The organism is Shewanella sp. BJSY2023SW001 (genome assembly GCF_047314685.1).
In the GTDB taxonomy this organism is placed as follows: Bacteria; Pseudomonadota; Gammaproteobacteria; order Enterobacterales; family Shewanellaceae; genus Shewanella; species Shewanella indica.
Genome location: NZ_JBKORF010000026.1, coordinates 1 through 87,875, shown reverse-complemented (window position 1 = coordinate 87,875; position 87,875 = coordinate 1). Strand labels below are relative to the sequence as shown.

The following is an 87,875-nucleotide window of genomic DNA, read 5'->3' as shown; positions in this document are numbered from 1 at the left end:
GACTTTCCCCGTTCCTGTGTGTAGCGCACCTGCCAAGTATCGTTTGCTATTCTGTCCCGGCGTTGTCACTCGTTTTTGATGGCCTTTATGCATCCATTCTGCGCCGATTTTTGGATTGAGATGGATATCAACTTCATCTTCATAAAATACGGGATGGTTTATATTGCAACGCTTCAAAGCTGCCTTAATTTCCGCAAGCTTCTCATCTTTATGAGGATCTTTGATATGCAAGGTGGGAGCGGCTCTACGCCAAACAACGCCAAGTTTAGGCAACCACCGCCGAATCGTTGAGGAATGAACCTGCAGCGAAAATAAGCGGTTAACCTCAAGAGCTATTAATTCAGTACTCCAGCGGGAACGTTGGTATCCAAGCTCTTGGGGGGACAATTGAAGCAGTAGTTTGATTACACTCGTTATTTGTTGGAAAGGAAGCACACAGGAACGGCCTCTGGTTGAAGACTCCAGCCCCTCAATGCCACATTCAGTGTACCAACTGACCCATCTGTTGATTGAAGAACGCGCTGCAGCTATCAAGCCTGATACTTCAGTAACAGTACGTCCAGATGCCAACAAGAGAATGGCATTCAGGCGACGGCACTCGTCTTTATCTCTGGTTTTATACATCTTTTTTTGTATTCGACGTCTTTCAGAGCGGGTTGGTAATGTTAGAATCATGATCTCGGCTCGGTTTGTGTGAGTTGGTTGGTTTGGCGATTGATCAGAACGCTTGAATCGAGCCGAGTTCCTTCTATTTTCGAAACGCAGTGATCTACATTTAGGAACTAATGAAATGGACACCTCCCCACAAAGACTTCAGTGAGCCATGCTGTAAGTGCAAACCAACAGCAATATGAAGAGGTGTCCCATGGAACAAATTATCGGAATTGATCTGGCAAAGCGAGTTTTTCAGGTGAATATCGTATCTGCGCAGGGTGAGAAGAAAGCGAATAAAATGATCACCCGTGAAAAATTGACGGCGTTTATTGTTCAGCAGCCTCCGTCCCGTATTGTGATGGAAGCGTGCGGCAGTGCAAATTACTGGTCACGCCAGTTCAGGCAATACGGACATGAAGTTAAACAAATCAGTCCACAGTATGTTGCCCCCTTCAGAATGGGCAGTAAAAATGACAAAAATGATGCAGCTGCAATTGTCGAAGCTGACAGTCGCCCGGGTATGCGCTATGTGCCGGAGAAGTCTATTGAACAGCAGGATATTCAGTGTCTGCACCGGGTTCGCCAGCGGCTGATGAAAAACAAAACCGCGCTGATTAACCAGATACGGGGGCTAGGCCTGGAATACGGTATTGCCATACCGGAAGGGGCTCATAAAATTATGGCCCACCTGCCTGAGCACCTGGAGGATGCAGAAAATGAGCTCACCACGCTCAGCCGGGAGCTGTTCCATGAGATGTTGCAGGAACTTCAGGACAATCAGCAGCGGATTAAAACTCTGGATCTGCGCCTTGCGCTTATCAGCCAGCAAAATGAGGATACCCTCAGACTGAAAAGCATACCTGGTATCGGGCCATTAGGGGCTTCAGCCTTGACGGTAGCTCTGGGCGACAGTGCTGATTTTCAGAATGGCCGGCATTTTGCCAGCTATCTGGGGCTGGTTCCGAAGGAGCACAGCAGTGGTGGTAAAGTCAAACTACTCGGGATAACAAAACGCGGAGATGGTTATCTGCGAGGACTGATTATTCATGGCGCCCGCTCAGTGGTTTACCGGGTCATCAACCTTCCGGAAGAACGATGTGGAGGTCTCCAGCGGTGGCTGAAAGGTATTATTGCCCGAAGTGGCGTAAACAAAGCTGTAGTGGCGCTGGCTAACAAAAATGCCCGAATAGCGTGGGCGCTAATAAACCAAAAAACAGAGTATATCGTTAAGTAACTAACTGATTTTAATAAGTCCAAAGAGTTGATGTGCTGACAGGTAGAACCGACTCTCTGTGAACCTGACAAATAGCTGGGCTGCTAAAAGCCATGGCACTAATGAGGACAGAGAGTACGGATGTTCATCAGGGCTCACGAAGCCGGATATATGTGTGTGGCTACTTTGTCAGAAAGAGACCTGCCGGTGCTTGCATCGGAGAGGTGTCCATATAGCTATTTAGTACTTCCATTATGGGAGGAACTATTGGGGTAATCGCTGGAGGAATTTTTGGGCCTGCAGGTATGGTTGCTGGAGGTGTTTTTGGTGCTACAACAGGGCAAAGGTTCGGTTTGGCAATGTGTTCGATGTTATAAGAGGGGAAGAGAAAAATGCAAGAATTAACAGTTAAAGATACAGAGATAGTGAATGGTGGAATAAATTCTGGAGTATGTTCAGCTGCAATTGTCTCAGGCTCTGCACTTGCCGGCGGCATAGCTGCTGGATACTTCTCTCTGGGTCTAGGGTTCACTGGTGGGGCATCGGCTGGTGCCTTTTTCGGAGGATTTGTAGCAGCTGCGGTGTGCTATAGATAATCTTATGGGAAGGGGGGAACCCCTTCCATTAACAGATAAAGTTAATTATGAAAGATATAAACTTATATATTATATTAGCGTATGTTTTACTTGTTTTTATTTTGATTTTCCCAATTGGCACTCTTTCTAAGATTGTAATTTTTATTGTAGGGCACGTTGTTATCTTGCTAGCTTACATTTTTAAAAGAGGTAAGTAGAAATTATGTTCTAGGATTTTGCTAGTTTTTTAATGTTTTTATATATTGAGTTTTCTATAGCTTTAGGATTTTAGTATTCCTCTTGCGATATTTCAGTTTTTGAAAAAGTTAATGTTAGCTGTCGTTGTTATCCATTATTCCATAGGTTGTTTTTATTGGTAATATTAGTAATTATTTTAGCCAGAGTTTACATGTCATACATTATTGAGTGTTGGAGGTGGAAATGAAGTGGTTAAGTAAAGTTAAGGTAGAAGATTTATTCCCTACAGAGTACGCTTTGGTGGATTCATTTGGGTTGAGCATGATTTTTAAGTTAATCATTTTTGTCGTAGCATTTTCTTGGCTTGGCTTGGCTTGGCTTGGCTTGGCTTTATTCTTTTTGTTATTGTAAAGTTGTTTTTAAATTAATATGATTACTGCTGAAGTTGGGTTTTGAATTCGCGGTGGGTTCTATCACGAAAGGAAACGCTTATTCTCAGTAATGCAACGATTAAATTAGTTAGCGGAGGAGGACTCTCCTCAGCAGGATATAAGATGTTAAAATTTATTTTAATCGGGTTTGTAGTGGTAGGTTTAACTATAATAGGCTTTAGGCATAAACTAGATTTTAGAACGAACACAAAAGGTTTATTTTTAGGGTTTTTATTTATTTCCATTGGATTAACTTTAATACTAAATAACTGATCCTATTTGTGCTGCATCTTGCTGAACCATTGTGGCGCAAGAGTTTCCGGATATGTGATCCTGAAGCCCACCTCATCAGGCTGGTGTTCTAACTGCGTCAAGTTACTACTTGGAGACGATATCGGTTCAGTGATCTACTTTTGGAGCAGTTATTTAGTTTGTTAGTGTTTTTTCTTTGTGGATTTCTTCATAAATTAACCATCATCTGTTGCCAATAGAAATTCTCGATTTAGGAAAGGGAACAGGCAAAGCTTTGGAGGCAAGTTTGGTTGAACAAATAAGAGAATTTACAGCCCGGCTTTGGCCAGTTCGGTCGCCATCTGTTCAAGGCCGCTCAGGCCCTGGATATCGGTTTCCTTGAGTGGCAGTCGAAAGCGGCGCAGTTTGCTAAAGTTTGCGTCTATCTCTTCGAGGTGCACGGCTTCCTGCTGACGGCGTTTGGCAAGAAAGCTGCCGTCGGCTTCGGGTGGCAGCAACCGATTGATTACCAAACCTGCCAGCGGTAACTGCTCGGCCTGCAAACTGGCCACGGCGCGGCGGGTTTCCAGAATAGGCAGCTTTTCTGCGGTCAGGACAAACAGCAGCCCTGTTTGCTGCGGATCTTTAATCAGCTCACGGGTGCGCTGCAGCAGCCGTTGGCGGGCCAGTAAGGTTTCTGCTATGGCCTTGTTGCGCGGCGCCATTCCGGCGGTGGCGTGCTCGGCCGGATCGTCGAAGGGGTTATCGACATCACGGCCCCGCCCGGGTGTCAGATGCGACAGCATGGCGCCGAGCTTTTCTGATTTCTGATTGGCGCTCAGCATACCTTGGGTCCAGGCGGCCATCGCCTCAGGAAGGCTCAGTAGCCTAAGCGTATGGCCGGTGGGCGCGGTATCAAAAATGATCAGATCGTATTCACCGAGGCCGCTTTCCAGGGTCTTGGCAATCCGCTCCAGCAAGGCGGCTTCCTGGGCACCGGGAGACTGTCGGGTGAGACGCATCTGCCGCTCAATTTCAGCGAACATCTCCGGGCGGGTAAAACTCTTCAACTGTTGGCTGACCCGGTCGAGATGTTGGCGCACTTCCTCATCCGGGTCGATTTCCAGTGCATCCAGATTGGGTGCCAGCCGGGTGTAGTGATCGCCTATCTGCTTGGCAAAGGCATCGCTCAGGCTGTGGGCCGGATCTGTGGACACCAAAAGGACTTTCTTGCCGCGTCCGGCCGCCAACAGGGCCAGTGAGGAGGAGACAGTGGTCTTGCCGACACCGCCTTTGCCACCCACCCACAGAATACGTTTGTCGGTCAGCTGCGCCATAGCCCGTCCTTAATTAACATCTTGTTTCAACAGCATCTGAACTGATCCAGCGGTGAGTGGGGCATACCCATACGCAGGTGCCAGTCATGGAACTTTTCCAGCATCAAGGGCTGCAGCTCCAGAGTGTAGTAACTGGCCGGGTTGGGTACCCCCATCATTTCGGAGAAGATCAGCAGCATAAAGAGATCGTCCTGCTCCCTGCGGGCGCGGGCGACTGCCGAGCGAAAAGGGGCGTTATACGCCTCTTCCGCCAGGTGGCTCAGGTCTTTGACCAATGCCTTGATCTTCGCCAGCTTCATCAGTCGTTCTCCGCTGCGGTTTTACGCGCCTTGAGCGAGCGGCTCAACGTGGCACTGCACTCCAGTGAAATGACTATGGCGGCGATCAGTACCACCAAGTCCAGAGTGAACAGGAACCAATCCTGCTTGTCGTAGAAGCCCTTGAGCTGAATAAGTAGGCCCATGGTGGTCATCACCAGCAGGAAGATAAGCGGAGCCAAGGTATACCACATGGGGCGACCCAGTTTCACCAGCATCACTGTGATTACCAGCAGTGTCAGGCCAGCCAGCAACTGGTTGGTGGTGCCAAACAGCGGCCAGATCAGCATGCCACCCGAGCCGTCACCGCCGGCACCGAAGGCCAGCAGCAAGCAAGTGCCCACGGCCAGCAGAGTGGCGACGGCGCCATTTTGCATCCAGTTGAGGTTATAGATGCTGCCCCATTCCTGGAAGATGTAACGCTGTAGCCGTAAGCCTGTGTCCATAGTGGTACCGGCAAACAGCACTACCATTACTGTCAGCAGGGTTTGCGCCATGGTTTCATCCATGCCTATCCCGGATTCGAGGATATTGGCTCCGCCCTTGATAAAGGCACTGACGCCCCCCTGACCAAAGGCGTGATAGATGGCCTGCCAGTCGGCCAGAGTCGCAAAACCCGCAGTGGCGGCTATGATGGCGGCCAGTGCCAGAGAGCCTTCGCCTATGGCGCCAAAGTAGCCGACAAAACGCACATCCGGCTCTTTATCCAGTTGTTTTGAGGTGGTTCCGCTGGAAACCAGGCCGTGGAAGCCGGAAATCGCGCCGCAGGCAATGGTGACGAACAGCAGCGGCACCAAGGATGGAGTGCCTTCGGGTACATCGGTATTAAAGGCCGGCGCCACTATATCAGGCGCGCCCAGAAGCACGGCGCCGTAGAGCAAGCCTAAGCCGATAAACAGCTGAATACCATTGATATAGTCCCGCGGTTGCAGCAGCATCCATACAGGCAGCAGCGAGGCGATGGCGGCATAGACAAACAGCAGGATGATCCAGCTCTGGTTATCCGACAGCGGCCCCAGGGTTTCCGGCAATGCCAGCGGCATGGACGGGCCGATATAAATGAGTGCGTACAGTGCCGCCACGCCGATAATGGACACCACCAAGAGGTTGATAAGACGGCGGTAGATTAGCTGACCTATGATGAGAGCCACCACAATGGCGCCCCAAACCGGCAGGGTGGCGCTGGGGAAGTTGATCAACTGCTTGGCAATGACAACGGCAAACACGGCGTTAACCATGAGCAACACTAAAAATATCACCACCATAAAGATGCTGCGGGCCCGCTCGCCGATAACATCACCCGTGACCGCACCTATGGATTTGGCCTTGTTGCGGTTACTGGCCCAGATGGCGCCGGCATCGTGCACCCCGGCAAAGAAGATGGTGCCGAACACCACCCAGAGGAAGGCCGGCACCCAGCCCCAGATAACGGCAATGGCCGGGCCGATAATCGGCGCAGCTCCGGCCACTGAGGTGAAGTGGTGGCCCCAAAGCACATATTTATTGGTGGGCACATAGTCGATACCATCCTGCATCTCATGTGCAGGTGTCACGAAGTTGGGATCGACTTTGAAGATTTTTTCGCAGATGAATTTTGAATAGACAAAATAGCCGGCCGCCATCGCGCCCAGGCCCATTAACATCAACAGCACAGCATTCATGGGACACCTCTTGTTGTTGTTTTGATGTGTTGATGTTAATAGAAGGTGGTTGTTGCTGATATCAGACTAAAGTCCTATTTGGTCGCGGCTGTCAATAACAGCATTTTTGCTGTAGGCGTTTGTCTGCAAAGTAATAATTGCCCGTAATATCGCGGTAGTTCTTGTTTCTTTATTGCGTGTTTCGCTGCTTACAAGGACTTTCAAGCTTATCCGGATGAGAGCCAAATAGGGTAGTGATTACCTTAAGTGAACAGATACTGTTCTTTCTCTACCGTTTTTGCTATTTCGCGTGGCATTATGGAGCGCATAGCGCCAGATTTGGCGCTAGAATGGCTCGGTGCTACCGGTTGGTTGTGGCACAGATAATATCAATAACATCGCAAAGGAAGCTGGATTGTGACGAAGAAAATTATCCTGGATACAGATCCCGGTATTGATGATGCTATGGCAATTCTGTTTGCCGAAGGCCATGCAGCTGTGGATCTTATCGGTATCACCACAATATTTGGCAACGCCACCATTGAAAGCAGCACTAGTAATGCACTGTATCTGAAACAGAAATATGGCATGAAGGCAGACGTGTCCATGGGAGCGGATAAGCCGTTGTCGCGCCCTCCTGTCGGCCCTACCACTATAGTTCATGGTGAAACCGGTTTTGGCGATCTGCAAGTCAATGCCGCCGATGTCAGTCTGAGCGCCGATCCCCGTCCGGCTTGGCAATATATTGTCGAGCAGATCAAGGCGCAACCGGGGGAGATCACTCTGGTGGCTGTTGGGCCTCTGACCAATCTGGCACTGGCACTGCAGCATGAACCCGGGATCACCAAATTGGTAAAGGAAGTGGTGGTCATGGGGGGAGCCTTCGGGGTTAATGGCCATCAGGGCAATGTCAGTCCTTTTGCCGAAGCCAATATCCATGATGATCCTGAAGCGGCCGATATTGTATTTACCGCCGACTGGCCCGTGGTGATTATCGGTCTGGATGTGACCCATGAGAGTTTCTTTACGCCCGAGTATCTGGATAAGCTGCGCGATGAAGCCGGTGAGCCGGGACGCTTTATTCACCAGATAAGCCGTTTCTATCTCGACTTTTACCAGCGTAGCCTGGGGATTTCCGGCTGTCACGTGCATGACCCCTCGGCCATTGCCTATGTGATTGACCCCAGTCTGTTTACCCTGAGAAAGGGGCCTGTACGGGTGGTTTGCTCCGGACCGGCCATTGGTCACACAATGCAGAAAACCTATGAGCGGCGCCATCCCCACGATGATTGGAGTGATATGCCGCCGCAGAGTGTTGGGGTAGGGGTACGCGATGAGGCGTTGCTTGAGCTTTATCGCAACACTCTGATAGATTTCGGTCGTCGGTCATAGGCCTTGCTGCGACAGTTATTTTTCTGACCTCAGCGGACTTCATCTGATGCAAGAGCCCGGTATTTTACCGGGCTCTTAACCCTTTGAAGGGACTCTTATTTTGCTGTTTATCCGCCTTTTCATTTTATTTATCTGTTACCTGTCCCCGCATGGTTCAGGGTTAGTCGGTTTCTAAGTATCAGTATTCCTCTTTTTAATCATGGCTCCTCTTTTTGGTCATAACTCCCCATGCTAATCACGCTTTCTCATTGTCACGTTATTCTCTGCTTCCCTCTACTCATCGACTTATCCTCAGTCTCAATCTCATTGTCCGGCTTCCAAGCAGCAAGTTTGGTCCGGAGCGACAGGCGTATTTATCTGTGCTTTCGGGTTAAAGAGTTGGTTATAGGTTTTAGCTCTAATCATATCGACTGTAACTATTTGGGATGGTGAACGCTTAAATGGCTTTGCGTTGATTTTTCGGCTAACCCCTCAGAAATAGCGAAGTATTGTCGGAAAATAGAAACTTTTTTAGATAAATTTCAAGTAACGCAACCGCTTGTTGTTGTGAGGTAAATCACTTTTTGATGCCTTGTGTGACATGAGTTGAGCGGTTTTGCGTTATTGATAATTACAGTTCAAATCATTAGGCTTGTTTTTAATTGAACGGTCAATTAATAAAAATATGCCTAAGATTGGAATGAAACCCGTGCGCCGCCAGCAGCTGATCGATGCCACTATGGCCTCGGTGGCCGCCAATGGTTTGCACAATACCACCATCAACAGCATCAGCCGCTTGGCCGGGTTGTCGTCGGGGATTATCAGCCATTATTTCGGTGGCAAGCAGGAGCTGATTGAAGCGACATTGCGACATTTGCTGGAGCAACTGAAGCTGGCTTTGCTGGCCCAAACAGCAGAGCGGCAGCTTTCCCCCAAGGCACGGCTGCACGCCATAGTGGCGGCCAACTTCACCGAGTTTCAACGCTCGGGGGCGGCTACCCGCACCTGGCTTAATTTCTGGGCTCAGTCCATGCATGAGCCCGGGCTTGCCAGGTTGCAGCAGGTCAACAGTGCCAGACTGCAGAGTAACCTGGCCTTCTCTTTCAAACAGTTATTGCCCGGGGAACAGGCGCTCAAGAGTGCCGAGCAGGTGGCCGCCATGATTGACGGTTTTTGGCTGCGCAGTGCTCTCAGTCCTGAGCCTGAGCAGGCGTTTGCTGCCGCAGAATCCTGGTGTATCGATTTCATTGACCAAAGTCTGGCTTATCACGGAGTACATTGATGACACAGCCTGTTTATCAGAATTTTATTGACGGTCGTTATATGGCCAACGCCTCGGGTGAATCCTTTGAGGTGATTAACCCTGGCACCGGCCAGGTGCAATACCGCGTTGAAGTGGCCGATGAGGCCATCAAACAGGCGGCCATTGCCAGTGCCAAACGTGGATTTGCCGCTTGGTCAGCCATGAGCGCCATGGCGCGCAGCCGGGTGCTGTTGAAGGCGGTTGCCCTGTTGCGGCAGCGCAACGATGAGCTGGCCAAAATTGAAGTGCTGGATACGGGTAAACCCTGGCAGGAGGCGTCTGTGGTGGACGTGGTCACAGGGGCCGATGCCATAGAATACTTCGCCGGTATCGTGGTGGGCCTGGAAGGCTCTCAGCAAAGTGTTGGTGATGATTTCTTCTATACCCGCCGTGAACCTCTGGGGATATGCGCCGGTATCGGCGCCTGGAATTATCCTTTGCAGATAGCCTGTTGGAAGTCGGCGCCGGCATTGGCTGCCGGTAACGCGATGATCTTCAAGCCGTCTGAGGAGACCCCGCTCGGCGCTCTGAAGCTGGCGGAAATCTTTCTCGAAGCCGGTGTGCCCGCAGGGGTGTTCAATGTGGTGCAGGGCGCGGCCGAAGTAGGTCAATGGCTGACTCACAGCGAGGATATCGCCAAGGTGTCCTTTACCGGCGAAGTGGGCACAGGCAAGAAGGTGATGGCGGCAGCGGCCTCCAGTCTCAAGGATGTCACCATGGAACTGGGGGGCAAGTCCCCGCTGATCATCTTTGAAGACGCCGAACTGGAGGATGCCGTCAGCGCCGCCATGCTGGGCAACTTTTATACCCAAGGAGAGGTTTGTACCAATGGTACCCGGGTCTATGTCGCCCGCAACCTGTATCCGGCCTTTATCGAACGTTTGCAGCAAAGGATGGCCAATATCAAGGCCGGCGACCCCATGGCGCCGGACACCAATTTCGGCGCCCTGATATCCAGCGCGCACAGAAACAAGGTGCTCGAGTATATCGCCCTTGGGCAGGCCGAAGGAGCGAGGCTCCTTTGCGGTGGCAAGCCTTTGACGCCGGACTCGGCCCCTGAAGGTTTCTTTGTTGAGCCGACCGTATTTGTCGACTGTGATGACAAGATGCGTATCTGCCGTGAAGAGATCTTTGGCCCCGTGATGTCTGTACTGATTTTCGACGATGAAGAGGAAGTGATCCGCCGCGCCAACGATACCGCCCTTGGTCTGGCTGCCGCGGTATTTAGCCGCGATATTCGCCGCGCTCATAGGGTGATTCATTGCCTTCAGGCCGGGATCTGCTGGATCAATGCCTATGGCGCCTCACCCTCGGAGATGCCCGTCGGTGGCTACAAGCTTTCCGGAGTTGGTCGGGAGAACGGTAGTGAAACCCTCAAGGCTTATACCCAGACCAAATCGGTTTATGTCGGCATGCAGCCCCTGGAAAGCCCATTTTAAGGAGCCGTTATGAACCAGAATTTCGACTATATCATTGTCGGTGCCGGCAGCGCGGGTTGTGTGCTGGCCAACCGCCTGAGCGAAGATAAAAACAAACGGGTCTTGTTGCTGGAAACCGGCGGCAGTGATCGCAGCATTTTTATTCAGATGCCAACGGCGTTGTCCATTCCCATGAATACCCAAAAGTATGCCTGGCAGTTTGAAACCGAGCCTGAACCGGGTCTGGACAATCGGCGCATGCATTGTCCAAGGGGCAAGGTGCTCGGCGGTTCGTCATCTATCAACGGCATGGTCTACGTCCGCGGTCACGCCCATGACTTTGATGAGTGGCAGGCCTGTGGCGCAGAGGGCTGGAGCTACGCCGATTGCTTGCCCTATTTCAAAAAGGCCGAGACCTGGGCCTTTGGCGGTGACAGGTATCGAGGCGATAGTGGGCCCTTGGGGGTCAACAACGGCAACCGCATGGTTAACCCCCTGTATCAGGCCTTTGTTGATGCCGGTGTGCAAGCCGGGTACCTGGCCACAGATGATTACAACGGTGCCCAGCAGGAAGGCTTTGGCGCCATGCATATGACAGTGAAAAATGGTGTGCGCTGGTCTACGGCCAATGCCTATCTGCGTCCGGCCATGACACGGAATAATTTAAAAGTGGTGACCGGCGCCTTAGTGCACAAGGTATTGCTGCAGGACAAGGTGGCAACCGGGGTGCGCTATGAATGCGGCGGCAAGTTGCAGCAGGCCATGGTTGGCGTGGGCGGCGAAGTGATTCTTTCAGCAGGTCCAGTGGGCTCCCCCCACCTGCTGCAGCTTTCCGGTATAGGCGCGCCCGAAGTCCTTAAAGCAGCCGGTATTGAGCTGGAGCATGCCTTGCCCGGGGTCGGGGAGAATCTTCAGGATCATCTGGAGTTCTATTTTCAGTTCCGTTGCACCCAGCCTGTGTCCCTTAACCGCAAACTGGATTGGTGGAACAAGTTTCTGATCGGCAGCCGCTGGTTCTTTACCAAGACGGGACTCGGGGCGAGCAACCATTTTGAATCCTGCGGTTTTATCCGCTCCAAGGCGGGCCTGGCCGCACCGGATCTCCAGTATCACTTCCTGCCCGCCGCCATGCGTTATGACGGCCGGGAAGCCTTTGATGGCGATGGTTTTCAGGTGCATATCGGCCACAATAAGCCTAAGAGCCGGGGATGGGTCAGGGCACAGAGCAGCGATCCGCACCGGCATCCGCAGATACGTTTCAACTATTTGCAACACCAGGATGATATCGAAGGTTTTCGCGCCTGCGTGCGCCTGACCCGGGAGATTATTCATCAGCCGGCATTCGATGGCTATCGCGGAGAAGAGATCCAGCCTGGTGCCGAAGTGGAAACCGATGAGCAGATAGATGCCTTTGTTCGTCGCTCGGTAGAGAGTGCTTATCATCCATCCTGTTCCTGCAAGATGGGTACAGATCCCATGGCTGTGGTAGACCCGCAAAACCGGGTGCATGGCATTGAAGGACTGAGAGTCGTGGACTCTTCCGTATTCCCCACCATTCCCAATGGCAACCTCAATGCACCGACCATAATGTTGGCAGAGAAGGCCGCCGATATTATCCGCGGCCGTGAAGCCTTACCGGCCTCTGATGCCACAGTTGTTCTGGCTGACAAGTGGCGAGCGCAGCAGCGCAGCCACGCACCCGAGCGACCTAGCTGATCTTAAAATCCAAGGGGCCAGTCTGCGGTCGGCCCCTTACCCCTGTCAATGCTGTAATCGGTGTAGCCAAGCCGAGGGCTTTTTGTCGGCCAAAATTCGCCATTAGTCAGGGGCTGGAATTAGAAAAATATAATTTAAATCAAAAATAAAGGGAAAAGTTATGGAGCTTTGGCTTTCAGCAGGGATCTTATTTACCTTTGCTATGATAGGGGTGATCCTGTATCGGTGGGGCAACATTCCCTGCGTAGGTGTCACCCCGGTGCGGATCAACACCTTTATCGCTATTTTGTTTACCTCAGGCCTCGATGTTGGCTTGATCATGTTCCCACTCACTGAATTCGACACTTACACAGATACCAACAGCAGCCCCGAATACGCCTTTTCCAATCCCTTGGCGATAGAGTTTGGATTTTGGGCCTTTCTTATCTGGGGTTTTTACTTTGTCACCTGTTTCTATTTCTGCGTTATAGAACCCAGAGTGAAGTTCTTTGAACTCAAGCCGGTAAAATTCATCAACAACATGGTGATTATCGGCACCTGTGCCTTCACCGCTTATTTGCTGCTCAGCAACTTGCCCTGGTATCTGCCGGAGATGGGCGATGGAGAGTCCGTTATAGGCGCCTTCTATCTGATGGTGTTTGCCGTTATCGCCATCGCGGTTTATTCCAGTACCAGTATTAAATACGTCAAGGTACTCAGCCTGGCCAGTACCTGGTTGTTTGTGGCCCTGATAGCTCTGATGTGGAGCGGCGCATTTTTAGGAGAGAACGGCACTGTCGGCGACTTCATTAGCACCTTTTCGTTATTGGGTGATTACTTTGTTGATATCAAACATTTTGTGTTGCCACTTAATGACTATCACGCCTTTTACCTGTTCTGGTGGTTTGCCTGGAGCATAATGATCGGCCAGTTTACCTCGCGTTTTGTCGGTGGGATCAAGACCTGGCAATTGCTGCTGGCCATGATGGTGTTCCCCTCCATTCCGGTCGCGATTTGGTTCAGTGTTCTCTATTTCTACGATACCCAGGCAATCTCCACATCCGGCTTTTATAACTTGGCCATGGTCATGGTGGGCATTACCTTTGTGATCAATTCGTTGGACTCATTGATCCGTCTCTACACGGATAACCTGGGGCTGACGGTTGCCAGACTCGGCAAACGCAACTATCTGCTTGGCAATATCGCCGTGATGGTGTTGCTGACTTTACTGTTCCAACTGGATTTTCTGGAGATCCAATGGGTAGGGGCTCTGGCCATAGGGCTTATCTTAACCTGTGCCGGTTACATGCTGCTGACCAAACTGAAAACCTTGGGCCGGATCCAAGGTTCTCCCAAAGAAAACACCATAGATTTTAATAAAATAAAACTAGCCGACTGATGCAAACTTCAATCCATAAAACCAAAAGAGGAACACAGATGGGTTTAAACGCCATGGCAAACTATCTTAAGTGCGGCGGTTTAGCTGCACTACTGACACTGACATTTGCAGCCCAAGCCGAATGGTCATCGACAGTGACCCTGGTATCGGATTACAGTTTCAACGGGGTCAGTCAGACAGATGAAGGCCCGGCGTTACAGGCCAGCTTGGATTACAGTAGTGAAAGTGGTTGGTATCTTGGCAGTTTTGCTTCCAATGTCGATTTTGGTGGCGCTGATGATACCCGGTTGGAGCTTGATGGTTACGCAGGTTATTTCTACCGGTTCAATGAAAACCTGAGCCTGGATGCCGGGCTTGCCTATTACAGCTATCACGGCGAATCCTTTTCCGATGATTACAACTATCCGGAAGCTTATGCCAAGTGGGGGTATCAGTCGCCATTCGGTCAGTCGGAGTTGAATCTCTGGTACAGCTGGAATTACTTTGGTACCTGTGCCGGCCACAGCATAGTGATGTTGGCCCACAGTTTCGAATTGGCGCCCGGTCACCGGCTGAGGTTGAGTTTTGACCGTTCCACATCGTATGATGCAGACAAGTGGCTGTGGCAGGGAAGCAGAGGCTATCAACACTACCGCATCGCCTATCAGACCCAATATCACGGTATAGATATTGAGCTGGCGGGTGAAGATACCAGCCTAGACTCGGATAACGCCGATGCCAGGTTGGTGTTTAGCCTATCGCACAGGTTTACTTTCTAACTACAAACCTCGATTGCAACAATATTCTTTTATATTTCAATCATTTTTGCAGTTTTTTGGCAATTATTATCTCTGGTGGGGTCTATCATTTGTCATGGATGATAAGGGGGAATGCGGGCCTGAGTGGCGTGACCTCGGGTGAAGAGAAGCCAAGTAGCAGCTCTTCATCAGCAGCGCCTGGGATGCGGCGTACCATGGCAGTGAATTCTTCGACTTAATCAATAAGAACCGGGTAACCCTCGGGCGTATCAAGGTCTAGGGTTTCAAGGTCTGAGGAAGGCCCGGGAAGGGGCAGATAAGCCTGAATCACATCAAGTTATGGCTTGCGGCTCAGGCAGTTTTGCAGCAGTTTGGCGAAGAATTCGCTGCCTTTGCGGCGGGCAAAGGCGATGTTGCGCTCCGGAATTGACTCAGGATCATCATATTCGGCCAGGGCTTGTTCCATACTGGCTTCACGTATGATGTGCAGAGTCGGATAGGGCGCTCTGTTGGTATAGTTGGCGGCATCATCCTGGGCCTCTCCTTCGAAACAATAGTCGGGATGAAAGCTGGCCAACTGGTAAACCCCTTCATACCCTTCTTCGAATAACAGCTGCTCGGCAAAGGCCAACAGATCCAGATAGAGATGAAAACCTTCAAAGCCCCTCGGCAGAATGAACAGGCTGGTTTCCGCTTGTGGGTGCTCATCCAGATATTGGCACTCGTCCAGCAACGCCTGCAAGGCAGTATCCATGCGGCTTTGTTCGCAAACTGTGTAACGAATCGAGTCGCGCTCGACTTCCCGCCTGGCGAAGGGGCAGATGTTGTACTTCATGATCACCTCCTTGACCCAAGCCTGGGTTTGGGCGGCGATAGTCTGGGATCCCATCATGGAGTCTGTGGCCATATTCTGCTCTGTCTCTGTGTAAGGGCGTTATTGGCGGCCATCATAGGCAGCCTCTGGGGTACTGGCAAGCACCAAAGATGTTGAGGGATGAAATACGGCGCCCATTCAAGCGGCGCCGTTTGTTTGCTCAAATTAAAAAATCAGTAGCTGACTTCCACTTCATAAGAGGTGAACTTGCGGATATTGATTACGCCGGTATCGAAAAGCAGGTACTGCCCCTTGATGCCCATCAGAGTGCCACTGACAACGGCTTCTTTATCAAAGTTATGGGACTTGATCTTCTTCGGAAACTCACTGACCGGGTAGTGAATTTGCGTCTCTGTCTCGGTCAATCTTTCTATCTTGTAATCACCGCGGCTCATTGCCAGCTCGTGCAGGCGGGTTTCGATACTCGGCAATAGCGTTTCGGCCTTGGCCTTGAGATCTATCTCGTCGTTGTTGCCCTTGAGCATCGCCTGCCAGTTGGTTTTGTCGGCAATCAGTTTGGCCAGTTCGACTTCGATGAGGCCGGAAAGCTGCCTGCTGCTGACTTTGAATATCGGCAGCCCCTGGGTGGCTCCCTGATCCAGCCAGCGGGTGGGCAGCTGGCTGTGGCGGGTAATACCGACCTTTATTCCCGAGGTATTGGACAGGTAAACATAGTGGGGCACCATGCAATGGGTGTCGCCCCATTCGGGTTCGCGGCAGGTTCCCTGATCATAATGACAGGTTTCCGGTTTCATCACGCAGAGATCGCAGCTGGCGAGCTTCTGCATACAGACATAACAGTGGCCCTGTGAGTAACTCTTCTTGGTCTTCTTACCGCAGTTGCAGCAGAAGATGTTACCCGTGTGACTCAGGGTTAAACTCTTGCCAATCAAAGGGTTCAACGCCAGGCGTTGTTCAGCCACTCTGAGGGTGTATTGTGCCAGATGGTTCTCGTCCAGGGCGACGGCCATCTTATTCAGTGTTCCAAGCATAACGACAAAGCTCTGTTCTTGTGATTTTCGCCAGTGTATCAGTTTTCCTAACAGGAATTATCGATTGCACATCGGTTGCTGATTTTGCAGGCGATCAAGAGTCAGAGGTTAGGCAGTTGCAGTATTGAGCTCAAGTCAGATTCAGCTTATCCAATACCAGATCATCACCTATGCTGTAGAGGGATTCAGTCAGGCGTTCCTCCTGCATAGGATCGGTTAATCCCAGGCTGATGGTGGCCCGAAACAAGGCGATGCCGGTATGGCCCGCGGTTTCAAACTTGCTGCTGAATTGCTCGATATTGATCCCAAGGGCATTGATCCTGTTGGAGATATCCAGTACCAGCCCGGGCCTGTCGTAGGCCACCAGGTTGAAACTCAGGCGTTTGATATATTTCTGCTGCTGGCCGGCCCTGGCACTGGTGAGCGCCATACCATCGATGCACTCCAGGGCATCAAGCAGGTCATCCCAGTGTTCGCTGGGAACCTCAAGCAGCAAAATGGCGGCAAAAATCCCGTCGATATGGCGTAATTCCGAGTCGAGCCAGTTGCCGCCGTGGCGGCTGACCGCATGGGCAATCTGCTCAACCAATCCTTTTCTGTCAGGGACTTGCAGTGTGATAAGGTAACGAAGCATGGTAGACAGACTCCTGAATAATGTTAAAAAAAGCTATGTAACACTATTGTCATTTTTGCGTCATATAATCCCAGCCACTCGATAAGGGATGGTCTTACCTGGGTTGGCCGAAACGCAATAACGTACGGTTAATTCGGTAAAAAGCCTAACAGCTATTAATAATAGAGGTTCTTAATGGAAAGTCAGGTCATTCAACCTGCTTCTGCGTCGAAAGATCTGTTGGTGAGCAAAGGCTCCGGCCGCAGAGCCTTCAAGGATAAGGCCGCGCAGATAGGGGTAACAGTGGGTGGAACCATGGTGTTCGTCGCCCTTTTGTTGATCTTTTTCTATCTGCTTTACGTGATTAAACCTGTGTTTGACGGCGCCAGTGTTGAACCCGTCACCGAAGTGAGCCTGCCGGCCAGTTCAGACAAGACGCTGATGGTGGGCAGTGACGAGCAAAATGAACTGCTCTATCGGGTCGGTGACCAGGGCGTGGTGGATTTTTTCAGGGTCAAAGGCGATCAGCTGCATCAGCAGGTGAAACTGCCAGTGCCAGATTCGAGCAAAGTGGTCAGCAGCGCCGTCAGCGCCCCAAGCCAGCAGTTGTTTGCCCTCGGACTGGATAATGGTCAACTCTTGTTGGCCGGGGTGGATTTTGGTGTCAGCTATCCCAATAACCAACGCCTGATCACGCCCAAGGTCAAATATCCACTGGGGGAGTCTGCGCTGACGGTTGCCGAGGATGGCTCGCCGCTCAAGAGTCTCGCCTTTGGCTATAGCTCCGAGAGTATGAGCTTTGCCTATCAGGACAACCAGAATCGCTGGCAACTGACCAAGATGGTCGGCGAAGAGAACATGATGACCGAGGAAGTGGAGTGGACTACACAAACCATGCCGCTGCCGGATGCACCTTCCCGTACTGAACATCAACTCATGACCCCGGATCAGCGCCAACTGCTGCTGCAGTCCGGCAACAAGATTTTTGTCTACAACATTCAGTATGTGGATGAAATCTCGCTGCAACAGGTGATAGATGTCGAGAAAGCCAAGGCCAAGGTCACCAGTTTGAGCCTGTTGGCGGGCGCCAGTTCATTGCTGGTAGGTTACGACAGCGGTGTGGTGGCCCAGTATTTTCAGGTGGCCAGCGACCGCGGACGTGTTTATCAGGAGATCCGCGAGTTTAACGGATTGGGTAAGGTGGACACCATTGCCTCTGAGTTCTATCGCAAGAGCTTTGCCACAGTAAGCCCAGAGGGTGAACTGTCTTTGCTTTACACCACGAGTGAGCGCGAGCTGTTCGACAAGAAGTTCGATCTCAAGGCACCGGGTGTTATGGGCTTCAGCCCCCGCTCCAATGCCTTGATCATTGAAGATGGCAGCAAGCTGCACCTGTACGCGGTTGACAACGACCACCCGGAAGTTTCCTGGAGTGCCCTGTGGAACAAGGTATGGTACGAAGGTTACCCTGAGCCGCAGTTTGTCTGGCAGTCCACTTCCGGCTCGGATGATTTTGAAGCCAAGCTCAGCCTGATGCCGCTGGCATTCGGTACGCTCAAGGCGGCGTTCTATGCCATGCTGTTTGCCGTTCCTCTGGCGATTGCCGGCGCCATCTATACCGCCTATTTCATGTCGCCCAAGGTGCGCAGCGTAGTCAAGCCCACCATTGAAATTATGGAAGCCCTGCCCACAGTGATCCTCGGTTTCCTGGCCGGTCTCTGGCTGGCACCGCTGATTGAAGAGCATCTGCCCGGCATTCTGGCCTTGCTGCTGTTGTTGCCGATAAGCATAGTGACCAGTGCCTATGCCTGGTCCAAGCTGCCGGGGCGCATCAAGGCGATACTGCCGGAAACCTATCAGGAACTGATGCTGATCCCGGTTATCTGTTTTGTCGGTTGGTTCTCTTTTGCCATCAGTCCGGCAATCGAAGTGGCCTTCTTCCACGGCGACACCCGCCAGTTCATCACCAATGAATTGGGGATTACCTTCGATCAGCGTAACGCGCTGGTGGTGGGGATTGCCATGGGCTTTGCCGTCATTCCAACCATCTTCTCCATTGCCGAAGACGCCATCTTCTCTGTGCCGCGTCACCTGTCGAACGGCAGCCTGGCCTTGGGAGCGACCCCCTGGCAGACCCTGACCCGGGTAGTGCTGCTGACCGCAAGCCCGGGGATATTCTCGGCAGTCATGATGGGCCTTGGCCGCGCCGTGGGTGAAACCATGATTGTACTCATGGCCACGGGTAACACCGCCATCATGGAGTGGAGCGTGTTTGAAGGGATGCGGACCCTGGCGGCCAATATCGCGGTGGAAATGCCGGAATCGGCCATTGGCAGCTCCCATTACCGGGTATTGTTCCTCGCAGCCTTTGTACTCTTTATCTTTACCTTCCTGTTCAACACTGTGGCCGAAGTGGTGCGTCAGCGTCTGCGCGACCGCTACAGCTCACTGTAACAGGAGAGAAATTATGAATAGAACACTAGATGTTTCGCCAATCACCTTAAGGGGTTTGTGCAATGGGTAAGTGGTTTAAATCAGGCTCTCCCTGGATCTGGATGACAGGGGGCGCCGTCAGCCTGAGTTTGATTGCGGTGTTGGGGCTATTGTTACTCATCGCCTGGCGTGGCCTGAGCTATTTCTGGCCCGCGGATATCTATCAGTGGGAGATGCAGGATGATAAAGGCCAGCGTTACACCCTGATAGGTGAACTGTACGACAGAGAAGAAGTGCCGACCGAGCGGTTGAAATCCGCCGGTTATCACTTCAACTCAGAGCCGGGTGAGTTTGTGACCCGTTATCTGGTCAAGACGGGTAACCGTGAGTTTGTCGGCCTGGATTTCCGCTGGATTTTGGAGACAGATATTGTGTCGCGCTCCACCCCGGAAGGCTTGGCCATGATAGAGCGTACCAAGAACGGTAACTTCTACGGCTACCCTGTGGCGGTGATTGAGAAGGGCCAGCGGCTGGAGCTCGGCGGCGATGTGCAGAATTCACTCGAGGAGCATATCGAGCGCGCAGTGGACCTGGCCGATCAGGCGATGACACTGCAGAAGCAGGACATAGGCGCGGTTAACTATGAGCTCGAACGTCTGCGCCTCAAAGAACGTGGCTATGAGCTTGACGATGCCCTGACGCCTGAGCGCAAGGCCGAGCTTGAGTCCAAGCGTCAACAACTGGATCAGCATTACCAAGGGTTGGAAAAGCAGCTGTTCTCTCTGCGTGAGCAAGCCGGGCGCGACTCTGTGATAGTACGCGACATGCGCGGCCAAGAAGTGACCCTCAGTCTGGATTCGGTGCTGGATGTCAGCTATGTCAACCGCATGGGCTTTATCGACAAGGTAGGCCACTGGTTTGTTGGCCTGGGACGCTTTATCAGTGACGATCCCCGCGAAGCCAACACAGAGGGCGGGGTGTTCCCGGCGATTTTCGGCACAGTATTCATGGTGTTGCTGATGGCCGTAATAGTGACACCATTCGGTGTGGTGGCCGCCATCTATCTGCACGAATACGCCAAGAAAGGGCCGATCACCAAGATGATACGTATCGCGGTAATCAACCTTGCCGGTGTGCCTTCGATTGTGTACGGGGTGTTTGGTCTGGGCTTCTTTGTCTATATGCTGGGGGGCTCGCTGGATCAGCTGTTCTATCCAGAGGCATTGCCGTCGCCGACCTTCGGCTCTCCCGGGGTTATCTGGTCGGCACTGACTTTGGCGATTCTGACCCTGCCTGTGGTGATTGTTTCCACCGAGGAAGGCTTGTCACGTATTCCAAGCTCAGTGCGTCAGGGCAGCCTGGCTCTGGGGGCCACCAAGGCCGAAACCTTGTGGCGGATTATTATCCCTATGGCCAGCCCGGCGATTATGACAGGGCTTATTCTGGCTGTTGCCCGCGCCGCCGGTGAAGTGGCACCCTTGATGCTGGTGGGGGTGGTCAAGTTGGCGCCTACCTTGCCTGTGGATATGAATTTCCCCTTCGTGCATCTTGAGCGTAAGTTTATGCACCTCGGGTTCCATATTTATGATGTCGGTTTCCAGAGCCCCAACGTAGAAGCTGCCAGGCCTTTGGTCTATGCCACCTCGTTCCTGCTGGTATCTGTGATCGTGGCACTCAACCTGACGGCTATCAGCGTGCGCAACCATCTGCGTGAAAAGTACCGCTCGCTTGAACACTAATTGACGATTATCCTGAAGTGATAGGACAGAATATGATTTCGATAGACTCATCGGTAATGAATACTGAGACGCTGGATCTGGCGAACCTGCCTGCCGAAGAGACGGCGCTGGAGATCCGTAACCTGGATCTGCGCTATGGTGACAAGCAGGCGTTGTTTGATGTTTCCATGAAGATCCCCAAGAAGAAGGTCACCGCCTTTATCGGCCCCAGTGGTTGCGGTAAGTCCACTTTGCTGCGCTGTATCAACCGGATGAACGATCTGGTGGATAACTGCCATATCGACGGGGAAATCTTGCTCCATGGTCAAAACATCTACGACAAGAAAGTGGATGTCGCGGCGCTGAGACGCAATGTGGGCATGGTGTTCCAGCGCCCCAATCCTTTCCCCAAGTCCATTTATGAAAATGTCGTCTATGGCCTGCGCCTGCAGGGCGTGAACAATCGCCGTGAGCTGGATGAAGCCTGTGAGCGTTCACTGCGCGGCGCCGCTATCTGGGACGAGGTGAAAGACAGATTGCATGACAACGCCTTCGGGTTGTCCGGTGGTCAGCAGCAGCGTCTGGTGATTGCCCGGGCGATAGCCATCGAGCCGGAAGTCTTGCTGCTCGATGAGCCGACTTCGGCGTTGGATCCTATCTCGACCCTGACCATTGAAGAGCTGATCACCGAGCTCAAGTCCAAGTACACAGTGGTGATAGTGACCCACAACATGCAGCAGGCGGCCAGGGTGTCGGATCAGACTGCCTTTATGTATATGGGTGAGTTGATTGAGTACTCGGATACCAACACTATCTTTACCACGCCAAAACAGAGTAAGACCGAAGATTATATTACCGGCCGCTACGGTTAATAAACGCTGCGTCCGAGCAAGGGGAAGCAAATGGAAAACAAGAACCTGAATAAACATATCTCAGGCCAGTTCAGCGCTGAACTGGAAGATATCCGCAACCGGGTACTGGCCATGGGCGGTATGGTAGAGCGCCAGTTGGAACAGGCGCTGGATGCCCTGGGCAGCCTGGATGCCGAACTGGCACAGAAGGTGATCGAGGGCGATCACAAGGTCAACGGCATGGAGGTGATGATAGACGAAGAGTGTACCCGCATCATTGCCAAGCGCCAGCCGGCGGCCAGCGACTTACGCCTGGTGATAGCTATCTCCAAGACGATTGCCGATCTTGAGCGCATCGGCGATGCCTGCGTGCGTATTGCCAAGGCGGCACAGGAGAAGCGCAGCAATAATCAGCAGCCACTGCTGGTCAGCATTGAGTCCATGGGGCGTCATGCCACCCGCATGTTGAATTCGACCCTGGATGCGCTGGCGCGGATGGACGCCGAGTCGGCGTTGGAGCTGCACAAGGAAGATGCCAAGTTGGACAAGGAATATGAAGGCATCATTCGCCAACTGATGACTTACATGATGGAAGATCCCCGCTCTATCCCCGGCGTGCTGGATGTGCTCTGGGCTGCCCGCGCGGTTGAGCGGGTAGGGGACCGCTGCAAAAACATCTGTGAGTACGTGATTTACTACGTAAAAGGCAAAGACGTACGCCATGTCTCCTACGAGGAGATGGAAAAAGAGCTTTAAGCTCTTATCCGCGAGCCTTAGAGAAAGCCGCTTAGATTCAAGCGGCTTTTTTGTCGCTGTTTGGGGCGGTGCAGCCCGGTAGGCTGCACCGTGCGGTCAACAGAGCACTTAGTCAACGGAGCTCTTGGTTAACGGATCTCTTGGTTAACGGAGCACTTGGTCAACCCCAGCCTAGTCAAAACGCAGCCTAGTCAACGCGATATTCTGCCAGTTCGATCAGGTTACCGTCAGGATCGCGAATATAGACTGAATCTATCGGGCCTGTGGCGCCGGTACGGGCGACGGGACCTTCTTCGATGTCAATTCCCATGGCACTGAGATGTGCCATAGTATCCTTGAGTGAACCACAGGTGATAAAACACAAGTCCGCCGAACCACTTTGGGCTTTGGCGGCATTGGGGTAATATTCGCGGCCAAGTTGGTGCAGGTTGATTTTCTGATCGCCAAATTGCAGCGCCGTTCTGTTATCGGCAAAGGTTTGGCGTTTCATGCCCAATTTTTGGTAGAAGGCGACACTTTGCTCTATGTCGCGGACGGTCAACACCAGGTGGTCCAGTCGGGTTACGCGCATGCTGTTATTCTCCTTATCGCCCCCGGGAGACACAGCGGCCTTTCGGGGTAATGCACAACATTTTGCTATCGATTTGCGTCTCTGTCAGGATACAGAGTTGAGTGCCTGTTGGGGAAGGGGCTGCCGAGAAACCTTCCTTTGCGCCTCTGTCCTGCGCTTAATACAGTCTTAAATATCAAGAGGAATTTAATGAAACAAACCCTGATCCGCGGCTTGCTTAATCTGCTGCCCATGGCGCTTAGTCTCTGGCTGTTTTGGTCCCTGTTTGAATCTCTCGACAGCCTGGGAAAATTACTTTTTTCTTTGCTGGGTATGGATACTGTGTTCATAGGGGCAGGTTTTATATTGGTTACAGCCTTGGTGTTTATTGCCGGGTTACTGTTTTCTGTCAGCCCCATCGTCTGGATCTGGAGCTGGATTGAGCGGCAGTTGATGCGCTTTCCCCTGTTCAAGTCTGTCTACGGCAGTATTCGTGATATCGCTTCTTTGATGAACCGTGATAGCAGTAAGCCCAAGTCGCAACAGACGGTATTGGTGCGTCAGGCCAACGGCGGTTTTGTGGTCGGCTTTATCATGACAGACAAGCCACCTCAGCCGCTGCTCGATGCCTTGCCCGAAGGGGACTGGGTGCCTGTGCTGTTTCAACTCTCTTACCAGATGGCCGGAGTTACCAGCCTGGTCAAGCGAGAGGATTTGATCATGGTGAATTGGTCATTCGAGGAGGCGATGCGCTTTAATCTGACAGCGGGCATTTCGCAAACCCCCAAGGTCGTGAAGGACTAAAGTGATGATTCTTTGAGCTGGAGTTGCTATAGACTCCCCATTTTATTCATTTTTGTGTATAATCAGCGCCGATTGTTGCCAAAAGTAGCAGTTTGTGTCTGAGTCGATTGCCATTCACTATGCCACGGTAATCTTGTCTGTCCCGCCAACACTTTGATCCCGGTGGGCCCTAACTCTTCCATTTAAATCAAGCCGAGAGCTTGTCCGCGGAAGGGTGTCACATATTGCACATAAACACTCTATAAGCTTTTGGTGTGGCTTTGGATAAGCGTTGTCCCCGGCCGAGTTCCGCTATAATTTAGGAACTTGCTCGCAGGCGGCGCTAATTATCCGTAAAAAGGAGCGCAAAATTTGATTAAGTCGAGTATTAATCCTCCGGTGTTTTTTTCGTCACTGATCTGTATCGCTATTCTGGTGTTTGTCGGCGCGGTTTGGCCGAATGAGGCACAGGAATTGTTCAAGGCAGCTCAATCTTGGCTGGAGTTGAAGGCGGGTTGGCTCTACATCATGGGTGTGGCGATTTTTCTGGTATTCATCATCTTTGTGATGGTGAGTCGCTTCGGTGATATCAAGCTTGGGCCGGATCATGCCGAGCCGGATTACAGCTATAAGAGCTGGATTGCCATGCTGTTCTCTGCCGGTATGGGAATAGGCTTGATGTTCTTTGGGGTCGGTGAGCCTGTGATGCATTATCTGGCGCCGCCGGATGCGGATCCCCATACAGTTGAAGCCGCCAAAGAAGCGATGAAGATCACCTTCTTTCACTGGGGTATTCATGCCTGGGCCATCTATGCGGTAGTGGCCTTGAGTCTGGCCTACTTCAGTTATCGGCATAAGTTGCCACTGCTGCCACGAAGCGCACTTTACCCTCTGATTGGCGAACGTATTTATGGCCCTATAGGTCACTGTGTCGATACTTTTGCCGTATTGGGTACCATGTTTGGTGTGGCTACCTCTTTGGGTTTCGGGGTATTGCAGGTTAACTCGGGGCTTAATTATCTATTGGGTGATATATTCCCTATCAATACCGGGGTGCAGGTGGCACTGATCATAGGTATTACTCTTATCGCCACAGGCTCTGTGTTTTCCGGCCTTGATAAGGGGGTAAAGCGCTTAAGTGAGCTTAACCTTGGGCTGGCTTTTGTGCTGATGATGATAGTGCTGCTGTTTGGTCCAACCGTCGCTCTGCTGCAGTCTTTCGTGCAAAACACAGGTGGTTACCTGAGTGAACTGGTGAGCAAGACCTTCAACCTTTATGCCTACGAGCAGAAGAATGATTGGCTCGGTGGCTGGACTCTGCTTTACTGGGGCTGGTGGATCTCCTGGTCACCTTTTGTCGGTACCTTTATCGCCCGGGTCTCCCGTGGCCGTACCATTCGTGAGTTTCTGGTGGGGATTTTGTTTGTTCCCAGTGGTTTCACCTTCTTGTGGATGACGGTTTTCGGTAATTCGGCGATAGATGCCATCATGAATCATGGCGCAGAATATCTGGCTACTGCGGTTTCCACCGATGTATCGGTCGCCCTGTTTACTTTCTTTGAGCATTTGCCGCTGTCCAATCTGCTGTCCATTATCGCCGTGTGTCTGGTGGTGACTTTCTTTGTGACTTCGTCAGACTCCGGCTCTTTGGTTATCGACAACCTCACCTCAGGCGGTGATGCCGATGCACCTGTATGGCAGCGGATTTTTTGGGCTTTGATGCAGGGTTTAGTGGCTTCTGTACTGCTGCTCGCCGGTGGCTTGCAGGCGCTGCAAACGGCGGCGATTGCCAGTGCCATGCCGTTCTTGTTGGTGATGTTGCTTATCTGCTTTGGCCTGTTCAAGGCGTTGCAGGATGACTGGCTCAAAATCAATAGTGTGCAGCTGCATACCACCAGTGTGCAGTACGCCAGAACCAGCGTGTCCTGGGAAGACAGAATAGATGTGCTGGTGTCGCATCCCTCTTACGAGCAGGCGCGGCGCTTTGTCGACAACGTGGCAACACCGGCGCTGTCCAAGGTCTCTCAGGGATTTTTATCCCGCGGTATCAATGCTGATCTCCAGTACGATGAAGACAGGGTGAGGTTGGTTATCGAAAATGAAGAGGTGCAGACTTTTGTTTATGGCTTGCGGATCCGTGCCTTTACGCTGCCTGTGACCCATCAAACTCAGGAAGAAGGTGAGGATGAATCACAAAATAACTACTTCCGGGTTGAAGTCTTTCTCGAACATGGTGGACAGTATTATGATGTGATGGGTTATACGGAAGAGCAGATCCAGGCAGATGTGGTGACTCAGTATGAGAAATACCTGCACTATCTGCATCTGTCCAGTGCAGAATATGTAGAGGGCCACTAAGCGGCCCGTTCATCGGAAAAGAAAGATGGCAGAACAGAGTAAATTGGATCGGGTGCTGGCACAGGCCCGTGAGTATCAGGCGAGTCGTGAAAAAGGCTATCGGGAGCAGGCGCTCAAGCTGTATCCCTGGGTTTGTGGCCGCTGTGCCAGGGAGTTCACCCACAAGAACTTGCGTGAGTTGACTGTGCATCACAGAGACCACAATCACGACAATAACCCTTCAGATGGCTCTAACTGGGAGCTGTTGTGCCTCTACTGCCATGACAATGAGCATTCCAGGTTTGAAGAGCTGGTGCAGTACGGCGACACCAGTGAAGCCAAACAGGCGCCGGCCACTTTCAATCCGTTTGCCGATCTCAAGGCGAGAATGGCAGCCAAAGATTGACCGCCTATCTTGCTCGGCCTGATAAGGCGTAGGCTACTCAATGGAAACCGTCTATCCAAGGGCGGTTTTTTTATATCAAAGGCGCTGATAAAAGCGGTTCTGACCTTGGCTTTGCGGTGATTTTGATACTGATAAATATTCTCATTAACCAGTAAAAAACCTTGTTACAGCTAGGTTTGCTTCGCTTTACTCTTTTGAATAACCCAGTATTGTTGAAAAAGTCGCCAATGGAATTTGAGCTGAGTAGGAGAATTGCGACAAAGTGTGTTTTGCCCCAGAGTTTGCGTTGGATTGTGCGGCCTGCAGTTTTATACTCGTCTGACAATTATTTCAAATCAAGATGGAAGCAAGCAAAATGACATTAGGGTCTCCTAAGGTAAGTAAGACACATTCTTTTATGACTGTGTCACTTATCGAGCTATGGGAACGTTTCGGTTATTACGGTATGCAGGCGCTTATCGTGTACTTCATGGTACAGCGTCTAGGGTTTGAGGACAGTCGCGCCAACCTGGTATGGAGTGCCTGTGCCGCATTGATTTATGTGTCGCCGGCGATTGGTGGTTGGGTCGGGGATAAGATCCTCGGTACCAAGCGCACCATGTTGCTCGGTGCCGGTATTCTGTCTCTGGGTTATGCCTTGATGACAGTGCCAACCGAAAACACCTGGTTCCTGTTTTCGGCTCTGGGGGTAATTGTTGTCGGTAACGGTTTGTTCAAACCCAATGCCGGTAACCTGGTGCGTAAAATCTATGAGGGGGACGACTCCAAGATAGACAGCGCCTTTACCATCTACTACATGGCGGTGAATGTAGGTTCTACTTTCTCCATGTTGTTGACTCCCTGGATTAAAGATTACGTCAACGCCAACTATGGCAACGAGTTCGGTTGGCACGCGGCTTTTGCCGTCTGCTGCGTGGGCTTACTGGTGGGACTGGGCAACTACGCCATGATGCGTAAAACTCTGGCCAACTATGGCTCAGAGCCGGATACCCGTCCGGTGGAAATGAATAAGCTGTTTGCGGTACTCGGCCTGGCGGCCCTTTCTGTAGTGGCTTCAGCCTTTATCCTTGAATATGAAGATGTGGCCCGCGCCTTTGTTTACACCGCAGGTGCAGCCGTACTCGGTATCTTTATCTACCTGATTAAAAACAGTGAAACCAGTGAGCGGGCCGGTTTGATAGCCGCCTTGGTACTGACGGTACAAACTGTATTCTTCTTTGTGTTCTACCAGCAGATGTCTACCTCGCTGGCGCTGTTTGCCCTGCGTAACGTCGATTGGAACTTCCAGGCCTTCGGTGTCGATCTGTGGACTTGGTCACCGGCGCAGTTCCAGGCCTTGAACCCTATCTGGATCATGTTGCTTAGCCCTGTGCTGGCCTGGGTTTATGCCTCTGCCGGACGTAACAACAAGGATATTTCCATCGCTGCCAAGTTCGCACTGGGTTTTGCCGTAGTGGCGCTGGGTTTCTTCATCTACAGCTTCGCCGGTATGTTCGCCGTCGATGGCAAGACCTCTTCCTGGGTGATGATCTGGGGTTACGGTGCATACTCACTCGGTGAGCTGCTGGTCAGTGGTTTGGGCTTGGCGATGATTGCCCGTTACGTACCTGAGCGCATGGGTGGCTTTATGATGGGGGCTTACTTTGTCGCCTCGGGCATCTCTCAGTATCTGGGGGGGGTGGTGGCCAACTTCGCCAGTGTGCCGAAGAACATTACAGATCCGCTTGAGACTCTGCCTATCTATACTAGCTTGTTCAACAAGTTGGGGATTGCGGCGCTGGTTTGTACCTTTATCGCGCTGGCGGTATTGCCGCTGATGCGTCGTCTTACAGAAACTCACCATTCCCATAACGGTAATGGCGCTGCCGGCTCAGCGCAGTAATGTCTGAGTGACCCATAAATTCCAAAAAGACCGCAATAGCGGTCTTTTTCTTTATTGAAGGCTTGGTTGCCTTGAACGCTTGAAGTTGTATCACGCTTTTTTTGCTTTGCTCTTGTCGCTGCGCCCAAGCCTGGCCTCTGCCTCGAGGTATTTGTCTCTACTGATAATGCCGCTGTTTTCCATGCCCGAAAAAGCGCGTTTTCGCTCCGGGAGTTTGGCAATAATGGCGCGTTTATCTTCGTCCGGGCAGCGGCTCCAATTGACGATTTCATCTATATGGCGCAGGCAGCCCATACAAAAGTCATCTTCATTGAGGCCGCAGCGCGCCACACAGGGAGATTGGATCATTCAACATCCTTTTTATCAATATTCTGTTCAGCGGCCGAATGTAGCGCCGTGAATTGGCGCGATTGATTTCGCTCGACCGATTTCACTCGACCATTTCGTTAGATTGAGTTCGTTAGATTGAGTTCGTTCGATAGTTTTGCCAGCTTGAGGGCACCAGTCTATTGTGGCAGATGCCGCGGTAACAGCTTTGAGCAAATTTATACCTGAAAACAGCGGCGGCAGCTTTCGTTGCCAGGCCGCCAGGAAAAATGATGACTCGGGCTTTAGGCATAGTTTATTGAAATAATTATCCATTTTTAATCAATTTGTTATGTGAATTTGTCTTTACTGCTGGTTTTTCCTTTGGCTGTAAAGCTATCAGCAAGCGGGAGACTCAACCCCAGCTTGCGCAAAGGCTTTGCCCCCAGTTTGCTGCTTTGGATCGCTATTTTCCTCAAAGGCAGCCAGGGGCTATAATGCAGCCCTTTTAAGTTAATCGGGCCAGTAAAATGTGTGACTGCCAACAGAATTCCTCCCGGCAAGCCGAGCCAGTGGCTTACAGGGTTGAAACCCGGCTGACGGCAGTTGATTGCAGCTTGCCCGAGGTGAAAGCAGAGCTTCAACAGCTCAGCCAATTGTTGCTCTCAAGCCGCGAGCTTTGGAGTGTCAGAAGTTTCGAGCACCACAAGCTTCCCTGGCAGCAGCGCTTTGCCAAGCTGGCCGCAGCGCTCTGGGCTATTGATGACGATGCGCTCGAGACTGTCGATGCCAGTCAGTCATTGTTGTTGGCAACCCTTTGGCCAGCCTTGGCTGCAGGTTTGAGCGAGCAGGACTTGGCCCTGTGGGACAAGAGACACTTTGCCTGGCAGCTCTTTGATTATCCGGCACCTGAAAAGGATAATGGCCAACCTAAGCTCTGCGCGGCAACCGAGGCCCGGCTCAGTGCCGGTATCAAGGGCCGAAAATGGCAGCAGATAAGCCGCTTTGCCAATACTATAGCCACCCATAACAACCCCTTTCCTTTATTGGAGTGGTGCGCCGGGAAAGGGCATCTCGGGCGCCTGCTCAGCGCCTTGAGCGGCAAGGCGGTATTGAGCCTGGAGTGGCAAGCATCTTTGTGCGAAGCCGGCGAGCTAGCGGCAAAAAAACGTAACTTGCCGCAGCAATTTGTCTGCGCCGATGCCTTTGCTGCCGAGCCTTGTTATCTCAAGCCCAAGCAGCATGCCATTGCGCTGCATGCCTGCGGCGAGCTGCACCTGACGCTGTTGCGCCGCGCGGTTGCAAGTGGTACCGCCGTGGTCTCGGTTTCCCCTTGTTGTTATCACCTCTTGCCCTCCGGCGATATCACCCCCTTGAGTCTAGGTGCCCAAGAGCAGGCGCTGCGATTGGATAAGGCGGCGCTGCAACTGCCGCTTAATCACAGTGTTATTGCCAATCAAAAGGCGCGCGCCGACAGGATCAAAGAGGTCAGTTGGCGGCTCGGATTCGATAGTCTGCAGCGTGAAGTGCGCACTCGGGACACTTATCTACCACTGCCTGCTGTGCGGCAGAGTCAGTTGTCCGGCAGCTTTAAGGAGTTCTGTCTTTGGGCCGCGGCGCAAAAGGGAGTGCTATTGCCTGAGGCGGTGGATTTTGCCGCCTATCAGCACTTGGGGGAGCAAAGGCGCAGATTAACCGCCCGTATTGACTTGGCGGCACATCTGTTTCGGCCGGTTATTGAACGGTACCTGCTGCTTGATAGGGTCTGTTTCCTGTTGGAGGCAGGTTACCGGGTACAGCTCGGCGCCTTTTGCGAACAGGCCACCACGCCGCGCAACGCTTTGATCCATGCCTGGTTGCCTGGTGGCCGATAAATGAAATAACAAGGCCCGCTTGGACAGAGATGTCTCGCAAGCGGGGAATTAGTCGGCGCCAGGTACCGGCTTAATGCGTTTTTTATTGAATACCCCGGCGTTTCTTGGTCAAATGACGCCAGCCTGGGGCATAAGAGTTAATTATCACGACCCCAAAAGATAACAAGGGCACAGAGCGCCCGAGAGAGCGATTGGCTTTTCATGAATTATTCCCGTGTGTATATCAATAGTCTGGCTTATGAGTTGGCGCCGGAAATGGTGTCCAGCCGCGAGTTGGAATCCCGGCTTGCGCCGCTTTATCAAAAGTTTCGTATCCCCATTGGGCAACTCGCTGCCCTGACAGGCATTGAGGAGCGTCGTTGGTGGCCCAAGGGCTTCAAGGTTTCCCAAGGTGCAGTGTGCGCCGCCCAAAAGGCGCTGGCCGAGACTGGGCTGGAGCCCAAAGCACTTGGCGCCTTGGTTTACACCGGCGTGTGCCGTGACCAGCATGAGCCGGCCACGGCTTGCGCTGTGGCTTCTGCCATAGGTATCGGGCGTGACTGCGCCGTTTTTGATATCAGCAACGCCTGCCTGGGAGTCCTGTCCGGTATTCTGGATGTGGCCAACCGTATTGAACTGGGGCAGATCCGCGCCGGTATGGTGGTGTCCTGTGAATCATCCCGGGAGATAGTCGAGGCGTCCATAGAGCAGATGCTGGCCGATCCCAGCATGGCAAACTTTGCGGCGTCTCTGGCCACTCTGACCGGCGGCTCAGGTGCCGTGGCCGTTATCCTCACAGATGGCAGCTTGCCGCTTACCACCTCCCGCAAGCATCAGTTGCTCGGTGCCAGTCAGTTGGCGGCGCCGGAGCATCATCAGATGTGTCAGTGGGGTTTTGTCGAGGTCGGTAACCGCCTCTACCGTGAGGTGATGCGCACAGATGCCGTTGCCCTTTTGAAGGAGGGGGTGGAGCTGGCGCGCCAGACCTGGGAGCAGTTTTTGCAGCAGCGCCAGTGGCTTGCCGGACAGGTGGATAAGGTTATCTGTCATCAGGTGGGTGCTGCCAACCGAAAGCAAGTACTGGGCGCCCTGGGCATTGCCGAGCACAAAGAGTTTCCCACCTTTGCCCGCCTTGGCAATATGGGCACTGTCTCTTTGCCTGTGTCGGCGGCGCTGGCCCATGGTGAAGGCTTTTTGCAGGCAGGCGACCGGGTGAGCTTTCTTGGCATAGGCTCTGGACTCAACTGTATGATGCTGGGGCTGCGCTGGTAAGCTCTTGATATAGGCTTTAGACAATGCCCATTCGACAGAGCCCATTAGAATAGTGCCTAAATAACCAAAATTAACAACAGGATAGCCAATGGCCACCCTAGATACACTCTTCCCGTTCAAGCGTCATTTCATCACGCTCGGCGGCCACAAACTGCATTATGTGCATGAAAAACCCGCCGGAATTAACGGCCGACGCCCCGATGCCGTGGTGATGGTGCACGGTAACCCCAGTTGGTCTTTTTACTACCGTAACCTGGTGCAGGCGTTAAGCGACCAATATGAATGCGTGGTGCCGGATCATATAGGTTGCGGCTTGTCCGACAAACCGGGCGATGATGCCTATGACTATACGCTGGCGCAACGTATCGACGATCTGGAAGCACTGCTGGACAGTCTGGATATTCGCAGCAATATCACGCTGGTGCTGCATGACTGGGGCGGCATGATAGGCATGGGCTATGCCGCTCGCTATCCCGAGAGGATTAAACGCCTGGTGCTGCTCAATACCGCCGCCTTTGGTTTGCCAGAGAGCAAGCCCTTGCCGCTGGCGCTGAAAATCTGCCGCGATACCGCGCTTGGCACCCTGCTGGTGCGGGGCTTTAATGCCTTCTCGTCCGCCGCTTCCTATGTGGGAGTCAAACGTGCGCCCATGGCTGCGGATGTGCGCCGCGCCTACGTGGCACCATTCAACTCTTGGCAAAATCGGATCTCTACTTTGAGGTTTGTTCAGGATATTCCGCTCAAGCCCGGTGACAGAAACTGGGAGTTGGTACAGTCGATTGATGCCAGTTTGCAGCAGTTTACCCAGGTGCCGACCATTATTCTTTGGGGCCTCAAGGACTTTGTCTTTGACCGGCACTTCCTTGAAGGTTGGCAGCAGCGCTTGCCCAAAGCCGAGCTGCATGCCTTTGCCGACTGCGGCCATTATATTCTTGAAGACGCCAGTGATGAGGTGATAGCCCATATTCGCCGCTTTATTGCTGAAACGGCAGTGACTAAAAGCGCCGACGAACAAACATCTAACGCTGACGAAAAGGCATCGGCGGAAACCGCCTTAGCCGGGAGCGCTGACTGAGATGCTCCCACCCGCCGAAGACTCGCAAATGGCTGCCAATGAACCGGCCCCGGAGGCAAACTCTGCCAAGGGGCACAACCTGTGTCGCCACCTGAAACAGGCGGCCATCAGCCAGAGCGAGGACCTGGCGGTTGCCGTGCAGCGCCGCCGCGCTGGCAAGTTCAGTTACCAGGAGCTTGATTTCAAGACCCTGGACAGCGACAGCGACCGACTCGCTTGCGTGTTGCTCGACTATGGCTTCAAGCCCGGGATGAAAGCCGTGCTTATGGTGACTCCTGGGCTAGAGTTTTTTGTGCTTACTTTCGCCCTGTTCAAGGCGGGGATTATCCCTGTGATGGTGGACCCAGGTATGGGGATCGCCAAGCTCAAGCAGTGTCTGGCCGAAGCCGAACCCGACGCCTTTATCGGGATCCCCAAGGCCCATGTGGCCAGATTGCTGTTCGGTTGGGGCAAACCCAGTATCCGCTTGTTGCTGACGGCAGGTGAAGGCTTTCTTGGCCGTAACCCTCCTTGGGGTGGCAGCAGTGTCAGCCGTTTGCTGGCCAGGGCACCTGAGTCAGTCACATTTCCCATGGCGCAGCTCGGCGCGCAGCAGATGGCGGCCATCTTGTTTACCAGTGGCAGCACCGGCACTCCAAAAGGCGTGGTCTACAGCCACGGTATGTTTGAGGCGCAGATAACCGCGCTGCGACATGACTATGGCATTCGTCCCGGCGAGCGGGATCTGTCGACCTTCCCGCTATTTGCCCTCTTTGGTCCGGCGCTGGGGATGGCATCGATAGTGCCTGAAATGGATGCCAGCAAACCGATAACCGCTAGACCGGAAAACCTGTTTGCCGCCATAGAGCACTATGCCTGCAGCAATATGTTTGTGAATCCCGCCTTGCTCGACCGTTTGGGACAGGGCGGAAACGGGCGCCGGCTGCACAGCCTGAAGCGGGTGATATCCGCCGGCGCACCGGCCGATCCCAAGGCGATAGCGCGTTTCTCCGCCATGTTGGCCGAGGATGTCGAAGTGCTCAACTCCTATGGTGCCACCGAATCCCTGCCTGTCTCCATGATTGGCAGCAAGGCGCTTGGCGCTACCGCCGCCATCACCGACAAGGGCGGCGGCATCTGTGTCGGTAAGCCGGTATCCGGAATAAGGGTCAGTATTATAGGGATCAGTGAAGAGGCCATCGACAGCTGGTCGCCGACTCTCGAGTTGGCGACGGGAGAGATAGGCGAAATCGTCGTTGACGGCGCTGTGGTCAACCAGAGCTACTATCGCCGCGAAGGCGCCAACAAGCAGGCCAAAATTGCCTATGAAGGCAGGCAACTGCACCGGATGGGCGATCTCGGTTATCTTGATGCCGAGGGCCGCTTGTGGATGTGTGGCCGTAAGGCCCACAGAGTGGATGTCATTGAGGACGGTGAGCTGCAAAAGCGCTATCTGTCTATTCCCTGTGAGCGGATTTTCAATACCCATCCTCAGGTTAAACGTTCGGCCCTGGTTGGCGTTGAACTGACGCAGAATAAGCCTGGCGGCGGTGGGAAAGTCCAAGAGAGCACTTTCTCTTATACTACTGGCGCTGATAGCACTTCTCTTGATAGCACTTCCCCTGATAGCACTGTGCCCGAAAAAGCGCCGCTTATCTGCATCGAGCTTGAGCAATCCCTGTCGCCAGTCGAGCAGCAACAGCTGTTTACCGAGTTGCAGGCACTTGCCGACAAGCAGCCACTGACCCGGGGCATCAGGCATTTTATGTTGCATCCGGGGTTTCCCATGGATGTGCGCCACAATGCCAAGATATTTCGCGAGCAACTTGCCGTTTGGGCGCAAAAACAGTTGGATGGAAACGGCTGGAAGCCAAAATAGATAACAGAGACAGAAACCCACTATGGCCACATCTGCACCGCAATCTCAATCACCTGAGTCAATAGCCTCGTCATCACAGGACTGTTCACTGGCCTCGTCGCAGGATTTGCCCGCGGCTTTGTCACAAGAGAAAGGGCATGATGAACTTCATCCCGAGCTGTTGGCGCTGGCCCGGGAACTCGCGACCCGAGTCAAGCGGGTATTGGTGACAGGCGCCGGAGGCTTTTTGGGAGCGGCCATATGTCGGCCGCTGCTGGCCGCCGGTATTCAGGTAGTGGGGGTGGCCAGGGGCCATTATCCGGCGCTCGAGGCCATGGGAGCCACCATGGTGCGCGCCGATATTTGCGACAAGCAAGCATTGAAACAAGCCCTCGATGGCTGTGAGCTTATCTTTCACGTTGCCTCCAAGGCTGGAGTCTGGGGCAGCAGAGCAAGCTATTTTCGCCCCAATGTGTTGGGGACAGAAAACATCATCGCCTGCGCCCGTGAATTGGGGATTGGTTATTTGGTCTATACCAGCACGCCGAGTGTCACCTTCGATGGCAAGGATGAGGCAGGTATCGATGAGTCGGTTCCCTACGCCAGGCGTTATCTCAACCATTACGGCGCCTCCAAGTCGGAAGCGGAAGAGTTGGTGCTGGCCGCTGCCCAAAACGGCTTGAAGACAGTGGCTATTCGGCCGCACCTGATTTGGGGGCCTGGCGATCCTCATTTGGTGCCCCGCGTGCTGGAGCGAGGTCGCAAGGGCCGGCTCAAGTTGGTGGGCCGTGAAGACAAATTGGTGGACACCATCTATATCGACAATGCCGCCTTTGCCCACCTGAGTGCGGCCAGAAGCCTGCTGGCCGAACCTAGCCGCTGCAATGGCAAGGCCTATTTTGTCAGTAACGATCAGCCCCTGACTATGGCGGCCATGCTCGACAGCATTCTTGCCTGTGACAATTTACCCGCGGTGGAAAAGCGGGTGCCAGCCTCTCTGGCCTACGCCATTGGCGCCATGCTCGAAGGAATATACCGACTGCTGGCTATCAAGCAGGAGCCACTGATGACCCGCTTTGTCGCCAAACAGCTTTCCTGCAGCCACTACTACGACATCTCAGCCGCCAAGCGTGACTTGGATTACAGGGTCATCGTCAGTATGGAGCAGGGAATGAATAAGCTAAGGCGCTCTCTTGGTCACTCGAGCTAAGGAAGGTGCGAATAAGTCCTCGTGGCCTTCACTTTTGTAGAGAGTGGCTTACACAGCAATTGGCGTTCAAGGCATCTGACTGAAGGCATGCCGGGGCAAGTCGAAGTCGGCTTCCCTAAGCTCAAGAAAATCATAAGCAAATGATATGTTGCAGCTGTTGTCCGGCACAAAGCCGGCGCTTATTTATATCGAATTCAACGCCAAACGTATCAGGCTCACCCTTGCCGACAGTCGCCTTAGCCTGGGACAAGTCAGCCTTGAGCCCCTTCCTGAGGTGGCGCTGCAAAAAAGTGAAATAGTCCAGCCAAGGTACTGCACATAGCATAATCCATCACCGGCGACATTTTTTGGAGCGCGAACCAGGGGGGCCCGCTCAGGATAATCAATGTATCTGCTAATTCTTCTTGATGATGCCGCGAGCCGTTGGCAAACGGCACAAGAGAAAGTGTCCAGTAAAAGGTTATCGGTGTTAGCGAACAAAGTATGTTAAATGTATGATTTTTTGTTACAAGTTTTGCGGGTCGCAAGGTTTAAATCATGCTAGCTTGGTCATCATTTATCTCTCCGGCATGAGGAAACTATGCTCAGTATCGAAGCCCTAAGCAAGACTTATGATAACGGTGTTAAGGCTCTGGATAATGTAAATCTACAGGTAGAGAAAGGGATGTTTGGTCTGCTCGGTCCCAACGGTGCAGGCAAATCCTCTTTGATGCGCACCATAGCCGCATTGCAAAGTGCCGATAGCGGCAGCATTAGTTTCGACGGCATAGACATTCTCAAACAGCCGCAAAAATTGCGCCAGACCCTGGGGTATCTGCCGCAGGATTTTAATGTTTACCCCAGGATCAGCGCCTGGGACTTGCTCGATCACCTGGCTATTCTCAAAGGGATCAACAACAAGGGTGAACGGCGTGAGATGGTGGATGGCTTACTGGCACACACCAACCTTTATCAACACAAGAATAAGGCGGTCAGCGGTTTTTCCGGCGGTATGCGTCAACGTTTCGGGATTGCGCAGGCGCTGCTTGGCGACCCCAAACTGTTGATTGTTGACGAACCCACTGCCGGCCTGGATCCTGAGGAGCGCAACCGTTTCCACAACCTCTTGGTGAGCCTGGGGGAAGAGAAGGTGATTATCCTCTCGACCCATATAGTGGAAGATGTCTCGGAGCTTTGCGCCAATATGGCGGTGCTCGCCGCTGGTCAGATCCTGCTGCAGGGTAATCCCATGGATTTGGTGGCCTCTTTGGAGCAAAAAATTTGGACTCGCACCGTTAGCCAGGCCGAGGCCAGCGAGCTTGAACAACAGCTCAATGTGATTGCCAAACGCCTGTTTGCCGGTCGCACTGTGCTGCATGTCTGGGCCGATTCGGCGCCGGAAGGTTTTACTCAGGCAACGCCGGGGTTGGAAGATCTTTATTTCAGCACCCTGCATCGCCACCGCAACAGCAAGCCGGTTCAGGCTGCCTGAGGAACTGCCCATGTTTGTTTCCATGTTACGCTTTGAATGGCGCTACTATCTGCGGCAGCCATCTTTTTATGTTGTATCTTTGCTGTTGTTTTTAATCAGCTTTCTATCCGTTGTATCCAACAATGTGCAGATAGGTGGTGGCGGAGAGGTGCTGAAGAACAGCCCCTTCAGCATTGCCCAGACCCTGCTGATCATGAGCTTTATCTCCATGTTTGCCGTGGTCAACTTTGTCGGTAGCACAGCGGTGCGCAACCAGCAGCACGGGATGGAGGAACTGATCTATTCCAAACCGCTGACACCGCTGGCCTATCAGTTGGGGCGTTTTTTCGGCAGTTATCTGGTGGTCATGGCGGTGTTTTCCATGGTGCCGCTGGCGATGTGGCTCGGCTCTTTTATGCCTTGGGTCGATGCCAGCCGTTTCGGTGAAAATCGGCTCAGCTATTATCTGCTGCCCTTGCTGCTGTTGGCCGCGCCTAGCCTGTTGCTGATATCGGCGCTGTTTTATGCCATGGCCAGCCGTTTTCGCTCCATGATGGGTTTGTATCTGACCGCCGTAGCACTGCTTATTATCTATAACCTCACCGGCGAACTGGCCAGCCAGCCGCAGTTTCGCACCCTGGCGGCCATGTTGGATCCCTTTGCACTGCGCACCTTTGCCGACCTTACCCGTTACTGGACCATAGCCGAGAAAAACACCCAGTTGGTGGAGCTGACCGGTGTTATGCTCAGCAACCGCGCCATGTGGCTTTCTCTGGCTGTCATCTTGCTGCTTGTAGCCAAGGTTTGGCGCCAACCAACACTTACTCGCAAGAAGGACAAACGCGCCGGCAAGCAGTCTGCAACCCCGACATTGCAGCCTTTGCAGCAACTGAGCCGCGCAAGCTCGCCATCGACTTCGGCGCAGTTCAAGGCTCGAGTCGGCTTTGAAATCCGCCAGGTGCTCTACACAGCACCGTTTGTGATTTTGGGGCTGCTCACCGTCTTTAACCTGGTTGGGCCCATGTTCGGTGATTTTGGTTGGTATGGTACCTCCAACTGGCCGCTGACCCAGGACATGGTCGATAATATTGCCGGGGCCACCGGCTTGTTGATGGTGATAGTACTCATCTACTACAGCGCCGAGATTGTCTGGCGTGAGCGCAACTCCGGAATGGGGGACATAGTCGACAGTCTGCCGGTGCCGAACCTGGTGTTCTGGGCTTCCAAACTGGTGGCTGTGGTGTTGGTGATGGCGCTGCTGTACCTGTTGGCGACCCTGACTACAATTACGTTCCAACTGTTCAAGGGGCAGTACAATCTCGAATTGGCTCAATACGCCATCAGGTTGGGCTTCTACTATCTGTTGCCACTGCTGATGTCGGCGGTTTTGGCGTTCTTCTTTCAGGTACTCAGCCCGAACAAGTATGCCGGTATGGGGCTGTTTGTCGCTTACTACCTGACGACCTTTGTGATGGCAAGTTGGGGATTTGGTCATTCGCTGTATAACTTCGGCGCTTCCCCTTACCTGGTTTATTCGGATATGAATGGTTACGGCTGGGGACTCTTGAGCCACAGCCTGTATATGCTCTATTGGGGCGGTTTCTCACTGCTGCTGTTTGTGCTGGGTTATGGTCTCTATCACAGGGGGCCGAAACAGCCTCTGAAACACAGGTTTGCCCTGCTGGGCGGTCAGCTGGGGGCCAAGGGACGCTTGCTGGCGGCCTTTGGTGTGCTGCTGTTTGTTGCCAGCGGCAGCTATATCTTCTACCAGACCAAGGTGGTCAATCATTACTATACCAATGATGAGGAAACCGACCTGCGTGCCGACTATGAGAAGAAATTCAAGCAGTATGCGTCTTTGCCCGTGCTGACCACCACTGCAGTCAAGGCCGACATTGATATCTATCCCGAGTCACGGCGAATCGAGGCCGATATCAAGCTTGATTGGGTCAACAAACAGGACAAGCCGATAAGCAAATTACTGGTCAGTCTACCGTCCCACACCCGCGCGGAAGATCTCAGTATCACCTTACCGGGGGCGACTCTGGGCGAGTTTGACGATAAGTTCAATATCAGTTGGCTGGTGTTTGACAAGCCGTTGCCGCCGGGGGAGAAAATCAGCGGCCGCATTCATTTGATTCGGGAAACCCAAGGGGTTGAAGAGTCCAACTTCGATCTGTCTGTGGTCGAAAACGGCACCTTTATCAATAATATCGAGCTGCTGCCTCAGTTTGGGTATCAGGAAGGTTATGAACTCAGCGATCGCCACGAGCGTGAGAAACGTGGTCTTGAAGACAAACCAAGAGCCAATAAGCTGGAAGACACGCGCTTTTATCGGCAGAACTTCTTTGGCGTAGACGGCGACTTTATCGACTTTGAAGCCACGGTTTCCACCTCGGGCCAACAGATGGCACTGGTACCTGGATACCTGCAGCGGCAATGGCGTGAAAATGGTCGCAACTTCTTCCATTACAAGATGGACAGCCCCATGGTGAACTTCTATTCGATCCTCTCCGGACGTTTCGAAGTGGACCGGCAGCAGTACAAGGGCATAGTGATCGAGGTGTACTATCATTCGGCCCACTATTGGAACGTGGAGCGAATGATAGAGTCGGTGCAAGACTCTATCGACTATTACACCCAGGCTTTTGGTCCCTATCAACACAAGCAACTGCGCATAGTAGAGTTTCCCGGTTATCGCTCCTTTGCCCAGAGTTTTGCCAACACTGTGCCTTACTCTGAGCGTATCGGCTTTATCACCGACCTGCGCAACTCGGACAATATTGACCCCGTCTATTATGTGACGGCCCACGAAGTGGCACACCAGTGGTGGGGGCATCAGGTTGGTGCTGCCGATGTACAGGGCAGTGCGGTTATCTCCGAGAGCCTGTCACAATACTCGGCGCTGATGGTGATGGAGCACAAGTATGGCCCGCAGATGCTGCGCCGATTCCTCAAGTATGAGCTTGACCGCTACCTGCGAGGTCGCTCATCGGAAAGCAAGGGCGAACAGCCGTTACTGCGCAGTGAAGGGCAGGGTTATATCCATTATCAGAAAGGCTCGGTGATCATGATGGGGATCCGTGACCGCCTGGGGGAAGAACGGCTCAATGCCAATTTGAAGGCATTCCTTGAGCGCTACAAGTTCCGCGGCGATCCTTTCCCGACCACTCTGGACCTGCTCAGCTATCTGAAGCGGGATACGGACGGCGCCGAGGCGCGTTTCATTGAGGACTCCTTCTCTGAAATCAGCCTCTATGACCTGCGTCTGACCGAGGCCAAGGTAACCGAAACGCCGGAAGGCCAGTTTAAAGTCAGTCTGGATATCTATGCCCAGCGCCGGGTCGCTTCAGAGAAGGGCGCTGAGCAGGAGGTACCGCTGGACGAGTGGATTGATATAGGCGCCTTCAAGGTCAACCCGGACAAGCTCAAACAGGATGAACAGGTGCTGTCGCTGCAGAAATACCGGCTCAAGAGCGGCGAGAATCATCTCGAACTGGTGCTGAGCGAAAAGCCTGCCTATGTCGGGGTCGATCCCTTCATCAAGCTGGTAGACAGGGATTCAGGGGATAATATTTTCAAGCTTTAGAAAACCTTATAATAATTTCTTTCGTTTAGCCAAATGCCTCGCAATTAAGTTTGCGAGGCATTTTCTGCTCATGTATTCCCTATCAATTCAGCGGCGCCTTCCGCGCTGACGGCTATTCAACTCCTTAGTTTGCTGTGCTCGACTATAGTTTATGAATATAGCCAGCCGATGATTAATTGACTTGTCTCGTCATAGGCACTCTATACCATCGCCAATCTGGCTGGGTTTCGAACGGCTGACAAAGCTTTGAGTGGCTCAAACTTCTATAAGGAATGGGATTATGTCTATGGTCAGTGCCAAAGAGTTTGCCGACTGGCTTTATAAGCGCTTCGAGCAGGTAGAACACGGGGTCAGCATGAGTCGTGAGGATATCAACCAGCTAACCGGGCGGCAGAATTTTTCCATGGTATTTGTCCATGATATTCACTATGAATTGATGCAGCACGGTATGGCGTTTGTGACAGATACTTCTCGTGAGCAGTTCTTTCTGGTGCGTGTCTGCCCCATGCCTTGGCGGCAGCAACTGGAGCAGCAATTTGACAAGGAGATCTTCAACAATGTCATCTCCATTAATATGTCCCGCTGAAATAGTTGCATCTATCTGTTTGTCAGTCACAGGTGTTATGAAAGCCGAGCGCTCAACCTTCCTTAGTCCTTAATTGCCGCTGCCAACACCCCAAACTGACGACAAACAGCTAGCTTAAGCGGGAAGACAGGCGCTAAAGCCTGAGTAAAATCATAAAATTAATGCAAATTCACTTGTCGCGGACCTGAGTTTTTCTTACTTTGGAATGAAACTGATTATCAAAGAGGCCACTTATGAATACTCATCTGGAGCTGCAACTGAAACATTGGCTGGAGATAGATCCCGACCCTAAAACCCGGGATGAGCTGTTGAGTCTTAAAGCCGAAGGCAATGAAACTGAATTGTCAGCTCGCTTTGCCGGCCGTTTGGCCTTCGGCACCGCCGGTCTCAGGGGCGTGGTCGGCGCCGGTCCAATGCGGATGAACCGTTTGGTTATCCGCCAAACCACAGCGGGCCTGGGGCAGTATCTGCTCGCCCAGGTCAAGGATGCCGCCAGCCGCGGTGTGGTGATAGGTTTCGATGGCCGCCATGATTCACGTACCTTCGCCCATGATGCCGCCAGCGTGTTGACCGCCATGGGGATTAAGGTGCGACTCACCGCCAAAGTAGCTGCCACGCCGCTGGTGGCCTTTGGGGTGAAACACTTTGAAGCTGCCGCCGGTATCGTAGTGACCGCAAGCCATAACCCGCCGCAATACAATGGCTACAAGGTCTATTGGGGCAATGGGGCGCAGATCATTCCGCCACACGACTCAGGTATTGCTGCCTGCATTGACAAGGCTGCCAATGAAGAGCTGCCTTGGCTGGAGCAAAGTGAAGCCACCAAGCAGGGTAAACTCATCTGGCTGCAGGATGATTTCTATCAGGATTATCGCCGCGGTGTGTTCCATGCTGATGTGTTGCAGCACAAAACAGCGCCAGAAAGGGTGAGCCTGGCCTATACCGCCATGCATGGTGTTGGCGCAGAAATGGCCAAGACAGTGCTCAAGGATGCCGGTTTTACTCAGGTTTATTCTGTCGCCGCCCAGGAAAAACCGGACGGTGACTTCCCAACGGTTAAGTTCCCTAACCCGGAAGAGAAGGGCGCCATGGATCTGGTGATTGCCGAGGCCAAACAGCATCAGGCGCTGCTGGCCTCGGCCAACGATCCGGATGCCGATAGGCTGGCGGTGGCCGTGCGCCGCGATGACGGCGAATATCAAATGCTCACCGGCGATCAGGTGGGAGCCTTGCTGGGCCACTATCTATTGTCTAAGGCGCCGGCCAATCAGCGTCTGCTGGGAACCACTATCGTATCTTCAACCTTGCTCTCTAAAATCGCCAAGGCCAATGGCGGTGAGTTTTATACCACGCTTACAGGTTTCAAGTGGCTCACCAATGTTGGTATGCAGCGCCAGAGCGACAACAATAAATTCCTGTTCGCCTATGAAGAGGCGCTGGGCTACACAGTGGGCAGTATGGTGTGGGATAAGGACGGCCTGTCGGCGCTGGTGGCTTTTGCCCAGCTGACAGCCGAGCTGGCGGCGCAGGACAAAACCATCTGGGACAGACTGGAACAACTCTATCGCGACTATGGCTTGCACCTCAATACTCAAGTGAGCATAGCGCTCAAGCCGGGAACGCCCGATATCGGGGCCCATCTGCGGGCCAATCCCCCCGAGTCCATCGCCGGTATGGCAGTATTGGTGATCGAGGATCTCAAATCGGCCGAGCGACGTTACGCCGATGGGCGGCGGGAGATCATCGAATTACCGGCCAGTGATGTGTTGACCTTCCACCTTGAAGGTGGTGCCCGGGTGATAGTGCGTCCCTCGGGAACCGAGCCCAAGATCAAGTGTTATTACGAGGTGGTTGAGCCTATGCTGGCCAGCGACAGTCTGGCTGATGCCGAAAGCCGCGCTAGAACTGCATTGGATGCCTTCGTCAGTGGCCATCAGGCATCGTTACCCAAGTAGATAATCGGGTCGGTGATATTTGACATAGGAATTGATCCATTTTGAGAGTGAAAGAAAGGCATTGACGAATACAAGCGCCAAATGCGGATTAGTTTGCCACTTTTTTAGATAATCAGGCATGTTTTACTCATTACTTGGCTGAAAAATAAAACGGCGTTTTAATAGACAAAGCATAGAGACAACAAGGGCTGCAGAAGGATGGTTAAAATCTCTCTGAAGCCCTTAATTTTATTGATGTTCGTTTAACTGTTTTGCATCGGGTTTTTTTATCCATAAAAGGCCTGCTAGAATAGCGCAATTTTGTGTGCTTTCTCGCGGTGAAAGGAACCCCTAGTGGAATTTTTATACGAGTACGGACTATTTCTTGCCAAGGCGATTACCCTGGTGGTTGCTATCGGCGCCATAGTGGTGATTGTGGTGGCATCGGCAGTAAAACAAAAGAGTGACAGGGGCGAGTTGAAACTGACTCATCTCAGTGATGAACTCAAATCGCTCAAGCATCATCTCAAGGCTGAGCTCTTGGGCAAAAAGGCGTTCAAGGCCTATGAGAAACAACTCAAAGCTGAGCAAAAAGCCCATGACAAGGCACTGGATGCCGGGGACGTCAAAGATCCCAAGGTATATGTCATCGAGTTCAAAGGCGGCATAGAAGCCGCCGAAGTCGCGTCGCTGCGGGAAGAGATCAGCGCTATTTTGGCTATTGCAGAGGAAGGGGATGAAGTCGTAGCCAGTGTTGAGAGTGGTGGTGGCATGGTTCATGGGTATGGCTTGGCAGCCAGCCAACTGGACAGGATCCGCAGTGCCGGATTGCCGTTGACTATATGCGTGGATAAAGTAGCTGCCAGTGGCGGTTATATGATGGCCTGCGTTGCCGATCGTATTATTGCTGCACCGTTTGCTATCATAGGTTCTATAGGTGTTGTTGCCCAATTACCCAACTTTAATAGGCTGCTGAAGAAGCATGACATTGATTATGAGCAGCATACCGCCGGTGACTTTAAGCGTACTCTGACACTCTTTGGTGAGAATACTGATGAAGGCAGAGCCAAGTTCCAACAGGAACTGGAAGAAACCCATTTGCTGTTCAAAGACTTTGTCGGTCGTTATCGGCCGCAACTGGAGCTGGACAGGGTTGCAACAGGTGAGCATTGGTATGGTCAGCAAGCTATAGAGCTGGGACTCATAGATGAAGTGGGCACCAGTGACGACCTCTTGCTGAAGCTGGCCTCGGATCGGACTGTGATCAAAGTGAAATATCAGCTGCGTAAGAAACTGGCCGACAAGTTGGCTCACAGCGCTTCTTTGATGCTCAACGCCTGCTATAACAAGTTGGCTGAGAAAAATCGACCAATCTAACCTTTGGTATCTCGCTAACTCGATAATCAGACCCCGGCTTCCCGGGGTTTTTTATGCGGTGTGTCTTTAATTCTCTTGCTGGATACGCTAAAACCATTTTTGGTAATTAACAAAAAGACAACAATGGCTATGCAGATCAAATACCGAGCCAATATGATGGTTGGGGATCAGGCGTACCCGGCTTTTGAACTGGCCAACCTTATTCGTTTTATTCAGTCACAATTGGGAACCGAGGCTGCTGAAGAGATATGCCTGCACATAGGTACGGGTATCAATGAGCTCAAGGAGTGCCAATGGGTAAGGGTTTGGCAACTCAGCGCCACGATAGCGTTTCTAATGCAACGCAGTCGACGTGAGGATGTTAGCCTGTTGGCCGGGCTCTACACTCGGGTAACTGATTTGGGTTTTCTGTTGCCTTTGCTTGGAGAATGTCGGAGCCTTGGTGAGTGCCTGGAGTTTGTGCTAAATCATCCCAAGTGGGTGGGCAGCTTTGCTGATCTTTTACTGCTGGAGGATGAGCATCAAATCCGTCTGCGCTGGCTTAATACCGGCCGGGCCGAACCGTTAATCTATCGTGGTGAATTTCTTCACAGTATAGGCGCATTACTGAGTTTGGCGCGGGAGTTGACCGGACAAGAGATTGTTTTTAACGCTATCAGTGTTACCGGCATCTTGATGCAGTCTGCAAGTTTGGTAAAACTGGCCAAGCGGGTGGAGTTCCAGAGTGATTTCAATGAATGGCGCCTCGACAAATCTTGGCTGACGCTTGCGGTGGATCTGACTCAGTTCTCAGGTCGCAGTCAAAGTTTTGAGCAGCAGAGTTCGCTGGTTGAAAAAATTATTGACGAACTTGATGGCGATTTCCCCTTGGTGCCAACGTTGGAAACCATGGCACTCAGGTTACACATGAGCAGTCGTAGTTTGAGGCGCAAGTTGGCGGCCCTCGGCAGCAGTTATCAACGCCTGGTGGATCAGCAAAGGTGTCAGCGAGCGGTAAGCTGGATCCTCGAAGGCCAACTGTCGGTGAGCGAGATTGCCGAGCGTTTGGGGTATAGTGATAGTTGTCACTTTCGTCAAAGTTTCAAGCATTGGCTCGGGTATCCACCCGGTTATTTCAGCCGTTTGGGGCAGCAAAACTAACCAAGGCCAGGTTCATTTTATCCTGACCAGTTTAGTCATAAATAATCTGCTGTTGAGACCTTTGCGATTCTGCGATAAGCCTTTTGCACTGATTCAGTGGATCTCCCTGACGCTGGAAAGCGTGTTGTCTTGCTGTTCCAATTGATAGGTCAGGGTTTCAACATCAATAAACAGGGTTTCGGGTTTCAGTTCTCTGTTGGGTTGGCAAATACAGGCCGCCAGACGGTAGTCCAGCTGCAGGTGATGAAATTTGTTGTATTCTTCGCTGAACTTGTTGATTTTCTCATTAATCCGTTCGATGACCTTTTGGGCTCCCATCTTATCGACGTTGAATAGACCGAGGGCGAACAGTTGGTGGTTGATGCGTCCCAATAGGTCAGTATTGCGCAGCAAGGCTTGCTGCACTTGTTTGGCAAAGAATTCCAGCAAGTGAGGTTGGTTAACTGTTTCATGTATGTGAGGGCAAAGATACAATAGCGCCAGACTCTGGTGATCTCGCAGATGGCGATACCATTCACGGTGAAAGACTTCCATAAAATAGGTCCGGTTATAGACCCCGGTTTCCGGATCTCTGAAACCCGAGTTGCTGAAGGAATAAATCATGGGTTGGCTCCGAGCTAGTGACTGCTACAAGTATAGTTAACCAATCCATCTACTGAGTTGTGACAGGAGAATAACGACAATGAAAAAAGGGTTTTTGCTGTGCTCTATTATTTTGGCGTTGAGCGGTTGCTCTAAAGAGGAGAGCAGTTTGGTGACTCAGCCACAGGCGGAGCAACAGCCCGCTGCGGCAACGGTACAAACGGCAGAGCAGGCTTACCTCGCCATGGTGGATCAATTTTTCAAGGATTACCTCAAGCTTGAGCCCATCTACGCCACCTTTGTTGGGGTCAATGACTATAACGATACTTTCGGTGGCGACCTCTCCGAGGCCTACCTCAAGCAGCGCCATGAACTTAACAGTCGCTACGCCGCCCAGGCCAAGACCATAGACAAACAAGCTTTGCCCGAACAGTTGCAACTCAGTTACGACATGTTTGTTTATGACAGGGATATGGCGTTAGTGGATGAAACCTTCCCCAGCCGTTTTATGCCGATAAGCCAGTTCTACAGCACAGTGATTACCATGGTGCAGCTTGGCAGTGGTGAGAGTGCCCAGCCTTTCAATACCCCGCAGGATTACGCCAACTGGCAGCAGAGGGTGAAAGGTTTTGTCAAATGGACAGAGCTGGCGAAACAGCGTATGGATGAAGGCATTGCCAGCAAGGTTGTGCTGCCACGGGTATTGGTCGAGCGGCTTATCCCTCAGTTGCAGGCGCAGTTGGTGGATAAGCCTCAAGATAGCATTTTCTACGCCCCTGTGACCAAGATGCCCGAGAGTTTCAATGCCGCCGAACGCGCCTTGATTGAGCAGGAATACCAGCAGATGATCAGCCAAGAACTGCTGCCGGCTATCGCCTCACTCAAGCAATATTTCGAGCAAACCTATCTGCCGGCCTCGCGGGCTACTGACGGTTGGTGGGCGCTGCCTAACGGTAAAGTTTGGTATCAACATCTGGCCAATGCTCATACCACAACCACTATGGCTGTGGACGATATTCACCAAATCGGCCTCAAGGAAGTGGCGCGGATCCTCGATGAAATGGACAAGGTGCGCCAGCAAGTGGGTTTTGAAGGTGATCTCAAGGCCTTCTTTGCTTCACTGTCATCCGAGCCAGAATACTTCTTCAGTGACAGGCAGGGCTTAATTGACGGCTATATGGTGCTTAAGGACAAGATCAATGCCGTATTGCCCGGTTACTTCAATGTGATGCCCAAGGCCGACTATGTGGTGAAGCCGGTTGAAAGCTTCCGTGAAAAATCGGCCGCGGGAGCTTCCTATGAAGCACCGGCCGTCGATGGTAGTCGTCCAGGGGTGTTTTACATCAACACCTATAACCTGAAAGCTCAGCCCAAGTGGGGCATGACCACTTTGTCATTGCATGAGGCGGCGCCGGGTCACCACTTCCAAATAGCCATCAAGCAAGAGCTGCAGGGCGTGCCTGAGTTCCAACGTTTCAGCGGTTATACCGCCTTTGAAGAGGGCTGGGCCCTCTATGCCGAATATCTTGGAATAGAGATGGGTTTGTTTGAAGATCCGTACCAATATTTCGGCAAGCTCTCGGATGAAATGCTGCGGGCGATGCGTCTGGTGGTGGATACCGGCCTGCATGCCAAGGGCTGGAGCCGTGAACAGGCGATTCAGTATATGAAAGACAACTCTCCACTGGCGGAAAGCGACATCATCGCCGAGGTGGAGCGCTATATGGCAATTCCTGGTCAGGCACTGTCTTATAAAGTTGGTCAGCTGAAGATCCTGGAGCTCAGAGCCCGGGCCGAGAAAGCCCTGGGGGATAATTTCGACCTCAAGGCCTTCCACGATCAAATCCTTACCACAGGTTCCTTACCCATGGCGGTGATGGAAGCCAAGATAGATCTCTGGATAGAAAAACAGCTGAAGCAAAAAGCATCAGCCTGAGACTGAATTTAAGTCGAGTCTTTGATAAGCAAACTCAAAACGCCGTCATCTGACGGCGTTTTTTAGCTTCGACTCACGGCCTGCCATTATTGTTGTGTCAGTTAACTTCTGACACAGAATGATATTATACTGGCCGGGTTTGTTCGGTGACCGACCGAAAAAAGGCCACTTGGCCAAGATTACTGAGGAGCAAATTATGGTACAGGCAACAGCAAGACATCTACTGGTAAAAACCGAAGCAGAATGCGCCAGCTTGAAACAACAGATTATCGATGGCGCCGATTTTGCCGAGTTGGCCCGTCAACATTCTGCCTGTCCTTCTGGTGCACAAGGCGGCGAGCTGGGCTCATTTGGCCCGGGAATGATGGTGCGTGAGTTTGATGAAGTGGTGTTCAGCGCGCCGCTCAATGAAGTACAGGGGCCGGTGAAAACGGCTTTTGGTTTTCACCTGCTTGAAGTTACCAGTCGCGGTTAAGCTGTAAGAGTTTAAGCAAGTGATAGAAATCTATACCGATAGACTCAGGCTCAGGACTCTGAAGGAGCAAGATTGGCCGGCGTTTCTGGCACTGCATTGCGATCCTGAGGTGGGCCGCTTTGTTAGAGATCCCGAACCCGAACCACTGCTCAAAGCCAAGTTTGAGCAGCGAAGCCAGCCTTGGCGTTATGAGTCCGGCGACTGGCTGACGCTGGTGATTGAAGAATTGGGCAGTGACAGCTTTGTCGGCTTGACCGGCTTTTACTGCGTCGATCCTGAGCTGGCGCAGGCCGAGGTGGGTTACCTGTTGCATCCAGATATGCAGGGGAAGGGCTATGCCACTGAGTCGCTGCGCGGGGTAATAGATTGGGGCTGTTTGAGCTTCAATATTCATAAGTTCATCGGTCACTGCGCCAATGATAATCTGGCTTCGGCCAAGGTCATGGAGAAGTGCGGCTTCGAGCTTGAGGGAATATTGCGGCACAACTTCCGTATCGGCGATCTTTGGGTGGATGACAGGGCCTATGGCTTGCTCAGTGATGAGCGTCGTTGACTTCTCTCCCCCAAGCGGATGCTTGCTGCTATAATCCGCCCCAAATAGAGTCAATTCCAGCAAGGCAAGGTCACAGTGACACAGAAAATGAGCGAATTCACCCTCAATAGCGGCGATGAGTATATTGAGCTTTATAAGGTGCTGAAGGCAGAAGGCATGACCAGTGCCGGCGCTGAGGCCAAGCATGTGATTGCCGAAGGGCTGGTGCTGGTCAATAACGAAGTTGAAACCCGCAAGCGCAAGAAATTGCTGCCGGGCGATCTGGTCAGCTTCAACGGCGAAACGGTTAAAATAGTGGCGGCGCAATAAGCGCAAGGGGAACAGAATGCAATTTCCAGATGATGACAACGGCAAGATGCTGCAGGCAATGCAGGAGTCGGGTATCGACTTGAGCAAGCCTTTGGATGTGGACTTTTTCCTGGTGTTTGATGATCAGCGCGACGCTGAATCGGCATTGGAAGATTTGAGTCAATCCGAGCAGGCAGGCGAAGTTGAGCTGCAGTTCAACGAAGAGATAGAAAAGTGGGAGCTGATTGTCTGCATCAATATGGTGCCCGAGTATCAGGCATTGGTGGCGCGCGAAACCGAGCTGAACAGCTTTGCCGCCGAGTTTGATGGTATGACAGATGGTTGGGGCGTGATGCAGCATCAGGACGGCGATGACGAGTTTGCCGATGATGACCATGAGTGTGATGAGCACTGCCACCACTGAAGATAAGTGAATTTTCCTAAGCCACCCAAATTTGGGTGGCTTTTTATTCTCTAGCTTTTTATTCTGCCCCCACTGATTGCCAATCTCAGGGAGAGTGATATGGCCAAACACATCAGTTTTGGAACCCCGGTCAACGACGCCGAGCGCTGGGCCTTTAAACTGCTGGGTGATGAGTTACCCAAAGATTATCTGCTGCTGACCAATATTGAGATCCCGACTCAGTCCGGGCAAGCGATGGAGGTGGATGTTCTGGTGGTCGGCGAGTGGGGCGTGTATGTCATCAATACCGCAGCCTGAGCCGCATTTATCACCCCAATGTGGAGCGGGTATTGGCCTTTGGCGAACTTGGCGGCAGCGACCGGGTCTTCATTGCCAGGGCCTGGGAGCGGGGCGTTGCTTTGGATTGCACCGAGATCCAATCGCCGCAACAGGTGATAGGCTGGTTTAGACAGTTGCTGACGGCGCTGCAGTATCTCCACAGATTGGATATCTTCCATCGAGCCATCTGCCCGAAGAATATTATTTGTAATGGCGACCGCGCCGTGCTTTTGAACTTTGGCCTGGGTCAGGACATAGCGGCCAGACACTATGCTGCTCAATATGCCGACCCGGATCTCTGGGCCCTGGAAGGAGATGCTGAACGGGATCTCTACGGTTTGGTGGCCAGTTTTATCGATGTGTTGACCCCTATAGAGCTCAAGGGCGATGCCGGCCCTGCAGGCATGCTCAGGGCCCTCGAGGCTTTTGATCCCCGTTGGTTGGGAGAGTCTTTGTTTGCCATGTGTTACAAGGTGCTGCGCTTAGAGGTCAACCTGGGAGACAATAATGACTATATGCCGCTATTTGGTTTTAACTCATAAGCAGCACAACTACGAGTGACGACTGAATATGAATGCATCATGCACAAACTCACTCGATTTTGGGTAAATGATTATTTTGGGCATGGATGATAAGAAACAAGAAATGTGACGCCTGTGCAATCAAGGTGATTAAGTCATCCAACCAAACTGCATGGTCATAGTGTTGAGCTCCTAATCCAGTCTCTGGCTTTGAGTCTGAGAGGAAGGATGTTTATACCTGTCGTCATTGTAATACCGAAAAATATTGTAATTGGATCTTGAGTTTGCTGATTATCTCGGGAGTTAACATCCACATTACAAATAGCCAAGCTACTACAGGGAGGTTTTATGGCACTTATTTATGAGGTTCAGGTTCGGGGAGCGGCCAAGGTGTTGGTATATGAAGTCAGCTCCCGCGCGGCCGCCGATCTATTGGTTTATCGAGTCGACAGCCGCGGCGCTACGCACAATCAGGATAGTCTCTGGTATCAGGTGGCGAGCCGCTCAATGGCCACGTCACTGATTCATTGGGTCAGCCATCGCAGCGCCGCTGATCTGCTGGTGTATTTTGTCAGCAGCCGCGGAGCCAGCGGTTGGCAAACTCAGCACCCGCTCAAAGGCCGTTTGTAACCCGGCTGCTTTTAAATCCAGGTAAAGAGGACGCCGGGAAGGTGAATACAGACTTTTGGCAACGACGGATGCCCGCGGTCATCAGCTATTGACCGTCAGCTTTTCATCCCGCGCCGGCCGACCTTTGAAAGCCCGTTAAAGACGTTTTACTGACAAGGATTTCCATGAGATTTGTATTTTTGCTTTGTGCCTTGCTGTCTCTGACTGTATTGGCCGAAGAGCAGCGTTTTACACTTGCGGCCGGGCTTATCGATGAAGCCGTGACAGTTCAGATTGCTTTGCCCGAGAGTTATCGACATTCAGACAGTTTTCACTACCCCTTGCTGTTGGTACTTGATGGTTCGACCCAGTTTCATCATGTGGCATCCAGCGTCGGCTTTTTGAGCACATACGCCATAGTGCCGGAAATGATAGTGGTGGGCATAAGCACCCGCGACAGACTCAAGTACTTTACTCCCACAGAGCCGGAAGATTTCGCCGCAAGGGCGGGAAAGGCTGATGTTTATAACCGTTTTATCGCAGAGGAACTGCTGCCTGCATTGAGTGAACGTTACCGTCTGGCGCCTTACCGGACGATATTTGGCCACTCTTTGGCCGGGCTTTACAGCAGTTATCAGGCGCTCGGTCCGGCGTCTTCCTTCAATGCCGCGATAGCCATTAGTCCCAGCCTCTGGTGGGACGATGGCACCTTGATTACAGATTATGACAAATACCAGGCTCGCGAGCGCAAAGCGCCCATGCGCTGGTTTCTCAGTATGGCGAGTGAGCCAGGCGAGATGGCGCAGGCCTTTGACGCCATGCTGCAAAAACTGGAAACCAAGAAGCCGTCAAAGCTACAGGTTTTCAATGCCCGTTTTGCCCGAGAAACCCACGACAGCACTCCCTTGATTGGCAATGTCGAGGGGCTTAAAGCCATCTTCAGTGGCTGGAACGCGGTACCACAAGTCGATGTGATGTCGCTGCAACAACTGCTGGCGTTCTACAGGGGAAAAACTGCCGAGTATGGCTATACCTTTCCGTTGTCGGCACATCAATTCAACGTATACGGCCTAAAGGCCGCCTATGAGGGCCAAACTACCTGGGGCGTTGCCATATTGGAGCAAGGAGTAGAGAAATTCGCTCGCTCGGAAATCCTTTGGGACAGCCTGGCAACGGCCTATACGCTTAACCAACAGCTCGATAAGGCAATGGCGGCGTCTATCAAGGCGCTGCAATTGGCCAGGCTGCATGATTCGGTTTTTCTCGAAGAGATTATGGCTCAGAACCGGGCGCTTGAGCAAAAACTGAGTCAGCCCTAACTCAGGTCTTTTACCTACCAGGCCCGGGATTTCCCGGAGAAGATTTACACCTGTTATGAGAGGAATGCCGTGTTTCGTGGATTAAATGAGATAAAACAACATATTGAAGAAGGCAATCTGGACTATTTGCGCCAGCATATGCCGAAAGCCTGGTCCCAATATATGTTCAGGATAGAGAAAGACCCGGCCGGGCTTGAGATCATCTCTTATCTCAGGGCGAACGCCGTTATCAAGGACTATCAAATCTATTACCTTATGTATTGCCGTGTGACGTATTATTCCGAGCCGAAGCAGTTTACGCCGCTATTTGACATCATCAAAGTCAACGGCCCGGATGGCAGCTTGGTCGAAGACGACCCTGAACATCTTTACCGGCTGTGTCACGATGTTTATCTCGGTTTTATTAGCGCGTTTATTTCAGTGGGTGGCCGCTTGGACCATAACCGGTTGTTGGCATTGGTCTTTGCAGGAGAGTCTGACGCTTACGCCATTTTTAATTTTCTACTGCCCAGATACGCCTTCTCCCATAAGGCACTGGCTACGGCGGCGGCCTGTTTGTTTTACAATGAATACCATTTGAATGGAGCCGGTGAACAGGCTTTGGCAGCCTTGCTGAGTCGGGGCATAGCGTTGGATTACTGCTTTGATGATGACAGTGAATTCGGCGAATATGCTTGCTTGGCGGCATTGATCTTCGGTCACAACCCAAAAAGGTTTAACCAGCTGTATGCCGATGGTGTCGAGCAGGCGCTTGTCGACAGTTTCGATTGGTCGTTCCTGCTTACCGAGCATGAACTGACTCTTGAGCATATTGAAGCCCTTAAGCTGTTGTCCCTCAGCGCTACGTTACCCATAGATGAGATTGGCGAGTGCCTGTTAGAAAGAGAAGATGAAGCACTGCTGGCTGCTTTTGACTCCCTGCGCTGATGTCTTGGGCTGAAGAACTTTATCAATCACGGCGCGAATGGCCGTTGAGGCTGTGAGCGGGAAACTCAGGGTGTTGTAAGAAGTTGCCGACTTTCAAGGAGCGAAAAAGTATGAATCTACTGCTGCTCAGTAATCACCAAAGCGCAAGAGGCCGTGAGGCGCTTGCGTTTGTTATTGAGGCTCTGGGGCTTAAAGGGCAAGCGGGTGGTTACATAGGTTCAGAGCCTGATCCCGAGGGGGACTTCTACCGGCCAACACAGGCGTTTTATCAAGGCCTTGGCATAGGTCTCAACACCTACCTGGATTTTGAACAGGGTTTTAACAACACTGTGATGTAGAGGTTACTGGATAAGCCTTTAGTGCATCTCTCGGGCGGGGATACTTACCGTTTTTTACATGGCTTGCATAGTCGCAATCAACAGCAGAATCTCAAGAGTTATGCTGCATCCGGACATCTCTTGGTTGGTGTCAGTGCCGGCGCCATGCTGCTGACTGCCAACATAGAAACCGCGGCGCTTTGTGGTGACAGCAATACAGTAGGCCTTGAAAACCTGAAGGCGCTGGGCTTGGCCGACCTTTTATTTGTGCCCCATGTGGTTCATTCGCAGAGCCGAGACCAATCCCATGGCCTCAGCCAAAAACGGCGTGCAAAGCAATTGGCAGAGCGGCATGGTTTGCCCGTTTATCTCTGCTCGGATGAAGACGCGCTGGCCATTATTGATGGCTATCTTCACAGTTTTGGCGCGTCGGAGATCATCCTGCCAGAGGCTATCGCCTGAGCCCTGCAGTGCAGCAGTGCCTGTTCATCGGGATGACAAATCCCATTTATTGGGGTAGTTTGAACATTATTGATGGCTTATGCCAACAAGGCCTTAAGGAAGCAAGGCATCACCCAAGAGGAAGCAAGGATGGCAGCAGAACTGATCAAATCGTCAATGACTACAGTGCAGAACGGAGTGGCCAAAGCCGATGGCAAGATTTCTTTGACCGGCAATGAACTCAAGTTTGTGCCTTTCAATCAGCAACTGGGGCTGGGGCCCTACACTCTCAAGCGAGATGATATCTGCGCGGTAGAAAAGTGTCTGGCTACTGGCGGCGGTATTTTTCCTATATCGGCAGATGCGCTGCGGATCATTCTCAATGATGGCAAACGCTATGAGTTTATTCTGGCAGATACCTCAGAGTGGCTTACGCTGCTGTAATTTTGTGCCTCTTTCGGCAAAAGCGGCATAATCGGGAGCTGAGTATGAGAGTACTGGCGATGGCTCAAGGGCAATGGTATTTGTTGGAGCATGAAGGGCAGCTATATCTGGACGTGCTTTGCCGACATAACAACCGCTTTATGGTCCAGCTCAATGAGCGGGAAGTGGCAGAGTATCGCCGCTCCGGCAATGCCTTTCTTAAACAACAAGCCCGTGATATTCAATATGCAGTACCTATTCGCAAGGGGACTCGCTGCGGTTTCCAAGGGCGGGATCAGCGTCGTCAACTGGGGGAGTTGGCCAATACCGCGGAATGTGAATGGCTGGCGGCTAAAGAAGCTGAGCAGTGACCAACGGAGGCACAGCTTCAAAAAAATTTTTATAAGGAAAGCCGTGCAAGCAGTATTTAAGCAAACCGAGGGTGATTACCTCTAAGCCGTTATTGAAGTGGCGGGGCAGCCGCTTACTGTGATGGATGAATTCGGTGGTGACAGCCTGACTTATGGTGGAGGGCTTTGTTATCGGAAGATGTTTCCGGAAAAATACTGATACTGTCGCAGCGATTTTTGGGCGCTGTGTATAAGCCGGTGCGTCTCTCGGGATTGCAATCATGCTATCAAAGGCCGCATAATCGAAGCCGGCCTTATCCAGGTCTCATATCTATACCTAGGTGCCTTAAGGCTTTCAAATCAAGGTCACGGAAAACCCAAGGTTTTGTGACAGTTATTCTGATAGGAAAAGGAATTTTACCTCAATGCTTCTGCAATCTTTTATCGACCATCTGCCACCCGGCGCAGATATCAAATCAGTATCGGCGCCAACTCTTGCCAAATATCAGGACCATTTGCCCGAGTGCTTATTGGAACTGTGGCAACAACATGGCTTTGGCCACTATGGTGATGGTTTAATCCAACTTATTGATCCGGATGAATACCTGGACAATCTCTGGGGCTGGCTGATGTTGGATGAAGACATGAGTCGCATCCCGTTCGCTATCAGCTGTTTTGGCGACATTTTTTATTATCGGCTCCTGAGCGATGAAGGGGATGAAGATATCGCTTTTATCGATCCCCACACTTCACAGACAGATGTGCTCACCTGGAACATGGAAGACTTCTTCAACGACTGGTGTTGTGACGATGAAGTGCAAACCAGCTTCTTCAGGAAGAGGGAACTTCAACAAGTCAGCGACCAGCAAGGCAGGCTGCAGCCAAACCAGATCTACTTTTACACCCCGGCACTGCGTCTCGGGGGTGAACCAGCTATTGATAAGACTCAAAGAGGCGATGCCAGAGTGCAACTGGACTTCTTGCTGCAGTTGGCTCTGGAAGCCTAGCCGCGAAACCAGGATGAGAAATTGAACCGGGCTGTGGTCATAGTTTACTGCCTGGTCTGATACGCTCGGCAAGCTGGTTTTATCGGCGACAAGACGGAGCGCCATGAACGTATGCTGGTTGGCCGCCGGGCTTATCTTTATTTACGGTTTGTTGCGGATTCTGGGACAAGGCTCAGGCGGCGCCGAAACCATCATGACAGGTTTGGGTGTGGCGTTGCTGCTGTTTTATAGCCTGATCATTAACTTATTTGCCGCGCCATATCTGTTTTTTGGTGCCGCTCGGCAAGTGGGATCCAATCAGGCTTTGAGCACAAAGCGGCATATTGGAGAAGCGAGCCAAGCAGAGTGAGTTCTTATGTTTGCCCATCTGTTTCGAAAACAAAAAATAAAGCAATATGCCCGTAGGCTATCCAGGGATTTGCTAAAGCATTATGGCAAGAAGAGATATTACTCCAGAAATCAGCTGGAAAGGGCTTTAATCAGACAAAAGCTCAGGCGTCCTCCCAGAGCCTGTGATAGTCATGGCGGTATTTCGACCAACGAATATTATGCCTATGCCATGTACTGCTCACCGGCCGAATTTTCCCGCATTTCGATGCAAACCTCCATAACTCAAGGTTCCAGTGAGCCGGACTATGGTCAACTGAGAAGGGAAGCTGCGGAGGTTATCTTTGGTCGGCCACAGGATTTTACGGTCGCTAGCCTGCATGAGGCCAGTGCCGGCCATAGTGCAGCGGAAACCGCCGCTGCGGATCCGGGGTGTGATTCTGGCAGTGATTAAGCTGAAAGTGAGCGAGTTGGCCGTGGGTGCTTGACCTTTGTTTCTGCGATGACCACTCCTGGCTGACAGGCGATCTCCGGTCAGCGCTGTAAATCGGGCAAAAGGGTTGGAAGCTTATACTCAGGGAGAGGGAATGCCGGAACTATTGATCCAGTTTGTGCTGGGTTTTGCACTGCTGACGGGCGTTTTGGGCTGGTTTGCCTTGATGTTTGCTTCGCTGCCCGGCGCCGAACTGCATCGCAGTTTGTCGATGCGTCTGGTGCGAGGATTGTTCTACAGCTATCCCCTTTGGGTGTTGGTGCCGCTATATCAGCTTAAATACACCATGGTAGCAAGCTCAATGGGTTTGCTTTGGGGGATAGTTCCAATGCTGCCTTTGCTGTTAGTCTGGTTGATATTTACCCTTCAGGGGCGGGAGCTTAAACGGCGGCAACAATTAAAAGCGGTATCAAAGCCCAGAACCAAACAGGAGTAGAAGGGCAAACATGGCTAAACCAGAGGCTGTTAATGCTCAAGTGATACCCATGGCCCATTGATACCGCAAGATTGACCAAATAATCAAGGAGGTTTAGATGGTGACTATCGCTGAGCTGCAAGCTTTTATCGAACGCGAGCTGCCACAGAGCGGTATTGTGATTGAACATCTGGGAGATAAGTCGGCCAGAGTGCGTAAGCCGATAACTCAGGCGCACCTGCGCCCCGGCGGTACTGTCTCAGGGCCGGCCATGATGGAGTTGGCCGATATTGCCATCTATATCGCCTTGTTGGCGGAAATAGGCATAGTGCCTCTGGCGGTAACTACCAACCTGAATATCAACTTCCTGCGTAAACCCAGCGCCGAGTGTGACATAGTTGCCGATTGTAGGCTGCTGAAACTGGGTAAATCATTGGCGATTGCCGAAGTGTCTGTGTTTTCAGATGGACACAGCGAAGTTGTGGCTCATGCCGTGGGCACTTATTCCATTCCGCCGACGAACTAGCCCCTAACTCCATTCAAAAATTGTTGCTGCCCTTGTGATTCGATCCTTCCAGGGGCTTGGGCCCTACTCAATGCCGAACTCGGTAACTGTGATGTATCGTTTTTTGGGCCTTCGGCATCCAGGGAGTATCTGCAGCCTGGCCAAGTGCATGCTGTAAAACTATGCCTACTTCATGTGGTTTGCGGCTCAGTCATGAACCGGCTTTGAAGCCGTAACCCTTTGTCAAAGGGGCTTCAATAAAATTAAAAAGGCTCCCTTGGGAGCCTTTGGGCTTATCTAAGGTTAAAACTGGTAGGTGACAGAGACCCCAAAGTTACGGGGATCGACTATTGCCGCATAGCCATCCGGGTAGTTACGGGCAGCCGGAGAGCGACTCAACACGGCTTTCTCATCAAAGGCGTTGTTGACGAAGGCGTTGAAGATCCAGTTGTCTGTCTCATAATTGAGCGACATACGTGCCAGCACATAGTCACCGGCAACTCGTTCCTCCGTGTTCTCAAAGTCACCATAGTACTCACCGACATAGTTGGCGGAGACACTCAAGGTAAGCTGATCTGTCAGCCAATACTGGGCACCGAGATTGGCGGTCATTGAGGGGGCCGAATCCAGTTCATTGCCCTTGGCAGAAGCATAACCTTCTCCCGGTTCCTTGATTTCCGAACTCAACAGCCCAAGGCCGCCGTGCAGGCGCAGATCCCGGGTCACCATGGCTGAGGCTTCAAACTCGGCACCATAGGTAATCACCTTGTCCATGTTGATAACCCGTCTGGCAGAGCCAGTGGCCTGATATCCGTCGTAGTCGTTGTAGAACAGGTTGGCGCTCAGGTTGATATTACCGCCATCCAGGCTGGTTCTCAGCCCAAGTTCATAGGCGTTAACGTACTCTTCATCGTAGAAGTAGAACTCATTTTCCGGGAAGCCTATCGCCGCACCGGCGGCGTTGTAGCCACGGCGACCGCTTAAGGAGACTGTGGTCTCGGCATTGATATCGTACTGCAATACCAGCTTGGGCAACTTGATGGTCTTACTGTTGTCCAGGGTATCTTCTATGGGCGTTTGCGGCTGCTTCATCCAGAAATTACGCAGCTGGGATTCCCGTTCAACCCTGCCTCCGGCGGTGATCCTGAAGTCATCGGTGACGTTATAGGTAAATTCGCCGAAAACCGCCTTGGAGTCACTATTGTCGTCGCCGCGATAAACCGTACCGCCGCTACTGTTGAAGTCTTGATCGCGCTTGAAATAGTAGAGGCCGATAAAGCCGCTGTAAAGCTCGCTGTTAAGGCCAAAATGCAGCTTGGTTTCAGCCGTGGTGTTGGACTCCTCCATACTCACCACTTGCTCGGTAGCAGGATCCTTGTCATAGGTATCCATCACCCAGTGGTAGTTCATTCTGGCCAGCAAGAAGTCGACCGAAAAATTGTCACCGATCCTGTAGTCCAGCTTGATGCTGCCGGTATCTGATTCAGTGTCCATGTTTCTGGGGTTGATGGGCTGATACTTAAAGGGATCGTCACCACTGAAGTATTGCCGTCCCGTGTTGCCGCGCTCATGGTTTTTGGCATAGCTGAGCATGGCCTTGAGGCCGTCAATGGCTGCGGGCTCCCACAGGAGTTTGGCTCTTATTCTGTCTGTGTTGAGCTTATTCAGATCAAAGCCCGGCGGGTTAGCTTCATGGATAATCGGGTTGGCGTAAGTTTCACCATCGGTATGCTGCGCCGATAGGCGAAAGGCCAGTTCATCCTCAATCAAAGGGCCGGAGATGGCGGCGGCCGAGTCTATATATTGGCTCTCACTGCGGTAACCCACCCGAGCGGCACCCTGCCAGTCAAAAGTCGGATCCTTGGTCTTGATAAACATGGCGCCACCTATGCTGTTGCGGCCATTACTGGTGGATTGGGGACCGCGAAACACTTCAATTTGCTCTATGTCCCACATGCCGGTATCGCCGGTCAAATCCGCCATAAAAGGTTCTGCCACACCATCGGTTATGGTTGATACCCGGGTCTTGGCGCCGCCGGAAACCCCACTAAAGCCGGTGGCGGCGCCGTTACCGGAAATCCCGCGGATATTGGGCATCTGCCCTGACAGCACTACCAGGTTGGGTATTTCTGAGATGGCGTCATGCACCGACAGGTATTGCAGCGTCTTAAGCTGCTCCTCGGTGATGACAGATACAGATGAACTCACGTCTTTCAATGATTTCTCTGTCTTTTCCCCCAAAACGACAATTTTTTCGATTGATTGATTTCCGCGCTCGACAGCATCGTCGGCAAAGGCCGGTGATGCCAGCATAGCGAGCAGCAGGGCATTGAGCTTAAATCTATAGCTAGGCATGAGTATCTGTCCTGATTAACAAATGAAGCGAATGAGTAAATAAGCGTTAAGTGGGGGACAAAGTTATAGACCTATAAATACGATCGCAAGTGATAATTGTTATCATTTGATAAAATGTGATCGAATGCCGGAATACCTTTTGTAACCGGGACAAAATGGATACACCAAATGAGCTGTTGCAGACGAAAGGATAGATGGAGCAAGTATCTGAGCGCTCACAAGGTGAGTTGTCAGAGTTAAGTTTGCTCTTGGAGGGAAAATACGAACAAAAGGCTTGCTGTCGCTTTGATAATCAGGCCTTTGCAATTGTTCGGGCGCAGTTGAAGTTTACGGCTACTTGAAAGCCACACTCCGGATAAGTGAGCATGGCTTACCTGAGGGGTTATAGTCGTTTGGCGCCCGAACTCCATTTCCGGCCAAGCCCAAGGAAAACAGACAGTTATTAAACCGTCTGCTCGGTCTTGGGCGCGAGTTTGTGCCGTTTATGCCTTGATTGTTTATCATTGGGAGGCCGGTTCTTTAACGGTTTTCCCATTGGTCTTTTGGGTGAATGTGTCGCTTTTTTGCCCGTAGCTTGTCTTGGGCTTTTGCCGTCGGCATCCGGTTTTCTTCGTAATCGGCAATGTTTGGGAATTCTGGCTATCACTTCGGCAAACAGGTTTCTGTGTTTCCCGGCGGCGCCCGGGCGACTCAGAAACTCGAGATCGCCGAAGAAGAGCAAGCTTTGCTTGGCGCGGGAGCAGGCCACATTGAGTCGTTTCCAGTCGAGAATAAAACGCAGGTTGCCCTGGGTTCGCACCGTAGAATAACAGACTATCTCATCTTCGCTGCCTTGAAAGCTGTCCACCGTATTGATGCGGATATTGAACTGACCCAACCGATATTCGCCACTTGCCGCGGGCGATGATAACTCGCTCATCAGGGCACGGATCAGTCGTTTCTGGGCGCCATAGGGGGTGATGACGGCGATGCCCAGAGGCGTGGCAGGCTGATGAGTCACCCGGCTCTCAGTGGTGTTCCCCCGGTGGTTATTTTTGTCTGCCAGGTTCTTGATAAAGGTGACTATCGCCTCGGCTTCTTCGCGATTGTACTTACTGGTGCCTTCTTGTTGCTGTTGACCGGCGACATCTTTCCAAATCAAGGTGTGCGGCAGGACGAAGTCTTGTTCATTCAGTTGTCGGCCGTTGAACAGTTGTCGCTCACCATTGGGGCTGTAAAAGAGCTCGGCGACCAGATCGCCTATCTTTTCCGGCATTCGGAACTGTTCAGCCAAAAAGCTTTTGCTTGTGGGCGGCAATTGATCATAGAGGCCTTCAAAGAAACTGGTTTCCAGGAAACATTCGTTCAAAAAGGGCAATTCGTCATTGGCTTCATCTGTCTGCAGTAGCGGCGCAACGCTGGGAGGCAGTTGGAAATGATCGCCTATCAGTATCACCTTGCGGGCTCTGAGCAGAGGGATCATGAGTTCGGGTACAGTGGAGCGACCTGCTTCATCAATGATGACGAGGTCGAACCTGAGCTGATCTATGCTTTGACGTCTGGAGGCGAGCCCAACGCAAGTTGCGCCAACCAGATTATGATCTGCCAGTAACATCCAGTTGAGCTCTTTATCAAGCCTTTGTTGTTCCTGCTCTGTGCCCAAAACGCCGTACAGCCAACGGTGAGCCAGCTCAGGCAAAGGTTCGGCTTCGGTTGTACAGGCCAGGGCACTGCGGCGACTTCGCTGTTCAAAGTCATTCAGTTTTTGTTTAATGGTGTAGTCACTGAGCTTGCCACTGACCTTGTCATCGGCCCCAATTCTCAATAGCCGCACCTCTTGCTTTTCCAGCAAGGCTTGGTGTAAATCAATAAAGCGTGCCAGGGCGTTGTCTACCGCCGCATGTTGCTGCGATACCAATAATACCCGGGTCTCTGGACGATGGTGGAAAATCTGATGCAGCATCTCCACTATGCAAGTGGTCTTGGCGGTACCCGGCGGCCCCTGGATCAGAGCAAGATGCTGCTCACTGAGTGCTGTGCGGATAACCTGTTTCTGGCGTTCGGTCAGTTGGGTATTTTGCCAGCAAAGATCTTCACGCAATCTGTGTTGCCAGAATGGGTCCTGTTGCGGCGTATAGCTGCCCGGTGCCAGAAGTATCTGCTTCAGCCTGGGCTCAACCAAGGCATCGTTACGAAATGCATCCAAAGCCGCTTGTTGTCGCTGCAGCGCTTCGTCAAATAACTTGAGACTGAGCCGCAGGCTGGTTTTTGTTGCACCGACTTGAGTGGATTGCAGCTCTTGTGCCCATTTTTGCGGTAGCCTCAGCTGCAAACTACCGGAATCGATAGTCACTTCCAGGCGGTTTTGTTGCCGGGCGGGAAGGGGATTGAGCCAGACAAATTCGCCTGCAGCGGTTTCGCCCCAGTATTCGAGGGTGCAACGAGGCGAAAAACCACTGCTTTGCTGCGCTTTGAACCCGGCTTTGAAATTTGTCAGCAGCTGGTGCTGACTGTCATCGACTATAAAGTGCAGCAGTAAGTCCTGATCTTGCTCCTGCAGTTTGTCGGCCCGTCCCAGCAAGGTGATATCCAACTGCGCCTGCTGATAATCGAGCACGCTTTGCCACTGACCCAGCATCTTCAGTTGTGCCATCCGCGCCTGGCTGTCGGCTTCACTGCTGCTCAAGTGATTGATAAAGGCGACAAGGGCACTGATACCATCCGGATTGGCCAGCACACTGGACTCAAGAGCACTGTCTGCAGGGATCAACATAAAGGGCAGTTCATACCCCTGACCTCTGTCTTCAAAGTCTTCGACATCGCTGACCCGCAAACAGGCTTGCTTGGTATCAATTTGGCAGTTTAGCGCCAGAGTGTGGCGGGCCAGTCGCAAGTCACCACTGTCCTGTTCCATATCTGAATGGAGCAAGCGCCAGGGAGTTGGATCATCCGCCCGCAGCGCCATGAGCTCTTGCTCAGAAAACAGCTCCGAAGGCAGGTAAAGATAGAGTGAGCCTTCATCTGTGCCGCCGAGTTCGGCCGTGTCCAGCATATTGAGTTGAATTCTTCCCCGGGATTGCTGCTGGCCGGGACTGGCATCCAGCGTCAGGTTGTAAAGCTCAGGCCAAGCCTGTATCTGTTGGCCCGGCAACAGTTCCAACAAGGGGTTGGGAGTCATTTGCCTTGGCAGAAAGGCGGATATGGCCTTGCCTTGGGTATGGGCCAGATAGCCTTTGGCTACCCGGCGTTCAATTTCAAATGCCATTGGCCTGGCCGCCATTATCGCCTCTACCCAGGCGACACCTCTGGCGACACAGGCATAGAATAACCGGGTGCCATTCTTGCCGCTGCGTTGGTGAGTTATTTGCAATGGAATGGCTTGTGGATCGTCATAGCTGAAAAACAGCTTGCGCTGCAGGTCGTTGCTCCAGCCCTGCAAGCCCAGGTTATTGCCAAGATGCAGCCTGCTGTTGAAGGGCAGGTCTCTATCCAGTTCATCTTGCTCTACCAGCACCACTTTTCCGACATAGAGCCATTCTGCGGGTAAGGTCGGGCTCGGTGGCGTAAGCTCATCCAGGCGTTTTTTGAGTTCAGATACTGAAGGCTCGGTGTCGAGCGTATCCCGCACGGCTTTGAGTTGTGCCAGATACCAGTCGAGATAGTCTTTGTAGGCAACCAGGCGGCTGCGGGCATCTTCTACCTGACAATAACTTTGCTGCAGTGCCCGGCGCCGATAGGGGCTGAGCCCCTCATCATTGAGCTCTGTGGCTATTTGCTCGGGTAACAGTTGGAGTTCGGCGTCTATCAGACTGACCTTATTCAGCAGCTCATGATATTGAGCTTCCATTTTGGAGCAGAGTTGCTGCAGCGACTGACTCAACTGTAGAGCTTGCTGCCTGTCGTGCTCTGCCGCCATGCTGTTATAACGCCGATTGAGAGCGTCTATGTCTCCGCGCAACTCGTCGTGGCGCTGATGCTCTTTAGCTGTGGCTCTATCGAACAACCAAGCGGTCGCAGTTGCTGTGACAGTAACCCCTATGCCTATGATGATGGCTGGCAGCACTCAATAAACTCCTGGATTAAAGGTTTGGCAATTTATGCAGCAGTTGCAGCAGCTGATATTCTTCATCGCTGGCTTCACCCAAACTCACCTTACGGCGCAAAATCTCAATCGTCTGCTCGCGACTTTGATGATCCTGCTGCCAGCGTTGGTGGGCCTGTTCATTGAGTTGATGTTCATTGTCGGCCTTGAGCCTGTCGAGGGCGATTTCCTGACAGCGCTCCTGATGTTTGAGTTGTGCCTGACGTAATTCGTTGTCGGACAGCTCTATCTCTTTTAATGCTTCGGCTTTTACTCTTTCAGTTTCCGCTCTGGCAGTTTCCAGTTGGTTGTAACTCTGATAAGCACTGACCGCTTCTTTGGCTAGTGCAACGACTTCTGCGCCGCTTAGCTCCGGGGTTTTGCTTTGTGCTTTGGCTGGGGACTTGGTGCCAATACGGCTGGGAGTTTTCATTTGTGTATGCCCTCTGAACTTCAATAGCCCTGATTTAGGTGAATAGGGTTGATGATAGTGAATCGCAAATCTTTAACTAAGCTTGGTGTTACTCAAAAGCGCCGACCAAGCACAAGAGTTGTGCCTTCATTAACTCATCGGTCAGTCTGCTGAGTCGTCTGAGCTCTGGGCACTCACGGCGCGCGGTACTTCTCAGGTGTTGCAACTGTCCAAGAAAGATCTCCAGACTCTGGCGGCGACTCTGCAGCTCTGTGACAAGTTGAGTCGTCAGTTGATTGTCGTGCTGTAATCTGTGTTGCAGCAGTGTCATGCGTTCCTCGGCCTCCATTTGCCAGAGCGTTTGCTCCAGTGCCATCTGTTTGCTGAGGTTTTTGAGTTGATGCTGCAACGTACGTTTTTGAGCTTGCAACTGCTCGGTGACTTCTTTGGCACGCTGCAGCTTAAAATAGGAGTTGAGGCAGTCCAGTACAGAAATGGCGGCATCGACCCACACCAAGACAGGGTTAACCCCTTTGGCGCCGCGCATCAGTTGATAACCTATTCGGCCAGCCTGGTAGAGCCTCGCTTGCCGGGCACTGCCGACTTCCAGGGTCTTACTGGCAAACAGTGAAACAGTTTTCATTGGTTTGGCTCCAACGAGGTTTCAAATTGTGCCTTGAGTGCCGTCATCAACTGCGGCTTGTCGAGTCGCAGCGGGCGCAGGTTCTGGTTCAGAGTGATGTGACGACTAATGCCGGTATCAAGGGGCTGCTCTTTCGCGGCGATGACTTGCAACAGTTCGCTTATGGGCTTTTCAGCGCTCTTGGGCCAACTAGCGTTGCCCTCGACTCGCTCGCTGGTGTTGATAACGGCGCCGCTCAACTGGCACAAGTGGAGTCGACTGGTTGGGGGACTTGCCAGTGCTGAGTCGAGCAGGGGCGGCACTGTGTAATTGGCCTGATATTCGAGCACCGGTGCTTTTAATAGCAGTGTGCCGCGTTTTTCCGAAGTTAATGATGTTTCGCTATCAAGCTCGACCCAGGCATAACGAAGCTCTGTTTCATCGCCGATAATCTCAAGCTGTGGCTGCCAGGCAGTACGCTGCTCCTGCAACATCCTGTGATACTTGGCCGGACAAAGCTGTTGCATCAGCTCGGTTAGCTCCCCTTGATTTTCCAGGCTGGAGGCCAGTCGGCGGTTCAGTCTTTGCTGTTGCAGCACCTGCTGAATATTCCAGTCTGTTTCGTACTCTCTCAAGGTCATCCAGGGTTCGGAGGGGTTGTTTTTCAATAACAGCTGTTCATCGTGGCACCAAACGGGATTGAGTTGTGGATCCATCACATCAAGCCACAGCACAAAGCTCAGCTCAGTCAGTTCACAAGCCAGCGCCATCTGACTCCCTTGTGGGGTTAATTGGCGCAGGTCATCTTCCAGCCAGCCGAGCGCACATAAACGTTCCAGCAGTGGCGTTAGTTGTGAGCTTGTCAGTGCGGTAACTTGCTGGATCTGTTCCTGGGTTACGCCGTATAAGGTAAAAGACTGCAGTAAAAAGCGTGAGACCTTACCCAGGATCTCCAACTGCTGATGACGAAAGCTCAACCGATAACGACGCATGGGCAGCAGAATATTCAAAGGGGCTGGAAGGCTATTTGTATGGGCCACGGTTGGATCTTACTTATCTGTTTAGGCTGGAGGTTTATGTCGTGAAAGACGGCGCAAACCTTAACACGAAAGGTGAGATAAAAAACCAGACATTGAGTGTTTTTTTGAAAAAAATATTAATATATGCAACAGCTTGCATAAAATTGATTCAATATTATTTCAAAGCTTGTCAGCGAGTGTGTTATTGCGCCTACCATGAATCTGTGTCGATAGCAGTTGCCAGTGAGGTGTTAAGTAATCATTGAACATTCGTTCTGCCAAGTGCAGCTTTACTCTTTGCCAAAGACTGGGAGAATTGTTGAGTCGCAGTAAGATTTGCTCCTTGAGCCATTGTTCATCAAAGCCCGCCCATTCACCACAGACGTCGAATAAATTGGGGCCACAAACAGGCGCAACTTCCCGATACAGAATATGCTCCAGTTCTTTTAGGGAATAAGGAGAAAGAGCACATACCCGGATAATGCCGGGGTAGTGCAGAGTGACATCGGTATCGAGAAACAAATCCGACATTGCGCTCCATACCGCTTGGCGGATGGGGAGTTTTGCGGTTTCCTCCAGCATGATATGGAAGGGGGATTCAGCCATAGGATCCTTCCTTTAGGGCTGTTATTTATGCACAGAGGGTAACCAAAGGCATCAGAGACATCAAGTTATCAAGCTCTAATTGCTAATTTAGCTGGGCAGATCCAATAAAAAGGCCACGGAAGTGGCCTTAGGGGGATTTATGGATGTGAGTTTATTTGACTCTCATGCCCGGCTGAGCACCTTCATGGGGCTCAAGGATCCACAGTTCTTTACCACCAGGGCCCGCGGCCAGCACCATGCCCTCAGACAGGCCGAAGCGCATCTTGCGAGGAGCCAGGTTGGCCACCATTACTGTCAGTTTGCCTTCGAGATCTTCCGGCGCATAAGCCGACTTGATACCGGCAAATACCTGACGGGTTTCGCCGCCGAGATCCAGCTGTAATTTGAGCAGCTTGTTGGCTTCAGGGACATGCTCGGCCTTCTTGATAAGCGCAATCCGCAGATCCAGCTTGGCAAAGTCGTCAAACTCTATGGTTGGGCTGATAGGGTCATCCGCTAATGGACCACTGGCCTTGGGGGTGTCTTCGGTTGCTTTGAGGCTTTCCTTGGAGGCTTCCACCATGGCGCTCACCTTATCGAGCTCGATACGTTGCATCATAGGCTTGAATGGATTGATTTGGTGACCGGCCATATCCATTGCCAAGCCGCTCCAGCTGAGTTCCAGCTTGAGGAAGGCTTCAACATCGGCGGCCAAGCGCGGCAGTACCGGCTTAAGATAAGTCACCAGAATACGGAACAAATTCAGCGCCACTGAGCATACCTGATGGGCGCGGGCCAAGGTTTCTTCGTTTTTCACCAATTGCCAAGGAGCTTCATCGGCAACGTAAGCGTTGGCGACATCGGCCAGCGCCATGATTTCACGCATCGCCTTGCCGTATTCGCGACCTTCATAAAGCTCGGCGATCAGCTCCTGTTTGGCCAGGAAGGACTCGGCCAGGCTGTTGTCTTCCACTTTGGCCAGTTTGGCGTCAAAACGCTTGACGATAAAGCCGGCGGTGCGGCTTGCCAGGTTAACCAGCTTACCGACCAGATCCGAGTTGACTCTGGCGGCAAAGTCTTCCAGGTTCAGGTCCAGATCGTCAATGCGGCTGGAGAGCTTGGCGGCATAGTAGTAGCGCAGATATTCAGGATCCAGATGATCCAGGTAAGTACGGGCCTTGATAAAGGTGCCCTTGGACTTGGACATTTTGGCGCCGTTGACAGTGACATAGCCGTGGGCATAGACACTGCTTGGCTGACGGTAGCCGGCGCCTTTGAGCATGGCCGGCCAGAATAGACTATGGAAATAGACTATGTCTTTGCCGATGAAGTGATACACCTCAGCTTTTGAGTCGGCATTCCAGAACTCGTCAAAGTCCAGCTCCGGGCGCTTGTCGCAGAGGTTCTTGAATGAACCCATGTAGCCCACAGGCGCATCGAGCCAAACGTAGAAGTATTTGCCCGGCGCATCGGGGATCTCAAAGCCAAAGTAGGGCGCATCACGGGTGATATCCCATTGCTGCAGGCCTTGCTCGAACCATTCATCCAGCTTGTTGGCCATTTCACTCTGCAATGACCCTGAATGGGTCCACTCTTTGAGCATGGTTTCAAAGGCAGGCAGATCGAAGAAGAAGTGCTCTGTCTCTTTCATGACCGGGGTGGCACCGGATACCGCAGAGCGCGGATTGATCAGCTCGGTTGGGCTGTAGGTGGCGCCACAGGCGTCGCAGTTGTCGCCGTATTGGTCTTCAGACTTACACTTGGGGCAGGTGCCCTTGACGAATCTGTCCGGCAGGAACATGGACTTTTCCGGATCGAACAGCTGGGAAATAGTCTTGCTCTTGATATAGCCGTTATCGCGCAGTTTGAGGTAGATCTCGTTGGCCAGCTGGCGGTTCTCTTCGCTGTGGGTGCTGTGATAATTGTCAAAGGCAATATTGAACTCGGCAAAATCCTGCTGATGCTCTTGATTGACCTTGGCGATCATCTCTTCGGGTTGGATCCCCATCTGCTGGGCCTTGAGCATGATAGGTGTACCGTGGGCATCATCGGCACAGATATAATGACACTCATGGCCACGAAGTTTTTGAAAGCGGGACCAGATATCTGTCTGTATGTACTCGAGCATGTGGCCCAGGTGAATGGGACCGTTGGCATATGGAAGCGCGCTGGTAACAAGGATTTTACGTTGTGTAGTTGCCATCTTTTCTCTGTTAAATCTAGGCCCTGAAAGAATGGCATAGATACTAACCGATTAATCCGGCTTTTTCATCAAAACCTGACATGAGTGGGTTAATTCTACTCTAATAATCGCATCATTATCTGGTACACTTGGCGAAATTTATCAAAAGGGGATTGCGTTTTGTCTTCTGCTTCTCAGGACTATCGTCTCAGTGACGATCTGCTCGGTCCGGTTCTTGCCATTCTCAATGCGTTTCAGGATCCATACCTGGCCCAGGGTTTAGTCGATGCCGGTTGTATTCGTAAGTTGGATTTGGATGGTAAAAGGCTGCTGCTGACCATCTTGTATCCATATCCTTGTCAGACCCAATATCGCGATACTGTGATTGCGCTGACCAATGAGTTGTCCAAGCTCGATGCCATCGACGAGGTGGAGTGCGAGATTGGCTTTGAGCCTTTCAGCTACTCGGCCCTTGGCAATATTGCCCCTATTCCCAACGTGAAGCAGGTGATTGCCGTTGCTTCCGGTAAGGGTGGTGTGGGTAAGTCTACCACAGCGGTTAACCTGGCCTTGGCCCTGGCGGCAGAAGGCGCCCGGGTGGGTATTTTGGATGCCGATATCTATGGTCCCTCCATTCCATTGATGCTGGGGATCCCGACATTCAGACCTGTATCCCCCGATGGCGTGCATATGACAGCCGCCACGGCTCACGGTATCAGCGCCCAGAGTATAGGTTTCATGCTGACCGATGATCAGGCCGCGGTATGGCGTGGTCCAATGGCCGCCGGCGCTTTGGCGCAACTGCTCAATGAAACCCAATGGCCTGAGCTGGATTATCTGATGATTGACATGCCTCCGGGCACAGGGGATATCCAACTTACCCTGTCGCAGAAAGTGCCGGTCAGCGGCGCTGTGATAGTCACAACGCCTCAGGATATCGCCCTGGCCGATGCCAAGAAAGGTATCACCATGTTCCAGAAGGTGAACATCCCCGTCGTCGGTATTGTGGAAAATATGAGTTTCCATCTGTGTCCTGCCTGTGGTCATAAAGAGCATCCTTTCGGTACTCATGGTGGCAGCAAGATAGCCGAGCGTTATCAAGTGCCTTTGCTGGGTGCCTTACCTCTGCATATCAATATCCGTGAGGATATGGATAACGGTGAGCCGACTGTGGTGGCCGCGCCTGAGGGTGAAGTTGCCGGCATTTACCGGGATATCGCCCGCCGTGTGGGTGCCCAACTGGCAAAACAAAAGAATCACAGCGGTATTTCAATCGCAATAGCAGATGATGAGTAAGGTTTTCGCAGCATGAATTCGCCACAGTGTGTCGTTATCGGGATAGCAGGGGCTTCGGCGTCAGGTAAAAGTTTGATCGCCAAGACCATATTTGAAGAGCTATGCCGAGACTTAGGGACAGATCAGATAGGGGTTATCAATGAGGATGCCTACTATCGGGATCAGAGCCATATGTCCATGGAGGAGAGGGTCAAGACCAACTACGACCATCCCAAGGCGTTGGACCATGAACTGCTCAGCACTCACCTGGTAGCGCTCAAGCAGGGGCAAGCAGTGGATATTCCCTGCTATAGCTACGCCGAGCATACCCGCACCAGCGATACCTTGAAGATGACCCCTAAAAAGGTCATCATTCTCGAAGGTATTTTGCTGCTGACCGACCCTAAGCTGCGTGAACTGATGGATGCCAGCGTGTTTATGGATACACCGCTGGATATCTGTCTGCTGCGACGTCTGACTCGTGATGTGGCCGAGCGAGGCCGCACCATGGAGTCTGTTATCAGCCAGTATCAGAAAACGGTAAGACCCATGTTTCTGCAGTTTATCGAACCCTCAAAGCAGTATGCAGACATCATAGTGCCAAAGGGCGGCAAGAACCGGATTGCCACCGATATTCTCAAGGCCAGAATCCAGCATTTGCTGGCGAAATAACCACAAGTATCCAGGGAGCTAGAAGGCGAGATGCGATTAACTGATATCGAAATTGAACAATGTCTGGACGAGGGCAGCATAGTCATAGATCCCCGTCCCGGCATAGAGGCCATCAGTGGCGTGAGTGTTGATGTGCGTCTGGGTAACCAGTTTCGGGTGTTCAAGGATCACACTGCGCCTTATATAGATCTCAGTGGTCCCAAGGCCGAAGTGCAGGCCGCGCTGGATAGGGTGATGAGCGAGCAGATAGATATTGCCGACGGCGATGCTTTCTTTTTGCATCCGGGCGAGCTGGCATTGGCGGTGACCTATGAGAGTGTTCACCTGCCTTCCGACATAGTCGGTTGGCTTGATGGTCGTTCATCACTGGCGCGTCTGGGCTTGATGGTGCACGTAACCGCGCACCGTATCGATCCGGGCTGGCAGGGGCGGATTGTGCTTGAGTTTTACAACAGCGGTAAATTACCGCTGGCACTTCGTCCCATGATGACCATAGGGGCACTGAACTTTGAGCGCCTGTCTCGTCCTGTGGCCAGACCCTACAATACCCGCAAGAACGCCAAGTATCGCGATCAGCAGGATGCGGTCGCCAGTCGGATCAGCCAGGACTGAGCCCTGGATTGCGCATGAGTGGTGTCTGGGTTCAGGGAAAAGAGCAGGATAGCGTCTGCGTTCGCGATCGAGGCTTTACCTATGGTGATGGCCTGTTTGCAACCATGGCGGTAGATGGTAAGGGACAGATAGCCTTTCTGAATGAACATCTTGCCCGCTTGACTCAGGGGGCGCTGCGTTTGGGTTTTGTCTGGCAGGCATCGGATGCCTTGCGCTCAAGCCTCAAGCGTATCGCCGCCGCCAATCCCCATAGCTGCCTTAAGTTGCAGCTCACCCGGGGAGAGGGGGGACGTGGTTATACGCCGCCGGCAGACGCTTTAGTCACCGAAGTCATCAGCCTGGCGCCATTGCCGGCGCATTACCCAGATTGGCAGCAAAAAGGGATTGCCCTCAAGACCTCATCCATCAGGCTTGGCAAACAGCCTAGGCTTGCCGGCATTAAACACCTCAACCGTCTGGAACAGGTGCTTATCAAGACGCAGTTATTGCCTGAAGGTTTTGATGATTGGCTGGTACTGGACTGCGACGATTTACTGCTCGAATCCTCGATGGCCAATCTGTTTCTGCTACTACCTAATGAGCAAGGTAAACTGACGGCATATTCACCGGCCATGAATTACTCTGGTGTCTCCGGAGTGATGCGACAGCAGTTGATTGTGGCCTTGCTCGACCAGGGCATAGATGTGCAGCTGTGCCCTATCAACACAGAGATGCTGCAACGGGCGCGGCACCTCTTTATCAGTAACAGTCTGTTGGGTTTGGTCGATGTTATTGCTGTGGATCAGCAAAGCTTTGAACTCTGGCCCGGCAGCACACCTCTTCGCAAGGCACTTGCTATCCAATTATGAAAAAATGCTTAGTTGCGGCCCTGGCCTTTGTGTTTACCCTGATGACTTTGGCGTTGGGTGTCGGTTTTTGGGGTTATAGCGAACTCAACCGCTTTGCGGCCACCGAGCTTAAGCTGGATGAACCCAGAGAGCTGCTGCTGAAACGAGGCACCTCCTTTTACCAGTTGGGGCAAGAGTTGCAAAATCAGCAGCTGTTGGAGTTTGACTGGCACTGGAAGCTCTGGGGTAAGCTATACCCGCAGATGACCGCCATTCGCAGCGGTCTTTACCAGATTGAACCCGGCGACACACCTGTGTCTTTGCTGGAGCGGCTGGTGGCCGGTGACGAGAAGACCTTTACCCTGACGCTGGTAGAGGGCAAGACAATTCGTGAGTGGCAAGCGTATCTGCAGACCCTGGCGCATCTAAAAGTCAGCGACGAGCCGTTTATCGATGTGCTCGAAGCCCAAGGGGATAGCAGCGGCTTGCCGGAAGGCAAATTTTTCCCGGATACCTATCAGTATCGTGCCGGCACAGAGCTCAATACGTTGTTGACCCAAAGCTTTATCAAGATGCAGCAACAACTGGAGAGTATCTGGCAGCAGCGGGATCAGAGTATTCCGCTCAAGAGTCCCTATGAACTCTTGATCCTGGCCTCCATCATAGAAAAGGAAACCGGCCTGGCAGAGGAGCGCGGCAAGATAGCGGCGGTATTTGTCAATCGCTTGAAAAAACGTATGCGTTTGCAGACAGATCCCACAGTCATTTACGGCATGGGTGAGCGCTTTGATGGCAATATCACCCGTAAAGATCTGCGCGAAGAAACGCCATTTAACACCTACCGTATTTTTGGACTGCCGCCGACACCTATTGCCGCGCCCGGGCGGGAAGCCTTGCTGGCGGCCGCACACCCGGAAGCCGTAGAGTACCTCTACTTCGTTTCCCGCAATGACGGCAGTCATGTATTTTCCCGTACACTGGCCGAACATAACCGCGCCGTGAACCAGTATCAGAGAAAGAGATAATGCCACAAAAAGCCACTGCAAAATTTATCGTTATCGAGGGCCTGGAAGGCGCCGGTAAGTCCAGCGCCATCGCATTGGTGCGAGACTTTATCGAAAAACATACCGGTAAGGCACCTGTCTGTACCCGTGAGCCGGGCGGTACCCCGTTGGCGGAGAAGATCCGCGACTTGGTGAAGGTGGCCGATGCAAGCGACCCTCTGTGTGATGAATCTGAATGTCTGCTGCTGTATGCCGCCAGGGCGCAACTGGTGGCCCGAGTGATCAAGCCGGCACTGGCCGAGGGCAGTTGGGTACTCGGCGACAGACACAACCTGTCGTCCCTGGCTTATCAGGGCGGTGGTCGAGGTTTGATGCCATTGGTCAGCGCAGTCAGCGCCGCCACCCTTGGGGATTTTAAACCAGACTTGACCCTATATCTCGACATAGAGCCAAGCCTTGGGCTAACCCGCGCCGCCAACCGTGGTGAGCTGGATCGAATCGAGCAGCAGGAACTGGCCTTCTTTGAACGCACCCGTGCCACCTATCTGAGTCTGGCACAACAGGACGACAGCATAGCGGTTATCGACGCCAGTCAGAGCATGGCCGAAGTACATAAAGATATTCTGGCTGTGTTGCAAACCAAAGATTGGTAAGCACGCGGTATAAGGAGTGATGAAAGTGGACATGCCCTGGTTGAGTGACGCCAAAGCCCGTTTTATGCAGCAACTGCACTCGGCTCAGATGCCTCATGCCTTGCTGCTGGGGCTTTCCCAGGGCTATGGCGGCCTGAAGCTTGCCGAAGAGATAGCCGCGGCGGCCTTGTGCAGCGAACCCACAGCTTGGGGAGAGTGCGGTCATTGCAAGAGCTGCCAACTGCTGCTCGCCGGCAATCATCCCGATTTTCATCTTCTCGAAGCCGATGGTAAACAGATTAAAGTGGATCAGGTGCGGACGCTTTGTCAGGATCTGACCTCCACGGCCCAGCAAGGAGGGCGGCGTGTGACGCTTATCGCCCAAAGCGAGCGCCTCAATCAAGCTGCGGCTAATGCACTGTTGAAAACCCTGGAAGAGCCGGGGCAGGGGACGCTGATTATTCTACAGACCGACAGCACCGCCGGGCTGCTGCCGACCATATCCAGTCGTTGTCAGAGAGTGCAGGTAAAACTGCCGGACAAGAGTGCCATTCAGTCCTGGTTGGCGCAGCAATTGCCGCTGCCGGCCGATGTTACCTGGTGTTTGCCCGTAGTCGGCGGGCCGCTAAAATTGGCAGAGGTTTTGCAATCTGACAGATACCAGACCTTATTGGATTATCGCCGCGATTGGCGCGCCAGTTTGTTAACGGGCCATCTGTGTGCTAGTTTGTTAACAGTAGGTGAGGAACAAATCTCTGATGTACTTAGAGTTTTATACTTGGTGTTACATAGAGAGCTGTTAACCACCGAAGGGGAGGACCCCTTGCTACGGACGCGAATAGCGACCCTGGCTGCCAAGGTGATGGATACCTGTAATCGTCTGAGCCAGATGCCGAGTGTCAACTACTTGGCGCTTTGCCAGAATTATGTCTTAGAATATAAGAGACTGAAAACTTAAAAAGTATCCTATGGTCGATCTGACAGTGAATTTTGACACCCTGCACCAGTTGTATCGTGCTTACATGCCTTTTATTCAGCCGGCGGGCCTGTTTGTGGCAACGACCGAGGGGCATTTCCTCGGTCAGGAGATCCAGATAGGTTATCGTTTGCCGGGCTCCACTCATGTCAATGAGTTTCAGGGGGTCGTGGTGTGGATCAACCCGCTCGGCGCTTCCGGAGGACGGCCGGCCGGAATAGGGGTTAAAATTCTCTCGGATCCCGAATCACACAAGCATCATATCGAAAAACTCCTCTCCAGAGAGCTGGCCTCGGGCGATTTGACCTGCACTATGTAGGGCGCTATCCTTGCCGTCCTTTTCTATTTTGGGTGGATGTTCAAGTGTTAGTTGATTCCCATTGCCATCTCGACCGCCTCAAAGCCGCGCCGGATCCCGACAGTCTCAGTCAGTTGCTCGATGCCGCCAAGGCTCGGGGGGTAGACTATTTTCTTTGCGTCAATGTCCGGCAAAAAGGTTTTGCAGAGATGAAGGCCAAAGTCGCCGGGTTTGAGCAGGTGTTCCTGTCTTCCGGGGTGCATCCTCTGGATGTGAAAGAGGGATTGGATCTCAATGAACTCAAGCGTTATGCCGCCGACCCTAAAGTTGTGGCCATTGGCGAGACAGGGCTGGATTATTTCTATGCTGATGATACCAAGGCCTTGCAGCAACAATGCTTTGAGCAACAAGTGGCGCTGGCAAGAGAAGTGGCCAAGCCTTTGATTGTTCATACCCGGGATGCCAGAGAAGACACCATAGCCATATTGAAGAACGGTGGCGCTGAACAGTGCGGCGGGGTACTGCACTGCTTTACCGAGAACTGGGAAATGGCCAAGGCGGCGATGGATCTGGGCTTTTATATTTCGGTTTCCGGTATCGTCAGCTTTAAAAATGCCGGTGAGCTACGAAGTGTTATCCGTAAAATCCCCAAAGACAGGCTGCTGGTCGAAACCGATTCGCCTTATCTGGCACCCGTGCCTCACCGGGGAAAAGAGAATCAGCCGGCCTTTGTTCGTGATGTCGCCGAGTTTGTTGCCGAGCTCAGAGGTGAGTCCTTTGAAGAGTTGGCCCAATACACCACAGATAACTTTTTTACCTTGTTTAAGGATGCCGCTAAACTAACAGGTAGAAGCTAACTCAATGAAACAGAAAGGCTCTTGCGTATAGCAGGAGCTTCTGTTTTGCGTTGTGAGTAAATGGCCTGTGAGGCAAGGTGGGACAACCTACTCAGATGACGGTCAGATATATTCGCCTTTGTCAGGACAAGAGGCCAGTACTCTGATCTCGCCGTCATCCTCTTTCTGCTCCAGGGTTACATCAAATCCCCACAATCTATGCAGGTGTTTGAGTACTTCCCGGCAACTGTCTGCCAGAGGAATGCCGTTACTGGGGATATACCTCAGTGTCAGCGAGCGATCGCCATTGACCATAACATTGTGTACCTGAATATTGGGCTCATTGTTGGACAGATTATATTGTGAAGACAAAATTTGCCTGATCTCCCGGTATCCCTGTTCATCATGAATGGCAGATACCGACAGATAGTTTTTGCTTTCATCATCGAGTACGCCAAACAACTTGAATTTGCGGATCATGGTGGGGGATAGATACTGGCTGATGAAGCTCTCATCCTTGAAGTTTTCCATGGCAAAATGTAGCGTTTTCAGCCAATCGCTGCCGGCGATATCCGGGAACCAATATCTATCTTCTTCTGTTGGCTGTTCGCAGATACGGCGAATGTCGCAGAACATATTGAATCCCAGGGCATAGGGGTTAATGCCGTTGTAATAAGGGCTGTTGTAGGCGGGCTGAGCCACCACATTGGTGTGACTTTGTAAAAACTCCAACATAAATCTGTCGGTGACCAAGCCTTCGTCATAGAGATGATTGAGCAGGGTGTAATGCCAGAAGGTGGCCCAGCCCTCGTTCATTACCTGGGTTTGACGTTGCGGGTAAAAATACTGCCCCATCTTGCGTACGATACGCACCAGTTCCCGTTGCCAGGGCTCCAGCAATGGAGCATGTTTTTCGATAAAGTAGAGAATGTTTTCCTGTGGCTCTGACGGAAAACGTTTTTGCTGTTTGGCTTCCTCCTTGGTCTGCTGTGAAGGGATGGTGCGCCACAAGTCGTTGACCTGGGTTTGCAGATAGGCCTCGCGCTCTTTCTGGCGCGCCTGCTCTTCACGAAACGAGATTTCTGTTGGGCGCTTGTAGCGGTCGACGCCATAATTCATTAAGGCGTGGCAGGAGTCCAACAAGTTTTCCACCTCATCTATGCCATATTTACGCTCGCATTCACTGATGTATTGCTTGGCAAAGACAAGATAATCAATGATGGAACCGGCATCTGTCCAGGTGCGGAACAGGTAGTTGTTTTTGAAGAAACTGTTGTGGCCAAAGCTGGCGTGAGCTATCACCAAGGCCTGCATGGTGAGGGTGTTTTCTTCCATCAGATAGGCGATACAGGGGTTGGAGTTGATGACTATCTCATAAGCCAGCCCCATCTGGCCGCGCTTATAACCCTGCTCGGTTTCAATAAAACGCTTACCGAAGGACCAGTGAGTGTACCCTATGGGCATCCCAATGCTGGCGTAGGCGTCCATCATCTGCTCGGCGGTGATCACCTCTATCTGATTGGGATAGGTCCCAAGACGATAATGCTCCGCGACCCGGGCGATTTCCTTTTCATAGGTTTCCAGCAGCTCAAAAGTCCATTCAGGCCCGTCGCTCAGTGGCTGGCGTGTTTTCATTTTGCTCATAATCGCTTCCCCTTAAACCGCCTGCTTCTTGAACAATTCGCGGAAGACGGGATAGATATCCTCCGCCTGGCGAATATGTTGTACCGCCATATTATCGAATTGTTTTTGCAGGGTTTCATATTCACGCCAGAGCGTCTGGTGCGCCCTGTTGGTGATTTCTATGTAACTGAAATAGCGTACTACGGGTAGCAGTTGTGTTTCGAGGATCTGATAACAGGTGGGCGAGTCATCGGCCCAGTTGTCGCCATCGGATGCCTGGGCGGCATAGATATTCCATTCATTGGCCGGATAGCGTTCCTGTTGAATTTCGTGCATCAGTTTCAGCGCACTGGAAACTATGGTGCCGCCTGTCTCCTGAGAGTAGAAAAACTCATGTTCATCCACTTCTTTGGCCTGGGTGTGATGACGGATATAGACGACCTCTAGATTCTTGTAAGTGCGGGTTAGAAACAGGTACAACAATATATAAAAGCGTTTGGCCATATCCTTGGTGGCCTGATCCATGGAGCCGGAGACATCCATAAGACAGAACATCACCGCTTGACTGGTGGGCACTTCCCGTTTGGCAAAGTTGTTGTAGCGCAGATCGAAAGTGTCAATAAAGGGCACCTTGGCGATGCGCTGTTTAAGCTCCTCAATCTCCTCTTTGAGTTGCAAAATCCGCTCGGCACTGGCTCCCGGGGTGTTTTCCAGCTCTGCCAGTTCGTTTTCCAGCTCCAGCAGTCGCCGCTTCTTGTCTGCAGACATGGCGGTGCGCCGCGCCAGAGACGATCTCAAAGAACGGACGATATTGATATTGGAGGGCACACCATCATTGGTGTAACCGGCTCGGTAAGTTTGATATTCCACCAGTTTGTTCAGGCGGTTTTTTTGCAGGTTGGGCAACTCAAGATCTTCAAACAAGAGCTCGAGGTATTCATCTTTGGAGATTTGAAATACAAAGTCATCCTGACCCTCGCCTGAGTTCGAGGCATCGCCCTTGCCGCTGCCACCACCGCCGCCCCCCTGAGGCCTGTCTATCTTGTCGCCGCGGGTAAATTGGTCGTTGCCCGGATGCACTCGCTCACGCACGCCGCCAGGGCCTTGATGGAACACGGGCTCGCTGATGTCTTTGGTGGGGATACTGATCTTTTCTCCCTTGTCGACATCTGTGACGCTGCGGTGAGTGACGGCATCACTGACCGCTTTTTTAATTTGTTGTTTATAGCGGTTAATAAACCGCTGACGGTTAACCGTGCTCTTTCCTTTGGCATTCAACCGCCTGTCGATAAAGTTCGCCATACGCACCTCCCAAAGCAAATACCGGGGCCCGAAGGCCCCGAAAGGGCACAGCTATGAAGACTTACGTACCCGTAAGTACCACTCGGACAACAGGCGCACCTGTTTCTTGGTGTAGCCTTTCTCCATCATACGATTGACGAAATCATCATGTTTGCGCTGATCGTCTGTGGAGGTCTTGGCGTTGAAAGATATGACTGGCAGGAGATCTTCCGTATTTGAGAACATCTTTTTCTCGATCACGGTTCTGAGTTTCTCATAGCTGGTCCATTGCGGGTTGTTGCCATCGTTATTGGCCCTGGCCCTGAGCACAAAGTTGACTATCTCATTGCGGAAGTCTTTGGGATTACTTATCCCGGCCGGCTTTTCTATTTTCTCCAATTCGGCGTTGAGTGCGGCCCGGTCAAACAGTTGGCCGGTTTCCGGATCTCTGTACTCCTGATCCTGGATCCAGAAGTCGGCATAGGTGACATAACGGTCGAAGATGTTCTGACCATATTCCGAGTAAGATTCCAGATAAGCGGTCTGGATCTCCTTGCCGATAAACTCAACATATTTAGGGATCAGATAGCCCTTCAGAAACTCCATATACCTTTCTGCGGTATCGGAAGGGAACTGCTCTTGCTCTATCTGCCGCTCCAGCACATAGAAGAGGTGCACTGGGTTGGCGGCAATTTCAGAATGGTCGAAGTTAAAGACCTTGGAGAGGATCTTGAACGCGAAGCGGGTCGATAGTCCGTGCATACCCTCATCGACCCCGGCATAGTCACGATATTCCTGGTAAGACTTGGCCTTGGGGTCGGTATCCTTGAGGCTTTCACCGTCATAGACCCGCATCTTGGAGTAGACGGAGGAGTTCTCCGGGGTCTTGATCCTTGAGAGCACGCTGAATTGAGCCAAGGTCTCCAGTGTGCCTGGGGCACAGGGCGCCTTGGTCAGTTCTGAATTGGCGATAAGCTTGCGGTAAATCTGCATCTCTTCCGACACCCGCAGGCAGTAGGGCACCTTAACGATATAAACACGGTCGAGGAAGGCTTCATTGTTTTTATTATTTTTAAAGCTGCTCCATTCAGACTCGTTGGAGTGAGCCAGAATAATGCCGTTAAAGGGCAGGGCCGATAAACCTTCGGTACCGTTATAGTTTCCTTCCTGAGTGGCGGTCAGCAGTGGGTGCAGCACCTTGATCGGTGCCTTGAACATCTCCACAAACTCCATCAAGCCTTGGTTGGCACGGCACAATGCTCCTGAATAGGAATAAGCATCAGCATCATTCTGGGCAAAGTGCTCCAGTTGGCGAATGTCGACCTTGCCCACCAGAGAAGAGATGTCCTGGTTGTTGTCATCTCCTGGCTCAGTTTTGGCGATGGCAATTTGATCCAGCACCGAAGGAAACACTTTGACGACTCGGAAGCGAGAGATATCGCCGCCAAATTCATGCAGGCGTTTGACCGCCCAAGGCGACATGATACTGCGCAGATAACGGGTCGGGATCTGGTACTCTTCCTGCAGCAACTTGCCATCTTCCTCGGCATCAAACAGGCAGAAAGGGTGGTCGTTGACCGGACTTCTGACTCCATCGGCGCTGAGAATATAGATGGGCACTTGTTGCATCAAGGCCTTGAGCTTCTCTGCCAGCGAAGATTTACCGCCACCGACAGGTCCCAGCAGGTAAAGGATCTGCTTGGATTCTTCCAGCCCTTGGGCCGAGTGTTTAAGGTAAGAGACTATCTGCTCTATGGCATCTTCCATGCCGTAGAAGTCTTTAAACGCGGGATAGCGAGAGATTAAGCGGTTGGAAAATATCCGGCTCAGAACCTGATTTTTGGAAGTGTCGATCACTTCCGGCTCACCGATGGCGATTAGCAGTCTTTCTGCTGCCGAAGCGTAGGCGCTGCGATCTTGCTTACAGATTTCGAGAAACTCCTGTAATGTGTATTCTTCATCGAGTTTCTTCTCATAGCGCTGTTGGTAGTGCTCAAATATGCCCATGTTAAACCCCCTGAAACGCCAAATATGTCTGGGAAGGGAACTGTCTTTGGCAGTCACCTATCATTAATCTTAGACACTAATTTGTGTTGCATGTCAAAAAAAACATAAATAAAAACAAAGGCAAATAGTTGCAAAAGCAATAGTTGCACTTGTGGCGTAAAGGAGCGTTATGAGCTTACGATGGTTGGATTTGTCGGTGAGGAAGTGTTTGTGAACCATAAAAAAGGAGCCATCAGGCTCCTTTTTAGTGACTCAGTTTGATAAGAATTAACCGGCGAAGTTTTGGTTAACAAAATCCCAGTTAAGCAACTGCCAGAAGTGCGCCATGTAGTCAGGGCGAACGTTACGGTAGTCGATGTAGTAAGCGTGTTCCCAAACGTCAACGGTCAGCAGTGGGGTTACTGAAGCATCAGTCAGCGGAGTAGCTGCGTTGCTGGTGTTAACGATAGCGACAGTGCCATCCGCCTTTTTCACCAGCCAGGTCCAGCCGCTACCAAAGTTGTTGACCGCGGACTCGGTGAACTGAGTCTTGAAGGCTTCAAAAGAACCGAAAGCAGCATTGATGGCTTCGGCTACAGCACCAGTGGCTTCGCCGCCGCCGTTAGGCGCCAGACAATTCCAGTAAAAAGTGTGGTTCCAAACCTGAGCTGCGTTGTTGAAAATACCGCCGCTGGAGGTTTTTACTATCTCTTCCAGGGTCTTGCCGGCGAATTCAGTGCCTTCGATCAGACCGTTCAGCTTAACCACGTAAGTGTTGTGGTGCTTACCGTAGTGGTATTCGATGGTTTCCTGAGAAATGTGGGGTTCCAGTGCGTTCTTGGCATATGGTAATGCGGGTAATTCGAAAGCCATTAGTATCTCTCCATGGACTTGGTTTATCATTTTCAGACTTGCTCACTGCCACCTATTGTACCGATAAAATTTGTGAAGTGAATCATTGTTTGAGTGATTGAGCAGATTGACATCATTGAAAAATCAAATGGCTAAATAACCTTACAAATAGTGTGATTTTGTTCTGCGTTTCTCTCGCGTACAATAGCGAATCAAATATAGTGTCGTACTCAGGAACGTAAATGGAAACTGTTGAAAAAATTAAGCAGCAAATTGCTGAAAACCCCATCATCCTTTACATGAAAGGTTCGCCCAAATTACCCAGCTGCGGTTTTTCCTCTCAGGTGGCTCAGATCATGATCAATATCGGCGAGCAGTTCGCGTTTGTTGATATTCTGCAGCATCCTGATATCCGTGCTGAATTGCCCAAGTATGCCAATTGGCCGACTTTTCCTCAGCTATGGGTAGAAGGTGAGCTGATCGGCGGTTGCGATATCCTGACCGAGATGTACCAAAAAGGGGAGCTACAGACCTTGATCAAGGAAACTGCTGCCAAGTACAAGCAGGATGAAGCCTGAGATTAATCTCAGCGCTTTATAAGCGCATCAGTGCAAGAGGCCGGAGATGTTCCGGCCTTTTCTTTTGTCACACTGAATTCACCTGCTATGGAGGTGAGCGTTTTTCTCGGCTTTACCGTCGCGCTTATGTTAAATACTGCCACCCATTAGCTGATTTTATGAGAGGGGGGCAACAATAAAGCGGTTTGTATGAGAACTGCCCAGAAATATCAGCTGCAAGCAGGCTATAACCCTGGTTGGGCGCAGCTAGCTCAATGCCGTCTTAGGAAGTAGGTCAAAAGCCACCGGCTTTGCCGATGGCTTCTTTACATTTGCGTTGTTAGCCCAAGCCGTTTTCAGCCGAACTCATTTGAATGAGCTCGATTTTGTAACCGTCAGGATCTTCCACAAAAGCGATTTCAGTGCTACCACCGGCCACTGGGCCTGGTGCACGGATAACTTTGCCACCGGCTGCGCTGATAGCTTCACAGCGAGCATAGATATCTTCTTCACCTATGGCGATATGACCAAAGGCATTACCCATATCATATTGCTCTGTACCCCAGTTGTAGGTCAGTTCGATGACGGCCTGACCGCTTGATTCTTCGCCGTAGCCGACAAAGGCCAGAGTGTATTTATATTCAGGATTTTCCGATTGACGCAATAGCTTCATCCCCATGATTTCAGTATAGAAATGGATGCTGCGTTCAAGGTTTCCCACTCTAAGCATGGTATGCAGAACTTGTGACATTACTACCTCTTTTGGTTCTATAGCGGAAACTGAATGAGTTTCCGTAGCGTGGATAATCAAGCAATATTCAGCGAACTGAGAATCTCTCCCAAATGGATTGGCTCTGACCGCTGCGAACTTGATAGCCAGTTCACAAATCCATGAAATAAACATGGTATTTGTGTCTGCTTCATTAATAATGGTGTCAACCCTATCTTAGCTGGATGCAGGAGACAAGCATGACTACAGAATTGAAAATGGCTATTGGATCTACCTTGGTAATTGCAATCGTTTTCGCCGCTATGATTGTACAGATGTTCTGATTGGCGTTGAGTAAGAATACGTAAGACAATGCCGCCTTCGGGCGGCATTGTCGTTTCCGGATCAGTCATCCGGATAGATTTTTTCTTTGAATTCACACAGATCTTCAATCAGACAACTGCCGCAGCGGGGCTTTCTGGCAATGCAGGTATAGCGCCCGTGAAGAATAAGCCAGTGGTGGACGTCAACCTTGAACTCGGCCGGCACCACTTTGAGCAGTTTATCTTCTACTTCCTGAACATTTTTCCCCGGCGCAAAGCGGGTGCGATTGCTGACCCGGAAAATATGAGTGTCGACCGCTATGGTTGGCCAACCAAAGGCGGTGTTGAGCACCACATTGGCCGTCTTACGGCCGACCCCGGGCAGAGACTCCAACGCCTCGCGGTTTTCAGGGACTTCGCCGTTGTACTGCTCGACAAGGATCTTGGACAGTGCCACCACATTGATGGCCTTATTGTTATAAAGCCCTATGGTCTTGATATACTCCTTCAGCCCATCAACCCCAAGGTCTGCGATAGCCTGTGGGGTATTGGCCACCGGAAACAGCTTGTCAGTGGCCTTGTTGACACTGACGTCGGTTGCCTGCGCCGAAAGCGTTACCGCCACCAGTAATTCAAAAGGGCTGGAATAATTCAGCTCTGTCTGGGGATGAGGATTATTGTCCCGCAGGCGTTCGAGTATCGCCCGTCTCTTGTCTTTGTTCACTCAATGACCTCAGTTGACTTTGGTGATCCTGGCGCGTTCCACTGGCGCAGTTTGCTCTCTGGGTTGACGATCGGCGAGTTTCTTGTCGATTGCGTTTTTCAGGGCAATCAGCAGCCCCATACCCAAAAAGGCACCGGGAGGCAACATCGCCAGCAGGAAGGGGGTATCGACTTGCCAAACTTCAATACGCAGGCTCGCAGCCCAAGGCCCAAGAAGCAGATCGGCGCCGTCAAATAGGGTGCCTTGCCCCAGTATTTCCCTGCCGCCACCGAGCACCATCAATACCAAGGTAAAGCCAATACCCATCATCAAGCCGTCAAAGGCGGCATCCATAGGTGAATTACGCGAGGCAAAGGCTTCGGCGCGGCCTATAATGACGCAGTTTGTTACGATAAGCGGCAGGAAAATACCGAGAGACAGGTAGAGGCCGTAGGCGTAGGCATTGATTAGCAACTGCACAGCGGTTACCAGTGCGGCAATGATCATCACAAAGATGGGGATGCGGATCTCTTTGGGGACAAAGTTGCGCACCAGGGATACTGTGGTGTTGGAACCAATTAACACTACTGCGGTAGCGAGTCCAAGCCCCAGGGCGTTGGTAAAGGTAGAGGTCACCGCCAACAGGGGACAGAGTCCCAACATCTGCACCAGTCCGGGGTTATTTTTCCACAAGCCTTGCCAGGCGATATCACGATATAAACTCATTGGCTTGCCTCACATGTCTGTGATTGCGAAAAGAGGGCCTGCTTATTGGCTTCAAAGAAGGCCAGGGTATTTCTTATCGACTTGACGTAAGCCCTGGGGGTAATGGTCGCCCCGGTAAACTGATCGATTTCACCACCGTCTTTTTTCACATGCCAGGCCTTGTCATCACTGCCCTGAAGCTTTCTGCCGATAAAGCTGTCCACCCAATCAGATTTTTTGCGCTCAATCTTGTCACCCAGCCCAGGGGTTTCCTGATGCGACAGGGTACGAACCCCAAGCACAGTGCCGTCAGTCTTGATACCTATGATCAAGCGTATTTCACCATTGTAGCCATCTGGGGCTATGGTTTCGATGGCAATGGCGACTGGCTGGGCATCTTGGGTAGCGATATAGGCCGGCATGGGCTGAGTCGTGCCCAGGGCGTCTCTGTCCTGCAATAGAATGCAGCTTTCCTCGAGCGGATTGTCGTGCAGTTCATTGGGGATGATCTGCTCCAGGGTGCGTTTGAGCTCCAACTTTTGCTGAGCCATAATCGCATCCCGGGTACTGTCATTGACAACCGCCACCACAGCGGTGCATATCAGGGCAAACAGGCCCAAAAGCAGGCCATTTTTCAACATGGATTTTTGCACTGTCTATCTCTCTTGCTATCAATGTCCGGCACGATGGCCATAGGCTCGGGGTTTGACATAGTAGTCGATCAAAGGGGCGCACAGGTTGGCCAGCAGCACCGCAAAAGCAAAGGCGTCAGGGTACCCGCCAAAGCTTCGGATAAGGTAAACCACCAGGCCGATAAGGGCGCCGAAGATCAATCGGCCCCGGTTACTGGCGGGCGCGGTTACAGGATCTGTGGCAATAAAGAAAGCCGCCAGCATGGTGGCGCCACTGAACAGGTGAATAAGCGGGCTGACATGGGTATCTGGCCCAAGCGCATAGGCAAAGCCGCTACAGATAAACAGCGATGCCAATACACCAACACTGATATGCCAGCGGATAAGCTTCATCTTCAACAGCGCCAGGCCGCCGCACAGGTAGGCCAGGTTGACCCAGAACCAGCCACTGTTGATAGTGCCGGCAAAAATCGGTTTTTGCAGGCTCTCGGTGGTGGTCATTCCCATAGAGAGATCCGTCTTCAGCGTATCAAGCGGTGTCGCCATGGTGACACCATCGATACCGAGCTGGAAGTATTCGGCAACGCTGCCTTGGCTGGCGCCGAAAATCACCTGCAAGCTGGTGAGAAAATCCGGAGAGTGCTGGGCAACAGTCGCCGGAGCAACCCAACTGGTCATCTGTACCGGGAAGGCTACCAACAGCAGCACATAGGCGGCCATGGCCGGGTTGAACAGGTTGTTCCCCAAACCGCCATACAGCTGTTTTACCATGATGATGGCAAAACTTGTGCCTATCACCACCATCCACCAAGGGGCGAGCGGCGGTATGGCAATACCGATAAGAACCGCTGTTAGAGCCGCGCTGTTATCCGACAGCGTCGAAAGTACCTTGCGTTTGCGCAACTTGAGGATGGCGGCCTCTGAAATCAAAGCGACCATCACCGCCAGCAGTACCTGAATAAGGCTGCCCCAGCCAAAAAATACACACTGGACTACCAAGCCGGGCAGGGCGCAGAGCAGCACCCTTTGCATCACAGTGCTGGTTTGCAGCGGCCGGCTGACATGGGGGGAGGAGGCTATTTTAAACGCCATATCAATCTTTCTCCTGTGCGCTGAGCGCCTTCTCTTTGGCCTTTTGTTTGGCTTTGGCTACAGCCCTGGCAATACGCGCCTGTTTGCTGTCGTCGTCTGCGGTTTGTCTTGTCGCTTGGCTTGCGACTTGGTTTACTTCGGCGCCTTGCGCTGATCCCACGTCATTATTATCGGTCGCAGTTGATTCAGATGCCGCCGCAGCTTTTTTGGCCTTGGCTTTGGCAACCGCTGCCGCGATACGGGCCTGTTTGCTGTCGTCTGCGGTTTGTTTTGTAGCTTTTGCGACTTGGTTTACTTCGGCGCCTTGCGCTGATCCCACGTCATTATTATCGGTCGCAGTTGATTCAGATGCCGCCGCAGCTTTTTTGGCTTTGGCCTTGGCAACCGCTGCCGCGATACGGGCCTGTTTGCTGTCATCGCTTGCGGTTTGTTTTGTCGCTTGGCTTGCGACTTGGTTTACTTCGGCGCCTTG

84 protein-coding genes and 1 pseudogene are annotated in these 87,875 nt (G+C 52.0%); 57 read left to right on the top strand and 28 right to left on the bottom strand.

Annotated elements, in window-relative coordinates:
• Positions 1-675 (bottom strand): IS630 family transposase (locus ACMHXH_RS06665; RefSeq protein WP_413737850.1); only part of this gene is annotated, 675 nt, incomplete at its 3' end.
• Positions 676-865: 190 nt separating this feature from the next.
• On the opposite strand from ACMHXH_RS06665, the gene ACMHXH_RS06660 reads away from it, so the two are divergent.
• Both ACMHXH_RS06660 and ACMHXH_RS06655 read left to right on the top strand, forming a co-directional pair.
• Positions 866-1,888, top strand: coding sequence for an IS110 family transposase (locus ACMHXH_RS06660; protein ID WP_413737849.1), 1,023 nt, complete (start codon positions 866-868; stop codon positions 1,886-1,888).
• A 995-nt stretch (positions 1,889-2,883) separates the two neighbouring features.
• Positions 2,884-3,051: a hypothetical protein gene (locus ACMHXH_RS06655; protein ID WP_413737847.1), complete on the top strand. Its 168-nt coding sequence runs from the start codon at positions 2,884-2,886 to the stop codon at positions 3,049-3,051.
• Between the two features lie 580 nt (positions 3,052-3,631).
• Here the strand turns inward: ACMHXH_RS06655 and ACMHXH_RS06650 are convergent.
• Genes ACMHXH_RS06650 through ACMHXH_RS06640 form a run of 3 tightly spaced genes read right to left on the bottom strand, consistent with a single transcriptional unit; the run spans position 3,632 to position 6,617 of the window.
• Complete coding sequence (locus tag ACMHXH_RS06650) at positions 3,632-4,639, bottom strand: ArsA family ATPase (RefSeq protein ID WP_101096670.1); 1,008 nt, start codon at positions 4,637-4,639, stop codon at positions 3,632-3,634.
• 26 nt (positions 4,640-4,665) lie between these two features.
• The gene (locus tag ACMHXH_RS06645) at positions 4,666-4,938 is read right to left on the bottom strand and encodes a cory-CC-star protein (RefSeq protein ID WP_025009799.1); all 273 of its coding nucleotides are present in this window, start codon (positions 4,936-4,938) and stop codon (positions 4,666-4,668) included.
• A complete protein-coding gene (locus ACMHXH_RS06640; RefSeq protein ID WP_039033918.1) occupies positions 4,938-6,617 on the bottom strand; it encodes a carbon starvation protein A in 1,680 nt (559 codons plus the stop codon). The genes ACMHXH_RS06645 and ACMHXH_RS06640 overlap by 1 nt, the downstream gene beginning before the upstream one ends.
• 396 nt (positions 6,618-7,013) lie before the next feature.
• On the opposite strand from ACMHXH_RS06640, the gene ACMHXH_RS06635 reads away from it, so the two are divergent.
• From ACMHXH_RS06635 to ACMHXH_RS06610, 6 genes are all read left to right on the top strand, one after another.
• Entirely contained in the window at positions 7,014-7,988 is a 975-nt protein-coding gene (locus ACMHXH_RS06635; RefSeq protein WP_335912452.1) for a nucleoside hydrolase, read from the top strand.
• A gap of 664 nt (positions 7,989-8,652) precedes the next feature.
• Entirely contained in the window at positions 8,653-9,249 is a 597-nt protein-coding gene (betI, locus tag ACMHXH_RS06630) for a transcriptional regulator BetI (protein WP_071476213.1), read from the top strand.
• Positions 9,249-10,709 (top strand): betaine-aldehyde dehydrogenase, encoded by a 1,461-nt coding sequence (gene betB, locus ACMHXH_RS06625; RefSeq protein ID WP_039033921.1) that lies wholly within the window; start codon positions 9,249-9,251, stop codon positions 10,707-10,709. The genes betI and betB overlap by 1 nt, the downstream gene beginning before the upstream one ends.
• A gap of 9 nt (positions 10,710-10,718) precedes the next feature.
• Positions 10,719-12,404 (top strand): choline dehydrogenase, encoded by a 1,686-nt coding sequence (betA, locus tag ACMHXH_RS06620; RefSeq protein WP_071476215.1) that lies wholly within the window; start codon positions 10,719-10,721, stop codon positions 12,402-12,404.
• Between the two features lie 160 nt (positions 12,405-12,564).
• Positions 12,565-13,782 (top strand): choline transporter, encoded by a 1,218-nt coding sequence (locus tag ACMHXH_RS06615; protein WP_039033923.1) that lies wholly within the window; start codon positions 12,565-12,567, stop codon positions 13,780-13,782.
• Positions 13,783-13,835: 53 nt separating this feature from the next.
• Positions 13,836-14,540, top strand: coding sequence for a TorF family putative porin (locus ACMHXH_RS06610; RefSeq protein WP_039034008.1), 705 nt, complete (start codon positions 13,836-13,838; stop codon positions 14,538-14,540).
• A 316-nt stretch (positions 14,541-14,856) separates the two neighbouring features.
• On the opposite strand, the gene ACMHXH_RS06605 is transcribed toward ACMHXH_RS06610, so the two are convergent.
• The 3 genes from ACMHXH_RS06605 to ACMHXH_RS06595 form a co-directional block, all read right to left on the bottom strand.
• On the bottom strand, positions 14,857-15,426 hold the full coding sequence (locus ACMHXH_RS06605) for a DUF1415 domain-containing protein (RefSeq protein ID WP_143078384.1): 570 nt from the start codon (positions 15,424-15,426) through the stop codon (positions 14,857-14,859).
• Between the two features lie 140 nt (positions 15,427-15,566).
• Complete coding sequence (locus ACMHXH_RS06600) at positions 15,567-16,385, bottom strand: DUF2797 domain-containing protein (RefSeq protein ID WP_144361259.1); 819 nt, start codon at positions 16,383-16,385, stop codon at positions 15,567-15,569.
• 130 nt (positions 16,386-16,515) lie between these two features.
• Positions 16,516-17,019, bottom strand: a complete 504-nt coding sequence (locus ACMHXH_RS06595) for a glycine cleavage system protein R (protein ID WP_025009810.1) — start codon at positions 17,017-17,019, stop codon at positions 16,516-16,518.
• Between the two features lie 174 nt (positions 17,020-17,193).
• Between ACMHXH_RS06595 and ACMHXH_RS06590 the strand changes: the two genes are divergently transcribed.
• From ACMHXH_RS06590 to phoU, 4 genes are all read left to right on the top strand, one after another.
• A complete protein-coding gene (locus ACMHXH_RS06590; protein WP_144361260.1) occupies positions 17,194-19,452 on the top strand; it encodes an ABC transporter permease subunit in 2,259 nt (752 codons plus the stop codon).
• A gap of 62 nt (positions 19,453-19,514) precedes the next feature.
• Positions 19,515-21,170: a phosphate ABC transporter permease PstA gene (gene pstA / locus ACMHXH_RS06585; RefSeq protein WP_144361261.1), complete on the top strand. Its 1,656-nt coding sequence runs from the start codon at positions 19,515-19,517 to the stop codon at positions 21,168-21,170.
• Between the two features lie 32 nt (positions 21,171-21,202).
• Positions 21,203-22,021, top strand: coding sequence for a phosphate ABC transporter ATP-binding protein PstB (gene pstB / locus ACMHXH_RS06580; RefSeq protein ID WP_071476217.1), 819 nt, complete (start codon positions 21,203-21,205; stop codon positions 22,019-22,021).
• Between the two features lie 30 nt (positions 22,022-22,051).
• Positions 22,052-22,756, top strand: coding sequence for a phosphate signaling complex protein PhoU (phoU, locus tag ACMHXH_RS06575; RefSeq protein WP_039033928.1), 705 nt, complete (start codon positions 22,052-22,054; stop codon positions 22,754-22,756).
• Positions 22,757-22,943: 187 nt separating this feature from the next.
• On the opposite strand, the gene ACMHXH_RS06570 is transcribed toward phoU, so the two are convergent.
• On the bottom strand, positions 22,944-23,327 hold the full coding sequence (locus tag ACMHXH_RS06570; RefSeq protein WP_039033929.1) for a VOC family protein: 384 nt from the start codon (positions 23,325-23,327) through the stop codon (positions 22,944-22,946).
• A gap of 189 nt (positions 23,328-23,516) precedes the next feature.
• Between ACMHXH_RS06570 and ACMHXH_RS06565 the strand changes: the two genes are divergently transcribed.
• The 4 genes from ACMHXH_RS06565 to ACMHXH_RS06550 all read left to right on the top strand — a co-directional run bounded on the left by ACMHXH_RS06565 (position 23,517) and on the right by ACMHXH_RS06550 (position 28,714).
• Positions 23,517-24,110, top strand: coding sequence for a DUF502 domain-containing protein (locus tag ACMHXH_RS06565; protein ID WP_039033930.1), 594 nt, complete (start codon positions 23,517-23,519; stop codon positions 24,108-24,110).
• A 351-nt stretch (positions 24,111-24,461) separates the two neighbouring features.
• Complete coding sequence (locus ACMHXH_RS06560) at positions 24,462-26,447, top strand: BCCT family transporter (protein WP_039033931.1); 1,986 nt, start codon at positions 24,462-24,464, stop codon at positions 26,445-26,447.
• Between the two features lie 25 nt (positions 26,448-26,472).
• Positions 26,473-26,832, top strand: a complete 360-nt coding sequence (locus tag ACMHXH_RS06555; protein WP_025009816.1) for a YajD family HNH nuclease — start codon at positions 26,473-26,475, stop codon at positions 26,830-26,832.
• Positions 26,833-27,187: 355 nt separating this feature from the next.
• Positions 27,188-28,714, top strand: a complete 1,527-nt coding sequence (locus ACMHXH_RS06550; RefSeq protein WP_039033932.1) for a peptide MFS transporter — start codon at positions 27,188-27,190, stop codon at positions 28,712-28,714.
• 90 nt (positions 28,715-28,804) lie between these two features.
• Here the strand turns inward: ACMHXH_RS06550 and ACMHXH_RS06545 are convergent, their stop codons facing one another.
• Both ACMHXH_RS06545 and ACMHXH_RS06540 read right to left on the bottom strand, forming a co-directional pair.
• Positions 28,805-29,059: a DUF1289 domain-containing protein gene (locus ACMHXH_RS06545; RefSeq protein ID WP_039034010.1), complete on the bottom strand. Its 255-nt coding sequence runs from the start codon at positions 29,057-29,059 to the stop codon at positions 28,805-28,807.
• Positions 29,060-29,370: 311 nt separating this feature from the next.
• Positions 29,371-29,565, bottom strand: a complete 195-nt coding sequence (locus tag ACMHXH_RS06540; RefSeq protein WP_071476219.1) for a hypothetical protein — start codon at positions 29,563-29,565, stop codon at positions 29,371-29,373.
• Positions 29,566-29,592: 27 nt separating this feature from the next.
• On the opposite strand from ACMHXH_RS06540, the gene ACMHXH_RS06535 reads away from it, so the two are divergent.
• From ACMHXH_RS06535 to ACMHXH_RS06480, 12 genes are all read left to right on the top strand, one after another.
• Positions 29,593-30,894 carry an SAM-dependent methyltransferase gene (locus ACMHXH_RS06535; protein WP_335912451.1) on the top strand — a complete coding sequence of 434 codons (1,302 nt, stop codon included), beginning with the start codon at positions 29,593-29,595 and terminating at the stop codon, positions 30,892-30,894.
• 201 nt (positions 30,895-31,095) lie between these two features.
• Positions 31,096-32,145: a 3-oxoacyl-ACP synthase III gene (locus tag ACMHXH_RS06530; RefSeq protein WP_039033935.1), complete on the top strand. Its 1,050-nt coding sequence runs from the start codon at positions 31,096-31,098 to the stop codon at positions 32,143-32,145.
• Positions 32,146-32,233: 88 nt separating this feature from the next.
• Complete coding sequence (locus ACMHXH_RS06525; protein WP_144361266.1) at positions 32,234-33,220, top strand: alpha/beta fold hydrolase; 987 nt, start codon at positions 32,234-32,236, stop codon at positions 33,218-33,220.
• A 1-nt stretch (position 33,221) separates the two neighbouring features.
• Complete coding sequence (locus tag ACMHXH_RS06520) at positions 33,222-35,078, top strand: fatty acid CoA ligase family protein (RefSeq protein WP_413737842.1); 1,857 nt, start codon at positions 33,222-33,224, stop codon at positions 35,076-35,078.
• Between the two features lie 22 nt (positions 35,079-35,100).
• Entirely contained in the window at positions 35,101-36,267 is a 1,167-nt protein-coding gene (gene oleD / locus ACMHXH_RS06515; RefSeq protein ID WP_335912450.1) for a 2-alkyl-3-oxoalkanoate reductase, read from the top strand.
• Positions 36,268-36,412: 145 nt separating this feature from the next.
• Entirely contained in the window at positions 36,413-36,589 is a 177-nt protein-coding gene (locus tag ACMHXH_RS06510) for a hypothetical protein (RefSeq protein ID WP_157823082.1), read from the top strand.
• 258 nt (positions 36,590-36,847) lie between these two features.
• Entirely contained in the window at positions 36,848-37,738 is an 891-nt protein-coding gene (locus ACMHXH_RS06505; RefSeq protein WP_144133809.1) for an ABC transporter ATP-binding protein, read from the top strand.
• Positions 37,739-37,748: 10 nt separating this feature from the next.
• Positions 37,749-41,306 carry an ABC transporter permease/M1 family aminopeptidase gene (locus ACMHXH_RS06500; protein ID WP_335912449.1) on the top strand — a complete coding sequence of 1,186 codons (3,558 nt, stop codon included), beginning with the start codon at positions 37,749-37,751 and terminating at the stop codon, positions 41,304-41,306.
• Positions 41,307-41,586: 280 nt separating this feature from the next.
• Positions 41,587-41,892, top strand: coding sequence for a hypothetical protein (locus tag ACMHXH_RS06495; protein ID WP_025009827.1), 306 nt, complete (start codon positions 41,587-41,589; stop codon positions 41,890-41,892).
• Between the two features lie 233 nt (positions 41,893-42,125).
• Positions 42,126-43,847, top strand: coding sequence for a phospho-sugar mutase (locus ACMHXH_RS06490; protein ID WP_335912448.1), 1,722 nt, complete (start codon positions 42,126-42,128; stop codon positions 43,845-43,847).
• A gap of 333 nt (positions 43,848-44,180) precedes the next feature.
• Positions 44,181-45,203 (top strand): protease SohB, encoded by a 1,023-nt coding sequence (gene sohB, locus ACMHXH_RS06485; RefSeq protein WP_039033942.1) that lies wholly within the window; start codon positions 44,181-44,183, stop codon positions 45,201-45,203.
• Positions 45,204-45,326: 123 nt separating this feature from the next.
• Entirely contained in the window at positions 45,327-46,343 is a 1,017-nt protein-coding gene (locus tag ACMHXH_RS06480) for an AraC family transcriptional regulator (protein ID WP_071476225.1), read from the top strand.
• 93 nt (positions 46,344-46,436) lie between these two features.
• On the opposite strand, the gene ACMHXH_RS06475 is transcribed toward ACMHXH_RS06480, so the two are convergent.
• A complete protein-coding gene (locus ACMHXH_RS06475) occupies positions 46,437-46,946 on the bottom strand; it encodes a diguanylate cyclase domain-containing protein (RefSeq protein WP_335912447.1) in 510 nt (169 codons plus the stop codon).
• A 79-nt stretch (positions 46,947-47,025) separates the two neighbouring features.
• Here ACMHXH_RS06475 and ACMHXH_RS06470 point away from each other — a divergent pair, with 79 nt between their 5' ends.
• The 19 genes from ACMHXH_RS06470 (at position 47,026) to ACMHXH_RS06380 (ending at position 58,594) form a co-directional block, all read left to right on the top strand.
• Positions 47,026-48,861, top strand: coding sequence for a DUF885 domain-containing protein (locus ACMHXH_RS06470; RefSeq protein WP_335912446.1), 1,836 nt, complete (start codon positions 47,026-47,028; stop codon positions 48,859-48,861).
• A gap of 196 nt (positions 48,862-49,057) precedes the next feature.
• Positions 49,058-49,336 (top strand): peptidylprolyl isomerase, encoded by a 279-nt coding sequence (locus ACMHXH_RS06465; RefSeq protein WP_071476228.1) that lies wholly within the window; start codon positions 49,058-49,060, stop codon positions 49,334-49,336.
• 19 nt (positions 49,337-49,355) lie between these two features.
• Entirely contained in the window at positions 49,356-49,889 is a 534-nt protein-coding gene (locus tag ACMHXH_RS06460; protein ID WP_039033946.1) for a GNAT family N-acetyltransferase, read from the top strand.
• Positions 49,890-49,976: 87 nt separating this feature from the next.
• Complete coding sequence (locus ACMHXH_RS06455) at positions 49,977-50,198, top strand: RNA-binding S4 domain-containing protein (protein WP_037475159.1); 222 nt, start codon at positions 49,977-49,979, stop codon at positions 50,196-50,198.
• Positions 50,199-50,214: 16 nt separating this feature from the next.
• Entirely contained in the window at positions 50,215-50,601 is a 387-nt protein-coding gene (locus ACMHXH_RS06450; protein ID WP_025011246.1) for a ribonuclease E inhibitor RraB, read from the top strand.
• Between the two features lie 99 nt (positions 50,602-50,700).
• Positions 50,701-50,898, top strand: coding sequence for a nuclease-related domain-containing protein (locus ACMHXH_RS06445; protein WP_039033947.1), 198 nt, complete (start codon positions 50,701-50,703; stop codon positions 50,896-50,898).
• Positions 50,865-51,461: a protein kinase gene (locus ACMHXH_RS06440; RefSeq protein WP_152608421.1), complete on the top strand. Its 597-nt coding sequence runs from the start codon at positions 50,865-50,867 to the stop codon at positions 51,459-51,461. The genes ACMHXH_RS06445 and ACMHXH_RS06440 overlap by 34 nt, the downstream gene beginning before the upstream one ends.
• Before the next feature lie 327 nt (positions 51,462-51,788).
• Positions 51,789-52,070: a DUF6150 family protein gene (locus ACMHXH_RS06435; protein WP_039033949.1), complete on the top strand. Its 282-nt coding sequence runs from the start codon at positions 51,789-51,791 to the stop codon at positions 52,068-52,070.
• A 164-nt stretch (positions 52,071-52,234) separates the two neighbouring features.
• Positions 52,235-53,368 carry an alpha/beta hydrolase gene (locus ACMHXH_RS06430; protein ID WP_039033950.1) on the top strand — a complete coding sequence of 378 codons (1,134 nt, stop codon included), beginning with the start codon at positions 52,235-52,237 and terminating at the stop codon, positions 53,366-53,368.
• Positions 53,369-53,437: 69 nt separating this feature from the next.
• Positions 53,438-54,295 (top strand): hypothetical protein, encoded by an 858-nt coding sequence (locus ACMHXH_RS06425; RefSeq protein WP_039033951.1) that lies wholly within the window; start codon positions 53,438-53,440, stop codon positions 54,293-54,295.
• 110 nt (positions 54,296-54,405) lie between these two features.
• Positions 54,406-54,633 carry a hypothetical protein gene (locus tag ACMHXH_RS06420; protein ID WP_052248041.1) on the top strand — a complete coding sequence of 76 codons (228 nt, stop codon included), beginning with the start codon at positions 54,406-54,408 and terminating at the stop codon, positions 54,631-54,633.
• Between the two features lie 6 nt (positions 54,634-54,639).
• The gene (locus ACMHXH_RS06415; protein WP_082014272.1) at positions 54,640-55,074 is read left to right on the top strand and encodes a Type 1 glutamine amidotransferase-like domain-containing protein; all 435 of its coding nucleotides are present in this window, start codon (positions 54,640-54,642) and stop codon (positions 55,072-55,074) included.
• Between the two features lie 129 nt (positions 55,075-55,203).
• Entirely contained in the window at positions 55,204-55,497 is a 294-nt protein-coding gene (locus ACMHXH_RS06410; RefSeq protein ID WP_039034013.1) for a hypothetical protein, read from the top strand.
• Positions 55,498-55,541: 44 nt separating this feature from the next.
• Positions 55,542-55,847, top strand: a complete 306-nt coding sequence (locus ACMHXH_RS06405) for a hypothetical protein (RefSeq protein ID WP_039033952.1) — start codon at positions 55,542-55,544, stop codon at positions 55,845-55,847.
• A gap of 404 nt (positions 55,848-56,251) precedes the next feature.
• The gene (locus ACMHXH_RS06400) at positions 56,252-56,833 is read left to right on the top strand and encodes a GAD-like domain-containing protein (RefSeq protein WP_039033953.1); all 582 of its coding nucleotides are present in this window, start codon (positions 56,252-56,254) and stop codon (positions 56,831-56,833) included.
• A gap of 103 nt (positions 56,834-56,936) precedes the next feature.
• On the top strand, positions 56,937-57,182 hold the full coding sequence (locus tag ACMHXH_RS06395; protein WP_101096642.1) for a hypothetical protein: 246 nt from the start codon (positions 56,937-56,939) through the stop codon (positions 57,180-57,182).
• A 6-nt stretch (positions 57,183-57,188) separates the two neighbouring features.
• A complete protein-coding gene (locus tag ACMHXH_RS06390) occupies positions 57,189-57,614 on the top strand; it encodes a DUF6559 family protein (RefSeq protein WP_039033955.1) in 426 nt (141 codons plus the stop codon).
• A gap of 133 nt (positions 57,615-57,747) precedes the next feature.
• Positions 57,748-58,089 carry a hypothetical protein gene (locus ACMHXH_RS06385; RefSeq protein ID WP_039033956.1) on the top strand — a complete coding sequence of 114 codons (342 nt, stop codon included), beginning with the start codon at positions 57,748-57,750 and terminating at the stop codon, positions 58,087-58,089.
• A 97-nt stretch (positions 58,090-58,186) separates the two neighbouring features.
• On the top strand, positions 58,187-58,594 hold the full coding sequence (locus ACMHXH_RS06380; protein WP_162206980.1) for a PaaI family thioesterase: 408 nt from the start codon (positions 58,187-58,189) through the stop codon (positions 58,592-58,594).
• A 282-nt stretch (positions 58,595-58,876) separates the two neighbouring features.
• Here ACMHXH_RS06380 and ACMHXH_RS06375 read toward each other — a convergent pair whose 3' ends face one another.
• The 7 genes from ACMHXH_RS06375 to metG all read right to left on the bottom strand — a co-directional run bounded on the left by ACMHXH_RS06375 (position 58,877) and on the right by metG (position 69,829).
• Positions 58,877-60,928, bottom strand: a complete 2,052-nt coding sequence (locus ACMHXH_RS06375) for a TonB-dependent receptor (RefSeq protein ID WP_413737834.1) — start codon at positions 60,926-60,928, stop codon at positions 58,877-58,879.
• Between the two features lie 442 nt (positions 60,929-61,370).
• Entirely contained in the window at positions 61,371-64,970 is a 3,600-nt protein-coding gene (locus ACMHXH_RS06370; RefSeq protein WP_052248043.1) for a DEAD/DEAH box helicase, read from the bottom strand.
• A 16-nt stretch (positions 64,971-64,986) separates the two neighbouring features.
• Entirely contained in the window at positions 64,987-65,421 is a 435-nt protein-coding gene (locus tag ACMHXH_RS06365; protein WP_039033959.1) for a hypothetical protein, read from the bottom strand.
• 88 nt (positions 65,422-65,509) lie between these two features.
• On the bottom strand, positions 65,510-66,043 hold the full coding sequence (locus ACMHXH_RS06360) for a hypothetical protein (protein ID WP_039033960.1): 534 nt from the start codon (positions 66,041-66,043) through the stop codon (positions 65,510-65,512).
• The gene (locus tag ACMHXH_RS06355; protein ID WP_039033961.1) at positions 66,040-67,062 is read right to left on the bottom strand and encodes a hypothetical protein; all 1,023 of its coding nucleotides are present in this window, start codon (positions 67,060-67,062) and stop codon (positions 66,040-66,042) included. The genes ACMHXH_RS06360 and ACMHXH_RS06355 overlap by 4 nt, the downstream gene beginning before the upstream one ends.
• A gap of 159 nt (positions 67,063-67,221) precedes the next feature.
• Positions 67,222-67,647: a hypothetical protein gene (locus ACMHXH_RS06350; RefSeq protein ID WP_052248044.1), complete on the bottom strand. Its 426-nt coding sequence runs from the start codon at positions 67,645-67,647 to the stop codon at positions 67,222-67,224.
• A gap of 151 nt (positions 67,648-67,798) precedes the next feature.
• Entirely contained in the window at positions 67,799-69,829 is a 2,031-nt protein-coding gene (gene metG / locus ACMHXH_RS06345) for a methionine--tRNA ligase (protein WP_039033962.1), read from the bottom strand.
• Between the two features lie 159 nt (positions 69,830-69,988).
• Here metG and apbC point away from each other — a divergent pair, with 159 nt between their 5' ends.
• From apbC to ACMHXH_RS06300, 9 genes are read left to right on the top strand one after another with little or no spacing between them, the layout of a single operon-like run.
• The gene (gene apbC / locus ACMHXH_RS06340; RefSeq protein WP_039033963.1) at positions 69,989-71,104 is read left to right on the top strand and encodes an iron-sulfur cluster carrier protein ApbC; all 1,116 of its coding nucleotides are present in this window, start codon (positions 69,989-69,991) and stop codon (positions 71,102-71,104) included.
• A 12-nt stretch (positions 71,105-71,116) separates the two neighbouring features.
• The gene (gene udk / locus ACMHXH_RS06335) at positions 71,117-71,755 is read left to right on the top strand and encodes a uridine kinase (RefSeq protein WP_039033964.1); all 639 of its coding nucleotides are present in this window, start codon (positions 71,117-71,119) and stop codon (positions 71,753-71,755) included.
• 30 nt (positions 71,756-71,785) lie between these two features.
• A complete protein-coding gene (dcd, locus tag ACMHXH_RS06330) occupies positions 71,786-72,367 on the top strand; it encodes a dCTP deaminase (RefSeq protein WP_039033965.1) in 582 nt (193 codons plus the stop codon).
• Between the two features lie 14 nt (positions 72,368-72,381).
• Complete coding sequence (pabC, locus tag ACMHXH_RS06325) at positions 72,382-73,215, top strand: aminodeoxychorismate lyase (protein WP_335912445.1); 834 nt, start codon at positions 72,382-72,384, stop codon at positions 73,213-73,215.
• Positions 73,212-74,219, top strand: a complete 1,008-nt coding sequence (mltG, locus tag ACMHXH_RS06320) for an endolytic transglycosylase MltG (RefSeq protein ID WP_335912444.1) — start codon at positions 73,212-73,214, stop codon at positions 74,217-74,219. The genes pabC and mltG overlap by 4 nt, the downstream gene beginning before the upstream one ends.
• Positions 74,219-74,851 carry a dTMP kinase gene (gene tmk / locus ACMHXH_RS06315; protein ID WP_025887713.1) on the top strand — a complete coding sequence of 211 codons (633 nt, stop codon included), beginning with the start codon at positions 74,219-74,221 and terminating at the stop codon, positions 74,849-74,851. Before mltG ends, tmk begins: the two co-directional genes overlap by 1 nt.
• A gap of 19 nt (positions 74,852-74,870) precedes the next feature.
• On the top strand, positions 74,871-75,788 hold the full coding sequence (gene holB, locus ACMHXH_RS06310) for a DNA polymerase III subunit delta' (protein WP_335912442.1): 918 nt from the start codon (positions 74,871-74,873) through the stop codon (positions 75,786-75,788).
• 10 nt (positions 75,789-75,798) lie between these two features.
• Entirely contained in the window at positions 75,799-76,125 is a 327-nt protein-coding gene (locus ACMHXH_RS06305) for a PilZ domain-containing protein (RefSeq protein WP_025011164.1), read from the top strand.
• A 44-nt stretch (positions 76,126-76,169) separates the two neighbouring features.
• Complete coding sequence (locus tag ACMHXH_RS06300; protein ID WP_039034016.1) at positions 76,170-76,961, top strand: TatD family hydrolase; 792 nt, start codon at positions 76,170-76,172, stop codon at positions 76,959-76,961.
• Between the two features lie 102 nt (positions 76,962-77,063).
• Here the strand turns inward: ACMHXH_RS06300 and ACMHXH_RS06295 are convergent, their stop codons facing one another.
• The 4 genes from ACMHXH_RS06295 to sodB all read right to left on the bottom strand — a co-directional run bounded on the left by ACMHXH_RS06295 (position 77,064) and on the right by sodB (position 82,703).
• Positions 77,064-78,584 carry a SpoVR family protein gene (locus ACMHXH_RS06295; RefSeq protein WP_039033970.1) on the bottom strand — a complete coding sequence of 507 codons (1,521 nt, stop codon included), beginning with the start codon at positions 78,582-78,584 and terminating at the stop codon, positions 77,064-77,066.
• A 12-nt stretch (positions 78,585-78,596) separates the two neighbouring features.
• Positions 78,597-79,865: a YeaH/YhbH family protein gene (locus tag ACMHXH_RS06290; RefSeq protein ID WP_039033971.1), complete on the bottom strand. Its 1,269-nt coding sequence runs from the start codon at positions 79,863-79,865 to the stop codon at positions 78,597-78,599.
• 51 nt (positions 79,866-79,916) lie between these two features.
• Complete coding sequence (locus ACMHXH_RS06285) at positions 79,917-81,851, bottom strand: PrkA family serine protein kinase (protein ID WP_039033972.1); 1,935 nt, start codon at positions 81,849-81,851, stop codon at positions 79,917-79,919.
• Between the two features lie 267 nt (positions 81,852-82,118).
• Complete coding sequence (gene sodB / locus ACMHXH_RS06280) at positions 82,119-82,703, bottom strand: superoxide dismutase [Fe] (protein WP_025011619.1); 585 nt, start codon at positions 82,701-82,703, stop codon at positions 82,119-82,121.
• Between the two features lie 221 nt (positions 82,704-82,924).
• Between sodB and ACMHXH_RS06275 the strand changes: the two genes are divergently transcribed.
• Entirely contained in the window at positions 82,925-83,260 is a 336-nt protein-coding gene (locus ACMHXH_RS06275; protein ID WP_039033973.1) for a Grx4 family monothiol glutaredoxin, read from the top strand.
• 319 nt (positions 83,261-83,579) lie between these two features.
• Here ACMHXH_RS06275 and gloA read toward each other — a convergent pair whose 3' ends face one another.
• The 6 genes and pseudogenes from gloA to ACMHXH_RS06245 all read right to left on the bottom strand — a co-directional run.
• A complete protein-coding gene (gene gloA, locus ACMHXH_RS06270; RefSeq protein ID WP_039033974.1) occupies positions 83,580-83,990 on the bottom strand; it encodes a lactoylglutathione lyase in 411 nt (136 codons plus the stop codon).
• Positions 83,991-84,353: 363 nt separating this feature from the next.
• Positions 84,354-84,995, bottom strand: a complete 642-nt coding sequence (gene nth, locus ACMHXH_RS06265) for an endonuclease III (RefSeq protein WP_039033975.1) — start codon at positions 84,993-84,995, stop codon at positions 84,354-84,356.
• A gap of 9 nt (positions 84,996-85,004) precedes the next feature.
• Complete coding sequence (locus ACMHXH_RS06260) at positions 85,005-85,700, bottom strand: electron transport complex subunit E (protein WP_039033976.1); 696 nt, start codon at positions 85,698-85,700, stop codon at positions 85,005-85,007.
• Complete coding sequence (rsxG, locus tag ACMHXH_RS06255) at positions 85,697-86,332, bottom strand: electron transport complex subunit RsxG (RefSeq protein WP_177192620.1); 636 nt, start codon at positions 86,330-86,332, stop codon at positions 85,697-85,699. Before rsxG ends, ACMHXH_RS06260 begins: the two co-directional genes overlap by 4 nt.
• A gap of 18 nt (positions 86,333-86,350) precedes the next feature.
• Positions 86,351-87,403: an electron transport complex subunit RsxD gene (gene rsxD, locus ACMHXH_RS06250; RefSeq protein WP_039033978.1), complete on the bottom strand. Its 1,053-nt coding sequence runs from the start codon at positions 87,401-87,403 to the stop codon at positions 86,351-86,353.
• Position 87,404: 1 nt separating this feature from the next.
• Positions 87,405-87,875 (bottom strand): annotated as a pseudogene (locus ACMHXH_RS06245) (hypothetical protein); the annotation flags it as partial.

What these genes read in the sequence shown, in the direction of transcription:
- ACMHXH_RS06470 (WP_335912446.1), top strand. Translation starts at nt 47,026, where the DNA reads ATGAAAAAAGGGTTTTTGCTGTGCTCTATTATTTTGGCGTTGAGCGGT.
- ACMHXH_RS06660 (WP_413737849.1), top strand. Translation starts at nt 866, where the DNA reads ATGGAACAAATTATCGGAATTGATCTGGCAAAGCGAGTTTTTCAGGTG.
- ACMHXH_RS06450 (WP_025011246.1), top strand. Translation starts at nt 50,215, where the DNA reads ATGCAATTTCCAGATGATGACAACGGCAAGATGCTGCAGGCAATGCAG.
- ACMHXH_RS06455 (WP_037475159.1), top strand. Translation starts at nt 49,977, where the DNA reads ATGAGCGAATTCACCCTCAATAGCGGCGATGAGTATATTGAGCTTTAT.
- ACMHXH_RS06645 (WP_025009799.1), bottom strand. Translation starts at nt 4,938, where the DNA reads ATGAAGCTGGCGAAGATCAAGGCATTGGTCAAAGACCTGAGCCACCTG.
- ACMHXH_RS06500 (WP_335912449.1), top strand. Translation starts at nt 37,749, where the DNA reads ATGTTTGTTTCCATGTTACGCTTTGAATGGCGCTACTATCTGCGGCAG.
- pstA (WP_144361261.1), top strand. Translation starts at nt 19,515, where the DNA reads ATGGGTAAGTGGTTTAAATCAGGCTCTCCCTGGATCTGGATGACAGGG.
- ACMHXH_RS06570 (WP_039033929.1), bottom strand. Translation starts at nt 23,327, where the DNA reads ATGCGCGTAACCCGACTGGACCACCTGGTGTTGACCGTCCGCGACATA.
- ACMHXH_RS06655 (WP_413737847.1), top strand. Translation starts at nt 2,884, where the DNA reads ATGAAGTGGTTAAGTAAAGTTAAGGTAGAAGATTTATTCCCTACAGAG.
- ACMHXH_RS06640 (WP_039033918.1), bottom strand. Translation starts at nt 6,617, where the DNA reads ATGAATGCTGTGCTGTTGATGTTAATGGGCCTGGGCGCGATGGCGGCC.
- ACMHXH_RS06395 (WP_101096642.1), top strand. Translation starts at nt 56,937, where the DNA reads ATGAACGTATGCTGGTTGGCCGCCGGGCTTATCTTTATTTACGGTTTG.
- ACMHXH_RS06510 (WP_157823082.1), top strand. Translation starts at nt 36,413, where the DNA reads ATGTTGCAGCTGTTGTCCGGCACAAAGCCGGCGCTTATTTATATCGAA.
- ACMHXH_RS06285 (WP_039033972.1), bottom strand. Translation starts at nt 81,851, where the DNA reads ATGGGCATATTTGAGCACTACCAACAGCGCTATGAGAAGAAACTCGAT.
- dcd (WP_039033965.1), top strand. Translation starts at nt 71,786, where the DNA reads ATGCGATTAACTGATATCGAAATTGAACAATGTCTGGACGAGGGCAGC.
- ACMHXH_RS06365 (WP_039033959.1), bottom strand. Translation starts at nt 65,421, where the DNA reads ATGAAAACTCCCAGCCGTATTGGCACCAAGTCCCCAGCCAAAGCACAA.
- ACMHXH_RS06550 (WP_039033932.1), top strand. Translation starts at nt 27,188, where the DNA reads ATGACATTAGGGTCTCCTAAGGTAAGTAAGACACATTCTTTTATGACT.
- ACMHXH_RS06555 (WP_025009816.1), top strand. Translation starts at nt 26,473, where the DNA reads ATGGCAGAACAGAGTAAATTGGATCGGGTGCTGGCACAGGCCCGTGAG.
- ACMHXH_RS06610 (WP_039034008.1), top strand. Translation starts at nt 13,836, where the DNA reads ATGGCAAACTATCTTAAGTGCGGCGGTTTAGCTGCACTACTGACACTG.
- mltG (WP_335912444.1), top strand. Translation starts at nt 73,212, where the DNA reads ATGAAAAAATGCTTAGTTGCGGCCCTGGCCTTTGTGTTTACCCTGATG.
- ACMHXH_RS06295 (WP_039033970.1), bottom strand. Translation starts at nt 78,584, where the DNA reads ATGAGCAAAATGAAAACACGCCAGCCACTGAGCGACGGGCCTGAATGG.
- ACMHXH_RS06420 (WP_052248041.1), top strand. Translation starts at nt 54,406, where the DNA reads ATGAATCTACTGCTGCTCAGTAATCACCAAAGCGCAAGAGGCCGTGAG.
- rsxD (WP_039033978.1), bottom strand. Translation starts at nt 87,403, where the DNA reads ATGGCGTTTAAAATAGCCTCCTCCCCCCATGTCAGCCGGCCGCTGCAA.
- ACMHXH_RS06605 (WP_143078384.1), bottom strand. Translation starts at nt 15,426, where the DNA reads ATGGCCACAGACTCCATGATGGGATCCCAGACTATCGCCGCCCAAACC.
- phoU (WP_039033928.1), top strand. Translation starts at nt 22,052, where the DNA reads ATGGAAAACAAGAACCTGAATAAACATATCTCAGGCCAGTTCAGCGCT.
- ACMHXH_RS06445 (WP_039033947.1), top strand. Translation starts at nt 50,701, where the DNA reads ATGGCCAAACACATCAGTTTTGGAACCCCGGTCAACGACGCCGAGCGC.
- ACMHXH_RS06530 (WP_039033935.1), top strand. Translation starts at nt 31,096, where the DNA reads ATGAATTATTCCCGTGTGTATATCAATAGTCTGGCTTATGAGTTGGCG.
- ACMHXH_RS06475 (WP_335912447.1), bottom strand. Translation starts at nt 46,946, where the DNA reads ATGATTTATTCCTTCAGCAACTCGGGTTTCAGAGATCCGGAAACCGGG.
- ACMHXH_RS06305 (WP_025011164.1), top strand. Translation starts at nt 75,799, where the DNA reads ATGGTCGATCTGACAGTGAATTTTGACACCCTGCACCAGTTGTATCGT.
- ACMHXH_RS06465 (WP_071476228.1), top strand. Translation starts at nt 49,058, where the DNA reads ATGGTACAGGCAACAGCAAGACATCTACTGGTAAAAACCGAAGCAGAA.
- ACMHXH_RS06405 (WP_039033952.1), top strand. Translation starts at nt 55,542, where the DNA reads ATGAGAGTACTGGCGATGGCTCAAGGGCAATGGTATTTGTTGGAGCAT.
- pabC (WP_335912445.1), top strand. Translation starts at nt 72,382, where the DNA reads ATGAGTGGTGTCTGGGTTCAGGGAAAAGAGCAGGATAGCGTCTGCGTT.
- ACMHXH_RS06480 (WP_071476225.1), top strand. Translation starts at nt 45,327, where the DNA reads ATGGCTATGCAGATCAAATACCGAGCCAATATGATGGTTGGGGATCAG.
- ACMHXH_RS06375 (WP_413737834.1), bottom strand. Translation starts at nt 60,928, where the DNA reads ATGCCTAGCTATAGATTTAAGCTCAATGCCCTGCTGCTCGCTATGCTG.
- ACMHXH_RS06275 (WP_039033973.1), top strand. Translation starts at nt 82,925, where the DNA reads ATGGAAACTGTTGAAAAAATTAAGCAGCAAATTGCTGAAAACCCCATC.
- ACMHXH_RS06525 (WP_144361266.1), top strand. Translation starts at nt 32,234, where the DNA reads ATGGCCACCCTAGATACACTCTTCCCGTTCAAGCGTCATTTCATCACG.
- betB (WP_039033921.1), top strand. Translation starts at nt 9,249, where the DNA reads ATGACACAGCCTGTTTATCAGAATTTTATTGACGGTCGTTATATGGCC.
- ACMHXH_RS06385 (WP_039033956.1), top strand. Translation starts at nt 57,748, where the DNA reads ATGCCGGAACTATTGATCCAGTTTGTGCTGGGTTTTGCACTGCTGACG.
- ACMHXH_RS06615 (WP_039033923.1), top strand. Translation starts at nt 12,565, where the DNA reads ATGGAGCTTTGGCTTTCAGCAGGGATCTTATTTACCTTTGCTATGATA.
- pstB (WP_071476217.1), top strand. Translation starts at nt 21,203, where the DNA reads ATGATTTCGATAGACTCATCGGTAATGAATACTGAGACGCTGGATCTG.
- ACMHXH_RS06520 (WP_413737842.1), top strand. Translation starts at nt 33,222, where the DNA reads ATGCTCCCACCCGCCGAAGACTCGCAAATGGCTGCCAATGAACCGGCC.
- tmk (WP_025887713.1), top strand. Translation starts at nt 74,219, where the DNA reads ATGCCACAAAAAGCCACTGCAAAATTTATCGTTATCGAGGGCCTGGAA.
- ACMHXH_RS06565 (WP_039033930.1), top strand. Translation starts at nt 23,517, where the DNA reads ATGAAACAAACCCTGATCCGCGGCTTGCTTAATCTGCTGCCCATGGCG.
- ACMHXH_RS06495 (WP_025009827.1), top strand. Translation starts at nt 41,587, where the DNA reads ATGTCTATGGTCAGTGCCAAAGAGTTTGCCGACTGGCTTTATAAGCGC.
- ACMHXH_RS06650 (WP_101096670.1), bottom strand. Translation starts at nt 4,639, where the DNA reads ATGGCGCAGCTGACCGACAAACGTATTCTGTGGGTGGGTGGCAAAGGC.
- ACMHXH_RS06400 (WP_039033953.1), top strand. Translation starts at nt 56,252, where the DNA reads ATGCTTCTGCAATCTTTTATCGACCATCTGCCACCCGGCGCAGATATC.
- betA (WP_071476215.1), top strand. Translation starts at nt 10,719, where the DNA reads ATGAACCAGAATTTCGACTATATCATTGTCGGTGCCGGCAGCGCGGGT.
- holB (WP_335912442.1), top strand. Translation starts at nt 74,871, where the DNA reads ATGAAAGTGGACATGCCCTGGTTGAGTGACGCCAAAGCCCGTTTTATG.
- ACMHXH_RS06360 (WP_039033960.1), bottom strand. Translation starts at nt 66,043, where the DNA reads ATGAAAACTGTTTCACTGTTTGCCAGTAAGACCCTGGAAGTCGGCAGT.
- ACMHXH_RS06490 (WP_335912448.1), top strand. Translation starts at nt 42,126, where the DNA reads ATGAATACTCATCTGGAGCTGCAACTGAAACATTGGCTGGAGATAGAT.
- ACMHXH_RS06260 (WP_039033976.1), bottom strand. Translation starts at nt 85,700, where the DNA reads ATGAGTTTATATCGTGATATCGCCTGGCAAGGCTTGTGGAAAAATAAC.
- sodB (WP_025011619.1), bottom strand. Translation starts at nt 82,703, where the DNA reads ATGGCTTTCGAATTACCCGCATTACCATATGCCAAGAACGCACTGGAA.
- ACMHXH_RS06290 (WP_039033971.1), bottom strand. Translation starts at nt 79,865, where the DNA reads ATGGCGAACTTTATCGACAGGCGGTTGAATGCCAAAGGAAAGAGCACG.
- ACMHXH_RS06380 (WP_162206980.1), top strand. Translation starts at nt 58,187, where the DNA reads ATGGTGACTATCGCTGAGCTGCAAGCTTTTATCGAACGCGAGCTGCCA.
- ACMHXH_RS06350 (WP_052248044.1), bottom strand. Translation starts at nt 67,647, where the DNA reads ATGGCTGAATCCCCCTTCCATATCATGCTGGAGGAAACCGCAAAACTC.
- ACMHXH_RS06595 (WP_025009810.1), bottom strand. Translation starts at nt 17,019, where the DNA reads ATGCTTCGTTACCTTATCACACTGCAAGTCCCTGACAGAAAAGGATTG.
- metG (WP_039033962.1), bottom strand. Translation starts at nt 69,829, where the DNA reads ATGGCAACTACACAACGTAAAATCCTTGTTACCAGCGCGCTTCCATAT.
- udk (WP_039033964.1), top strand. Translation starts at nt 71,117, where the DNA reads ATGAATTCGCCACAGTGTGTCGTTATCGGGATAGCAGGGGCTTCGGCG.
- ACMHXH_RS06435 (WP_039033949.1), top strand. Translation starts at nt 51,789, where the DNA reads ATGGCACTTATTTATGAGGTTCAGGTTCGGGGAGCGGCCAAGGTGTTG.
- ACMHXH_RS06505 (WP_144133809.1), top strand. Translation starts at nt 36,848, where the DNA reads ATGCTCAGTATCGAAGCCCTAAGCAAGACTTATGATAACGGTGTTAAG.
- oleD (WP_335912450.1), top strand. Translation starts at nt 35,101, where the DNA reads ATGGCCACATCTGCACCGCAATCTCAATCACCTGAGTCAATAGCCTCG.
- gloA (WP_039033974.1), bottom strand. Translation starts at nt 83,990, where the DNA reads ATGTCACAAGTTCTGCATACCATGCTTAGAGTGGGAAACCTTGAACGC.
- ACMHXH_RS06410 (WP_039034013.1), top strand. Translation starts at nt 55,204, where the DNA reads ATGGCAGCAGAACTGATCAAATCGTCAATGACTACAGTGCAGAACGGA.
- ACMHXH_RS06600 (WP_144361259.1), bottom strand. Translation starts at nt 16,385, where the DNA reads ATGCTTGGAACACTGAATAAGATGGCCGTCGCCCTGGACGAGAACCAT.
- ACMHXH_RS06590 (WP_144361260.1), top strand. Translation starts at nt 17,194, where the DNA reads ATGGAAAGTCAGGTCATTCAACCTGCTTCTGCGTCGAAAGATCTGTTG.
- ACMHXH_RS06390 (WP_039033955.1), top strand. Translation starts at nt 57,189, where the DNA reads ATGTTTGCCCATCTGTTTCGAAAACAAAAAATAAAGCAATATGCCCGT.
- ACMHXH_RS06430 (WP_039033950.1), top strand. Translation starts at nt 52,235, where the DNA reads ATGAGATTTGTATTTTTGCTTTGTGCCTTGCTGTCTCTGACTGTATTG.
- betI (WP_071476213.1), top strand. Translation starts at nt 8,653, where the DNA reads ATGCCTAAGATTGGAATGAAACCCGTGCGCCGCCAGCAGCTGATCGAT.